Below are 83,576 nucleotides of genomic sequence, written 5' to 3' on the forward strand. Positions count from 1 at the left end.
ATTCTTAATTAAGCGACATTAATAATTTGGGTTTAACAGGAATTTATTAATAATCAGATGAAAAGGTAAATTTGTTGTTGATCTCTTCTGTGAATAGAGGAGATACCTTAAAAAGAAAAGGGTGCTACGCTAGTAAAAATTTACAAGCAAAAATATAAAGCAAATATTATTAAAACCTCATTACTAACTTCAAATTAGTTAAATCCGGGATTAATTAATGTTTGTTGTTTGGTTAAAGTTTTAGAGTGTGGTATAAGGTCGAAGACCCATAAAACCAAAGCCTTTAATTGCATTTGTATTTTACTCAATACAGAATCTTAATATCCTTTTTGCTTTAACCTTAACGACCAATTGCATTAAAACTTCGTTTGTGAAGTCGTAAAACCATTCAAATAAAGCGTAACGCCTGTATATTTGTTAATATTCAACAAAGAAGAACTATTTTTATTTGATAGAAATATACACCAAAAAACTAAAAGAATATTCAGTTTTAATATAATTTTGGTTCTATAACTTTATCCTTTAATTTGATACTACAAAAATGGTATGTAAAATTTCTGCCACAATATAGCCCTGATTAAAATCTAACAGAAAAAGATGGGTGTAAGCAAAAAATGTATTAGACTTAAAATTTGAATATGATTTTGATTATCTTTTTATGTAATATACAAAAATGGCATGGCAAATAGTAGTAATTTGCTTATACATAGAATATGTAGCCAATAACTCCAAATTGTTTAAACAAAAAAACGGCATCTATAAAAAGATACCGTCTATAAAAATTTTATTTTGGGGCTACAAAATAAAATTTAGTTAATCGTAATTATTAATTTTCTATTATATTATAATTATTGAATTGCTGTATAGCAGTTTGCGTTAGTTCTTTTGCTCTGTTTGCATAAAAAGTTTTAGTATCATTTAAAGATTCATTTTTTAAATCGTTTTCACTTCGTACATAGTAATCTGCTTGAGATTCAAATTTAGATTCTTCGTTTAATACCATGCTCAATTCTTGTAATGCTTTTTCTAAATTTCGCAAAGCATTTTCTGCTTTTGATTTTATTAAAGATTGTTCTTTAAATTCTGCGGCACGTCTAGCTTCAAATTCAGCTTTTTGTCTATTTTGTTCTGCTATTTGCTGCTCTAATTTTTGTTGTTCAATTTCTAACTGGAGACGTTTTTCCTCCAATTCTTTTTGTTTATTAGCAACTTCAGCAGTTGCTTCGGCCAGGTCATTGTTTTGGGCAATAGATGCTGTTTTTGTATTTCCTAAACTACCATTATTAGCTCTGCACGAGGTTAATTCTTTTAAAATTTGGGAACCTAGTTCTTTGGCTCTTTTAGCAAAAAATCTGCTGCGCTCATAAGTGTCTTGATTTAGTGAACTTTCCATATCTACTCTTGCCTGATATGCAGTTTCATTTGCTTTTGTACAATTGCACTTTTCTGCTAAGGTTTCTACTTTTAAAAAGGCTTCAATTGCTTTGTCTGCATATTCCTGAGTATGATAAACATTATTTGCTCCATGCGCTTTTTTGCTGTGTGAATATGCATAACTAGCAGCGGTTAAAGCATCTTCATACAAATCTTGAGCATTGACTTGTAGTATAAAACAGAGTATAAACAGGATAAGTGAAACTTTCTTCATTATTTGGGGCTTTTGAATAACATAGCAATAATACAATATTTTCTTCTTAACATCCAAGAAAAAACGTTATTAATCGATGAAATGCGTATTTTATCTTAGTTTTTACGGGTAAACCTTAATGTTGGTGATAAATATCCTACTGATTTTTTCTCGAATTAAATATTTGTGATAGTTTTTATTTATAACGATTATATTGCTATTATATTTTTAATGGATTAAAAAATAAGAATTTAAAAGAACTCTTATATATTGTGTAAGTTAATTATGTATATTACGTCTAAACGGACTATGAAACAATTAATCATTTCTTCAATCAATTATAATCTAAACAATGCCATAGCTTTGCTTGAGATTATTGATACTACTATTTATCAAGATGAATCAGTTGGGCCATATTACTCTAGTATAGGCTCTCATATAAGACATACACTAGATTTTTTTGGATGTATAGTTAATGGGTTGGATTCTAATAATATTGATTTAACTGCTCGTAAACGCGACGAATTATTGTCCAGAAATAAAGACCTTGCTATAGAATATATATACGAATTACAAGAAATTTTATTGTCTTATGTTGGTGTAAATACAGATTATTTAATTCATGTTACAGATGATATGGGGCAGGGAAAAGTAACGGTTGATTATACATTAGAAAGTATTCTGTCTCATGCCAATAGCCATGCTATACACCATTATGCAACTATTGGATATATCCTTGATTATTTGGGTATAGAAGTAAAAATTCCTGGTTTTGGTTATAATCCAACTACTCCAATAAATAAGAGAGAAGGGATTTAGTATGGTATAAGCTATTTTTTTCCAAATATAGCGTTCATTATTGTTTTTAAGCCTTTAAAGGTCATAAATATAGTAAAACCAGCACTTATTATACCTAACAATAAAACAGGGATATATAGTGGGTGATCTTGGTTTTTAAAAGCTGAATGAATAATAACAGGGCTTATAAACATAAAAATAAGCGATATAGCAATGTATTGTACTCCTTTGCCCAGAAGCCCTTTGTCTGTTTTTTTAGGTTCCATAGTTATTTATAGCATTTCGTACGTTTCCGTATTGCTTTAATAATTTTGTTGCTTTTGTATGATCTATAGCTAGTTCTTCCATGAGTATATGTATTGCTCTGTCTACCAGTTTGTTATTGCTAAGTTGCATATCTACCATTTTATTTCCTTTTACCCTGCCCAACTGTATCATTGTAGTTGTGGAAATCATATTTAACACCAGTTTTTGAGCTGTCCCTGCTTTCATACGGGAACTTCCTGTTACAAATTCGGGACCTACAGTGACAACAACAGGGTATTTTGCGGTAGTGGCTAACGGGCTTCCTGCATTACATGTTATACAACCTGTAACTATCTCTTTTTTATTACAATAGTTTAAAGCATTTATAACGTATGGGGTAGTTCCTGAAGCTGCAATGCCGATTACTACATCTTTTTTTGAAACATGGTGTGTTTTGAGATCTTTCCACCCTTGATCTATACTATCTTCAGCAAACTCTACAGCTTTTCGGATTGCAGTATCTCCTCCGGCAATCAATCCTATAACAAGATCATGAGAAACACCAAAGGTAGGAGGGCATTCACTGGCATCTACAATACCCAACCGACCACTTGTTCCTGCACCCAGATAGAAAAGACGTCCCCCATTTTTAAGTTTTTGAACTATTTGCGAAACTAAAACTCCTATTTCAGGGATAGATTCTTCTACAGCAAGTGCAACTGTTTTATCCTCGTTATTAATATTAATAAGTAACTCGTTAATGCTCATTTTTTCTAAATGATCATAATTAGAGGATTTTTCTGTAGTTTTTATAAAAGACATGGTTCAAAAATAGTTATTTTTTGATTCTAAGATAAGTAGTTGTTTTTTTTTTGATTGAAAAAATATAAAACAGATAGTGTATCAACCTGTTATTGCTTTTTTATTATAAAATCATACCTGTTTGCTTCAGAAATATTAAAGTACCCTAAAGCATAGTTGGCTGTATTGGTGGTGTTAATAATATTGCCCCTTAGTACAGCGGGAGGGGTTTGAAACGGATTACCCCCACCTTGCTCACTTTGTCCTATAAGTAAATTCGAATAATTATAGTATCGTTCATCGATTCCTAGTATTTTAATTGTTACGTCCCGATCATTTGGCATACCTTCATAAAAATACGAAAAATTAAAAGTTTTTCCTTGATAAAAACGATCTTCACTTGCTAAAAACAGACTAAAATCAAAATCAAAAAGATAAAAATCATTTCGATTTCCATTATCTGTAAAATAGATAATAATTTCTGTTTCATCACCTTCAAACAAAGTGTTGTCTCCTTGCTCTATATTATCGATAGGTACTGTAGGGATAAGCTTTGCAGTGGCTACATAGATTTCATTATTATAAATAACGGTAAGTTGGTACGAGGTGTCAAATTTTGGAATAAATATTGATTTTGGGGTATAATAACCGGGTTTTCCAAATTCTTTGAAATGTATTATAGAATTATCTGTAAGATTTGTAATAAAAACGGTAGCGTTGCTTACAGTAGGTACTTCTCTATCAAAAAACGGAGCAGATAATGTTAGTTTTACACCTCCTTCTATGGTAATAGGTTTTTCATTTAAGTAAAGTTCGAAAGAAGCATCGATTACTAATCTGGGCTTTCCTTTTGGGACATCTACGTCAATAACATCTTCGCAGTTTATGGATATTAACAATATTACCAATAGATATATTAATTTTTTCATTTTATTAAAATTTAAAATTATAAGTAACTGCGGGTATAATGCCAAAAATGGAAGTTCTAACAGCTTCATTAATAGTGGTATCTGGGTTTCTGGTAAAAGCTATTGAAGCTGCATTTTTACGATTGTATAGATTGTAGATGCTAAATATCCATTCTCCTTGCCATTTTCTGGTTTTGTTTTTTCCGGGTGTTAATGTAGCAGATATATCTACTCTGTGATACGAAGGAAGGCGTTCGCTATTTCTAGAGCCATCAAACAAAGGGACAGATAATCCTTGATAGTTAAATTGCCCTGTTGGATAATTAGTAGGCTGTCCTGTTTGAAATACAAAATTGGCTGCAAATTTCCATTTTTCATTCCATTCGTAACTTCCATTAAACGATATGTCGTGTGTTTTGTCATAAGGGGTATTATACCATTTACTGCTATTTATTCCTGGTTCTTGTGGTGTTCTTCCTTGGGTTCGCTGCTCTGATTTGGAGAGAGTGTATGCTAACCAGCCTTTAAATTTTCCTTCATTTTTTCGGAATAAAAATTCTACCCCATAAGCACGGGCTTCACCATTTAAAATATCTTGCTCTATAGCATTGTTTGCTATTAGATCCGCACCATCTATGTAATCCATACGATTTTTGATATCTTTATAAAAAATTTCTGTTTCGAGAGAATATCTATCTTCATTGATACTCTTAAAATATCCTATGGCGTATTGATTGAGTAGCTGTGGTTTTATGTATTTGCCGCTGGGGGTCCATACATCTAGTGGAGTAGGGGAGTTGGTATTGGATAGTAAATGAAGATATTGTGCGATACGATTGTAGCTGGCTTTTATAGAGGTATTATCGCTAAAAGCGTATGCCATAGCAGCTCTGGGCTCTATATTGGTAAAAGTTTTTATTGGATCACTTTTTTTATAGCTGCGTATGCCTACGGGTTCTATTGCTTCATAAATCTGTAGTTCTTCATTAAATAACAAAGGATTGTCATCCTGATATACGTTTAGTTCTTCCTGCCCTAACCGTATAAAATTACTTAAACGAATACCATATTGTAGGGTAAGGTTATTAGAGATTTTGTGTTCTGCATCGATATAAACCCCAAGTTCATTGGCATATTTGTCAATTAGTTTTTCTCTTTTTATTCCAGAGTTTACACTGTTAGGTTTTATTTCACCGGGATTAAATCTGAAATATATATTGTTTATTCCATAGTTGAGTTGAAAATTATTACTTAAATAGTGGTTTAAATCGTATTTGATATTAAAATTTCGGATACCGGAATCCCATTTGAAACCTACAAAATCAAGTTCTAAACCATAAAAATAATCAGAATAAATAATAGAAAGATTAGAAAACAATTTATTGGTAAATAAATGATTCCATCTTAGGTTAAGTACGGTGTTACCATAGATGTTTTCAAAAACTTTATTTATGGCAAATACGTCTCTGCCAAAGTATCCGGAAAGATATATATTGTTATTGTTATTGATTTTATAATTTAATTTTGTGTTCAGGTCATAGAAATAGGCAGTATTGTTATTATTAAATAAGGGTAAAAAAAGATGTGCATAAGAGGCTCTTCCCCCTGCCAAAAAGGCTCCTTTATCTTTTTTTATAGGCCCTTCGGCAAGTAATCTGCTTGCAACTGCTCCCAGGCCTCCACTCATTTCAAATTTTTTGCTGTTTCCTTCTTTTTGATAAATGTCTAATACTGAAGAGACACGACCACCATATCTTGCAGGAATCCCCCCTTTATAAAGCTTGATATCTTTTATGGCATCGGGATTAAAAACAGAGAAAAAACCAAAAAGGTGTGAAGAATTAAAAATTGTAGCTTCATCCAATAAAATAAGATTTTGATCTACAGCTCCCCCCCGAACATTAAAACCAGAGGCTCCTTCGCCGCCACTGGTTACACCGGGTAAAAGAATGATCGATTTGATAACATCGGCTTCTCCTAAAACAACGGGAATTTGTTTTATAGTCCCTGCAGTGAGCTTATTTATACTCATTTGAGGATTTTTGATGTTTAATTTTTCTACTTTTTCTGTGATTACTACTTCATCCAGTGTTTCTGAGGTTTCAATGAGTTGAATATTCAACTTTTTGTCTTCAGTAAGATCAATGTTTTGAAAATTGTCTTTAAAACCTAAATAGCTAATCTGTATTTTGTATTTGCTTTTTGGCAACGTTATGGAATAAAAACCATACTCATTGGTAACAACTCCTTTGCCTATTTCTGGGAATAAAATATTTACTCCAATGAGTGTTTCGTTACTGGACTTTTCTGAAATTATACCACTGATCGTAAATTTTTCTTGGTTATATACGGAGAATTGAAACAGAAGCCCCAGTAGTGTACTAAAAAGTATATGTTTTTTCAAGAGATAGTATTTTGTTGATTAAAGAAAATAATCATAAGGTTGTAAGTAGTTTAGTTTTTTCTATCTGCTATTTAAAATGTTATTTTATACCAAATAAACCTTAAAATGCTCATTCATTCTTCTTTATTTTTTTCATTCTTTATTGCAAAAAAAAATGTAGCGATACTTTGGTTTAGCATAGTACAAGTGCTATGCAATAATTTTACTGCTTCAAATAAAAAAGCATTTTTACATTTTCTGCATACTTTTATAACTTATCTGGTATTACTCAATTTTTGTGTTTTTTCACATTGTAAAGTTGTTCTGAAACGTAAAAAAACTTCAATTGACCAAAAGATACTATTTTTCATTAGAACCAAAAAGAGTTCGCCCCACTTTATTATAAAGGAAGAAATATGTGGTGAGTTCTGCAATTAATTTATTGTTAATTCTCTTCGAAATAAAAAAAACCGCATTTTCTATATTAAAAGAAAATACGGTTTTTTGAATAATAAAAACAAGTGTTTATCTATCTATTAATGTGTTTTTATTATTGAAAAGTATAGCTGGCTTTTATGACTTGAGTCACTCTAAAATAGCCATAAGCATAATTATTTGGATTTGAAACATTTATGCAATTACCTTTTAATGGCACAGGTGTGGTGCCAAAAGGTCCGTGTTCTTCTGTTTGATTAATCAATATACTTATATAGTCATAATAGTCTTTTGATATACCATGAAAATGGATATCAACGATATCATTAGGCATAAATTCTTCTTGATTGATATCATCATCCTTTTCTTTTTCGTATCTTATAGTCATTTGATTTCCGTTGGTAAACTCATCGCTATCCCGATATAACTCTGGCAATAAATCTCCTTTTTCTCTAAATTTAATGAAATAAAAATTTTCTTGGTTTTCAGGGTCATCAAATATAACATTAACTTCTAATGCATCTTTATCGTTTTCTTCTTCTCTGGATTGCGTTATAGCAGTAATGTTAGTTACAGGAGTCATTGTTTCTTTGGCGATGTAAGTTTCATTGTTATATATAACTTCTAAGGTATATGACTGATTTAATACAGGAATAAAACTGTTAGTAGTATATTTTCCGTTTTTTTGATCTATAAAAATAAACTCTGTTCCATCGCTGTCGTTGGTTACTTTTACAGAAGCCCCTGTTATAATATTGTTTTCTTTTTTTTGAAAATATTTTGTAGATGTGCTAAGTGCAATGGTTTGCTCATTTCCTGAGGTTCCTTTTTCCCAGTCTAATGAAGCTTCTATAACTAATCGGGGATCTGCAGATGGTACATCTACATCAATTACATCGGTACAGGATGTAAAAATAATCGATATTCCTATAAATAGGGTTTTTAAGTATGTTTTCATTTTTATTAAAATTTAAAGTTATAGGATACAGATGGTATAATTCCAAAAATAGCAGTTCTTGTAGCTTCATTTATTCCGGTCTCTTTATTTTGACCAAAAGATATTGACGCTGCATTTTTACGATTATACACATTATATATTCCAAAAACCCACTCTCCTTTCCATCTTCTTTCTGGTTTATTGTTTGGGGTGTACGTAGCAGAAATATCTAACCTGTGATATGCTGGTAATCTATTTGAGTTTCTTTCAGAATAGCTTGCTATGGCTATATCTTCGTATTGATACTGACCATTAGGGTAGGTTACTGGTCTGCCTGTTTGAAATACCAGATTAGAACTTAATGTCCATTTATTTGTTAGCTTATAGATTCCTGTAAGCGAAACATCATGTGTTCTGTCATGAGCGGTGTTATACCATTTTCCGTTGTTAATACCAGGTCCTTCTACATTGTCACCAAGTGTTCTTTGTTCAGATTTTGATATAGTATATGCTAACCAACCAGTAAAATCTCCTTTACTTTTTCGGAATAAAAATTCTAATCCGTATGCTCTGGATTCTCCATTCAGTATTTCTGTTTCAATATTGTTTTGACCTATTAATTCTGAACCATCCAAATAGTCTATTCGATTCTTTACGTCTTTGTAGTATGCTTCTACTTCTAAAGAGTATACATTGTCTGTAAAATTTTTAAAATATCCTAGTGCATATTGATTTGATAACTGAGGTTTGATAAATTTACCGCTTGGAGTCCAAACATCTACAGGTGTTACCGATGTGGTATTTGATAATAAGTGTATATATTGTGCTGCTCTGGAGTATCCGGCTTTTATAGAAGATGACTCATTTAATTGATAAGATAAACCTAGTCTTGGCTCTATATTGCCAAACGTTTTTATACTTTCATCGTCTTTATAATTTGTTTTTCCTATTGCTGTTCCTTCTCTATAAATTCCTAAACTGCTGTTATAGACAACAGGTTTGTCATCTGCATAATTGGTTAAAGGTTGTCCTCCTAATCTAACAAAAGAGCTATAGCGTATACCGTACTCCATAGTAAGCTTTTTTGTTATTTTATGTTCTGCACTAGCATATATACCGGTCTCCAGAGCTTTCTTTTCGTCTAATTTTAATGGATTAATAGGAGAGGTAGAAGAGGTTGGCTCTATTTGCCCCGGATCAAAATCATAAAATATGGCATTTCCTCCAAAATCCAGTTTAAAGTTATTACTGGCATAGTAGTTTAAATCATACTTTATGTTATAGTTGTTGATAGATGCTACCCAATCAAATGCCATAGAATTAATACTTATTTCATAATCATATTTACTATATATTAGGGATAGATTAGAAAAAATTTTGTCATTAAAAATATGATTCCATCTTAGGTTACCAGACAGATTACCATAACTGCTTTCAAAACTTTTAGAGAAATTAAAAACATCCCTGCCAAAGTATCCTGATAGGTATAATTTATTTTTTTCGCTCAATTTATAATTTGTCTTTAGGTTTAGATCGTAGAAATTGATTTTGTTATCTTTTAAATCATCATTTATTGCACCTGTATACAGGTGTGCATAAGATCCTCTTCCTGCCAATAAAAAGGATCCTTTTTCAGAAAAAGTAGGTCCTTCAATTGCTAATCTGCTGGAAATTATACCTATGCCACCTGTGAGACCTATTTTTTTACTATTTCCATCTTTTTGGCGAACATCTAAAACAGAAGACACCCGACCCCCAAATCGGGCGGGTATTGCTCCTTTATATAATTTTATGTCTTTTATAGCATCTGCATTAAAAACAGAGAAAAAACCTAATAAATGGGATGTGTTGTAGATAATTGCTTCATCTAATAATACCAGGTTTTGATCTACAGCACCACCCCTTACATTAAATCCAGCAGTACCTTCACCTCCATTAGTAACTCCTGGCAGGGTTTGTATAGATTTTATAATGTCTACTTCACCTAGTACCACGGGTATTTTTTTTATGGTTTCTGTTTTTAATTTAGAAACACTCATTTCTGGATTTTTTATATTCACTTTTTCTGATGTTTCTTCTGCAGTAATAATTACTTCGTCGAGTTCTTCTGAAGATGCAGACATTTCAAAATTTAATTGTTTGTCACTATCCAGGGTTACTTCTTGATTAATATCAACATACCCCATGTATGATACAACCAAGGTGTAGTTTCCTTTTGGAGCAGTAATAGAGTAAAATCCATATTCGTTTGTTATTACTCCAATTGATGTGTCTTTAAAAAATACGGAAGCTCCAAATAATGTTTCTCCGTTGGTTACATCTTTTATTCTGCCGCTTATGGTATAATTCTCTTGTGCAAATATTTGAGAAGAAAATAAAAAAGATGTAAAAAAGATAAGTGCAAAAATTGCTTTTTTCATTTGTTTGTGGTTAAAATTTTTAAAGTGATTACTTGATTTTATAGTGTGATTTAATAGTTATTTTCATTAAGTATAATTAATGTTTTGGATTTTGTTTATAGATTTATCAATTCTATCATCAAAATCTCTGTTAATATTTGTGATAAATTGGTATCTAAAGGATCAAATACATAAATAGTAGTTGTTTCCGGATCTCTAATCCTGTCCTATTGGTTTTATTAAAAACGCCTTGATTTTATTATGCACATAATTTTAAGATTAAGCATTATACTACCTTTTCATGTATTTGAAATACTTGATTTATAGTAAAAAATAAAATTAACAGGATTGTTTTACGAAGAGTAGATGTTTAAAATCTCCTATGGTTACTGATTTTCATCTGAAGTATGAAGTTGCATGTTTTTTTTAAGTTCCATTAACGCTCTCCATTGAAAATTAATAGGATACCATTCTTCATTAATTGCAGAGCTGTTGTTTGATATTTTTGAACAACTATTGTTTTTGATATATACTTTGTTGTTTTCTGAAAATACATATACGGTATTCAGATTTTTTTTGTTATCGATTTTTGATTCATTCATGATTAGGTATGTTTGGTATGTTTTTTTTATAACGATTTCTTCCTAAATTAAATACTCCTAGTTTTACACCAAATCCAACAGAAAGGCCATTGATTCTGCTAATGGTGCTAGGGCTTAATTCTATTTTACTAGAAAACCTGTATTGGACTCCTGTTTCTATTTGTACATATCTAGAAATATTATACAGTATATTTACTCCGGGCTCTACAATAAATAAAGCATCCCAGTCTTCTTCTTGATTTTTTTCTATTTCTTCCTCATCCCACTCTGTATTAATATATCCTGCGGCACCACCACCTATTAGTAATGGGAAAGAGAGATTGAATTTTGATTTACTAAAGAATATAGGTTCTAAATGTAATCCGGAATATACAGCTCCCAAATCGGCAATATTTGACGAAAAAACTCCTGATATATTTTGATTAGAATAAATCCCTTTGGTTACAAACCCAATTTCTAGTTGCCTGTTAGCAACGTAAGCAAGTTTTAATCCTAAGATATAAGTTTCTTTATCTTTAATTTCACCATAACCTCCACTAAATCCCAAGTAAACACCATGTACAATATTATTTCGATCATTAAACTCTATATAATCTTTAGAGTCTTGTGCATTGGTATAGAAAAACAGATTTGTGGATAAGAATAAGAATAAAATTTTTAAGTGTTTCATTATACTTTATTTGTTATTTCATTGACAGATTAAATTAATAAGGGTTGCATGAGATTTCATTTTTTTTATACTATTTGTTATAAATAGGTGTATACATGCATTTACTAAAAATTATTCTTTTAAAATGATTGCTCCTTTTTTTCCAGTGATTTTAAATTCTCCGGCTATATTGCCATTTCCATAGGTAGCTGTTATATCTCTAATTCTTTTTCTTTTGTCGATTACATTGGTTTTTATATTTGCAAAGGATTTAGGGATTCTTAATAATCCTTGCTCAAGAGAAGCTTTAAAGTCTATGGTTAAACCCGAGATATTTATATTTAATTCTGACGATTCTTGATTAATAGTTACGTTTGCATTTGTTTTTTCTATTTTAGAAACCCAAAGATCGGCTACTTCCAGACTTAGGTTTATGCTGTCATATACTGTATTTAAGTTTATATTGCTAAACATAAGCTCTCCATGAATATATCCAATATTTTCAATATTTATTTGATCTTTGCTTGAGTGAACTTCTAAAGATTCTACATTTTCAATTTCTATAACAGCTCCACTGCTTGTTATTTTAAGATCTTCAGATTTTTCGATATTGATTTCCCCATTTTTGAAACGTAAATTACCATAAGTTATAGATTTGGTCTTTAATTTTCCAAATTTCATATCTATGTTGGCATTGTTTAGGTCTTTGTTCAACCACATATTTCCATGTTGTAAATTAGCTTTTAGTTTTCCGTTCCAGTCGCTTATTATAATATCTCCAAATTTATTTATAATGTTAATTTCGGCATTAAATGGCAGATAAACAGAGTAGTCAATTTGTATATTACTTTTGTCAAAGTCAAATGGGTTTGCTTTGTCAAATAATTTGGATAGTATGGTACTGTTTCTATCTTCAATTACAGAAGAAATACGTATAAAATCTTCGGTACTATTTACTACCATATCAATTCGGCTTAGTAATTCGTCGGCATCTTCTTTTTTCTTTTTGGTTACATGTATTTCGACATCAATTTGTATTGTTTTTTTCTCCCAACCATTAATAACAATGTTTCCATATTTATTTTCTAGGTGCAATTCTCCTGCATTGGTTAAAGGATATGTTTTTTGTATTTTTTTAGATACGTTTTCTTGTGTCCATATATTATTTGCAGAACAGAGGAGTAGTAGCAAAAGAAAAATATGTTTATAAAATGTAACCTTCATTTTCGTTTGTTTTTTTAGAATTATTGATCTGGTTTAATAAGTTTTCGATCAATTCTATTCTTTTTTTGTAATTATTGACGATAGCTTCTAAAATATATTCATTGTTTAGGTTTTTTGTCATTTCTAATTTTAGAGAATTATATTCTTCATCTAATTCATCCATAAAAGACAAAAACTTTTCTTTTTCTTCTTCTTGTAGTTTCGAATTGTTTTTAACTAGTTGTACTTGAAATGCAACTAAATCTTTATAGTAAGTGTCAATGTCCCTAAGTTCTTGATTAACTATATTATTATGACTTTTATGATGAAACTCTGAATTGAAAAAGATGTTTATGATTGAAAATGCGCCTACCAGGATTAAGATACTAGCTGCAATCTTTAAAACAGGAGATCTCCATAAAATAATCGGTTTTGGAGTATTTAATCTAGATTCGATATTATCCCAGATTTTTGATTTATCTGCTCTGTGTTCATCGAATAAATATCGATTTTCTTTTATGTATTTTTCAAAATCATCCATATTTATAACGTATTTACAATTTCAATTAATTTTTTCTTAGCTCTATGATATTGTGATTTAGAGGTAGAGATAGTAATACCTAATATTTCAGCAATTTCTATGTGGTCATATCCTTCGATCAAATAAAGATTAATTATTTGCCGATATCCATCCGGAAGGCATGTAATACCTTTTTTTATTTTATAAATATCTCTATTTTGTATAGTGTTATTAATATCCTCATCCTCATTGTTGTCTTCACTAATATTATATTCTTGATAGTCAAAAGAGGTAACAGGTATTTTTTTAATTTTTAAATGGTTTATACTTTTATTAATTACTATTCTTTTTAACCAAGAGCCAAAAGTGCTTTCATACCTGAAAGATTTTAAGTTTTTAAATGCTTCTACAAAACTATCCTGTACAATATCTTCTGCGTCTTCTTTTATGCCAAGTATTCGCATACTTACATTATACATGGCGTCTACATAGAGCTCATATAACTGGTATTGTGAATTCCTGTCGCCAGATTTGCTTTTCTCTACAAGATCTTTATGCCTATAAAGGATATTGGTTTCCAATTAGTTTTGCTTGATTGTATTTTTTTTAAAAGTACTTTTTATTTATTGTTATAAGTATTGACAATTAAAAAATAAAAAGGTTGCATGGGGTTATAAAATATCATAAATATTTTATTTTTTAGGGGAATATTTTATAGGAAAAAAGGCTTCAAAGTATACTGCTTTGAAGCCTTTTTCTTGATTTAAGAAGGGCTTTATTGTAAATTTATTTTTAAATTACTGGCATTATTGGCATGAATGCCAATAATAGTATTTCCTTTTTTTATTTATAAAACTTTATTATGCTTCAATAATAGCATTTAGTGTTTGACTAGGTCTCATTGCCGCAGAGATTTTATCTGTGTTAGGCCAATAATACCCTCCCATATCCACAGTATTACCTTGTGCATTATTAAGCTCATCGATAATTTTAGTTTCATTATCGGTAAGTTGCTTTGCAATGATTTGGAATTCGTTTTGTAATTCTTTATCCTTGGTTTGTTGTGAAAGTGCTTGAGCCCAGTATAAGGCCAGATAAAAATGACTGCCTCTGTTATCTAGTTCATTTACTTTACGGGATGGGGATTTTTTATTGTCCAAAAATTTAACAGTGGCATTATCTAATGCTTCTGCCAGTACAATTGCTTTGCTGTTATTGGTTGTCTCGCCAAGGTGCTCTAACGAAACTGCTAATGCAAGAAATTCACCCAAAGAATCCCATCTTAAATGCCCTTCTTTATTAAATTGTTGCACATGTTTTGGGGCAGAGCCACCTGCTCCAGTTTCAAATAAGCCTCCACCATTCATTAATGGTACAATGGATAACATTTTTGCACTGGTTCCCAGTTCTAAAATAGGGAATAAGTCGGTGTTATAATCCCTTAGTACATTTCCGGTCACAGAGATAGTGTCTTTTCCTTCTTTGATTCTTTCTAAAGAGAAACGTGTGGCTTCTACCGGAGACATAATTCTAATATCCAGTCCACTAGTATCGTGATCTGGTAAATAGGTATTCACCTTTTTTATAATCTCGGCATCATGTGCTCTATTATTATCCAACCAAAATATAGCAGGTACGCTTGTTGCTCTTGCTCTGTTTACGGCTAGTTTTATCCAGTCTTTTACAGGGGCATCTTTGGTTTGACACATTCTCCAGATATCTCCTTTTTCAACACTATGTTCTATAAGTATGTTGTTGGAAGAGTCTGTAACCCGAACAATACCATTATCAGCAATTTCAAAAGTTTTGTCATGAGATCCATATTCTTCGGCTTTTTGAGCCATTAATCCTACATTAGGTACTGTTCCCATTGTAGTAGGGTCAAAAGCACCATGTTTTTTACAGAAATCGATAGTTTCTTGATATATTCCTGCATAACTGCTATCGGGGATAACAGCTTTGGTGTCTTGCGTATTTCCTTTTGCATCCCACATTTTTCCAGAGTTACGAATCATTGCAGGCATAGAAGCGTCAATAATTATATCACTTGGTACGTGTAAGTTTGTAATGCCTTCGTCAGAATTTACCATTGCTAATTGGGGTCCTTTTGCATAACAAGCTTGTATGTCAGCTTCTATTTCTGCTCTTTTAGTATCGGGTACTTTTTTAAGTTTTTGAATAAGATCCCCAAATCCATTATTTACTTCAACTCCTATTTCTTTTAGAGTAGTTGCGTGTTTTTCAAACACATCATTAAAGAAAACTTCTACAGCATGCCCAAATATAATAGGATCAGAAACTTTCATCATGGTTGCTTTCATGTGTAGAGAAAACAGAACGTTTTTGTCTTTTGCGTCGGCTATTTGTTCTCTCAAAAAGGCAATAAGAGCCTTTTTGCTCATCACTGTTGCATCTATGATTTCTCCTTCTAAGAGAGAAATGTTTTTCTTTAAAGTTGTAACATTATTATTTTGATCTACAAACTCAATTTTGATGTATTTTGCATTAGAGATAGTAACTGATTTTTCATTGGCACAGAAATCTCCACCAGACATAGTGGCAACATGAGTTTTAGAATCCGGACTCCATGCTCCCATGGAGTGCGGGTTTTTTTTGGCATATTGTTTAACCGGTTTAGGGGCTCTTCTGTCAGAGTTTCCTTCTCTTAATACAGGGTTAACAGCACTGCCTTTTATTTTGTCGTATCGGTTTTTAATTTCTTTTTCTTTTTCATTTTCTGGCTCTTCGGGATAGTTGGGGATGTCAAAGCCTTGTAATTGTAATTCTGCAATAGCAGCGTTTAATTGAGGTACAGAAGCACTTATGTTAGGAAGTTTAATGATATTTGCTTCAGGTTTTTGTGCTAATTGACCTAATTCCTCAAGGGCATCAATTTGTTTTTGTTTATCGCTCAAGTTTTCAGGAAAGTTGGATAAAATCCTGGCAGCAAGTGATATGTCTTTTGTTTCGACATTAATATTTGCTGTTTTTGTAAATTTTTTAACGATAGGTAAAAAAGAATATGTTGCTAAAGCGGGTGCTTCATCGGTTTTTGTGTATACAATTTTTGAGTGATTAACTCCCATACGTTTGGTTTTTTTATCAGGTATTTTAAGGTTTTTGGTGCCTTAAAAAGGTAATAGACTCCCTGATTTATTATACTTATAAGTTATATATGGAAATAATTATTGTTGGGCTACTTAAATTGTTTTTCTTTTTTAGAATCACTTTTGTAAGATTCATAAATAATAATAGCTATATTATTTCCGACCGCGAAGATACAAATCTGGTGATCCAAATCCAACCTGTATATTGTTAGTTTTGAGTTAAAGGAGGTTGAATTATAGTTTCCTGAAAATTAGGGTGTAAAAAATGCGGTATATAGAATTTCTTATGTTTTTTTTAGAATATTTTAAAGAATAAAAAGCCATATCAATAATACGAATATTTTGATATGGCTTCATTAGAAATAATTTTTTATGTTAGCTGTTTTACCCGCTATTAAATAAAAACTTTCGTTAGTTATACCATAAATTTCATTTCTAGTTTTGAGTAGACTTAAATGCACCAGATTATTGATTTATAAGATCTACCCGGACGACTAATAGAGAATGATTTTCCTGAATAATTATTGTAATAATTTTCAGCTTTTCCATTCAGATAGTCTAAGACCATTTATGATTAAAAAAGTGTCAAAACTTAATTTTTTCTTTCAAGTTTCATTTTGAAATAATTCTAAAGTAAATTTTTAAAAGTGATTTCAAGTATGTACTCAAAAAAATAACTTTCGTTTTATATTTATTTTAGTCTTAAATGGTATTGCTTATGTTCAAAGAATTTTTTATTTAGTATAGCTTAGAATCCTGATGTCATCTGTCAATACTATATAAAATTCTTATATAAATATATAAAAAAAACAGATGAGTTTTTGTTTTTTACAGTGTTATTTATCAAACGGTTATGAACTTTACTTATTAACTTTTGTTCATAAAAAAAAGGTTGCTGGATCCAGCAACCTTTTTGATTTATTAAAGAAAAAAGATTAACTTCTTTTTTCTTTAATACGAGCTTTTTTACCAGTAAGTTCTCTAAAGTAGAATATACGAGCTCTACGAACTTTACCTCTTTTGTTTACTTCGATTTTTTGAAGTGCAGGTAAGTTTATAGGAAAAATACGTTCTACGCCTATAGTTCCGGACATTTTTCTAATAGTAAATGTTTCAGTAACTCCAGAACCTCTTTTTTGGATTACAACTCCTCTAAAGAACTGTGTACGTGTTTTAGCGCCTTCTTTAATTTCATAATAAACAGTAATAGTATCACCTGCAGAGAATTCAGGCATATCTTTTTTTTCAACAAATTCGTTTTGTACGAATTTTACTAAATCTTCCATTTTGATATAGTTTCTTTGGTTTTGTTAGACTAACATTCACGATTTTCGCCAGAGGTTAACCCAATCAGGGTGCAAAAGTAAGTATTATTTGATGATTTGCAAATTTTTATATCTTAATTATGATATGTGCTATTTTATGGCTGCGTTGGTTTATGGTTTTTTACTCTTCTAAAAGATCGGGTCTTCGTTCTTTTGTTCTTTGGTATGCTTGTTCTTCTCTCCAGATCTCTATTTTTGGAAAATTTCCAGACATTAATACTTCCGGGACTTTCCAGCCGTTGTACTCTGCAGGCCTTGTATAAATAGGGGGGGCTAATAAATTGTCCTGAAAAGAATCTGTTAAAGCAGAGGTTTCATCACCAAGTACGCCAGGAATCAGGCGGATAATAGCATCACATAAAATTAGGGCGCCTAATTCACCACCAGAGAGTACATAGTCCCCAATAGATATTTCTTGGGTAATAAAATGATCCCTTACCCGTTGGTCTACACCTTTGTAATGCCCGCAAAGGATAATTAAATTGCCTTTTAAAGATAATTGATTGGCTGTGCTTTGGTTTAAAGTCTTGCCATCGGGAGTCATATATATTACTTCGTCATAATCTCTTTCTGATTTTAACTTAGAAATACATTTATCAATAGGCTCGATCATCATAACCATACCGGCACCTCCTCCAAATTGATAATCATCTACTTGTTTGTAATTGGTATCTGTATAATCTCTCAAATTGTGCAGATGCACTTCTACTAGTCCTTTGTCTATAGATCGCTTCATTATAGAAGCTTGAAAAGGGCTTTTTAAAATATCGGGTACTACTGTAATAATGTCTATACGCATCTTTGATTAGATTCATTAATGGGATTGCAAAGATGCAAAAGATATAGTAAAATACAGGGATTAAAATTACTTAGCTCCTGTTTTGCGTTGCTTGTTTATTTCATCCTGAAGTTTGCGCATTACTTTTTGCTCTCTCTCTAACGCTCTTCGTCTATGATCTTCAAACTCAGCTTCCGTTTCTGTTAATGCTTTTCGGGCTGCTATAGTAATTGAATTGCTGTTCTTGAATTTATAAATAAAGAATCCCAACAGACCTAAAAGAATACCAATAATAATCCACATCATAGTTTTATAACTAGCTTTTGTTAAGGCTATTCCAATAAAACTAATACTGTCTTTTTCTTGAGTAATATTGGAAAGATCGTTGTTTGTTTTGGCAAGAGATTCTTCAAGTCCTTTTATGGTTGATTTTTGCTCTGTAATTTTAAGATCAGAAGTATTTAGTTTAGATTCTAATGTTTTAAGGGTATCTATGGTATTTGATTTAAGTTTGTTTAGCCAAACAAGTTTTACTACTTTATACTCTTGGTACTTTCCTGATTTTTTTATTACAATATCAAATTGTTCTTCGATCTTTTCTTGTTGTAAGGCATTATCTACAGAGATATTGTCTTCTTGAGAATATGTTTTTTCAAGAGAGGATAGGAGTAGGGTGAAAACTAATAGATATTGTAATAATTTCATATTGATAATCTTAATTTTTTAATGAACGGATATAATATCCTTATGGTATGCGGTAGTAATTATGAAATAAAATAACTAATTGCTCGTATTATAAGGGGAATTATATATCTTTTTTTTGGTTATTAATTTCTTCTGTAACGTCAATAAATGTACGATATTGTGGGTAATTAAAAAGTTTTTTTTATTGGAATTTGAACAGATATGCTTTTAGAATTAATTTACAGGGAATTAAGAATTTGAAGTTTATTAAAATGATTCTCAAAAAAAAACCAGATAAAGCCATTATCGCATAAATAACAGCTTTATCTGGTTTTGTACATAAGTACTTTTTTTAATAATAAGTAAAACGTCGAACCTTGGCAATATATTTGGATAGTCTTATTACTTGATGGCTATATCCATACTCATTGTCATACCAAACATATAAAATGGCATTGTGTCCTTTTGCATCCACTATAGTTGCATTACTATCATAGATAGAAGGAGCCGAGGAACCAATAATATCACTGGATACTAATTCATTATCCAAAGAATATTTTATTTGTTCCACAAGGTTTCCTTCTAAAGCATATTTTTTTATAATAGCATTCATACTTTCTTTAGAGGTTTTCTTTTCTAAATTAAGGTTTAGAATGGCCAAAGATCCATTTGGCACAGGAACCCGAATTGCATTAGAGGTTAGTTTTCCTTCAAAGTTTGGTAATGCTTTGGATACAGCTTGTCCTGCTCCTGTTTCTGTGATTACCATATTAAGTGCTGCAGCGCGACCTCTTCGGTACTTGCTGTGCATGTTATCTACCAAATTTTGATCGTTGGTATATGCATGAATTGTTTCTAAGTGACCATTAATAACACCAAAACTTTCATCTACTGCTTGTAAAATAGGGGTGATAGCATTGGTTGTACATGAGGCGGCAGAAAATATATTTACTTTGTCCGGATCGTGATCTTTATGGTTAACTCCATGCACGATATTTGGGATCCCTTTTCCTGGAGCAGTAAGCAATACTTTATCTACTCCTTTGGATAAAAGATGCCTGTTTAAGGCTTCTTTGTCTCTAAAAGCACCAGTGTTATCAATTACCAAAGCATTTTTGATGCCGTAATTGGTGTAATCGATATCTTCAGGATTATTTGCGCTAATTATTTTTACTGTGGTACCATTTATTATAAGAGCACTATTTGCAAGATCAGTTTCTACTGTTCCTGCAAAATCTCCATGTACAGAATCACTACGAAGTAAAGAAGCTCTTTTTTCTAAAATGTCTTGTGTGATAGCTCCTCGGGTTACAATAGCTCTAAGCCTTAATTGGCTTCCTTTTCCTGTAATGGTCATTAATTCTCTTGCGACTAAACGACCAATTCTGCCAAATCCATAAAGGACTACATTTTTAGGAGAAATAGGTTTAAATTTTTTGGCATCTTTGAGTTTATCCTGTACAAAACCGTTGATAGAGTTGTATTCTTCGCTTGCCAAGTGATACTCATAAGTAAGTTTACCTATATCTAATTTTGATGGAGGTAAATTCATTAGCTTAATAGCTTGTGCGATTTCTACAGAATCAAAAATTGAAATAGGTTTCTGTACGAACTCCCCTGCATACTCATGCAAATTGATAATCTCACTTACGTTTTTGTCAATTAATTGATTGCGGAATAGTACTAACTCTATAGAGTTGTCGTACCAGAGATCACTTACAGTTTTAATGAATGCAACTGTGGCGCGACGTCTGTCTGCCTGAAAGGCTAATTCTTTTTCATAAACTTCGTTAGAGCTCATAATATGTTGTGTTTTACAGTCTTGAAATTTCGTGCAAAAGTATATATTTCAAACGTTTTCGTGAAACCTTTTGTGAAAAAAAATCCCATTACTTTTTAAAGTAATGGGATTTTTTTGTTTTCGCATAGGTATAGTGCGGGTTATTGAAATACAAATTCTCTTTTTTGCCCATTTCGATCTACCAAACTAATGGTGATATCTTCATTTTTATATTTATTGTCCAATATTTCCTTTACTTCAATAACATTCTTTACTTTTTTCCCGTCGATTTCACTAATAATAAGTCCTTCGAGATTATATCTTTTCATTCTGGAACTTAAAGCTTTGCTAATTACAACCCCGTGGTCCAGATTAAAGTTTTTCAAATAGCCTTTTGGAGGATTCATTACTTCAACACCTACATCATCAATGTTATATTTTTGGATTTCATACTTGGATAAGGTAACTGGCAGGACTAATTCTTTTCTTTTTCGTATGATCTTTACATTTATAATGTCCTTGGGTCTTTTGCTATTTACATAACCTGTTAAGTCAGAAAATTTTTTAATTGGTAACCCGTCAATTTCTTTGATTACATCTCCTTTTAGCAATCCGGCTTTTTTGGCACCACTATTTTCTGCAACAGAAGATACAAAAACACCTTGAGAGACAGGAATGTCATATTCTTCTATTGCTTTTGGGTTTATGGTGTCTCCTGTTATTCCTAATATACCACGTTGTACTCCGCCAAATTCTATTATATCATCTATGATTTTTTTTGCATTATTGGATGGTACAGCAAACGCATATCCTACGTAGCTTCCGGTTTGAGATGTTATAGCTGTGTTTATTCCAATTAATTCACCCCGGATATTTACTAATGCGCCACCGCTATTTCCCGGGTTAATAGCAGCATCTGTTTGTATAAAAGATTGGATTTTATCGTCAGATTCATCTAAGTCTCTGGATTTTGCACTAATAATCCCTGCTGTTACAGTAGAGGTAAGATTAAAAGGGTTTCCTACTGCAAGCACCCATTCTCCTATTTTTGCAGAATTAGAGTCTCCAAAAGGGATGTAAGATAATTTTTCATCAGCATCAATTTTGATTAATGCAATATCAGATTGCGGAGCAGTACCAACTATTTTGGCTTTATAGGATTTGTTATTGTTTAATGTTATTTCCAGATCAGTAGCGCCTTCGATTACATGATTGTTGGTCACTATATATCCATCCTCGGTAATAATAACCCCGGATCCGGCTCCTTGGATTCGTCTTTCTTGTGCCCCTTCATTTCTAAAGAATTCCATTAGATTTCTTGGAGTACGGGAAATACCATATTGCTTAACGTGCACTACAGCGTTTACCGTTTTTTCTGCTGCCAAAGTAAAATCAATACTAGAAGCAGGTGTAGTTGTATTGTTGTTTGTAAGAGTATAGCTTGTTGGGGTTACATTTGGTTTAATTTCATTTTCTTTAATAGTAACGGTTTCTGGCTCTAAAAACATTTTATACGTCCCTAAGGTTAAGATTCCTGCAAGGATAGCTACAACCAATAAGCTCAAAAATCTTTTCATATTCTTTTCTTTTTGTACGATTTAACTAATTATTACTTTACTATAGACTGCTATTAACTTTTAAAATTACAATTATAGTATACTTTTTTTATGATATTTAACTCACAATTAACAACGGTTTTGTGCAAACATTCTTTGTACCTTTGTCTTTAATAATTTGAATAAATAATGACGCTTACTTTTTATAAATACCAAGGCACGGGGAATGATTTTGTTATTATTGATAACAGACAATCACTGGTAACCAAAAATGATACCAAATTGTTTGCCGGACTTTGTGACAGAAAATTTGGTGTTGGGGCAGATGGTTTAATGCTTTTAGAGCTGCCGGATAATGACCAGGATGATTTTAAGATGGTATATTTTAATGCAGATGGTAAAGAGAGCTCAATGTGTGGTAACGGAGGAAGATGTCTAGTGGCTTTTGCGGCATTTTTGGGGGTTATAAAAGATACCGCTACTTTTACAGCAATTGATGGCCCGCATAAGGCTGCGATAAAAAAAGATTTGGTGTATTTACAAATGCAGGATGTATCTGCGATAGAAAAATATGATACACATTTGTTTTTGGATACAGGTTCTCCTCACCATGTAACACTGGTAGAAAATTTGGCGAACTATGATGTAAAGAATATAGGCAGGAAGATTAGAAATGGGGCGCCTTATTTTGAAAAGGGAAGTAATGTAAACTTTGTAGAGACCAAAGAGGATGGTGTATTTGATGTTCGTACTTATGAGCGGGGAGTAGAGGATGAAACTCTGTCATGCGGAACAGGTGTTACTGCGGTAGCGTTGTCTATGCATGCAACTAATGTAACAGATAAGCAAGAGGTTGTTATTAATACATTGGGAGGGGAGTTAAAGGTAACTTTTGAAAAAACTGAAGACGGGTACAAAAATGTTTTTTTGATAGGTCCGGCAAAGCAGGTTTTTAAGGGGGAGATTAAATGGTGACATTAAAAGGAGAAAATATATATTTAAGAGCGCTAGAGCCCGAAGATCTTGATTTTATCTATATTATAGAGAACGATGAGCAGATTTGGGAAATGAGTTCGACCCAAACACCATATTCCAGATTTTTAATCAAGCAGTACCTTGAGCATTCTCATAAGGATATTTATGAGGTGAAACAATTACGATTGGTTATTTGCTCTAATGATCATGCGGCTTTAGGCTTGATTGACTTGTTTGATTATAATCCTGCCCATAATAGAGCAGGGATAGGGATTTTGATAGCAGAAAACGAAAATAGAGGCAGAGGGTATGGAGCAGAAGCTTTGCGGCTTATTATAGATTATGGTTTTACACACCTTAATTTACATCAACTGTATGCTAATATTTCTGAAGACAATAAAACAAGTGTAAAATTATTTGAAAATCAAGGATTTAATAAAACAGGTGTGAAAAAAGACTGGAATTTTGTAAAAAACACCTATAAAGATGAATTTTTATATCAGTTAATATATGTACGTTAAGAAAATATTATTTACGATAGCAGTGCTAGGCTTAATTGCCGGAGGGGTTTTTGCGTATTACGTGTATCAGGCAGTTTTTTCTCCTAATACTAAATTTGAAACAGAAACAACTGTTCTTTATGTGCCTACCGGAGCTACCTATACAGAGCTTATTGAGCTTGTTACCCCGGTGCTTAAAGATGTTTATAGTTTTGATAGAATAGCCAAAAGAAAAGGATATATAGACAAAATAAAGGCAGGAAGATATATATTGAAGAAAAATTCAAATAACAACCAGATAATAAATGTGCTGAGAAGCAAAAATTCACCTGTACAAATAAATTTTAATAACCAGGAAAGGCTTGAGAATTTGGCAGGGAGAATTGCATCACAAATAGAAGCGGATAGTCTTTCATTATTAAAATCTTTTAAAGATGAAATCTTTTTAAAATCCAAGGGCTTTTCTTCAGAAACAGCATTGGCAATGTATATCCCAAATAAATATGAGTTTTTTTGGAATACTTCTGCTGAACAGTTTAGAGAAAGAATGTACAAAGAATATACTAGGTTTTGGAACGATTCGCGTGTTTTGAAAGCAAAACAAATAGGGTTGACCAAAGATGAAGTTATTACCATAGCTTCAATTGTTCAAAAAGAAACAGCAAAGATTGATGAGCGACCAAGGGTTGCAGGTGTGTATATGAACAGGTATAAAAATGGTTGGAAACTGGATGCTGACCCTACGGTTATTTATGCAATAAAAAAACACCGCAAGGATTGGGATACAGTTATAAAAAGAGTTTTGTATAAAGATTTAGAGATAGATAGCCCGTACAACACCTATAAGTATATGGCATTGCCTCCGGGGCCCATATCAATGCCGGATATTTCGTCTATAGATGCTGTTCTTAACTACGAAAAGCATGAATACTACTTTTTTGTAGCAAATGTTGAGGATATTGGATATCATAAATTTGCTAAGACATTAGACCAGCATAATAATAACAAAAAACAATATATAGATTGGATCAATAAAAAAGGAATAAAGCGATAATGTTTACGTATTGTTGATAGATAAAGAAAAAATGTTTTTACTGTTTTTTCTATTTAAAAAAACCACAACTTATTAACAAAGTTGTGGTTTTTTTGTGAATATAGTGTAGTTTAGTGTGTTATTTTTTATTCGTTAAAAAGGTGTTATTTGACGTTTAAGTGTGTTTTTTTGATGTTTTTTTATGGATTTTAACCATTTTTAGTAACATTTTTTGATGTAATATGTTGTTTTACAGCAGTATAATTATTTTTGTGCTTTGCTCTTGGTCGTGTAAATTAAAGTTGTATCTTTGCACCGCAAAAATTTAAGTAGATGGGGACATCTTTTGGGTGGCTACTTAGAAAATTTTTATATGGTAAAAAGGATAATAGGATCGTCGGTATTACTTGCAATTGGAGGGGTGTGTTTGTTAAGTTTTACAGAACAGGAGAGCTTAGATCTTAGTTCGTATAGTACGGCTGGTTTGGATTTGTACTATGTTGCACCTAATTTTAATGAGATAGAAGATGATAATACATTTATTTCTCTTAAACTCGGAAGATCTTATATTGGTTTTAAAGAAGCTCTTGCTTTTAAAGAATCCCGGGGAGATTATGGGGTTGTGAATCAATTTGGTTACTTAGGGAAATATCAATTTGGTAAAGGGACTCTTGCTCTGCTTGGAATTAAAGATTTGAAAAAATCTGAGTTTTTAGATAATCCGGAACTTCAGGAAAAAGCGTTTTACGCTAACTTATCCAGGAATAAATGGATTTTACGCAGGGATATTAAATGGTTTGAGTCAAAAAGAATTAATGGTGTAGAGGTTACAGAATCGGGGATTCTTGCTGCTGCTCATTTATCTGGTCCCGGTGCGGTTAAAAAATACCTTCGTAGTGGAGGAGTAGAAGGTTTTTCGGATGCTTTTGGAACAACTATTCGCTACTACATGAAAAGATTTGGAGGGTATGATACTTCTTTTGTGGTTGCAGATAGAAAAGCAAAAGTGATTTTATAGGTTTTTTAATCTTTTTGTATAATATATATGGTAGGTCTTTTATGAAGGTCTACCTGTTCTTTTTTCCATCCGGCTATGGTTTTTGTAGCAATAAACTCAGTAGTTAGAGTTATGTCACATGCAATACAAAGTCGTGTGTTGTCATGTAATATCGTTTTTAAGTCATCAAACATTTTATCATTTCTGTACGGGGTTTCTATAAAAATTTGAGCTTGATTTTTTTCTAAAGAAGTTTTTTCTAATTGTTTAATGGTTGATTTTCTTTCGTTTTTGTCGATAGGTAAATACCCGTTGAAGGTAAAGCTTTGACCATTCATTCCGCTGCTCATCATTGCTAATAGTATAGAGGAAGGACCAACAAGAGGTGTTACGGGTATTCCTTTTTCGTGAGCAATTTTAACTACTTCGGCTCCGGGGTCAGCAACTCCCGGGCATCCTGCATCAGATAATAGTCCTATAGACTCTCCGTTTAAACAAGGTGCTAAGTAACTGGGTATTTCAGAAATATCAGTGTATTTATTAACGGTATTTATAACTAAAGAGCGTTGGGATTTGCTAGGGCTTACCTTTTTTATAAATCGTCTTGCAGGCTTTTCGTTTTCTACAATATAATGATTTACTTGTTCCAGTACTTTTTTTATAGATATAGGAAGCACTTCTAAGGGAACGTCATCTCCTAAGCGTGTAGGGATAAGATATAGTTTGCCTTTGAGATCTAGTGGTTTGGGTTCCATAAGCCTTTTTATAGCTAATTAATTAGGTTTATATTGGTTGTTTGGGGGATTTAAGGCCCTGAATGTTAAAATATATGTTTTGAATTTGTACTAATTTAGTATTATTTTTTTATAGATAGCTATTGTAATAGTATTATTTATATACTATGTGTGGTAAAATAACATGGGGTTGGTTATGGTATTGCTGTAATGTTTTTTTTTTTTTTTTTTTTTTTTGAAGAAATAAATTACTCTGTTGCTTTAAGTTTTGATGCGATACTGTCACAAGCTTTGTTTAACATTTGAAACACCTCTTCAAAACCTTGTTCTCCGCCATAGTATGGGTCTGGGACATCAAGGTTTTTGTTTGGGTAGATTTCGTTAAGAATGTATTTTATCTTTTCTTTTTCTTGAGTATCTTTTGCCAGATTTTTTATGTTACTGTAATTAGAGTTATCCATAACATATATATAATCATAAGTAGTAAAATCACTTTGTTTAAATTGGGCAGCTCTTTGTTGTGTAATATCAATATTGTGTTTTTGTGCAATCTCTATAGATCGTTTGTCGGGTTTACTGCCAATATGAAAGCTACTGGTACCACAAGATTCTATGATGTATTTTTTTGAATCAAGTTTGGATTTTAAAATGCCTTCTGCCAAAGGAGATCTACAGATATTGCCTAAGCAAACCATTAAGATTTTGGTTTTCATTGAATAGTTATGAGGTTATAAAGTAAGCTTTTTCCCCAGATCTTCTACATATTTTCTAAACTGTTTGTCTGTAGAGGATAAGTTATCTACTGTTTTACATGCATGAAGAACTGTTGCGTGGTCTCTTTTTCCGATTTGAGTGCCAATACTTGCCAGAGATGCTTTGGTTAGTTTTTTTGCAAAAAACATTGCTAATTGGCGCGCTTGTACAATATGTCGTTTTCGCGTTTTGGATTGCAGGGTTTCTACATCCATCTGGAAATAATCGCTTACCACTTTTTGGATATAGTCTATAGATACCTCTCTCTTGGTATTTTTGACATAGTTGTCTACTATTGTTTTTGCAAGATCTATAGTGATATCCTTTTTGTTAAACGAGGAGTGAGCAATTAAAGAGATAATAGCGCCTTCTAGTTCTCGGATATTGGTTTTTATGTTATTAGCTAAAAACTCAACTATATCTTCGGGCATTTCTACACCATCCCTGTATAATTTATTTTTTATAATTGAAACTCTGGTTTCAAAATCCGGTTGGTGTAGTTCGGCAGATAATCCCCATTTGAATCTGGAAAGCAATCGCTGTTCTATGTCTTGCATGTCTACAGGGGCTTTGTCACTGGTTAAGATTACTTGCTTTCCGTTTTGGTGTAAATGATTAAAAATGTGAAAAAATACATCTTGCGTTCCTGCTTTTCCTGATAAAAGTTGAATGTCATCAACAATTAATACGTCTATAATTTGATAAAAATGAATAAAGTCATTTCTGTTGTTCTTTTTTACAGATTCGATATATTGTTGAGTAAATTTTTCAGCAGAAATATATAAAACTGTTTTTTCTGGATAGTTGTCCTTTATGTTTACTCCAATAGCGTGTGCTAAGTGTGTTTTTCCTAAACCAACACCTCCAAAAATAAGAAGAGGGTTAAAAGAGGTTCCTCCTGGTTTGTTGGCTACTGCCATACCTGCAGAACGAGCTAATCGGTTAGAGTCTCCCTCTAAGAAATTCTCAAAATTATAATTTGGGTTTAATTGAGATTCTATTTTTACGTTTCGTATTCCCGGGATGACAAACGGATTTTTTAATTCAGGGTTTTTGCTTTTAATAGGAACGTCTACTTCTTGCGAGTTAACCGGGGTTCTGTTAGAGCTGGGTATTTTTTCTGTAAACGGTTTTTTGTTACCATAAGTGTTCTCCATTTTGATAACGTATACCAATTTGGCACCTTCTCCTAACTCTCTGGTTAAAGATACTTTTAAGAGATTTACATAATGCTCTTCTAACCATTCATAAAAAAATTTACTAGGAACTTGAATACTTAAAGCGCCATCTGTAAGTTTTACAGCTTTTATTGGTTCAAACCAAGTTTTAAAAGCTTGGGGTGTAATATTGTCTTCTATAAAAGACAAACAATTATCCCAAACTGATTGCGCGGTTACATTCATTCTTGTGGTTAGATTTATTTTTTTTGTTAAGATACTAAAAAGAAATTGTTGAAAAACTTCTTACTAATTTTGCACGACAAATATGTGAACAAAAAATGTAAAAAAAAAACTATTTGTGGGTTGAATATTAATTATTTTTTTTGCATAATTTGATAGTACTACTATTAATTAATCTATTATATATAATATGCTAATCACTTCGGAAACATTACTAAAAGTGCGATACTCTGAAACAGATCAAATGGGCGTTGTGCACCACGGTAATTATGCGCAGTATTTAGAATTGGCACGAATTGATTGGTTGTCAAAACTAGGGGTTTCTTATAAATCAATGGAGGAGAGCGGTATTATGCTTCCTGTGTTTGCAATGGACTTTAAATTTAAGAAATCTGCTTTCTTCGATGATGAATTAACTATTAAAACTACACTACAGAAAATTCCTACGATAAAAATAATTTTTGACTTCGAAATTTTTAATCAAAGTAAACAATTATTAACAATAGCATCTACAACTTTAGTCTTTGTTAATAGCAAAACAAGAAAACCTATTACGTGCCCTTCCTACTTAATTGATAAAATAAAAGAATATTAATTCCCTAATCTTTTAATTTCTACTTCATACAACGATAAGAAAAGCTCTTTTATTTTATCTACCATCTTTTTTCTTACAGAAATATAAATTTTGCAATTAAGATTAAGGTCTTGGTCAGAAATATTAAGGTTGTTTTCCTTAATAATTCTCATAACTTTATTCATGTTTTTGTACTCAAAAACAATAACAAAGTTGATGTTAATAGTTTTTTGAATTATTTTGGAAGCTTCTAATGCCAATTGAGCAGTAGACCGGTAGGCATTTATTAGTCCTCCAACCCCCAGTTTTACCCCGCCAAAATACCGAACAATAACAATAAGTATATTAGTAACATCAAAGGATTGGATTTGACCATAGATAGGCTGTCCTGCAGAGTTAGAGGGTTCCCCGTCATCATTGGTCCGGTATTTTACATTTTCGGTTCCTGTTTGCCATGCATAACACCAATGTCGGGCAGAATGATGTTGTTTCTTAAGATTTTCGATAATTTGTTTAACCTCTTCTTCGTTGTTTACGGGAAAAGTGTACCCAAAAAACTTACTGTTCTTATCCTTGAAAAGAACTTCAGTTCCCGGATAATCAATAGTTTTGTATGTGTCATCTATTTCCAAATGATACTGTTTTATATAGAAGAGACAACTAAAATAATACTAAATACAGCCAGTAAGATACCAATCCAGTTTTTTAAGATCAATCGTTCTTTAAAAAGTAAAATCCCGGCAAAAGTAGAAACCAAAAGCACCATTACATTATTGATGGTGAATACAGTAGAGCTTTCCATAGTGTCATAGCGTAACGCTTTGATTAAAAAATAAACAGAAAAATAATTTGGTATTCCTAATCCAATTCCGGCTACAATATTTTTTAAAGAAATTTTAAGAGATCCTCTAATAGCTTTATATGCTAATATAAATAAACCTACGATTGCTGCACACCCAAAAATAACAGAAGAAAAAATTGGAATATCATTTTTGGAAACATAGCTTGTTTCTAAAAATTTAAGACAGGTATCGATAATTCCGCTACCAATAAATACTAATAAAGGAAAGATTATATTTTCTTTTTTTATCATAGCACCATTATTAGCTTTAACAGAAGTTAGGTATACTGCTATAATTGCCACGATGATTCCTGTTGATTTTAGAAAACCTGTGCTTTCCTGGTATACCACTATTCCAAATATAATAGGTATAACCAAACTCATCTTATTTGCTACTGCAGCTACAGAAAGGCCGTTTTTTTGTGTTGTATAAGCCATCAAATTAAAAACGGATATAAAAACAACACCTAAAATCATTGCCCCGTAAAACCAGTCCAGCCTGGAGATAACAGTCAGGTCAATCGGTTCCGGATACGCTATCATTCCTGAAAATGAAGCAACCATATAATTTACAACTATGGCTTGTAAAGTATTTATATTATACTTAGAAAACAGCTTAAATATTACAAAAATCAGAGAAGAGGCTATAATGCTTAAAAGTAAGTAGATCAAAATAAATCAGATTTTATGGTAAATAAATTAGTTATATCTTCTGTTACAGGGTTGTTGTTCCAGATATTTATTCCTAGTTTGGCAGCAGTATAGGTGTTTTCTTTAGTGTCGTCAATAAACAATGTTTCTTCAGGGATAAGTTGGTGCTGTTTTAGTACAAATTTAAAAATTTCTGCCCCCGGTTTGCGTAAATTGATTTCATGTGAAAGATAAAAAGCATCAAAACAGGATTTGAATACCGGATAAAACGAAATATGTTTTTTGATCCAGTTAATATGTAATTCATTTGTGTTGCTTAGCAAAATAAGCTTATATTGTTTTTTTGAAGCTAATTTTTTGATAAACTCTAATCGATGTTCCGGAAAATCCAATAAAACAGCATTCCAGGCATCTGTAATTTGCTTTTCTGAAGCTTTTGGGATTATTTTTTTGAAGTTTTTGATAAGCTTTGTGGTAGAAATAGCTCCTACTTCATAATGTTTGGTTGCTTCTTGTATTTCTATAGCCAAAGACGCGTTTTTTAATTTAAAAAACGCTTTTTCTGTAGCAGATTTGTCTAAGTTGATAAAAACATCGCCAAAATCAAAAATTATGGTTTTAATCATTCAGGTATATTTTTAGTATGTCGGTTGTTATTTTTTCTTCAAAAATCATTTCTCCTTTATAAACAGGAGCTTTTGTTCCTGATCCAAAAGTAGTATTTCCTGTAAAAACCCTTGCCTCATCCCAAAGGTTTTTATCTATAAAAGATTGGATTGTGTGCAGACCTCCTTCTATGATTACAGATTGTATATTGTATTTGTGTAAAATACTGCAGACCTCTTCGGGTATACATTTTTGCGAATCAACAACTTCATAAATAAGGGTGTTGCTACTTGGTTTTTTATGTTTTTTTGAAGTAATTATTATGGTTTGTACAGTTTGATCCAAAACAAAAGAGTCTTCGGGGGTTTTTCCAGACAAATCAATAACAATTCTTATAGGGTTTTTCCCAGACCAATCTCGTATAGTTAATTTAGGATTGTCTTTTAATACTGTTTGGTTACCTGCTAAAATAGCTTGTTCTTCTGCTCGCCATTTATGTGCAATTTGTCTTGAATATGTGTTGCTAATCCATACAGGTTCTCTTTTTTTGCTAGAAAAGGGGGCGATATAGCCATCTTTTGTTTCTGCCCATTTTAATATAATATATGGTCGTTTTTTGCTATGAAAAGTAAAAAAACGTTTGTTAAGATCCATACATTCTTTTTCTAGGACACCAACCGTAACATCACAACCTGCACTTATTAATTTTTGAACACCGGCTCCAGAGACTTTGTCAAAAATATCTATGGTTCCTATTACTACTTTTTTGATTCCTTTTGCTATAATAAGGTCACTACAAGGCGGGGTTTTTCCAAAATGGCTGCATGGTTCCAGACTTACATAAATTGTAGACTCTTTTAAGAGAGACGTTTTTTTAACAGAAGCAATAGCATTTACCTCTGCATGTGGTTTTCCGGATTCATAATGCCACCCTTCGCCAATAATCCTGTTGTTGTGCACAATCACACTACCCACCATTGGATTAGGGTAAGTAGTGCCTAGTCCATTTTGAGCTAGCTGAATGCATCGTTGTATGTATTTTTGATGTATTGTCACTTTATCTGAGTCTTATTTTTTGTTCTTTATCTATAGTATAAGGATAGGAGAAATTCCCTAAGTAATACTTGATAGAGCCTTTGTATTGTACAGTAATAGAATCGGTTTGAATAACCTTCAGGATACTTCCCAGAATATCGTTCTTGTTTTCTTTGTAAACTTTTGAAAGAGAAAAAGTGCCTTGCAATGGAATGGTAAATTCAGTTTTTGCAGGAACATCAAATTGTTTTGCAGAAACACTTCCTATATCCATGTCATCTACAAAAAGATGTATGTCATTTATAGATAATTTTCCTTTTAGGTTGTTAGGATTGTTAAAAACAGCATTAGCATTAAGTGTGACCCTGTCTAAGCTTATGTTGGTAACTTCTATACTGTCAATATATTTAAAAGTAGGTTTGTTGCTAATAGAGCAGCTTGCGGTTAATACAAATATTGTTGATAATAATAGAATTTTACCCATTGGTTTGTGATTAGATTTAACGTATATTTCAATACCTATAATACAAACTAGTTTTATTTAACTTAAAGATTCAAAGATGTGTTTCTGTATATATGTCTTATAGAAACACAAAAGTAGTATTTAAAATATAATGAGTAACATAAAAATACGAGCTATACAACCAAAAGATAACAAAGAAATAGCAGAGGTAATACGTAATGTTTTGATTGAGATGGGAGTGCCAAAAGTTGGTACTGCGTATGAAGACAAATCTTTGGATGAGATGTTTGAAACTTATGATGCCCCAGGAACCCGGTATTATGTAGTGGTAGAAGATGGTAAAATCATGGGAGGTGGAGGGATTGCCCCTTTAGAAGGAGAAACATCTATGCAGGTTTGTGAATTGCAAAAAATGTATTTTTTGGCGCCAGTAAGAGGTAAGGGGATAGGATATAAAATGATAAACAAATGTCTTGATTTTGCAAAAGAGCAAGGATATGCTAAGTGTTATTTAGAAACAATGCCTTATATGGAATCTGCCAGAAAGTTGTATCACAAAGTAGGCTTTTTACCTTTGGAAGCTCCTATGGGAAATACAGGGCATTATAGTTGCCGGGCATGGATGATAAAAGAATTATAAAAATAAACAAACTTCAGTTTTGAAGATAAAAGACCTTAGAGCTAATTTTATTAATTCTTTATCCGGGATATACGATTCAGAAGAAATTCTGTCGTTTTTCTATATTCTTTCCGAAGATTTTTTAAACCTTAAAAGAGTAGATATAGCGATGCGTTTGGATCAAGATATTTCTGTAAAACAAATAGAGATTTTTGATAAAGTAAAGCGACGATTAGAAAAACAAGAGCCAATTCAGTATATCCTTGGTCAAGCCCATTTTTATGGAATGTCTTTTAAAGTAAATCCAAATGTTCTTATTCCAAGACCAGAAACAGAAGAGTTAGTAGATTGGATCTTAAAAGACCAGTTAAAAAATACCTCCTTAACTATTTTGGATATAGGTACAGGTAGTGGCTGTATTGCTGTTTCGTTAGCAAAAAATTTACCTGAATCTAGAGTATATGCCATGGATGTGTCAGAACAAGCTTTAGAAGTAGCAAAAGAAAATGCAAAAAATAATAAAGTAGAAGTAACATTTATTAAAGAAGATATTTTAGAAGTAGAGAGTTTATTTCAAAAATTCGATATTATAGTTTCCAATCCACCTTATGTAAGACAGATGGAGAAGCAAGAAATGAAAGCCAATGTGCTTAATAATGAACCGTCGTTAGCTTTATTTGTTTCCGATAACGATCCGTTGCTTTTTTATGAAAAAATAGCAATATTGGCAAATGAAAAATTGAATAATGACGGAGTATTGTATTTTGAAATTAATCAATATTTAAGCTTTGAAACAAAAAAAAGGATAGAAGAATTAGGTTTTGCTTCTGTAGAGATAAGAGAAGATATGTATGGTAACAAACGAATGATAAGGGCTTATGTTCCTGAAAATAAATAGTAAGTATGAGTGATCTGAATTCGATTTGTGTGTTTTGTGGAAGTAGTGAAGGTAATGATGCTAAAATAATTTCTGAATCATTTTTGTTAGGAGAAAAATTAGCACATCAAAAAATAACGTTGGTATATGGGGCAGCTAAAATTGGAATAATGGGAGAGGTAGCCAAAGGAGTGATGCAAAATAAAGGAAAAGTAATAGGAGTAATCCCTGAGTTTTTAATGTTGAAAGAGGTGGTACATCGTAGTTTAGATAAATTGGTTATTACCGCTAATATGCATGAACGAAAAATGAAAATGCAAGAATTAAGTGATGGTTTTATAACATTGCCAGGAGGGTTTGGGACGCTAGAAGAACTATTTGAGATTATAACCTGGTCACAATTGGGGTTACATCAAAAACCAATAGGGCTTTTAAATATAAATGGTTTTTATGATGATCTACTGGCTTTATTGAAAAATATGGTTCGTAAAAACTTTTTAAAAACAGAAAACTACGAGTTACTTATTGTAGAAGAGGATATAGATCTATTGTTAGAAAAAATGAAAACTTTTAAACCAGTACAGACTCCAAAATGGTTACAGCCTGAAAAGGTATAAAACTTGTTGGGAACAGATAAATGATAATTGTTTAAAAACAGTAAGGTTTTGTTTGACCTTTAAAAAAGGATACGCATTAAAATGAATATAGAACAACAGATAAATTTATTGAGAGAAGAGTTAAGGCAGCATAACTATAATTATTATGTGCTGGATGCAGCAGTAATAAGTGATTATGAGTTTGATATGAAACTTAAGTCTTTACAGGAACTTGAAGAAAAATATCCTGAGTTTTACGATCCAAATTCACCAACACTTAGAGTTGGTGGAGAGGTTACCAAAAATTTTGCAACAGTAGTGCATGAAGAGCGGATGTACTCTTTGGATAATTCGTACTCACAAGAGGATTTACTGGACTGGGAGAAACGTATAAAAAAAATGGTAGATGGCCCGATTAATTATACTTGCGAGCTTAAATATGATGGAGCTTCTATAAATTTAACCTATGAAAATGGTATTTTAAAAAGAGCAGTTACCAGAGGGGATGGGATACAAGGAGATGATGTAACTACAAATGTAAAAACTATAAAATCAATACCATTAAAATTAAAAGGAGATTTTCCTGAAAAATTTGATATTAGAGGAGAGATTGTTTTGCCTTATAAGGGGTTTGTTAAAATGAATGAAGAGCGGATTGCAGCAGGCGAAGAGCCTTATGCAAATCCTAGAAATACAGCATCAGGAAGCTTGAAATTACAAGATAGCAGTGAAACAGCCAAAAGGCCATTAGATTGTTTGTTGTATAGCGTTAAAGGAGATAGGTTAAAAATCAAAACCCAGTTTGAGAGCCTTGAAAAAGCCAGAGATTGGGGGTTTAAAGTACCTGTAGAGTCCAAATTGGTAAACTCTATTGAAGAAGTGCTGGATTTTATAACATATTGGGACAATCATCGTCATGATTTACCTTACGAAACCGATGGGGTCGTAATTAAAGTAAATAATATACAACAGCAAGAAGAACTTGGTTTTACAGCAAAAGCCCCCCGATGGGCAATGGCTTATAAATTTAAAGCAGAGCAGGTATCTACTATACTTAACGAAATCACATATCAGGTAGGTAGAACAGGAGCAATTACTCCGGTAGCAAATCTTAAACCAGTATCTCTTGCCGGGACTACCGTAAAAAGAGCTTCTTTGCATAATGCAGATCAGATTGAAAAATTAGATATACGAGTAGGAGACACTGTTTTTGTTGAAAAAGGAGGGGAGATTATACCTAAAATTATTGCAGTCGATTTTGAAAAAAGAAAACAAGGTTCAATACAAACATTATATATAACACATTGCCCAGAATGTCATACAGAGCTTGTGCGTAAAGAAGGAGAAGCACAGCATTATTGCCCTAATTATGAAGGCTGTACCCCACAGATAATTGGCCGTATACAGCATTATATTTCTCGAAAAGCAATGGATATTGAAGGTCTGGGGGGAGAAACTGTAACACTACTTGTCAAAGAAAATTTGATTACAAACTATGCAGATCTTTATGAGTTGAAAAAAGAACAAGTAGTCCCCTTGGAAAGAATGGCAGAAAAAAGCGCAGAAAATCTTATTGTTGGTATTCAAAAATCAAAAGAAGTTCCTTTTGAACGCGTTTTGTTTGCTTTGGGAATTAGATATGTAGGAGAAACAGTTGCTAAAAAGCTGGCAAAACATTATAAACGTATAGATGCAATAATGACAGCATCAGAAGAAGAATTGGTTAATGTAGATGAAATAGGGATCAAAATAGCGCAAAGCGTTGTGGAGTTTTTTGCCTCTGAAGAAAATAGAATTTTAATAGATAGATTAAAACAATATGGAGTCCAGTTAGAGATATCTGCAGATAAGTTGGCAAACCAAACCAATATATTTCAAGGATTGACTTTTGTTGTTTCAGGGGTTTTTGAAAAAGTGTCGCGAAATGAACTTAAAAAAATGATAGAAGATAATGGAGGTAAAGTTTCTGGCTCAATATCTGCCAAAACATCTTTTGTTGTAGCTGGTCAAAATATGGGACCAAGTAAATTAGAAAAAGCAAATACATTATCAATACCTATTATAAGTGAAGATGAATTTCTTTTCAAATTAGGGTAAAAAGATATTTTGATTGTTATAAGTACTTTATATGGTTAATAAGGTTCTTTAAAAATTAGTATCTTGTGTAAAGATATTCAGGACACATAAGTCAGGTAATATAATAAAGGGGGCAAATTAAAATTAGTAAACAAAAAAAGGGAATTGAAGCTTTTTTATTACGTTAATATATTTTGTTTAATGTAAATACATTATTCCTTTTTCTTATAGCAGCAATCATTTTTATTATATATTATGTAATTTTTTTAAAACTTATTGAAAAAAACGAACACTACATATCTGATTTTTTACATCACCTATTTAATTGTTATGTGTGTAAGTGTTTTTTTTGATAAAAAATGGTTGGTGTATGTAAAACCTATCGTTCCTGTATCTTTAATTTATTTATATTTTAGATCGGTTAAAAAGTCGAGTTTTTTGTTTCCATTAAGTATGTTGATAATAGCAATAACAGATGTTTTTATATATCTTGATTTTGTAAAATATTATACAGTGATTGCAGTACATATATTTATCTTTTACGGATTGTGTAGTTTTTTGCTAAAAGATTTTATATCCAAAAAAGATGTTAAACTGAAGGTGTTTGCATCCCCGCCGGTAATAGTAAGTGTGATTTTGATAGGATACCTTATTTTTTCTATTACAGATCTTATTTTACCTAAGATTATGAACTCAATTGGGGCGATGATTCTTATAGTTATAGGTCTTTTGTTATTTGTTTCAATTTGTTTTTTTATTTATGTTTCAGATAGATACGAAAAATCTATTTATCTTTTTATAGCTGCTTGTTGTACATTGTTTGTAGATGCTCTTTTGGCAATAAATGAATTGTATTACTATAGCAGAGAGTTTACGGTATTGATTAATGGTATAGAAATGTTGGGGATTTATTTTTTTACCAAATTTTTTATAGATACAAAACCAATAGATATAAAATCTGTAAACGATAAATATTTTTAGATTTAACAAAAACAACATAGTTGTTTAATTATAAAGGTTTTCTTCTTTCGGGGAGAATACAAGATGAATTTAAATTGTAAAATAGCTACATTTGTGGCTTATTAATTTTTTTAATAAATGATTTTAAAAGGCCTTAAAAGAAATGCGATAAGAAAAAATGTTGAAGCGCATCTGGGGAAAAGACAAGCCAGACCACAAAATATTTCAAGTCTTAAGACATTGGCAGTTCTTATTGATGCATCACAATCTGTTAACATTGTTTCTTTACTGAAACTAGCTAACGAACTAGGGGTAAAATCAGAAAGACTTAAAGTGATAGGGTATAAAGAAAATCAAAAAGAATTAGATGACGATAAAGAGGCTGCTTATTATAGTGATAAAAGCTTTGGTATTAGTGGAACTATAAAAAGCAAATCTTTGCAAGAGTTTATAAATGAAGAATATGATGTTTTGATTAATTTTTATGAAGAAAATTTAATAGAGTTAAATTATGTTGCAGCAGCCTCTAAAGCTAAATTTAAAGTTGGTTTTGCTGCCGTAGATAATAGAATCAATGATTTGATTATCGGGGCTACTACAAATGATACCAACCTTTTTATAGCCGAGTTGAAAAAATATTTAAAAATTTTACAGATTATATAGTATGAGTAATTTTCTCAGAGGAACTGGTGTGGCATTAGCTACTCCTTTTAATAAAGATGGAACGATAGATTATAAAGGGGTTGCATCCTTGGTTAATTTTTGTATAGAAGGTAATGTGGAATATTTGGTGGTATTAGGAACCACAGCAGAGTCGGTAACTCTTACAAAAGAAGAAAAAAAGAGTTTAATTGCACATATAATAGAAGTTAATAATAAAAGACTTCCTTTGGTGATAGGTGTGGGGGGAAATGATACTATAGCAGTAGTAGAAGAAATTAAAAAAGTTAACCCATCTGATTTTGACGCAATACTTTCTGTTGTGCCAATGTATAACAGGCCAAGTCAAGAAGGGATCTTTCAGCATTATAAAAGTATAAACGATAATAGCCCCTTGCCAGTATTGTTGTATAACGTTCCTACTAGAACAGGAACTAATATGACAGCAGAAACCACATTACGTCTTGCTCAATTAGATAAAATAGTTGGTATAAAAGAAGCAGTAGGCGATTTTACGCAAGTATTAAAGATTATTAAGAACAAACCTGCCGGCTTTTTAGTAATATCCGGGGATGATGCATTAGCATTGCCCGCGGTCTCAGCTGGCGGAGATGGAGTTATAAGTGTAGTAGGGCAAGGATTTCCTCAGGAGTTTTCAGAAATGATACGTTTAGGGCTGTCGGGCCAAACAAAAAAAGCGTACGATATTTTATACACACTGCTCCCTGTTCTTGATTATGCTTTTGAAGAAGGTAATCCGGCAGGTATTAAAAATATTTTAAAAACAAAAGGTATTTGTGACGATAACCTTAGATTACCATTATTGCCAGTCTCATTAGGTTTAGAGAAAAAAATAAAAGAATTTATTGAAAATTATTAGCTTCTGTAAATAATGGCTAAAAAAATAAAAGATCCGGGAATTGGCAAATCTTCAAACAAATATGCCAAACGATTTGTTAATCCGGATGGATCTTTTAATATAAAACATATTAATAGACCAAATTCTTTATCAGAAAATTATAATTATTTGATAAACATAACTTGGGGGATGTTTTTTTTATGGGTGTTTTTGGGTTACACCTTAATAAACACACTTTTTGCTATAATCTATACATTTTTAGGAATTGTAAATATAACAGAGCCAACAGGAAATTTGTACAGGGATTTTCTTAACGCATTCTTTTTTTCGGCACAAACAATTACAACAGTAGGTTATGGTGCGATGGCTCCAAAAGGGCTTGTGTTTGGGGTGATTTCCTCCTTTGAAGCACTTATAGGATTGTTAAGTTTTTCGTTTGTTACAGGACTGCTTTATGGAAGGTTTTCTAAACCAAGAGCAAATATTCGATTTAGTAATAATCTGATTTTAAAAGAACATAATGGTGTAGATTGTATTATGTTCAGACTAATGAGCAGAAGCACTAATGTAATGATCAGACCCAGGATAGAAGCTACTCTTGCCCTATCAAAAGAAGACAAGGATAAAAAATTTGTCAATAACTTTTATAATCTTAAATTAGAAAGAGATTCCATTACATATCTGCCCACCACGTGGACAGTTGTGCATCCTATAGAACAATCAAGCCCGTTGGCAGAGTATAACAGGCAACAATTACAATGCTTAAATGCTGAGATTTTAATATTATTCAGCTACTATGACGAGTCTTTTGCGCAAGAGGTTCATCAGGTACACTCTTATGTTTTAAAAAACTTAAAACAAGATCATAGTTTTGTTAAAGCTTTTTATTATGATAAAGAAGGTTATACAGTTCTTGACCATAGTAATCTGGATAAAACTTCTTTATTAGATAAATAAAACTGTTATAAGGGTTAATATTGTAAAACCTTGCAACAAACCATTAATTACTTAGTTATTGGTATGAGGTAATCAATAAAATAAAGGATTGTCTGAAAGATTTGCTTACCAAATAAATAACAATGAATACAGGTAAGTTAATTCAATGAATAAAGTTTTTGTAATACGGTAGAAATACATATTTTTGCCAGATGTTTTTTTATGATATGAATAGATTATTGTATTTGCTTGTTTTTGTTTTGTTCTTAGGTTCTTGTAGTGAATACCAAAAGGTAGTTAGAGGCGAGGATTTATCAGCCAAATATAAAGCCGCTGAGGATTTATATAAAGAAGGGAAGTATAAAAAAGCTTTACGGCTTCTTGAACAAATAGTTCCTTTGTACAGAGGTAAGCCCCAGGCAGAAAGAATAATGTATTATTATGCAGACACATACTATCAACTAGAAGATTTTTATTTATCGGGTTATCAATTTGAAAGATATGTAAAATCATATCCTAACAGCCAGAAAAAAGAAGAAGCAGCATATAAAGGAGCAAAAAGCTATTATTATTTATCTCCAAGATATAGCTTAGATCAGGAAGAAACCACAAAAGCAATCGAAAAACTTCAGGAATTTATTAATACATTTCCAGAAAGCGAGAATTTAAAAGAAGCAAATATTCTTGTAACAGAACTGAGAAATAAAAAAGAAAGAAAAGCCTACGAAATAGCTAAACAATATCATCATAGAGAAGATTATAAAGTAGCTATAGCAACATTTGATAACTATCTTGTAGATTATCCGGGATCCTCTTTTAAAGAAAAAGTACTATATTACAAGTTAGAGTCTGAATATCTTTTGGCTATAGGAAGTTACGAAAGCTTAGTAAAAGAACGTTTAGAAACTGCTCGGGACTATTATAATAATTATAAAAAATATTATAAAACCGAAGGTGAGTACATAGAAAAAGCCGAGGAGATAGCACAAGATATAAACAAAAGACTAGAATTAATTAAATAGAAAATAAGCAGAAGATGGATTTGAAAAAAAGTAATGCGCCTGTAAATACAACTACTATTGATAAAAACCGTATTGATCAGCCAACAGATAATATCTATGAAGCAATTTCGATAATAGCAAAAAGAGCAGGGCAAATTAATACAGATATAAAAAAAGAACTTCTTGAAAAACTAGACGAGTTTGCTACATATAATGATAGTTTAGAAGAGGTCTTTGAAAACAAAGAACAAATAGAAGTATCTAAGTTTTATGAAAGATTACCTAAACCACATGCCCTAGCAGTACAAGAGTGGTTAGAAGGTAAAATTTATTATAGAAATACAAAAGCAGACACAGAATCTCTATAAATATATGTCTGTTTTAAGCGGTAAAAAGATTTTAATAGGTGTCACCGCTGGTATTGCTGCTTATAAAACAGCAAACTTAGTGCGCCTGTTTATCAAGGCAGGAGCAGAGGTAAAAGTAGTAATGACCCCTGCTGCCAAAGACTTTGTAACGCCTCTTACTCTATCCACATTGTCCAAAAACCCGGTACATTCCTCTTTTTTTGATAAAGAAGATGAAAATGCAATCTGGAATAACCATGTAGATATGGGGTTATGGGCAGATCTAATGGTAATAGCTCCCGCTACAGCAAATACATTAGCCAAAATGGCTACCGGTAACAGTGATAATCTGTTACTGGCAACTTATCTGTCTGCCAAATGTACGGTATATTATGCGCCGGCAATGGATTTGGATATGTACAACCACCCCACTACTAAGAAATCTTTTGAAAAACTACAGAAATTTGGCAATATAATGATTCCCGCAGAATCAGGAGAGCTTGCCAGTGGCTTGGTTGGTCAGGGGCGTATGGCAGAACCAGAAAATATTGTAGAATATATAGAAAAAGATATATTAAGCAAATTACCATTAAAAGGACAAAAAGTTTTGATAACTGCAGGGCCTACATACGAAGCAATAGACCCGGTACGATTTATAGGCAATCATTCTAGCGGTAGAATGGGAGTAGAGTTGGCTAAAATAGCAGCTAATTTGGGAGCAGATGTAAATCTTGTTTTAGGCCCGTCTGCTATCAAAGTAAACCATGCATATATAAAAGTAATTAATGTAATTAGTGCACAACAAATGTACGAAGCAGTGGTCTCTTTGTATAAAGATTGTGATATAGCAATAGCATCTGCTGCCGTTGCAGATTATAGACCTAAAAAAGCCTCGGATCAAAAAATCAAAAAAAAAGAAGCAGAGTTTTCTATAGAATTGGAGAGAACAAAAGATATTCTTAAGTGGATGGGGACAGAGAAAAAAAACCAATTCCTTGTTGGGTTTGCTTTAGAAACAGAAAATGAAGAAGAAAATGCTATAAATAAACTTAAGAATAAAAATTTGGATTTGATTGTTCTAAATTCACTTAACGATAAAGGAGCAGGTTTTAAAGAACAAACAAATAAAGTAAGTTTGATTAATCATAAATTAGAAATTAAAGCGTTTGCTTTAAAAACAAAGTCACAAGTTGCACAAGATATATTTGATGAAATTAATACATTAAAAAATGAATAAGCTATTTATTATTGTAATATTCATAGTTGGTCTTAGTCTTAATGCTCAAGAGTTTAATGCTACAGTAGCTATTAATGCAGAACAAACAGGAAACCCTAATCTTCAGGTTTTTAAAACCCTGGAGCGTTCACTAACTGAGTTTATTAATAATACAAAGTGGACTTCTGTAGAGTATCGTACCGAAGAGCGAATTAATTGTAGCTTTTTTATAACTATTGTTAGTTACGATAATGATGCTTTCTTAGCAACCATACAAGTGCAGGCATCCCGCCCTGTATATGGTTCGGGTTATAGTACTACAATATTTAATGTAAATGATAAGCAGTTTAATTTTGACTATTTAGAATTTCAACCTTTAAATTATAACCAGAATAGTTATGAGTCCAACCTGGTCTCTGTAATAGCATTTTATTTGTATACCATATTAGGGGTAGATGCAGATACATTTGAGTTAAATAAAGGCACAAGCTACTATCAAGAAGCCAAAAATATTGTTAGCAATGCCCAAGGAAGCAATACGGCAGGTTGGGCGAGAGAACAAAACCCCAACAGGTTTAGACTCAACGATGATCTTCTTTCGGGAACCTATGAAGGATATCGTAAAGCAATGTATACATATCACAGACAAGGGTTAGATGTTATGTATAATAATGTAAAACAAGGTAAAGAAATAATTACCGAATCCATGAGATCGCTAGAGGAGGTACATGATACCAGGCCTAACTCATACATAATGAGAGTATTTTTTGATGCTAAGGCAGATGAAATATCCAGCATATTATCCGGTGGACCATCTGTTAATATAGCCGAAACAGTACAAATACTTAATAAAATAGCACCTACATATTCAGAAAATTGGAAAGATATTAAGTTTTAAAAAAAAACACTTTATTTTTAAAACTATAGTATCTTTACTTTTTTAAAAATAACCAAAATTTTTCTATCCTTTGCTAAGAAGTCTTTCTATACAAAACTTCGCGTTAATAGAACAACTACAAGTGTCTTTTGATTCTGGTTTGACAACAATTACAGGAGAAACAGGCGCAGGTAAATCCTTGTTGCTTGGGGCATTAGGGTTGTTGTTGGGCAAAAGAGCCGATGTTAATAGCGTAAAAGATAATACTCAAAAATGCTTTATAGAAGGCGTTTTTGAAATTAAAAAATATGATCTTGTTCCTTTTTTTAAACAAGAAGAATTAGATTATGAAGATCTAACCATAATACGGCGGGAAATATTGCCATCAGGTAAGTCCAGAGCCTTTGTAAATGACACCCCCGTTACATTACAAGCATTAACATCTTTGGGTGTCAAATTGATAGATATTCATAGTCAGCACCAAACATTAGAAATTACCACTAATGATTTTCAATTTGAAGTTTTGGATGCCTTGGCAAAGGCAGACAGAGAAATTGAATCATATAAAAGAGGTCTTAAGTTGCTAAAAGAAAAGAACAAACAAGTAAATGCCTTGGTAGCCAGCCAGGAAGAATTTATAAAAGAATATGATTATAATGCTTTTCTTTTAAAAGAACTAGAAGAAGCCAAGCTAAAAGCAGGAGAGATGCAAGAGCTTGAAGAGCAGTATGAGCAACTTAATAATATCGAAGAGATACAAGAACGATTATCCGGATCGATAGCTATTGTTTCTTCTGAAGAAATAGGAGTGTCTGATCAATTAAATACAATTAGAAATAATATTTTGAAGATAGAATCTTATTCTTCCTCTTTGAAAGAGCTTTCGCAAAGAATTCAAAGTATTTATATAGAATTGGATGATATAGGAGATACACTGCTTGGCGAATTAGAAAAGTTAGAAGCAGATCCTGAGCAATTAGAAAAAACCAGTCAACGACTACAATTGTTAAATAATTTATTAGCAAAACATTCTGTGAATGAAATTGAAGATTTGATTGTTTTAACAGAAGAATTACGTGAAAAAGTTTCTAAAACAGAATCTTTAACAGAAGATATAGAACTGATCAAAAAAGAAATTTCTAAAATAGAATCTCAATTAGACGAGGTTGCAAACAAAATTCATGAAAAAAGAAATAAAGCATTACCACAGTTGGTAAAAGAATTAGAAGATATTCTTAAAGCATTAGGAATGCCCAATGCAACTTTTCAAGCTTCATTAGAACTGCAAGAAAAATATATGCCTAATGGTAAAGAGCTGCTTGTGTTTTTATTCTCAGCAAATAAAGGAGGAACTTATGGGGAACTTAAAAAAGTTGCGTCTGGGGGTGAATTATCAAGAATCATGATAGCTATTAAATCTATTTTGTCCAGATATGCACAATTGCCAACAATTATATTTGATGAAATTGACACAGGGGTTTCTGGAGAGATAGCACATAAAATGGCAGATTTGATGAAAGATATGAGTCAAAAAATACAAGTTTTTAGCATTACACACCTTCCACAAATAGCAGCTAAAGGGCAAAGCCACTATAAAGTATATAAAGAAGATGTTAAAAACACTACAATTACACAACTTAAATTGTTGAGTAAAGAAGAACGAATCAAAGAAATTGCTGAAATGATTGGAGGAAAAAACATTTCAGATTCAGCATTGATACATGCAAAATCATTATTGAATTAATAATAAGATTATTGCAAATTAAACTAAAATATTTTTCGGTTAGTGATGGTTTGGGTCGTTTTGTTATCTTTACCACTCGTATAACCATACTTTAATTTACAGTTAAATGGCACACAATTTATTAAAAGGTAAAAGAGGAATTATTTTTGGGGCATTAGATGAAAATTCAATTGCTTGGAAAACAGCAGAGCGTGTTTTTGAAGAAGGAGGGAGCTTTGTTCTTACTAATGCACCTGTTGCAATGCGAATGGGGGCTATAAACACTCTTGCAGAAAAAACTAATTCCCAAGTAATACCTGCAGATGCTACTTCATTAGAAGACTTGGAAAATCTTGTAGATAAAGCAACAGAAATTTTGGGAGGTAAACTTGATTTTGTTTTGCACTCTATAGGAATGTCTATAAATGTTCGTAAAGGACGTCATTACACAGATCAAAATTATGACTGGACACAAAAAGGACTGGATGTATCTGCGCTTTCTTTTCATAAAACAATGCAGACTTTATATAAAAAGCAAGCTATGAATGAATGGGGTAGTATAGTTGCATTAACCTATATGGCTGCACAACGAGTGTTTCCTGATTATAACGACATGGCAGATAATAAAGCATACCTGGAGTCCATAGCACGTAGTTTTGGCTATTTCTTTGGCAAAGATCATAAAGTAAGGGTAAACACAATCTCTCAATCCCCAACCCCAACAACCGCAGGAAAAGGAGTAAAAGGATTTGATGGATTTATAGAATATGCAGATAAAATGTCACCTTTGGGTAATGCCTCAGCATCAGAATGTGCAGATTACACTATTACCCTATTCTCTGATTTAACAAAAAAAGTAACCCTTCAAAATTTATACCATGATGGGGGGTTCTCTAATATGGGAGTAAGCCAGATGGTGATGGATAAATTTATAGAAAAATAGTATTTTTTACTAAAATGAATATTTAAAAAATCCCATTTTTTAACAGATAATGGGATTTTTTGTTGGTTATCTTTATAAATATGAAAATATATTTTTCTTTTATAGTACCTGTTTTTAACAGACCAAATGAGATCAAAGAGCTTTTGGAAAGTATGTTGGCGATGAACTATTCTCAAGAATATGAGATTGTGGTTATAGAAGATGGATCCTCACAAACATCTGAAGATGTTATAGAGGGATTTAAAGATAAACTATTAATCAGTTATTATACAAAACCCAATACAGGCCCGGGGGATTCCCGTAACTATGGAATGCATAGGGCAAAAGGAAATTACTTTGTTATTTTGGATAGTGATGTAATATTGCCAAAAAACTATCTGTATGAAGCTAATAAGTTTTTAGAACATAATTTTGTTCACTGTTACGGAGGGCCAGATGATGCACATGATAGCTTTTCTAACCTGCAAAAAGCAATAAGCTATAGTATGACATCCTATCTAACCACAGGAGGAATAAGAGGAAGAAAAAAAACAATAGGCAAGTTTCAACCACGTAGTTTTAATATGGGATTATCAAAAGAAGCTTTTTTGAAATCCAAAGGATTTGGTAATATACATCCGGGAGAAGATCCGGATCTTACTATAAGACTATGGAAATTAGGATATGAAACAGCATTAATTCCTGATGCAAAAGTATTTCATAAAAGAAGGATATCCTGGGAAAAATTTTACACTCAAGTTCATAAATTTGGATTAGTAAGACCAATTTTAAACAAATGGCATCCAGAAACAGCCAAGCTTACATATTGGTTTCCAGGCATGTTTGTGGGATATGTATTGTTTGCAATAATAACAATGTTTTTGGGCTGGTGGTATTTTATAACCGTTTTGGGAGGGTATTTTGGAATTATATTTGTTGATGCAACGATTAAATATAAAAATATTTCTATTGGGGTTCAGTCAGTTTTGGCAGTTTTGATACAATTTTATGGGTATGGAAGAGGATTCCTAAAATCTTATTATTATATTCATCTGTTAAAAAAAACTCCCGAAGAGCAGTTTAAGAAGTTGTTTTTCTTAAAGTAATATCTATGCCAAGTAGAAAAAAAAATAAATTTTATGTAAAAAGAAGCAGCGTAAAAACCTTTTTATTTTTTCTATTATTCACCTCTGTTTTGTGGTTGTTTAAACAGTTTTCAAAAAATTATACCAAAGAGATAGAAGTTACTGTACAATATGCCGGTATCCCTGAGGATAAAATTTTTAACGAAAAAAGCGATCAGGAACTAAGAATGGTGTTTAATGGCAATGGTTTTAGGCTGATTAATTATTATTGGGGCAAACCTGTACTAAAACTAAACATAAAGGATGCAGTAGCTAATATAAAAGATCAATATTATTTTTATGTAGACAAAGAATCTTTGGTATTAAAAAATAAATTAGATTTTAAAGGAAGAATTTTATCAGTACAAAAAGATACGCTAACATTAAAACTGGATCATAAATCACAAAAAAGAGTACCGGTAACGATAGACCAAGATATTCAATACTCTGTTGGATATGGTAGTAATAAAGGAGTATCTGTTTTTCCAGATTCTGTTATGGTTAGTGGCCCTTCAAAAATAATAGATACAATAAAGTCTGTGAAAACAAAAAAAATAATTTTAGAAGGGTTAAATATTGACTATACTTTTGCGTTAGATATAGATACAGTAAGTTTACCACCTAATATTATGGTAACTCCGTCAAAAATAGAAAGTAGCATATCGGTGAGTAAATTTACCGAAGGGAGTCAAAAAATCCCGATAACCCTAAGTAATATCCCTGACGGGATGAATATTAAAATATTTCCAAAAGAAATTTCTGTAGTGTACAGAGTAGGTCTGGATAAATACAACGAGGTAAGCCCAAGGGATTTTATAGTAGTAGCAGATTATGCAAAAGCATCAGAAGAAAGCTCATTTTTAACACTGGAACTAGTTAATAAATCCGGTTTTGTTCACGATGTTCGTTTACAAGAAAAACAAGTTCAGTTTATAGTTTTAAAGTGATATGTCAAGATATGAAAGTAGTTGGTCTTACAGGGGGGATAGGTAGTGGAAAATCTACCGTGGCAAAAATGTTTCAAAAACTGGGTATCGCCGTTTATATTGCAGATGATGAGGCAAAAAAAATGATGAACGAGAATACCTTTGTAAAAAAACAAATTATAGAACTATTAGGAAACGAGGCTTATACAGACAAAAAGCTAAATAGAGGATATATAGCCAATATTGTTTTTAAAGATAAAGAAAAACTTAATCAATTAAATGCTATTGTACATCCTCGGGTAGCCAGACATTTTGATTATTGGAAAAAAAAACAAAAAGGAAGCTATGTTTTGAAAGAGGCAGCGATACTTTTTGAAAACGACGGGTACAAAAATTGTGATTATACTATTTTGGTTTCTGCCCCTGTAGAAACAAGAATAGAAAGAGTTTTAAAGCGGGACAATACTAGCAAAGAAGATGTTTTAAATAGGATGAATAATCAATGGGATGATGACAAAAAGTTGGCGTTGACAGATTTTGTTATAAATAATAACAATTTAAAAGATACAGAGAATCAGGTAAATGAGATTCATAAAGTATTATCTTTAAAATAACTATAGTTAGAACATTTCATTTTGTTAACATTTGGTTAAACCATAAAGTAGCTAAATGTTAAAGTCTTACTTTTGATCTATGAATAAAAGGTTATTCGTGTTGTTGATAATCCTGATGAGTTTGTCGTTAATTGGGATTATTTTTGTTCAGGGATATTGGATTAACAACACTGTAGAGAATAATGAAGAGCAGTTTTCTTTTAATGCTAAACAAATACTGATATCTGTATCTAATAGAATCCAGTACAGAGAGTTTGAAGAGATGTTTATACCATTACAAGAAATCTTGGATAGCATCGATGAGCCTGATAATAAAACTATTCATCAGCTCTTGGATATTAGTATTGATAATACAACAAAGTCATTTGCGTATGCAAATGGTATTTTGGAAGAAGATTATAAATTATTTTCATCCTTTATAAATTTGAATATTGATACCTTACGATTAAAAAATATTTTACATCGTAATACAGATATAGCAACGCAAGATTCAATGGAGAATTTTGCAAAACAAAATTCTAAATCCAAATTGGAGAGAATTAGAGGATTAACAGATCTTCAAAGAATGGATTATGAAATAGTAATAGGAGAAATAGCCAGTTTTATACCAATTCACAGAAGAGTTCAAGAAAAAGAAATAGAGTATTTACTTAAAAAAGAATTAGAAGAAAGAGATATAAAGGTTGATTTTGAATATGCTATCTATAGTAATGCTTTGGCAACCAAAGTACGTTCTGACGATTTTAGTTTGGATAACCCAACAACATACGGGATTCCTCTTTTTGTAAACGAACAAGGGGTAAGTGAATATCAACTGTATGTTAATTTTACAGGAAAAAAGCAATATGTACTTTCTACTATCAAAGGAATGGCCATATTATCGATAATATTTACACTAATTATCGTTGTAGCTTACTCCAGTGCTTTGTCACAATTAATGCAACAACGACAAATATCCCAAATTAAAACGGATTTTATTAATAATATGACACACGAGCTTAAAACTCCTATTGCAACTATTAATTTGGCCCTGGATTCTATTAAAAACCCAAAAATAGCGGGAGATCCAGAAAAAGTCCGACGTTATATGAATATGATACGTGAAGAAAATAAACGAATGCATGCTCAGGTAGAAAATGTATTAAGAATATCTCAATTAGAGAAAAACGAACTTAATATTAAAAAAGAAAGACTAGAATTGCATGATATTATCGAAGATGCAATTACACACGTTTCATTGCTTGTAGAAAATAGAGAAGGATATATAAAAATGCATTTAGGAGCACTTAAATCAACAATATTGGCAAACGATAGTCATTTAACAAATGTGATTGTAAATATTTTGGATAATGCAATAAAATATTCTGAAAACCAACCTAAAATTGATATATATACAGAAAACGTAAAAAACAGCATAGTAGTCAAGGTTCGTGATCAGGGAATAGGAATGAGCAAGGTAGCGCAAAAAAAGATTTTTGAAAAGTTTTTTAGAGAACATACAGGAGATCTTCATAACGTAAAAGGACATGGATTGGGGCTAACCTATGTAAAAAGAATTATTGATGACCATCATGGTCAAATCTGGGTGGAGAGTGAAAGGGGAAAAGGCTCCACATTTATAATTAAATTACCGTTAATATCTTAAAATATGGAAACAGAAAACAAAAAGATTTTGCTTGTAGAAGATGATCCAAACTTTGGTACAGTTTTAAAAGATTATCTAATAATGAATGATTATAATGTTGTACATGCTAAAAATGGCATGGAAGGCTTTGAAAAATTCAAAAAAGATGATTATGATATGTGCATCCTTGATGTGATGATGCCATACAAAGACGGGTTTACCTTAGCAAAAGAGATAAGAGAAAAAAATGAAGAAATACCTATCATCTTTTTAACAGCAAAAGCAATGAAAGAAGATGTGTTGAAAGGATATAAAGTAGGAGCAGATGATTATCTTAACAAACCCTTTGATAGTGAAGTTTTATTAATGAAAATACAAGCTATTATGCAGCGTAAAAGCACAGAGTCTGTTGCAGATAGCAAGCAATTTGAATTTAAAATAGGCGGATTTCATCTTAATTCAAAACTTCGTTTTTTGACATATAAAGAAGAAGACCCTATCAAACTTTCTCCAAAAGAAAATGAACTTCTTAGATTATTAGCCTTGCATCTTAATGATTTGATGCCAAGAGAATTAGCGTTGACAAAGATATGGAGGGATGATAATTATTTTACATCTCGTAGTATGGATGTGTATATAGCGAAATTAAGAAAATATCTAAAGAAAGATGAAAGTGTTGAAATCCTTAATATTCATGGAGAAGGGTTTAGATTAGTGGTAAGAAATGAAGAGTCTTAAAAAAATAGTATAACGGTAACTAACTTTTAAAAAATTCACTATACTATTTTATAGTGAGTTTTTTTTTATATATGTAGTAATAGACGTAGATGGGGCGATATGGTCAAACCATTTAATATCGGCATCTTTTTTAAACCAGGTAAGTTGTCTTTTTGCAAAACGTCTGGTATTTTTTTTAATCTCAGAAATAGCAAAATCAATATCCCAATCACTATCCAGATATTTGAATATTTCTTTGTATCCAACAGTATTTAATGCATTTAATACTTTAAAATTGTAAAGGGTTTTTGCTTCATCGATTAAGCCTTCTTCGATCATTAAATCTACCCTTGTGTTTATTCTTTCATAAATAATCTCTCTATCTGCAGTAATACCAATTTTGATAATATGAAAAGGGCGTTTTTTTTTGGGTTTGGTTAAAAATGCAGAATACGGAAAACCACTACTAATGCATACTTCAAGAGCTCTCATTACTCTGTGTGTATTGCTTAAATCTACTTTTTTATAATATTCGGGATCTAATGCTTTTAATTGTAGTTGAAGATTCTCTATCCCGGTATTAGTATATTCTTCCTGTAGCTTTTTTCTGATCTCTATATCTGTTTCAGGAAAATTGTCCAGACCATTTGTTACAGCATTAACATACAAGCCAGATCCCCCTATAAGAATTGCATAATTTTTGTGTTTAAATAACTCGGTAAGCTTTGCCAGAGCATCTTTTTCAAAATCCCCCACACTATATTCGTCTTTAATGCTTTTATGCTGTATAAAATGATGTTTGGCTTGTTTTAATTCCTTTGTTGAAGGTACTGCTGTACCTATACACATTTCTTTATAAAATTGCCTGCTGTCTGCAGAAACAATTTCGCAATCAAAATATTTTGCAAGTGTGATAGATAAGCTGGTTTTGCCTATCGCAGTTGGTCCAACAACAACAATTAGATTTTTATTCATTATGGTTATTCAGGTTCTCTCCGCATTTATGGCAGAATTTAGCATTATCTTGATGTTCATTTTCACCACAATGACTACAGGATTGAGTGTTTAGATGTACCTTTTTTTGGTGATGTGTAGTATATTCGGCACTTACAATACCTGTAGGAACTGCAATAATACCATACCCCATAATCATAATGATTGCAGCCAGAAATTGTCCTAGTGGAGTAACAGGAGCAATATCTCCATAACCAACCGTTGTTAAGGTAACAATACACCAATATACACTTATAGGAATACTTTTAAAACCACTTTCTTCTCCTTCGATAATATACATTACTGTACCCATTATTATACATAAAACTAATACAGCAAATAGAAATACGAGTATTTTGGCTCTGCTGTCTTTTATAGCCTTTGCTAATTTGTTGGATTCACCAATATATCTTGAAACTTTTAATATTCTAAAAACCCTAAGTAATCGTAATGCTCTGACCGCAAGTAATGCACTGGTACCGGTAATAAAAAAGGAAAGATATAAAGGCAGGGTAGATAAAAGATCGATGATTCCGTAAAAACTAAAAATATATGACGAAGTTTTTTTTATCGAAATAATACGAGCAACATATTCAAAAGTAAAAAATATAGTTATAACCCATTCTGCATAGTATAATAGGGTGTAGGTTTCTGCAGATAACCCTTTTACACTTTCGAGCATCACAATAATAATACTAAGTACTATTAAAATGAGCAGAATTACATCAAATAATTTTCCCATAGGGGTATCTGCTTCATAAATGATATCATGTAAGCGGTTTTTCCAGTCTTTATGAGGTGAATTATTGTCCAAACTTTTTGATTTTGAATAAAAGTACTAAAACTTCGAAATTAAAGTTTATGAATAGGAATAATCTTTAATTTTTTATGTGTACGAACATAACTTTGTATGATATGTTTTGCATCTCTGTTATGAGACATAGGTATAGTTATAGAACGCAGGATTTCTATATTGTTTATTTGGTAATTTAAGTTAAAATACCCAATGCCTTTAAATTGCCCTTCTTCGACCAAAATAAAGCTTTTTTCTTCGATATCTCTTCCTCGATCTATGATAACCATATTCTGATTTTGAAGGGTATTGCTAGTAATCAATTTTTGAACTCGTGCATTATATTCTTCAGCGGGCTCATTGCCAATGCATGCTCCTTGGCATTGTTTTATGGTGTAATTAAAACAGTTGCTTTTTCCACTATCTAATCCCATCAATTTCTGGCAAAGATTATATTCTTCAGTCCAACGGTGCATATAAGATTTTGCTTGTTGTCTGTTTACAAAAGTAGTAATACTTGTTTTTCGATTATCGGCTTTTTCTACTTTTAAATTTATATATCCATTATTGTCTGTAAATTGATATAATGCATGGTCATATTTTGTTTTACGTAATGCGCTGTTATATTTTGGTTTATTGAGTTTTATTTCTTCGCTCTCTTTTAAAAGGGCCAGGAGCTCGCTTCCTGTAATTTCGTAAGTTACGCTAACGACCTCATCTTGCATTCTTTTTGATTTTCTGTTGTCGCTGGTAAAATGTTGGTTAAGACGTTTTTTTATATTTTTACTTTTACCAATATATATAATAGTTCCATCTTCACGGTGCATATAATACACTCCTGTAGCTGTAGGGGCTTCTTCAATAAGTTTAAGGAGTTTATCGTCAACTTGTTTTTTGGTTTCTGTTCGAACAGTTTCTGTTACTATCTTTTTTTCCAGATCTTTGGTTAATAGTAGTTTAAATAATTTTACTGTAGCCATGGCATCGCCATTGGCCCGATGCCTGTCAGAAAGAGGGATGCCTAAACCGCGAACTAATTTACCCAGGCTATAAGACTGTTGATCGGGTATAAGTTTTTTAGAAAGTTCTACAGTGCATAAGGATTTTCTTTCAAACTCAAATCCTAATCTGGAAAATTCTGTTTTAAGGATTCGGTAGTCAAAGCTCGCGTTATGTGCAACAATTACGCATTCTGAGGTAATTTCTACAATCCTTCTCGCTACTTCATAGAACTTAGGGGCATTTTGCAGCATTTGATTATTGATTCCGGTAAGATTAACCACAAAAGGCTGTATGGGCCTTTCTGGATTAATAAGACTTATAAACTGGTCTACTACATTAAGACCATCAAACTTATATATAGCAATTTCAGTAATCCCTTCTTCATTATATTTTCCTCCGGTAGTTTCTATATCTAAAATTGCGTACATAATATTATGTCTGTGTAGCTATCACACTTTTAATTTTTAATAATTTAAGGGTGGGTGGGGATAAAATGGTTATCCATAATTTCTTGTCCCGAAGACAGAACTACCTATTCTTACCATTGTACTTCCGTGCTCAATAGCTAATTCATAATCGCTACTCATGCCTGTAGATAAGGTTTTTATTTGCGGATATTTTGGTTGTAAGCTTTTAAAAAAAGAGAAGATCTTGTTAAACTCATCTCTTATTTGTTGTAAATTATCTGTAAAAGTGGCCATTCCCATTAATCCCTGGATATGAACATTGGTTAAATTTTTAATGTCCTCATTATCTAATAGATTAATTGCTTCCTCTTCATTTAATCCAAATTTGCTTTCTTCTTCTGCAATTTTTATTTGCAATAAACAGTTTATAATTCGGTTGTTCTTTTTTGCTTGTTTGTCAATTTCTTTAAGTAGTTTAAAGCTGTCCACAGCATGGATCAAATCTACAAAAGGAGCCATATATTTGACTTTGTTTGTTTGAACGTGACCAATCATGTGCCAACTAATATCTTTTGGCATCATTTCCCATTTTTCTGCCATTTCTTGAATCTTGTTTTCTCCAAAAATACGCTGACCTGCGTTATAAGCGTCCATAAGATCAGAAACGGGTTTGGTTTTGGATACAGCAACCAAGATAACTTCTGCGGGAATAGAGTTTTTTATTCTCTTAAGATTTGTTTGGATATCGTTCATAGTTTGCAAAGATATCTAAAATCCTTATTCTAGGATGTTGTATAGTTTAAAATTCATAAATAGTTACTCCGCTTCTTAACTTAGGTTCAATATAAGTGCTCTTTGGGGGCATTTTTAACCCTTCGTTCGCTATTTTTTTAACTTGCTCCACAGATGCAGGAAAAAGCCCAAAACCTACTTTATAGTCTTTGTTGTCTACCATGCTTTTTACAAACACAATATCATTTTTACCATGAGAATATTCGATACGGGTATCGGTACGTAAATCTTTTATATTTAAAATTGGTTCTAGTACCGTTTTGTACAATATTTGGGCATCTAACTCCTCTAAAGCATCTGTAAATTGATAAGCTGTTTTTCTAAGATACAGAGAATAAAACTCTCCATCAAGATACATACTAAAATGATGAGGTTTTGATGGTTTGTATACTTCGATACCTCTGTTTTCTATACGAAACCATTCGTCTAATCGAATTAAAAACTCTTGTTTGGTTAATCCGTTTAGGTCTTTGACTAATCTGTTAAATTCATAAATTTTTAAATCAGATTCTGGGATCAAATAACTCATAAAAAAATTATAAGCTTCATTGCCTTCATGCTTAGGGTTATTTGCTTTTAAATCTTGAGCTAATAAGTAAGAGGATGCAGAACGATGATGTCCATCTGCAATATATATGGTGTTGATAGATGAAAAAGCTTCTTGAATTTCCTGAACAGATTTTTTGTTATCTATTTTCCATAGATAATGCGTATCTCTATAGGTGGTTGTAAACTCAAATTCGGCTCTTGTTTGAATGGTTTCTGAAATAACTTTTGCGATAAAATCATTATCGGGATATGTAAGTAGTACTGGCTCGGCATTAAATCCTACTGTTTTTAAATATTCTTTAAAAGTACTCTCCCGATCTTTAAGAGTATCCTCATGTTTTTTAATAATATCATTATGATAATCTTCTGCGCTGGCTGCAGCTATGATTCCACAAAAGGATTCTTGTTCCCGATTTACAATTTTGTATACATAAAAACAAGGACTATCATCTTGTATAAAAATTTCATCCTCTTTAAATTCCAGATATCGATTACGAACTAGCTTGTAGCGTTCTTCACCAGATATTTCTTTCTGATATTTATATCCCGGGTTAACAATATGTAAAAAAGAATAAGGATTGTAATTCATGCGCGAATCGCGCTCAATAGGAGTATAGCTTTGGTAAGATCTGCAAGCAACTAAACTAACTTTGTCTCTTGTGGGACGTACCGCTTTAAATGGAAGGATATTGGCCAATATTAATCTTTTTTAAGTGTATTTATATTTTTTTTAAATTGTTCTCTTTCTTGTTCTGTCGAAAAAATATTTTTTGGAAGATAAATAAAATTATATTTAGCTAAATATAGTAACCAGAATGTTTTGCTCTCTTTTATTTTAATGATTCTGGAATAAGGAATTTTATTTTCTACACCACTAGTATCCGTAATAAAGAAATGCTCTTGGTCAAAAGAAAGAGTACGTTCTAGAAATAAGTTGTCATTATCTTTGCTGAATATACGATATCGAAGTATCAGTACGCTAACTATGGGCCAAATACACCCAAAAATTAATAAAAAGTATCCAATAACTCTTATGACGGGATCTTTACTTAAAATATTAACCGCAGCTAGTATAAGTATAATAGCATACAGCCACCAAGCCCTTAATAAGGTGGTTTTCAATGCAAGTCTAAAATATTCTTTAGCGGTAAATCGATAAGGTTTAGAAGTTGTCATTAATTTTTGTTTATAAACTTAGTAGGATCCAGATATCCAGATGTATTTTTTGCATATCCTCTACCAATATCCATATAAATGTTATCTCTAATTTCTAAATGTAAATGAGCTAAATACATGTTATTTGCATTACCAATAGTTGCAATAAGAGAGCCTTTTTTTACAAAATCCCCTTCTTTTACTTGTATTGAATTACAGTGTGCATAAACAGACTCATAATATTTTCCTTTGTATTTATGTATGATTCTGATGACCTTACCCCAACCTCCTTCAATATCTTTTGCAAAAGATACATATCCGTTTGCGATAGCATAAATAGGATCTCCAAGATCGGTATTACCTCCTCCTAAACCGTTCCAGTCATCACCTAAGTGATCATTTTCTTTAAATTTTTGAGCGTTATAATAACCTTTAGCATTTGGTTTACCTACGGGATAATCAAAATTTGCAGCTACAAATTTGGGGTTTTCTTTAAAAAGAGAATCATATTTTTGATATTTATTCTGAATTACATTGGTCGTTTTGGTAGTTTTTTTTTTGGATGCTACAAAACCAGATACTTTATTTTTATTGTCGCAAGAAAATAAAAACAATAGTACTACTATCCATAGCAAAAGCTTATTCATAATAAAAACCAAGAAGTGTAATTTTTAAAATTATATTTTAGAGAAACTGTTTGGATACGTTTTCTGCTTTTTTGTTTTCAGAATAATCATAAAATCCTTCTCCGCTTTTTGCACCAAGTTTTCCTGCCATAACCATATTTACCAATAATGGACAAGGAGCATATTTTGGGTTTTTAAAACCTTCATACATAACATTAAGAATAGAGAGGCATACGTCAAGACCAATAAAATCAGCTAGTTGTAATGGTCCCATTGGATGTGCCATACCTAGTTTCATAACCGTATCTATTTCAGCTACCCCTGCAACCCCATTATACAGGGTTTCTATCGACTCATTAATCATGGGCATTAGTATTCTGTTTGCAACAAATCCCGGATAATCATTAACTTCTACAGGAACTTTTTCTAATGTCTTAGATAGCTCCATAATGGTGTTGGTAACCTCGTTAGAGGTATTGTATCCTCTAATGATCTCTACTAGCTTCATGATTGGTACAGGATTCATAAAATGCATCCCTATAACCATTTCCGGGCGATCAGTTACTGCGGCAATTTGGGTTATGGATATCGAAGAAGTGTTAGAAGCCAAAATTGTTTCATCAGAGCATAAATTGCTTAGCTCTTTAAAAATCTTTAATTTTAGATCAACATTTTCTGTGGCAGCTTCAATAACAAGCTCGGCATATTCTACCCCTTCTTTAATATTTGTAAAAGTAGATATATTGGCAAGTGTTTGGTTTTTGTCACTTTCAGATATTTTTTCTTTGGCAATCATTCTATCCAAATTTTTGGTGATAGTTTCCAGACCCTTATCCAAAGATTGTTGCGAGATATCTATAAGTTGTACTTTAAAACCTTTTTGGGCAAAAGTATGTGCAATACCATTGCCCATAGTTCCTGCACCTATTACTGCAATATTTTTCATGTTTTTTTGAGTTTTTATTTTATAATTCGCAATCCTGATCTCATAGAATTAGAAATGTATTAATAATTTGATTATTGTTTAAAACAATCAATGATTTTTAATGCTACTTCTAGTGCCTTTTTTCCTTGCTCTAAAGACACAATAGGCGTTGTGTTGTTATTTATAGCATAGGCAAAGGTGTTTAATTCATCTAATATTGCATTATTAGGTGGCACATCGGGATTATCAAAATAGATTTGTTTTTTCACTCCCTCAGCATTTTGCAAAATCATAGCAAAATCATCCGGTTCTTTGGGGGCATCTTTCATTTTTACGACTTCACATTTCTTCTCAAAAAAATCGACAGAGATGTAGGCGTCCCGTTGAAAAAATCTGGATTTTCTCATATTTTTAAGTGAAATTCGACTGGCAGTAAGATTTGCTACACAACCGTTCTCAAATTCTATACGTGCATTTGCTATGTCCGGCGTTTCGCTAATTACAGATACACCGCTGGCACTTATGTGTTTAACCTCAGAGTTAACAACACTTAGGATAGCATCAATATCATGAATCATCAAATCTAAAACAACAGGTACATCTGTTCCTCTGGGATTAAATTCTGCTAATCTGTGTGCTTCAATAAACATAGGGTTTTCTATTTTATCTGAAACCGCTGTATAGGCAGGGTTAAAACGTTCTACATGTCCTACCTGACCTTTTACATTATTTGTATTTGCCAGATCAATAAGCTCTTCTGCTTCTGCAACAGTATTGGTTATTGGTTTTTCGATAAAAACATGCTTACCGGCTTTAATTGCTTGTTTTGCAACATCAAAATGGGCAAATGTAGGGGTTACAATATCTACTACATCCACAGCAGCTATTAACTCTTTGATAGAATTGAACAGGTGGTACCCAAATTCTTTGGCGATAGATTTTGCTTGCTTATCGTTAGTATCGTAGAAACCAACAAGGTTATAGTTTTCGGATTGTTCTAAAAGACGTAAATGGATTTTACCAAGGTGTCCTGCACCGAGTACTCCGACTTTGAGCATAATTCATGATTTTACACAAAAATAGTATTATTTATAAATTTAAAATCTTAATTATGTCTAAAATCTAAAAAAATACTAAAGAGAAGAGAATTGTTTGTTAATCTTTAAAATGTTTATGTAATTTTATCCTCCTAAATAACCTTTAAAACATTGAAAGATACCCTTAGACACGCCGGAAAAAGAAAGCAGTTAGTAGATGTGTTGATTCAAAAAGGAATCAAGAATAAAGCTGTGCTATCTGCTATAGGGAAGATTCCCAGACATTTATTTATGGATTCTGGTTTTGAAGATCATGCTTATCAGGATAAAGCTTTTCCTATTGCAGCAGATCAAACTATTTCCCAACCTTATACTGTAGCTTTTCAAACTGAATTACTGGAGGTTAAAAAAGGAAATACAGTATTAGAAATAGGAACAGGATCTGGTTATCAAACTGCAGTGTTGTGCGAGTTGGGAGTAAAAGTATACAGTATAGAGCGTCAACAAGAATTATTTAAAAAAACGAAATTGTTTTTATCAAAACTAGGATACAGACCAAAACATTTATCATTTGGTGATGGTTATAAAGGATTGATAGAGCATGCACCTTATGATGGGGTTATTGTTACCGCAGGAGCTCCTTATGTTCCAAAACCTTTGTTAAGCCAATTAAAAATTAATGGACGTTTGGTGATTCCTGTAGGTGAAGATGTGCAAATAATGACTCTTTTTATACGTAAAAGTGATACAGAATTTGAGAAAAGAGAATTTGGCGAGTTTAGATTTGTCCCTTTGTTAGAGGATAAAAACTAGGATATAAATGTCTGAATGAAAAAGGATTTGTTTTTTAATCCTTCATCCTTAATTGAAGGTTTATTTCTTAAGGCTTATCTCAAAAGTAAAATGTATTTTTTAGAAACATACTTTGGTAAGATTGCTACGGGGTTTTTGATTAGTAAGTTGGGTTAAGTTATTTAAAATCTTTTTTAATTCTGTCAAGTGTTCTTTTGTTATCCCGATCTTTAATGGTTTCTCGTTTATCATACATTTTTTTACCACGAGCCAGAACAATGTTGAGCTTTGCCAATCCACGGTCATTTATAAATAACTTTGTAGGTATAATAGTCAAACCAGAGTTTTTTACTTCTTTTTCCAGTTTTTTTAGCTCTTTTTTATTAAGAAGCAATTTGCGTTCGCTTTTTGGACTATGATTAAAGTAAGTAGCATGCGAATATTCTTCAATATGCATATTGATCACAAAAAGTTCGTTATTACTAAATTCGCAAAAACTTTCTGCTATATTAGCTTTTCCCTCACGTATAGCTTTTATCTCGGTACCGGCAAGTTTAATTCCTGCAGTAAAGCTATCCAGAAATTCATATTCAAATTTAGCTTTACGGTTTAATATGTTGATTTTATTTGGATTCATGTTTGTGTGTTCAAAATACTTTTAAAATGCCTGTAAAAGTACAAAGCTTTCTTGAAAGAAAGCTTTGTACAAAAAATGAATATTCTAAATATTTTTATAACTCTAAAAATTGTATGGATGAAATCTTACCATCATTACTAAGTTGAAGATCCATTGTTAGATTTGTTTTGTCAAATTCTGCGGTATATGTATTTACTCCTTCCGCAGTTTCTACAAAAGTCATTTTTTTTAAATTTCCAAATTGCCCATAACACCCTTTTACAAAGTCAGAAACACCATCTTTGGTCATAGTTTCTTGCATCTCGGTAGTATACATATCAAAAATAGCATCTATGTTTTGCGCATTAAAATTTTCTTGAAATTTTTTTGTAGCATTTTCGTACGCGGCAGAATCCTGAGATAGAATAGATTGGGTGGTAAAGCAAATTAATAATAAAACGATATATTTCATTGTATTCTGTTTTGGGGTTTTAATAGTGCAAAATAATTATCTTTTTTAAATTTTGAAAAATAATTATTCTATTTCTGTATAAATAAATCCCTCATTTGAGAGTTTCGTTTCTCTGAGTTTATCTCAAAAAAAATACGTTCAAAGGCATGCTTCATGAGTTTGCTTTGGGGTGTTGGTTAAATGTACGTTTATGGATTGATATAGCCTAAAAGAGATAATAAGTAGTGTTTTTAGTTTAACAAAAATGTCACAATTAATGCGGGTAGAAATATTACTTTAGCTTTCTAAAAGATGATTTTTATGCAACGATATTTTATAGCTATACTATTTGTTTTTTGTTTTTCTCAAACAAATTTTGCTCAATTTTCAGCTAAAGAAATAATTAACAAAACAATAGAAATGGCGGGAGGAGCAAGATATGACAATGCTGTTGTTTATTTTACCTTTAGAGATATGCAATATCAAAGTAAAAGAAGCAAAGGAGTATACACATTAGAGCGTTTTGTAAACGGGTCTGATGGGGTAACGCACGATGTTGTTAGTAATTCGGGTTTAACACGATCTGTTGAAAATTGTCCTGTTAAAATAGCGGATTCATTGATCGCCAAAATTAGTGATGGAGTTAATTCTGTACATTATTTTGCAAACTTACCTTACGGGCTTAATGCTCCTGCAGTACAAAAAAAAATAATTGGAGAAACAATAATTAAGGGAAATCCTTATTACAAAATCAAAGTTACTTTTAGTCAGGAGGGGGGAGGTACTGATTTTGAAGATGAATTTTTATACTGGATACATAAAGACAACTTTACTATAGATTATCTGGCGTATAAATATGCTGTAAATGGAGGTGGTATTCGGTTTAGAGAAGCATATAATCCAAGGGTTGTAAATGGAATACGATTTGTGGATTATAATAATTATAAAACAGATATTCTTACTACTCCTTTGTCTGACCTGGATAAGTTATTCGAAAATAAACGACTAACGTTTCTTTCAAAAATAGAATTAAAAGATATTTTTGTTCATATAAGCAGGGGGTGTTGTTGATTGAAATCTAATTTCGAACACATTGTGGAGTTTACCCCCTTGTTTAAATTATGATTATCATGAGGTTATGTCAAAAACAAAAATATGTTTTTATGGAGTATACCTCGTGAGTTTGCTACGGGGTTATTGATTTATCTATAACTTGTTTTGAAATGAAAAAGAAAGCTTCTGCTGAATATTTTATGGGTTGCATGGAGTAGTTGATTAAAGCGGAAAAGGCTCAGAAAACGTGTTTTTTGAGCCTTTTTTCGTAAATGAATACCATTTTAACTTTGAAATAGGACTAAATAAATTATTTCTTTTTCCTCTATTCTTCGTTAAAAAAGATAACCGTAACTATAGCTATGCTTGATGCCAGATCAAGTCTGGCACAAGCTTTTTGTCTTTAATACTTAAAAAATAAATTCAATTTCTATACGCACTATTTCAAAGTTAAAATGGTATAATTTATTTACTACTCCTATACAGGATAATTAATTATTTATTTTGAGAAAACATGATAGAATTACTTTCTCCGTTTTGTAATAATGTACTGGACAATTCTTTACCGGATTGAGAATAAATTATATTATTAGAGTTACCAATTTGCGTTGTGTTTATTGTGTTTATTTCTCCAATTTGAGTGCTTTCAATATTGTTTTCTATTCCGTTTTGAGTGCTAAGGATCGTATTTTTATTTCCTTCCTGAATTTGTGTAATTGAATTGTTTGCAGAAAAGGAGTTATCTTCTCCCTGAATACCCTCTGCAATATTTGTGTTTCCGGTTTGAGTTTGTTTGATAATATCATAAGAGCCATTGTATTGCGTAGCTTTTGCAGAGTTGTCCAATCCGGTTTGGATCTGTTGGATCAGATTATATTCTCCATTTTTTTGAAAAGCGAAGCTATTATTTCTTTCTCCGCTTTGAGTTTGATTAATAGTATGTGCGTGACTCCCTTCTTGTTTGGCTGTTGCCAGATTGTTATTGCCTTCATTTTGAATTTGAATAATAGCATTAACTTCTCCATTCTGCACAGCAATTGCTTCGTTTTTTTCGCCGCCTTCTTGTGTAGTCGAAATAATATTTCTTGCCCCATTTTGAGTTTGCAAAATAAAATTAATAGCCCCATTGTTTTGTATTGCGGTAGCAGAATTATTAATGCCAATTTGCTTTTGAGAAATTGTATTGCTAGCCCCATTGTTTTGCTCAATTTTAGATTGATTTTCGATTCCATCCTGAACTTGGGTGATTTCATTTGTAATTCCATTTTGCATTATAACAGCACTATTCAGTTTTCCAATTTGATTATGGTTAAGGTAATTAGTAAGCCCAGATTGTACTATGGTAATAGAATTGTTATTTCCTTCTTGAAAGGTTTTGGTTGTATTAAAATTTCCAGATTGTTCTGTGTTTACACTATTAGATACACCATTTTGTTTTTGTTGCAGTTCATTATTTTGTTCGTTTTGTAACGCTATAGCATGATTACGAAGCCCTTCTTGATCTTGAAAAATTTTGTTGTTATCGGTATTTTGTGTAGCGAAAGCATTATTTTCTTCTCCATTTTGCATTTGAGTAGTAGTGTTATTTCTACTTAAGCTTGCGGCAGCTATATTGTTTACTCCAATTTGCTTTTGTTTTATATTCCCTGAATTACCAATAGCGCTTGCAAATGCATTATTTTTAATGCCGTTTTGTGTTTGGTTTATAGTATTAGCGCCAAAGCTGGATGCTTCTGCATTATTTTCATTTCCATCTTGATTTTGTGAAACATAGCTTGCCAATGAATGCTCCTTAGTGGTTGCTTTAGCAATATTTTCTGCCCCGTTTTGTATTTGCTCAATGTAATTATAATTAGATAATGCCCCATGAGCAGCTTCAGCAGTATTCATATTACCGTTCTGTATTTGTTTTATAAAATTATTACTGGAAACAAAACCTTGATTAGCGTCAACTAAGTTCAGATCTCCATTTTGTGTTTGTTGAATTTTATTGTTTGCTCCCATTTGTGAAATAAAAGCTATGTTTTGATTGCCAGATTGGGATTGAATAATTATCCCGCCTGCAGACGGATCGTCCTTATGCCCTTGAAAAATTTCAGAGGAGTTTTTATTTCCATTTTGAGTAATATTCAGGGTTTTTGGATCTCCGTATTGAAAAATGTTCAAATGATTGGATTTACCAGTTTGTTTAACATCGTTTATCTCAGATTGTGCAAAAACCGAAGATATGCTTAATATAGCTGTGCAAATTAAAATTACTTTTTTCATAATTTGGTTTTTAAGAGTTTTGTTTATAAATGATTGAGTTTTTAATAATAAGAGGGGAGAATATCCCTGTTTTTATATTGGTTTAGAAATGAATTATTATTAAATAAAAAGCTTAAAGGATGGATAGTCACTACAAACCCAAAAATATTTTTTTTTGTAATATGCGATTATATTTTTTTCTGTTTTCGATAAAGAGTATAGAATAAAATAACTTTAGCATTTAATGTGTTGGATATTTCATTTGTGTCTCATAAAAAAAAATGTCTTAACCTGTTGGTGATTAGTGCTTTGTTTTTTTACGGGGTTTGCTTTCAAAATAAGATTTGTTTTTAAGGAGAACACCCGGTAAGTTTACGTGGAGGTATTCAATTAAAATCATTTAATCTATATTTAAAACAGTATCAATAATGGTTTTGTCTGTGATTGTTAGAATAAATATTTTACCATAGATTTTTTCATCAATAGACTCATATTTATCTTGACCAATAATCTTATTCACAAAGTCAGGTGTAGAATTACTATGCCCAACAACTACAGTAGTTTTTCCTTTGGTTTTTTTTTGAAAATCAGCATCGTTTAAAAACTTAGGGTTGTATGTAATTATTTTCAGACCCTGGCTTTTGGCTATAGGCTCGGCGGTTTTTTTTGTTCTTTTATAATCTGTTGTATATACAAAGTCTATTTTTGTGTCTGCAAGGGTTTTTGCCCAATTATGGGCTCTTGTTTTTCCTTGCCCGGTAAGATTTGGATCCCGATCATTTGGGTTTGACAGATCTTTTTCAGCATGTCTTATAAAAAAGTAAGTAGTTGTTTCTGTTTGATTTGATACAGTATTTTGACTGCAACTGGTTAAGCAGAAAAAGAAAATTACTAATAATGATACAGATTTCATAAAATGAATTAAATAGAGAATCCAACATGAAATGAGTACAATCTCATTTCATGTTGGATTTGGTTATTCCAACATTCCCATTTGCCAAATAACTATACCCATAGAGATAATGGCTATGACAAAAAATCCAATATATATATACGAGCTTCTCTTTTTGTATGAGGAGCTTATATCGCCAGAAGGTTTCATAAAATCTGGTTTAAGGTGGTTGTGCTTTTTATAAGACGTATGAAAAATAGAAATGTTACACTTTTTGTGGTTTTAATAGAAAAATCCTTTCTTCGAAACTTTTTGCTTCTACCGGCTGATGTATGTTTTTAAATAATTCTAAAAGGTATTGCTCATGATTCCAACGTTTTTTTTGTAATAAATTAAAATGAACAAAAGTGCTCCATAATACAGATTTTAATTCGGTTTTGTTATCGTTCCACATTCTTATTTCTACATGTAATTGATTTTCAGTATATCGAATTAGTTGTGAATCTATGATTACTTCTTCCATAAGCAAAGCGGGTTTTAGATAAGCGATTTGATTGGTGCTTACCACCCAACTTACTCCTTTTGTTTTTGCAAGTTCAAAAATATCGAGATTATAATGTTTGTGTATTTGATCTTCTCGTGCATTAATCATATAATTAATATATGAAGCGTTGTTGAGGTGGTTGAAAGGATCACAATCCTGAAATCTTATTTTTGCTTTGCTTTCTAATACTTTTAATAATTCCATAAGTTGTTTGTTTTTTTATACCAATCGGTATATTAGTAGTTAAAAAAATAGTTATCGTTTAAGTTGTTTGTGGATCATGTCGTCTATTTGGTCCATGGTTTCTAATAAATAACTATTGTCTTCCATGGTGTGAGTCATAAAGATCGCACCAGTTATCATACTATATAATCGTTTTGCATATAGTATAGAATCTGCATTTTCTTTTATTTCCTGGTGTTTTTTTCCTGCATCAATAAGTTTTGCCAGATTGTTTTGAATCCTGGTAATGGTAAATTGTACGTGTTCAAAAAGAACAGGTATTTGATATTTTGCATCTACCCCCATATTAAGGACAGGGCAACCGCCTATTTCTTGTGTATAATTGTAATAATTTCTGTAAAAATCGGTAACCAAAAACAGTTTTTCAATGGGGGATTCACTCAAAGACTGATGATCTGCAATGCGACGAATCATATTTCCTTCAGTCATTTTGAAAGCTGCAATGGCTAGTTCTTCTTTGTTTTTAAAATTGCCATAGATTGCACCCTTGGTAAGACCTGTTGCTTTGGTAATATCACTCAGGCTAGTTGCGGCATATCCATTTTTATTAAAAATAGGTGCTACCGTTTGAATGATAAATTCTGTAGTTTGCTCGGCTTTTGTTAGCATTTTGGTTATAATATGATCAAATATACAATAAAATATACCAATTGGTATATTTTATTGTGTTAATATTTTATAATGCTTATTTCAATTAAAGATCAGGCAGGGATTTTGTAATTAGTTATGGGTAGTATTGTTATAGATAATATCTAAAGATTCTGTATTAGATATGCTTCTGGGTAGGTTGCAGGCATCTTTTATGGTATTTTCTTGAAAACACATCAAATCATCAAACTCTTTTAGAGAGTTTTGCGCTTGGTCACAGCCAATACTTATATTTTTTACATGGTTGGTTTTGATTTTTTTTGGCTTGTTGCTTCTGTTTTCAAAATTCTTAAACTGGCATTTAATTATATTTCTGCCTTTAAAATAAAAACGTTTTTCGAGAGTTAATGTAACATCTACTAGGTTATATTTTCCATAACGTTGCTTTTCGAGGTGTTTATACCAAATTTTATAAGTGGTATATTGAAAAAATAATTGATCGTCCCAGATATAGAACTCATTTCTATATTTAATATGCTCTTGGGTATAAGTATGCATAATGTATTTGAGCTCGTTACCATTATAATAAAAGGTAAGATTTCCTTTTTCCGGTAAGTTTTTACAGGGGTAATTTGTATGATATTGTCTAAGAGTGTTTGTTTCTACCAATTCTCTTATGAGTTGGTATTTGTTTTTAATATCAGACAGGTCCTCCTTTATAGTTTGCCCTATACAGATATATGAACTTAGACAAAGTAATAATGTAATGGTTGGTTTCATTGCGGTGGCAATGTACTTAAAACTTGTTTTTTTTCAGGATTTAGTTATTAACTATTGTAGGAATAATTTTGTTAACATGTACGGTAAAACCGTAATATTGTTGCAAAAACAAAAGGTTGGTTTTTTTTTTTTTTTTTTGAAAAAAAAAAGAGCAATCTATCTTCAAAAGTAGATTGCTCTTTTTGACACTAAATTTATTTGTCAAGAAACGAGATCGGTTTCATTTCTGAATACAAGATTGTCATCAAATTCATCTAACAAAATTACACTTTCAGTGGATACTATGCCGGCAAGAATCTCTTTGGATAGTTTGTTTAAAACCTCTTTTTGAATAGTTCGCTTTATTGGTCTTGCCCCAAATTCTGGCTGAAATCCTTTTTTAGATAGATATAGTATTGCTTGCTCTGTAGCATCCAAGGTGATATTTTGTTCTGCTAGCATTTTAGAAACAGATTTTAGTTGAAGTTTTACTATTTCTTTAACATCACCTTTGGTTAGAGGAGTAAACATAATAATGTCGTCTATCCTGTTTAAAAATTCTGGACGAACAGATTGTTTTAGCAAGCCTAATACATCTAATTTTGCTGTTTCCATTGCAGTGTCCATATCTTTTATAGTTTCTAACTTTTCTTGTATAATATGACTCCCCATATTACTGGTCATGATAATAATTGTATTTCTAAAATCTGCAGTTCTACCTTTGTTATCTGTTAATCTGCCTTCATCTAAAACTTGTAATAATATATTAAAGGTATCTGGATGGGCTTTTTCAATTTCATCTAATAATACTACAGAATAAGGTTTTCTTCTAACAGCTTCGGTTAATTGACCACCTTCTTCGTATCCAACATAGCCAGGAGGAGCTCCCACTAATCTACTTACTGCATGACGTTCTTGATATTCACTCATGTCTATTCTAGTCATAGCACTTTCATCATTAAACAGGTATTCTGCTAATGCTTTTGCAAGCTCTGTTTTACCAACTCCTGTGGTACCCAGAAATAGAAAAGATCCTATAGGTTTTCTTTTGTCCTGTAATCCTGCTCGGCTTCTTCGCACAGCATCACTAACGGCTTGTATTGCTTCATTTTGCCCTACTACACGTTTGTGGAGCTCTTTTTCTAATACCAGCAATTTGTCCCGCTCACTTTGCAGCATTTTGGTTACAGGTATTCCTGTCCATTTTGCTACTACTTCTGCAATGTCATCATTGGTAACTTCTTCTTTAATTAGAGAAGATTTATTTTGTTGCAGATCTAGTTGTTTTTGTAATGCATCCAGTTTTTCTTGTGCTTCTTTTATTTTGCCATAGCGTAGCTCTGCAACTTTTCCATAATCCCCGTTTCGTTCTGCTCTTTCTGCTTCAATTTTATATTCTTCGATATTAGTTTTAGCATTTTGTATGGCATCTACGACTTCTTTTTCACTTTGCCATTTAGAAAATATCTCGTTACGATCTTCTTTCAAGTTCGCTAAATCAGCGTTAAGTGTTTTTAGTTTTGTTTCATCATTTTCACGCTTAATAGCTTCCATTTCTATTTCGAGCTGCATAATCTTTCTGTCTAAGACATCTAACTCTTCTGGCTTAGAATTGATTTCCATCCTAAGCTTAGATGCAGCTTCATCCATTAAATCGATAGCTTTATCTGGTAAAAATCTGTTAGTAATATATCGTTGTGATAGTTCTACTGCAGCGATTATGGCTTCGTCTTTTATGCGTACTTTATGATGGGTTTCATATTTTTCTTTAATTCCTCTAAGAATAGATATGGCACTTTCTGTATCAGGTTCGTTTACAATTACTTTTTGAAAACGTCTTTCTAATGCTTTGTCTTTTTCGAAATATTTTTGGTATTCGTCTAGGGTAGTAGCTCCAATTGCTCGAAGCTCTCCTCTTGCCAAGGCAGGTTTTAAAATATTAGCAGCATCCATGGCTCCTTGTCCACCACCAGCGCCTACAAGAGTATGGATTTCATCTATAAATAGTACAATATTTCCATCGCTAGATGTAACTTCTTTTATCACTGCTTTTAAACGCTCTTCAAATTCACCTTTAAATTTTGCTCCAGCGATTAGAGCTCCCATGTCTAAAGAAAAAATTTGCTTTTCTTTTAAGTTTTCAGGGATATCACCAGAAACAATTCTATGTGCTAATCCTTCTGCGATAGCGGTTTTACCAACTCCAGGCTCACCAACTAACATAGGGTTGTTTTTGGTACGACGAGAAAGGATTTGTAGGATTCTGCGTATCTCTTCATCACGGCCAATTACAGGGTCCAGTTTTCCAGTTTCTGCCATTTCGTTAAGGTTTTTGGCATATTTGTTTAAAGCCTGGTAAGTTTCTTCAGCACTTTGCGAGGTAACTCTTTCTCCTTTTCTTATTTCGTAGATAACCTCGGTAAGGTGTTTTTCGGTTACCCCCTGATCTTTTAATATTTGTGCAATTTTACTTTTGGATTTAAAGATAGAGATCACAAGATGTTCAATAGAAACATACTCATCATTCATCTTTTTGGCAATAATGCTTGCTTCGTTTAATGTTTTTCCGGTTTCTCGGGATAATTGTATTTCTCCTCCCGAAACTTTAGGAAAACTTTCTAATGTACTGTTCAGGATTTGTTGTAAAAGAGAAATATTTACATTTAATTTTTTTAGTAAAAAAGGAAGCACGTTTTCATCCACACCAAAAATGGATTTGAATATATGTTCGTTTTCTATTTGTTGATGTCCTAAGCTTTGTGCAAGTTGTTGTGCCTGCTGTATAGCTTCTTGTGATTTTATGGTAAAATTATTAAAATTCATTTCTTGTTTATTTTGAGTTTCGTTTTATAGAATCAAATAATATTCCTGATGCACAGAATAGACAAAATGTCCTTTTTTTTGATGTAATACACTGACTTTTTGACTTACTGTAAAGTTATGGATTTTGTCACGACCAATACATGATTATAGTCAATTTTCAAAATCAATTGACTAAGTTTGTACTATATTTGATAAGATAAAAAAATGGGAATATTTAATAAATTATTTGGAGGAGAAGAAAAAGAAGAAAAACAAGCATTGCCTTGGCAAGAACTTACTTCGGTAAATCAATTAAATAAAATAATTGAAGCTTCTAAGACTAAAACACAAGCGATATTTAAGCATTCTACCCGTTGCGGTATCAGTAGTATGGTTTTTCGTAATTTTGAAAGAAGTTTTGATGTTGAAGATGATAAACTAGATCTTTATTATCTGGATTTGTTAAGCTATAGAGACTTATCTGGTGAGGTTGCAGCAAGGTTTCAGGTGTTTCATGAATCTCCGCAATTTATTATTATACGCAATGGGGTTACTGTTCATCATTCGTCACATAGTATGATTACACCACAGGTTCTGCACCAGTTTATTTAAAACGTATTTTTATTTTTTTCAGATATAAAAGGGCAGATGTTTTTTTTCGTAGCTCGGGATTCAAACATTTTTAAATACAGGTGGGTAGACATTTTTCTAGCTCTTCGTTTGGCTATTTCTACATTTTCTCCTTTATACAATTCATCCAGAGTTTCGAACCATAAATTTAACCATATTCCAAAGTGATTTTGGTTAATTGTTCCGTTAAAAGTAGTATCTACTTTTTGATGTATGGCAATTGGGTTGCCTTTATATTTTATTTCAAATAGAAGATTGGTTTCCCAAAAATCAGTTAATTTATTTATGTGTTGCTCCCAATCTGTAATCATGTGGTTAAAAATAGGCCCCAAAGTTTGTTCTGTTCTTATTTTAGAATAAAATAAAGACATTAATCGATGTATGTCTTTTCTGTTATGAATATCGTTAACAGGTGTTTTTTTCATAATGCTTTGCGGGTTTTAGTAAAAAGTAAGATTAATAGCAGCTAATATGCTGTTGATAAAAATACTGGCTATGAGTAAGTTGAAAACAAATTTCGGCTTCATTTGGGCTAAGATTGAAGCATTGAAAGCCATACATATAATAACGCATACCGATAGTTCTATAATTTGAAGTGCGGATCGTTCTTGCATTAGGATGTACATTGCAGCAACAGATCCTAAACAGCTGGAAAGAATAATCATAAGCGGTATGTATGCCATATACATCTGCTTAAAATCTTTTAACAATTTTGAATACATGATTTCTTTTTTTTGTATTCAAAGGTATTTCAAGAAGGTGTTATCTGTTTATGATCGAGATCATAAAAAAGGGAATGAAGACTATCGGTGTACTTTTCTGTCTTTAATAAAAAGCTCTCCTTTTTGCTCTAGTTTTTTAATACTTCGTATTACTGTTTCTACACGCAACCCTGTTAAATCTGCAAGTTGTTGTCTTGTAAGTTCTACTTTATAAACATTAGAGTTATTTTTTTTAGCATTATTTTTTTTGAAATAATCTAAAATTCTAAGAATACGATGTTCCGGTTCTTGTGTGGATATTTCAGAAACCATAATAGCTTTATAATAAAGCCGCAAAGCTAGAGTACTGGTGAATTTGTGGTGTATTTTTGGGTTTTTTTCCAATAGGTTCAGAAACTTTGGTTTGGATAATTGCCATACTTCAGAGTCTGTAATAGCTTCAGCATTTGCCGGATATTTAAAGTCTGCAAACAATGGAGGTTCTCCAAAACTTTTGTCTTTGGTAAAAATACCTTGTATATGCTCTTTTCCATCCTGGTTATAATTATTCATTTTAATTTCACCAAGATGTACTTGATAATAGTAACGGGCAATAGTTCCTTCTTCAAAAAGAACTTCACCACGGTGATATTTTTTTAATTTGGCACCGGAATTAAGTAAGATTTTAGGATCGATCATATCAAAATAAGTTTAGTGTGGATTAATGTCTGTTTAACTTTTTAACGACATATTAAACAAGTTTTTTTTCTTGATCTTTTTGTTAAAATATGTTACTGTAACTATACTTAGGCTTAACTCAGAACAAGTGCTATGTTATAAAACATTTTGCTCTAACCTTGAAAAAAATAAATTTATTATACACCATCAAAAAATTATATTGGTATAAGATCTTTCAACACTGGATATTACAAAATGGTTTAAACTTTTTTCAATCTCTTGTTTAAGATTTGATTACCAAGTGTTTGCGCCGAAAACAAAATGTGCTTTTGGGAGCATACCTCGTAAGCTTGCTCTGAGGTTATTTGTTTTATTACAAAAAAACTATTTTTTACCAGAATCAGAAAAGTTTAAACCAAGTTTATATATGGTTAAAGTAACCTATTGGTTGAAACGATAGGTGGTAATAATTTTTTTTATTTTGTTTTTTAAATCTTCACCAGAGTCATAAACCATTTGCTCATTAGAGGGAAACGGAACAGATTTTAGTCCTAAATATCCTAGTAATGCATCTTCCAAAGCGCGTTTGTCCCCATTATAATTTGCATAAATATGCTGAAAAGTATACTCGCTGACAATAGGGAAGGCATCTAATAGTTGTTTTGTTTTTAAATTTTTGTATTGTACATTACCAACTACATTGACTGCTTTAAATTGTGTAAATTCATAATATTGACAATGTACTTTTACCATTTTATCTACTTTTACTTTTTCTCCTTTGTCATCGATTACGATTTCATCATTTTCATCTAATAAATATTCCCAACCATCTTTAACCAATCTTTCTTTTTCTAATTGTCGTTCTTTAATTTGCTCTGGCGATATATTGATTTCTCTTAAATCAACTACCATTGCATAGTCATAATTTATAGTTTTTTGTGGTTGACTATGATATACGGTCCATAAATCATTTAAGCCATAAGTGCCAAAATTAAGAAGATCACTTTCTAATCTTTTGGGAATAATAACTTCTGTTTTATTTTGTATTGTTACTTTTACAAAATCAGTCCCTTTTTGATGAGCTTCTTCTATCATCTCTTGGGTGTTTTTATAACCGGGAGTTATTTTTTCTAAATAAACCAGATCTTCATATATGTTTCGATACTCTGATTTTTTCCTTGCCGAGGACAATAAAGCTTTAGCATTATTATACAGGTAACCAGAAAGTTTTTCTTTGGTATTTATGATCTTTTGGTCATAATTGTCTATAGAAAAATTGGCATTTCTGCCTTCTTCGATTATGTATAATGGTAGTAGTGGTTTGATACGTTCTTGTCTTTCTTTTAAAGATAAATAGGTGTTGTATATACGTTCAAGATTTGCCGGATTTTCTTCTTTTTCCAAAAAGGCAAGGGCACTTTTATCTCTGTCTGTAACTTTGGCGTATGCTTGTTCCAACATTATAATATAGGATTGCTTTCCTTTTTTGTCTTTGTTTGTTCTAAGCTTGCTTAAAGCTATAGTTATTGCCTGATCATAATTTCCTGTATTAAGGGCTTTTTCAGTTTTCTTAACACTACTGCAAGAAAATGTAATTGTAGTTATAATTAGTATAAGTAGTAGTTTTTTCATGTAGGTAGCTTTTGAATTTGGTAACAAAAATCAACTTTGATGCCAAAAGATAATAAAAAAACCCCGAAAACAGATCTTTCGAGGTTTTTGGGTGATTATGTATGGTATGGTTATTTTTTAAATACAGGAAGTAATTTTGTTGAAACTTCACCAAATCCTATTCTAACACCATTTTTTTCGCAATATCCTCTAATAATAACAGTGTCATTATCTTCAATAAATTTACGACTACCTCCAGAATTAAGTTGTACAGGTTTTTCTCCACGCCAGCTTAGTTCTAACATAGATCCATAAGAATCTGGTGTAGGGCCGGACAGGGTTCCGCTTCCCATTAAGTCACCAGAGTTTATAGGGCATCCGTTAACAGTATGGTGGGTAAGTTGCTGTGCCATATTCCAATACATGTGTTTGAAATTACTTCTGCAAACGATAGTTTCTTCTTGTTTTTCTGGTTTAATGGCTACTTCCAGATTTATATCAAAACTTTTGTCTCCTTTGTATTGAAGGTATGGAAGTTGTTTTTTTAATGGTTTAGGTCCTTTTGTTCTGTATGGCTCTAATGCATCCAGAGTTACAATCCATGGAGATATAGAAGAAGCAAAGTTTTTACCTAAAAAAGGGCCAAGAGGAACATATTCCCATTTTTGAATATCTCTGGCGCTCCAGTCATTAAATAATACTAATCCAAATATATAATCTTCGGCTTCCTCTATAGGGATAGGCTCTCCCAATTGATTGGCATCGGTAGTGATAAAAGCCATTTCCAGCTCAAAATCTACTAATCTGGATGGTCCAAAAATAGGTTCTGTAGCACCGTTGGTTAGTTTTTGACCTTGCGGGCGATGTATAGGGATATTGGATGGGATAATAGAACTACTGCGCCCATGATAGCCTACAGGCATGTGCAACCAATTTGGTAGCAGAGCATTTTCTGGGTCTCTAAACATTTTTCCTACATTGGTAGCATGTTCTATACTACTATAAAAATCGGTATAATCCCCAATACTAACAGGTAATTGCATTTCGATCTCATCCAAAGAGAATAGGACTTCTTTACGGTGCTTTTCGTTGTTTTTTAGAGTGTCATTTTTGGCATCAAAAATTTCAGCAATTTTATTACGAACCAATCTCCATGTTTTTTTTCCGTCAGAAATAAAATCATTTAAGGTGTCTTGTAAAAAAATATCATCTGTTAATGGGATACCATCAAAATAACCTAATTGGTGGAGTGCACCCAAATCAATAGCTGTATCTCCTATTCTGGTGCCTATGGTTATAATATCATCTCTTGTAAGAAATACACCAAATGGAATATTCTGTATAGGGAAATCAGTATTTAGAGGTGTTTCAATCCATGTTTTTCTATGTGGATAATTTGCAGTTATGGGCATTATTGTTTTTTTAATACGTTGTTATAAATGTTACGATCAAATATATAATTTTCGAGCGGTTAAAAGTTTTTATAAATGTAAAAATTATTTAAATTAAAGATAAGATATGTTATTTTTTTTATAAAAACATACATTAAGAAGTTCTGTGTTTAAATTTACAGAATTTTTTACAAAAAAATGAACCAAAAAAAGAGGTTGTTTTTTGTGGATTAGCAAGTTGTTTTTCTTTTAAGAACAGACCAGTAAGCTGTGAACAAGTTGTTTATATTTATTAGGCGCTATTTAGACTAATTTAAGGAATGGATTTCCTATTTTTACCCTTTTATTAACAAACTATCAATTCATGCAACGCGACGAACAAATATTTGATTTGATTCAGGACGAGAAAGAACGTCAAATCAACGGATTAGAACTTATAGCTTCAGAAAACTTTGTGAGTGAACAAGTAATGGAGGCTGCCGGGTCTGTATTAACCAATAAATATGCCGAAGGGTATCCTGGTAAAAGGTATTATGGCGGATGTGCTGTAGTAGATGTTATAGAACAAATTGCTATAGACCGTGCTAAAGAACTGTTTGGCGCAACGTATGCTAATGTACAACCTCATTCCGGATCTCAGGCAAATACGGCAGTATATCATGCATGTCTTAAACCAGGAGATAAAATATTAGGTTTTGATCTTTCTCATGGAGGGCATTTAACACATGGTTCTCCGGTTAATTTTTCGGGTAAATTGTATGAAACTGCCTTTTATGGAGTAGATAAAGAAACCGGAAGATTAAATTATGATAAAATTCAGGAAATTGCTTTAGCAGAAAAACCGCAATTAATCATTGCAGGTGCATCTGCATATTCAAGAGAAATCGACTACAAAAGATTTAGAGAAATAGCAGATAGTGTAGGAGCGATTCTTTTTGCAGATATAGCGCATCCGGCAGGACTAATTGCAAAAGGAGTAATTTCAGATCCTATTCCTCATTGTCATGTAGTTACGACAACAACACATAAAACATTACGTGGTCCAAGAGGTGGTCTTATCCTAATGGGCGAAGATTTTGAGAATCCTTTTGGAATTACTTTAAAGAATGGCAAAAAAAGGATGATGTCTTCATTGTTAGATAGTGCCGTATTTCCTGGAAACCAAGGAGGTCCTTTAGAGCATATAATCGCTGCAAAAGCAATCGCATTTGGAGAGGCTTTGACAGATGATTTTTTACATTATATCGTACAAGTAAAGAAAAATGCCGCGGTTATGGCTGCTGCTTTTGTAAAGAAAGGGTACGAGGTTATTTCTGGAGGCACAGATAACCACATGATGCTTATAGATTTACGAAATAAAGGCGTTACTGGTAAACAAGCAGAAGAAGCGTTAGGTGTTGCCGAAATTACGGTTAACAAAAATATGGTGCCTTTTGATGATCAGTCTCCTTTTGTTACTTCAGGAATTCGTATTGGGGTTTCTGCAGTTACTACTCGTGGATTAAAAGAAAATGATATGTTGGCAATTGTAGAGTTAATAGACAAGGTAATCATAAATACAGAAAATGAAGAAATATTGCATGGTATTGCCGATGAGGTTAATGAAATGATGGCAGGCAGACCTTTGTTTGTAGGGTAATGTCTGTAGTATATAATCACAAAAAAAGAGTTTAGCACCAGCTAAACTCTTTTTTTGTGATTATACAAACACTTTTATTCTTCTGAAGAAGATTCTTCCATTGTATGGTAAATGTTTTGCACGTCGTCATCTTCCTCTATTTTTTCTAATAATTTTTCTACATCGGCAGCTTCCTCCGGAGTTAGTTTTTTGGTTACCTGTGGGATACGCTCAAATCCTGAAGACAGAATTTCTATCTCACGGTTTTCTAATTCTCTTTGTATGGCACCAAAGCTCTCAAAGGGGGCATATATCAATATACCATCTTCATCTTGAAATACCTCCTCGGCTCCATAATCAATAAACTCAAGCTCCAATTCTTCAGGATCCAGACCTTCACTATTAATCCTAAAGTTACAGGTATGGTCAAACATAAATTCTACAGAACCGGATGTTCCCAAATTGCCATCACATTTATTAAAATAAGATCTTATATTGGCAACCGTTCGATTATTGTTATCTGTGGCTGTTTCTACCAAAATAGCAATTCCATGAGGTGCATACCCTTCAAAAAGTACTTCCTTATAGTTTCCTTGATCTTTGTCTGACGCTTTTTTGATGGCTCTTTCGATATTGTCCTTAGGCATGTTCACAGCCTTGGCATTCTGGATTACTGCTCTAAGGCGAGAGTTAGAAGCAGGATCTGGTCCGCCTTCTTTTACAGCCATTACAATATCTTTACCAATTCTGGTAAACGCTTTGGCCATTGCAGACCAGCGTTTCATCTTACGTGCTTTTCGAAACTCAAAAGCTCTTCCCATATACTAAATTTAAAAATCTGAATACAAACATAAGTAGAAACCAAGTTTTTGACAAATGTTTGTTTATTTTCAGGTAAAGGTTATTATATTTTTAAGAATATGCAAGATCTGGAAGATGTTTTTAGTATTGCAAGATCTGGTATTGATGCCAAACCTTAAAATAAGGGAGTTGAATACATTAATTATGGGAGAACAAAGCGGTAGCGAGATAAACCTTAAAAGTGTGCTAAAAAGCTGTTTTTGTAATGATGATTTCTGGTTATTGGTTTTATAAATTCTTTGTGCATTTGACATACTTTTTGTACAAGTCGTTATTTTATGTCTTTTATAGTCTTGAATGGGGTGGCTTTTGAACCCTTATCTTATACCATTTTAACTTTGAAATAGTGCGTATAGAAATTGAATTTATTTTTTAAGTATTCAAGGCAAAAAGCTTGTACCAGACTTGATCTGGTATCAAGCATAGCTGTAGTTACGGTTATGTTTTTTAACGAAGAATAGATGAAAAAGAAACAATTTATTAGTGCTATTTCAAAGTTAAAATGGTATTATTTGTTTACAAAGGTTCGGTTAAGGGTTATAGGCAAGTATTCTTAGAAGGGATATCTTTTTTGGTATCGTTATTTTTTTTTGTGGAGTAAAAAGCTGCATTGTCAATTACCGCAGTCTTATATTTTTTAGGATTTTGTAAGGTTAACTTTTTTGAGATAACTTTCAAAAATATGATTATCCACCCCATCGATTTCCAGGACAAAACTATCCTTGGTTATTGGGGAGTAGCTACTTTGCAAATATGTATTCTTGAATTTGTATTGATAGGTTACTTTGGGGTGTACTCCCAGTTTTATTGATAAAATCTTTCCTTATTGTTACCCGACTACCCGTTGTGTGTTTTCATTCATGTTTAAATGCTTTTTTTAATAAGAAAGGTGTAGATAAGGTTGTAAGAATTCCCATTATTACAAGTATTGAAAAAATCTCTATACTAATTAGTCCAGCATTATAAGCAATATTAGCAATTACTAACTCCATTATTCCCCTTGCATTTAGACCTATTCCAATAGTCAAAGAAGTTTTTCCATTAAGTCCTGCAAATCTTCCTCCTATATAACCCCCAATAATTTTTGATAAATATGAAATAACTAGTACTGCCATTAAAAGCCCAATGTTGTTGACAGATAATAAGTTAAATTCAAGACCGATACCAGCAAAAAATACCGGAGCTAAAAAACCCATTGCAATATTACTTGTAGTTTTTTCAATTGTTTTCAAATTCTCTTTTCCTACTAACTGCTCACTTACTAGCATTGAACCAAAAAAGGCACCAACAATGAAATGCAATCCCAATGTCTCTGTAAATGTCGAAAACAATAATATGAATGCAAAAAACAAAGCAAATAATGGCTCTTTGCCTTTTAATAATGATATGAGTTTGTTTAATGATTTTTCAATATAATCACCTCTTTGAAGAACTTTTTTTATTAAAAAGTAAACAAGGCTTAAAACAACAATAAATAATATTAATTTTAATAAAGAAATTGAACCTGCCTTTACAATTGATAATACAGAAAAATCTGTATCCTTAATATTGATCAGAATACCAAGAATTGTTAAAGCCAGGACATCGTCAAAAATTGCTACAGAAATTATTTTTTGGCCAATGTTGCTATTTATTTTACCTAAATCCATAAGAATTCTGATGCTAACAGGAAGAGCTGTAATAGCCACACAGAGCCCGATAAACAATGATGTCATAATGTCTTGGTTAAACCAATAACCAATACTTGCACCACTTATAATAGGTAAAAAGAAGGCCATTAATGAAATTAAAAGATTTCTCCCTTTTAATGATTTAAGTATTGAGTTAATGTTAATTTCTAAACCCACCATAATAATTAAAAGAAATATTCCAATTTCAGAAACGACTTTAATTTCTTCTGTCTTATGAATTAGGTTAAATAGACTAGGTCCCAAAATTATTCCGGCCAATATTTCTCCAATCATAGAAGGTTGCTGAAACCGTTCAAATATTTCGCCTAATAATTTTGCTGCAACTAATAAAATTAATAGGTTAGTGAAGAAAGGAAGTTCAAAAGATATCTCAGGCATATACCAATTTTTATATATTAGATTTTTCTTATTATCCTTTTCATTGCGTTAGTTTTCTTTGTTGCATATTTGGTAACGATTTGGCTATGATACGGTGCAGAAAAACCTGTAGAGTTCTTTTTGTCGTAGCCTAAAGATAGCAAACTTGCATTGACTTCTGATTAAGAATTCAACCGCAATGAATTATACAAATTATGGAGTGCCTTGAATGGTAAATATAGTTCATTTACACGAATCTTCCAATGGGTAAAAGTTCTTTATACGCAAAATCGTGTTGGTAGGTAAAGCAAGTAATAAGGTTTGGAGCATATTTCGATTTGATGAACCACCATATATAAGATCTGTTTAGCCTGTTCTGAGCCTGCCCGTATTTTGGTAAGCTATGTAAGTAAAACCGGTAAAGAGGGGATAGGAGTGCCCCTTTTTTTTCTTGACTGGCAAAAATTTTCACTTCTTAATTTGAGCATTTATCTGTTCAAAGTATTTTGCGTAGTTTCCGTAATCTATATGACGGTTAATTAAACCATTTTCTATAGTTAAAATGGTTGTGAACGGAACGGATATGAGAACGGTCTCAGTACTGTTTTCTTTAAACCATGATGTAGGCAATATACATTCAAATGTTGAATTAATAATGGTATGTACCCCAGAAGTGTAGCTTTTTTCTATGATAAAATTAATATAAGGAGGTTTATCATTTTTAAATTTATCTTTAAAAACATTTTTGAAAAAGTTTTGCACATTATCTTTTCCATCAAATACAAAAGATTGTTTAAAAGCTTCTTTAGCAGTAGGATCCTCAAAATGTATGTTTTCTGAATAAAAGGTTTTCATTTTATCAAAATCCCAATTGCCATAAGCTTCCATGTAGTCCAATGCAATCTTATTACTGCTGTTTTTTTCGGTTTGACCAAATGAATACAAGTTGAGTAATAAAAATAAAATACTATAAAATGCTCTTTTCATAATTTTTGATAACGTTAGTTTGTATAAAAACTTTGCTTTTGGTTTGTATTGGGGTAAATTTACGCCAATTTGTTGGCTTTTGTATAATCCATATCTATTACCATACCCAGAGGTAATAGAAAAGGATATATTTTTGTGACAAACTAAGTAAACTTTGATTTGATAAACTGCCGTATAAGAAACCCGTATGGGGGCAGGTGGTGCTTTGATAAACCCATTAGGATTGTGCAAGGAGTACTCTGCTATCTAACGATGGCGGAGCCATCTATACGATTGTTCGTTCGATCTTTTTCTGCGTTTAGTTTGGGGAGTGCAGACCAATTTTATTGCCTTCCGAATCGATAAATAGTGCATAATATCCGCTTTCATCTGCGTGAAGTGATTTGGGAACAATTATTTTCCCACCATTTTTCTCGACTTTATCAAGAATTGTTTGAAGGTTATCTCCTCCATTTAAATATATGGTCACTCCATCAGCCGATGGTTTGTAGTTTTTTGCTTTCATAATAACTCCTGTAACCATTTGCCCTTCGTATGGGAATATTCCCATTTGCATTTCTGCGAATTCCATTTTTTCAATGTTAATGTCCAAAATTGCCTGATAAAAATCGACTGCTCTTGAAATATCTGTTGCCGGAATTTCAAAAATGGAAATAAAACTTTTCATATCGTTCTTTATTTTTTGTGTTTTGTTTGAATCAGTTTGTTGGTTCTGGCTATTAGATTTGTCTTGACCTTTGCAAGCTACAATGCAAAAGAAAAGTATAATCGTACTATAGCGTATTGTCTTTTTCATATTTACTGTTTAAATTTAGAAGTACGAATATGAGTTATTTGCGAGGTCTGAAATTGTAAAAATGCGACATCTTTATTTATTTGTAGAAGAGGATTGAAAGAGCCATGTTTTCGTTACCTAAAAACTCCTTCGGATTGATTCCTGTAAACTCCTTAAAGTCTTTTATGAAATGTGCTTGGTCGAAATATTCACTTTCGTATGCAATATTGGTTAAGGTATCCGTTTTTTTGTGCAACAACATTTTTAATGCAGTTTGAAGTCGAATTACTTTGCCAAGTTGTTTTGGGCTAACACCAATTTGCTTTTTAAAATTTCTTTCGAGTTGTCTTCTTTTAGACAAGTCTTCTTTAAGAATGGTCGTTATCGATTCCGTTCCATTTGATAATAAAAGAGCATCAACGGTCTTTTTTACAATATTGTCAATGGTTGTTTTGTTATTTAGCTTTTTTAAAAGAAAGTTTTCTATGATTTCAATTCGTTGTTTATTGTCTGTTGCTTGAATTATTTTTTGTTCCAATTCTTTAGCGGTGTTTGCTCCAAACAATAATTCTATAGGAGTTTCTTTATTTGCTAAATCTTTAATAGGTATAGTAACAAAATTGGCAAACCCATAGGGGTAAAATCTAATTGCAAATGTATTTACGTAACCTGTTGGCTCGATATTAAATGGTTCTATAGTTTGTCCGAGTACCATTGCACGCGGTTGTATAATAAATTCATCTTGTGTGGTATATCGCTTTATATCGTCTCCAAGAATAAATGCCATTTCAATACAACCATCTGGTATTATCCGTTGTCTTTTCGCTTCATTTTCTGCAGGAATCTCTAAAGTCCAATAACAACTAACAAGAGATTCTAAATCTGGATGAGGTTGAAATGTTTGATAGTTCATGGATTGATAAAATGTTTTTTTTGAATCACCTGCAACGGTGTTTTTGTATGATTAATTACATGGTTAAGCGTATGCATCCGAGCAACTACAGTATAGAATTTTCTTGATATCCAGGTAGTAATT

General features: G+C 32.0%; 81 protein-coding genes. 29 read left to right on the forward strand and 52 right to left on the reverse strand.

What is annotated here, in order from left to right:
• Positions 1 to 826: 826 nt before the first annotated feature.
• A complete protein-coding gene (locus ACZIYX_RS10530) occupies positions 827 to 1,648 on the reverse strand; it encodes a hypothetical protein (protein ID WP_462682193.1) in 822 nt (273 codons plus the stop codon).
• 288 nt (positions 1,649 to 1,936) lie between these two features.
• On the opposite strand from ACZIYX_RS10530, the gene ACZIYX_RS10535 reads away from it, so the two are divergent.
• Positions 1,937 to 2,446: a DinB family protein gene (locus tag ACZIYX_RS10535; protein ID WP_462682194.1), complete on the forward strand. Its 510-nt coding sequence runs from the start codon at positions 1,937 to 1,939 to the stop codon at positions 2,444 to 2,446.
• 11 nt (positions 2,447 to 2,457) lie between these two features.
• Here ACZIYX_RS10535 and ACZIYX_RS10540 read toward each other — a convergent pair whose 3' ends face one another.
• The 17 genes from ACZIYX_RS10540 to ACZIYX_RS10620 form a co-directional block, all read right to left on the reverse strand.
• Positions 2,458 to 2,691 (reverse strand): DUF6095 family protein, encoded by a 234-nt coding sequence (locus ACZIYX_RS10540; RefSeq protein WP_462682195.1) that lies wholly within the window; start codon positions 2,689 to 2,691, stop codon positions 2,458 to 2,460.
• On the reverse strand, positions 2,681 to 3,493 hold the full coding sequence (gene murQ / locus ACZIYX_RS10545; RefSeq protein ID WP_462682196.1) for an N-acetylmuramic acid 6-phosphate etherase: 813 nt from the start codon (positions 3,491 to 3,493) through the stop codon (positions 2,681 to 2,683). Before murQ ends, ACZIYX_RS10540 begins: the two co-directional genes overlap by 11 nt.
• An 89-nt stretch (positions 3,494 to 3,582) precedes the next feature.
• Positions 3,583 to 4,401: a DUF4249 family protein gene (locus ACZIYX_RS10550; RefSeq protein WP_462682197.1), complete on the reverse strand. Its 819-nt coding sequence runs from the start codon at positions 4,399 to 4,401 to the stop codon at positions 3,583 to 3,585.
• 4 nt (positions 4,402 to 4,405) lie between these two features.
• Entirely contained in the window at positions 4,406 to 6,784 is a 2,379-nt protein-coding gene (locus ACZIYX_RS10555) for a TonB-dependent receptor (RefSeq protein WP_462682198.1), read from the reverse strand.
• A gap of 529 nt (positions 6,785 to 7,313) precedes the next feature.
• Positions 7,314 to 8,156 (reverse strand): DUF4249 domain-containing protein, encoded by an 843-nt coding sequence (locus ACZIYX_RS10560; protein ID WP_462682199.1) that lies wholly within the window; start codon positions 8,154 to 8,156, stop codon positions 7,314 to 7,316.
• A 5-nt stretch (positions 8,157 to 8,161) separates the two neighbouring features.
• The gene (locus ACZIYX_RS10565) at positions 8,162 to 10,555 is read right to left on the reverse strand and encodes a TonB-dependent receptor (protein ID WP_462682200.1); all 2,394 of its coding nucleotides are present in this window, start codon (positions 10,553 to 10,555) and stop codon (positions 8,162 to 8,164) included.
• Positions 10,556 to 10,920: 365 nt separating this feature from the next.
• On the reverse strand, positions 10,921 to 11,136 hold the full coding sequence (locus tag ACZIYX_RS10570; RefSeq protein ID WP_462682201.1) for a hypothetical protein: 216 nt from the start codon (positions 11,134 to 11,136) through the stop codon (positions 10,921 to 10,923).
• Positions 11,129 to 11,806, reverse strand: a complete 678-nt coding sequence (locus tag ACZIYX_RS10575) for a hypothetical protein (protein ID WP_462682202.1) — start codon at positions 11,804 to 11,806, stop codon at positions 11,129 to 11,131. The genes ACZIYX_RS10570 and ACZIYX_RS10575 overlap by 8 nt, the downstream gene beginning before the upstream one ends.
• 111 nt (positions 11,807 to 11,917) lie before the next feature.
• Positions 11,918 to 13,009: a hypothetical protein gene (locus ACZIYX_RS10580; protein WP_462682203.1), complete on the reverse strand. Its 1,092-nt coding sequence runs from the start codon at positions 13,007 to 13,009 to the stop codon at positions 11,918 to 11,920.
• Positions 12,990 to 13,529 (reverse strand): hypothetical protein, encoded by a 540-nt coding sequence (locus ACZIYX_RS10585; RefSeq protein ID WP_462682204.1) that lies wholly within the window; start codon positions 13,527 to 13,529, stop codon positions 12,990 to 12,992. The genes ACZIYX_RS10580 and ACZIYX_RS10585 overlap by 20 nt, the downstream gene beginning before the upstream one ends.
• 2 nt (positions 13,530 to 13,531) lie before the next feature.
• Complete coding sequence (locus tag ACZIYX_RS10590) at positions 13,532 to 14,089, reverse strand: RNA polymerase sigma factor (RefSeq protein ID WP_462682205.1); 558 nt, start codon at positions 14,087 to 14,089, stop codon at positions 13,532 to 13,534.
• Between the two features lie 279 nt (positions 14,090 to 14,368).
• Complete coding sequence (locus tag ACZIYX_RS10595) at positions 14,369 to 16,594, reverse strand: NADP-dependent isocitrate dehydrogenase (protein ID WP_462682206.1); 2,226 nt, start codon at positions 16,592 to 16,594, stop codon at positions 14,369 to 14,371.
• Between the two features lie 956 nt (positions 16,595 to 17,550).
• Positions 17,551 to 17,901 carry a 50S ribosomal protein L19 gene (rplS, locus tag ACZIYX_RS10600; RefSeq protein WP_462682207.1) on the reverse strand — a complete coding sequence of 117 codons (351 nt, stop codon included), beginning with the start codon at positions 17,899 to 17,901 and terminating at the stop codon, positions 17,551 to 17,553.
• Between the two features lie 160 nt (positions 17,902 to 18,061).
• Positions 18,062 to 18,739 carry a tRNA (guanosine(37)-N1)-methyltransferase TrmD gene (trmD, locus tag ACZIYX_RS10605; RefSeq protein ID WP_462682208.1) on the reverse strand — a complete coding sequence of 226 codons (678 nt, stop codon included), beginning with the start codon at positions 18,737 to 18,739 and terminating at the stop codon, positions 18,062 to 18,064.
• Positions 18,740 to 18,805: 66 nt separating this feature from the next.
• Complete coding sequence (locus tag ACZIYX_RS10610) at positions 18,806 to 19,423, reverse strand: tRNA (guanine-N1)-methyltransferase (protein WP_462682209.1); 618 nt, start codon at positions 19,421 to 19,423, stop codon at positions 18,806 to 18,808.
• Positions 19,424 to 19,754: 331 nt separating this feature from the next.
• On the reverse strand, positions 19,755 to 21,203 hold the full coding sequence (locus ACZIYX_RS10615; RefSeq protein WP_462682210.1) for a glyceraldehyde-3-phosphate dehydrogenase: 1,449 nt from the start codon (positions 21,201 to 21,203) through the stop codon (positions 19,755 to 19,757).
• A gap of 140 nt (positions 21,204 to 21,343) precedes the next feature.
• A complete protein-coding gene (locus ACZIYX_RS10620) occupies positions 21,344 to 22,759 on the reverse strand; it encodes a trypsin-like peptidase domain-containing protein (RefSeq protein ID WP_462682211.1) in 1,416 nt (471 codons plus the stop codon).
• A 168-nt stretch (positions 22,760 to 22,927) separates the two neighbouring features.
• Here ACZIYX_RS10620 and dapF point away from each other — a divergent pair, with 168 nt between their 5' ends.
• The 4 genes from dapF to ACZIYX_RS10640 all read left to right on the forward strand — a co-directional run bounded on the left by dapF (position 22,928) and on the right by ACZIYX_RS10640 (position 26,264).
• Complete coding sequence (dapF, locus tag ACZIYX_RS10625; RefSeq protein ID WP_462682212.1) at positions 22,928 to 23,713, forward strand: diaminopimelate epimerase; 786 nt, start codon at positions 22,928 to 22,930, stop codon at positions 23,711 to 23,713.
• Positions 23,707 to 24,234 carry a GNAT family N-acetyltransferase gene (locus tag ACZIYX_RS10630; RefSeq protein WP_462682213.1) on the forward strand — a complete coding sequence of 176 codons (528 nt, stop codon included), beginning with the start codon at positions 23,707 to 23,709 and terminating at the stop codon, positions 24,232 to 24,234. Before dapF ends, ACZIYX_RS10630 begins: the two co-directional genes overlap by 7 nt.
• On the forward strand, positions 24,224 to 25,267 hold the full coding sequence (mltG, locus tag ACZIYX_RS10635; protein WP_462682214.1) for an endolytic transglycosylase MltG: 1,044 nt from the start codon (positions 24,224 to 24,226) through the stop codon (positions 25,265 to 25,267). The genes ACZIYX_RS10630 and mltG overlap by 11 nt, the downstream gene beginning before the upstream one ends.
• Before the next feature lie 352 nt (positions 25,268 to 25,619).
• Positions 25,620 to 26,264 carry a peptidoglycan-binding protein LysM gene (locus ACZIYX_RS10640; RefSeq protein WP_462682215.1) on the forward strand — a complete coding sequence of 215 codons (645 nt, stop codon included), beginning with the start codon at positions 25,620 to 25,622 and terminating at the stop codon, positions 26,262 to 26,264.
• A 5-nt stretch (positions 26,265 to 26,269) separates the two neighbouring features.
• Here the strand turns inward: ACZIYX_RS10640 and ACZIYX_RS10645 are convergent, their stop codons facing one another.
• The 3 genes from ACZIYX_RS10645 to dnaA form a co-directional block, all read right to left on the reverse strand.
• Positions 26,270 to 26,998, reverse strand: a complete 729-nt coding sequence (locus tag ACZIYX_RS10645) for an SAM-dependent methyltransferase (RefSeq protein ID WP_462682216.1) — start codon at positions 26,996 to 26,998, stop codon at positions 26,270 to 26,272.
• 227 nt (positions 26,999 to 27,225) lie between these two features.
• Positions 27,226 to 27,690 carry a low molecular weight protein-tyrosine-phosphatase gene (locus tag ACZIYX_RS10650; protein ID WP_462682217.1) on the reverse strand — a complete coding sequence of 155 codons (465 nt, stop codon included), beginning with the start codon at positions 27,688 to 27,690 and terminating at the stop codon, positions 27,226 to 27,228.
• Positions 27,691 to 27,705: 15 nt separating this feature from the next.
• Complete coding sequence (gene dnaA, locus ACZIYX_RS10655) at positions 27,706 to 29,133, reverse strand: chromosomal replication initiator protein DnaA (RefSeq protein WP_462682218.1); 1,428 nt, start codon at positions 29,131 to 29,133, stop codon at positions 27,706 to 27,708.
• 187 nt (positions 29,134 to 29,320) lie between these two features.
• On the opposite strand from dnaA, the gene ACZIYX_RS10660 reads away from it, so the two are divergent.
• A complete protein-coding gene (locus tag ACZIYX_RS10660; protein ID WP_462682219.1) occupies positions 29,321 to 29,725 on the forward strand; it encodes an acyl-CoA thioesterase in 405 nt (134 codons plus the stop codon).
• On the opposite strand, the gene ACZIYX_RS10665 is transcribed toward ACZIYX_RS10660, so the two are convergent.
• The 5 genes from ACZIYX_RS10665 to ACZIYX_RS10685 are packed head-to-tail and all read right to left on the reverse strand — an operon-like array spanning position 29,722 to position 33,321.
• Positions 29,722 to 30,336 (reverse strand): IMPACT family protein, encoded by a 615-nt coding sequence (locus ACZIYX_RS10665; RefSeq protein ID WP_462682220.1) that lies wholly within the window; start codon positions 30,334 to 30,336, stop codon positions 29,722 to 29,724. The genes ACZIYX_RS10660 and ACZIYX_RS10665 overlap by 4 nt on opposite strands.
• Before the next feature lie 11 nt (positions 30,337 to 30,347).
• Positions 30,348 to 31,217 carry an EamA family transporter gene (locus tag ACZIYX_RS10670; RefSeq protein ID WP_462682221.1) on the reverse strand — a complete coding sequence of 290 codons (870 nt, stop codon included), beginning with the start codon at positions 31,215 to 31,217 and terminating at the stop codon, positions 30,348 to 30,350.
• Positions 31,214 to 31,822: an HAD family hydrolase gene (locus ACZIYX_RS10675; RefSeq protein ID WP_462682222.1), complete on the reverse strand. Its 609-nt coding sequence runs from the start codon at positions 31,820 to 31,822 to the stop codon at positions 31,214 to 31,216. Before ACZIYX_RS10675 ends, ACZIYX_RS10670 begins: the two co-directional genes overlap by 4 nt.
• Positions 31,815 to 32,858, reverse strand: coding sequence for a bifunctional diaminohydroxyphosphoribosylaminopyrimidine deaminase/5-amino-6-(5-phosphoribosylamino)uracil reductase RibD (gene ribD / locus ACZIYX_RS10680; RefSeq protein ID WP_462682223.1), 1,044 nt, complete (start codon positions 32,856 to 32,858; stop codon positions 31,815 to 31,817). Before ribD ends, ACZIYX_RS10675 begins: the two co-directional genes overlap by 8 nt.
• Before the next feature lies 1 nt (position 32,859).
• Positions 32,860 to 33,321, reverse strand: coding sequence for a hypothetical protein (locus ACZIYX_RS10685; RefSeq protein WP_462682224.1), 462 nt, complete (start codon positions 33,319 to 33,321; stop codon positions 32,860 to 32,862).
• A gap of 130 nt (positions 33,322 to 33,451) precedes the next feature.
• Here ACZIYX_RS10685 and ACZIYX_RS10690 point away from each other — a divergent pair, with 130 nt between their 5' ends.
• From ACZIYX_RS10690 to ACZIYX_RS10780, 19 genes are all read left to right on the forward strand, one after another.
• Positions 33,452 to 33,940 (forward strand): GNAT family N-acetyltransferase, encoded by a 489-nt coding sequence (locus tag ACZIYX_RS10690; RefSeq protein ID WP_462682225.1) that lies wholly within the window; start codon positions 33,452 to 33,454, stop codon positions 33,938 to 33,940.
• A gap of 19 nt (positions 33,941 to 33,959) precedes the next feature.
• Complete coding sequence (gene prmC, locus ACZIYX_RS10695) at positions 33,960 to 34,817, forward strand: peptide chain release factor N(5)-glutamine methyltransferase (protein ID WP_462682226.1); 858 nt, start codon at positions 33,960 to 33,962, stop codon at positions 34,815 to 34,817.
• 5 nt (positions 34,818 to 34,822) lie between these two features.
• Positions 34,823 to 35,413 (forward strand): LOG family protein, encoded by a 591-nt coding sequence (locus ACZIYX_RS10700; RefSeq protein ID WP_462682227.1) that lies wholly within the window; start codon positions 34,823 to 34,825, stop codon positions 35,411 to 35,413.
• A gap of 81 nt (positions 35,414 to 35,494) precedes the next feature.
• Positions 35,495 to 37,489, forward strand: a complete 1,995-nt coding sequence (ligA, locus tag ACZIYX_RS10705; protein WP_462682228.1) for an NAD-dependent DNA ligase LigA — start codon at positions 35,495 to 35,497, stop codon at positions 37,487 to 37,489.
• 255 nt (positions 37,490 to 37,744) lie between these two features.
• Positions 37,745 to 38,449 carry a hypothetical protein gene (locus ACZIYX_RS10710; RefSeq protein WP_462682229.1) on the forward strand — a complete coding sequence of 235 codons (705 nt, stop codon included), beginning with the start codon at positions 37,745 to 37,747 and terminating at the stop codon, positions 38,447 to 38,449.
• Between the two features lie 117 nt (positions 38,450 to 38,566).
• The gene (locus tag ACZIYX_RS10715; RefSeq protein WP_462682230.1) at positions 38,567 to 39,091 is read left to right on the forward strand and encodes a DUF6913 domain-containing protein; all 525 of its coding nucleotides are present in this window, start codon (positions 38,567 to 38,569) and stop codon (positions 39,089 to 39,091) included.
• Position 39,092: 1 nt separating this feature from the next.
• Positions 39,093 to 39,968, forward strand: a complete 876-nt coding sequence (dapA, locus tag ACZIYX_RS10720; RefSeq protein WP_462682231.1) for a 4-hydroxy-tetrahydrodipicolinate synthase — start codon at positions 39,093 to 39,095, stop codon at positions 39,966 to 39,968.
• Positions 39,969 to 39,980: 12 nt separating this feature from the next.
• Positions 39,981 to 40,904, forward strand: a complete 924-nt coding sequence (locus ACZIYX_RS10725) for an ion channel (RefSeq protein WP_462682232.1) — start codon at positions 39,981 to 39,983, stop codon at positions 40,902 to 40,904.
• Between the two features lie 206 nt (positions 40,905 to 41,110).
• Positions 41,111 to 41,905 carry an outer membrane protein assembly factor BamD gene (locus tag ACZIYX_RS10730; protein ID WP_462682233.1) on the forward strand — a complete coding sequence of 265 codons (795 nt, stop codon included), beginning with the start codon at positions 41,111 to 41,113 and terminating at the stop codon, positions 41,903 to 41,905.
• Between the two features lie 14 nt (positions 41,906 to 41,919).
• Positions 41,920 to 42,252, forward strand: a complete 333-nt coding sequence (locus tag ACZIYX_RS10735; RefSeq protein WP_462682234.1) for a DNA-directed RNA polymerase subunit omega — start codon at positions 41,920 to 41,922, stop codon at positions 42,250 to 42,252.
• A gap of 4 nt (positions 42,253 to 42,256) precedes the next feature.
• Positions 42,257 to 43,468: a bifunctional phosphopantothenoylcysteine decarboxylase/phosphopantothenate--cysteine ligase CoaBC gene (coaBC, locus tag ACZIYX_RS10740; protein WP_462682235.1), complete on the forward strand. Its 1,212-nt coding sequence runs from the start codon at positions 42,257 to 42,259 to the stop codon at positions 43,466 to 43,468.
• Entirely contained in the window at positions 43,461 to 44,345 is an 885-nt protein-coding gene (gene porD, locus ACZIYX_RS10745; RefSeq protein WP_462682236.1) for a type IX secretion system protein PorD, read from the forward strand. Before coaBC ends, porD begins: the two co-directional genes overlap by 8 nt.
• A gap of 70 nt (positions 44,346 to 44,415) precedes the next feature.
• Positions 44,416 to 46,068: a DNA repair protein RecN gene (recN, locus tag ACZIYX_RS10750; RefSeq protein WP_462682237.1), complete on the forward strand. Its 1,653-nt coding sequence runs from the start codon at positions 44,416 to 44,418 to the stop codon at positions 46,066 to 46,068.
• A 106-nt stretch (positions 46,069 to 46,174) separates the two neighbouring features.
• Positions 46,175 to 46,990 (forward strand): enoyl-ACP reductase FabI, encoded by an 816-nt coding sequence (locus tag ACZIYX_RS10755; protein WP_462682238.1) that lies wholly within the window; start codon positions 46,175 to 46,177, stop codon positions 46,988 to 46,990.
• An 80-nt stretch (positions 46,991 to 47,070) separates the two neighbouring features.
• On the forward strand, positions 47,071 to 48,075 hold the full coding sequence (locus tag ACZIYX_RS10760; protein ID WP_462682239.1) for a glycosyltransferase family 2 protein: 1,005 nt from the start codon (positions 47,071 to 47,073) through the stop codon (positions 48,073 to 48,075).
• A gap of 5 nt (positions 48,076 to 48,080) precedes the next feature.
• On the forward strand, positions 48,081 to 49,040 hold the full coding sequence (locus tag ACZIYX_RS10765) for a CdaR family protein (RefSeq protein WP_462682240.1): 960 nt from the start codon (positions 48,081 to 48,083) through the stop codon (positions 49,038 to 49,040).
• Between the two features lie 11 nt (positions 49,041 to 49,051).
• Positions 49,052 to 49,633: a dephospho-CoA kinase gene (gene coaE, locus ACZIYX_RS10770; RefSeq protein WP_462682241.1), complete on the forward strand. Its 582-nt coding sequence runs from the start codon at positions 49,052 to 49,054 to the stop codon at positions 49,631 to 49,633.
• Between the two features lie 79 nt (positions 49,634 to 49,712).
• A complete protein-coding gene (locus tag ACZIYX_RS10775; RefSeq protein ID WP_462682242.1) occupies positions 49,713 to 51,278 on the forward strand; it encodes a sensor histidine kinase in 1,566 nt (521 codons plus the stop codon).
• 3 nt (positions 51,279 to 51,281) lie between these two features.
• Positions 51,282 to 51,995 carry a response regulator transcription factor gene (locus ACZIYX_RS10780; RefSeq protein WP_462682243.1) on the forward strand — a complete coding sequence of 238 codons (714 nt, stop codon included), beginning with the start codon at positions 51,282 to 51,284 and terminating at the stop codon, positions 51,993 to 51,995.
• Between the two features lie 48 nt (positions 51,996 to 52,043).
• Here the strand turns inward: ACZIYX_RS10780 and miaA are convergent, their stop codons facing one another.
• From miaA to ACZIYX_RS10825, 9 genes are all read right to left on the reverse strand, one after another.
• Positions 52,044 to 52,949, reverse strand: coding sequence for a tRNA (adenosine(37)-N6)-dimethylallyltransferase MiaA (gene miaA, locus ACZIYX_RS10785; RefSeq protein ID WP_462682244.1), 906 nt, complete (start codon positions 52,947 to 52,949; stop codon positions 52,044 to 52,046).
• On the reverse strand, positions 52,942 to 53,709 hold the full coding sequence (locus ACZIYX_RS10790; protein WP_462682273.1) for an ion transporter: 768 nt from the start codon (positions 53,707 to 53,709) through the stop codon (positions 52,942 to 52,944). The genes miaA and ACZIYX_RS10790 overlap by 8 nt, the downstream gene beginning before the upstream one ends.
• 110 nt (positions 53,710 to 53,819) lie before the next feature.
• Positions 53,820 to 55,190, reverse strand: a complete 1,371-nt coding sequence (locus ACZIYX_RS10795; RefSeq protein WP_462682245.1) for an exonuclease domain-containing protein — start codon at positions 55,188 to 55,190, stop codon at positions 53,820 to 53,822.
• 69 nt (positions 55,191 to 55,259) lie between these two features.
• Positions 55,260 to 55,922: a YggS family pyridoxal phosphate-dependent enzyme gene (locus tag ACZIYX_RS10800; protein ID WP_462682246.1), complete on the reverse strand. Its 663-nt coding sequence runs from the start codon at positions 55,920 to 55,922 to the stop codon at positions 55,260 to 55,262.
• A gap of 46 nt (positions 55,923 to 55,968) precedes the next feature.
• Positions 55,969 to 57,207: a DUF1015 domain-containing protein gene (locus ACZIYX_RS10805; protein ID WP_462682247.1), complete on the reverse strand. Its 1,239-nt coding sequence runs from the start codon at positions 57,205 to 57,207 to the stop codon at positions 55,969 to 55,971.
• A 2-nt stretch (positions 57,208 to 57,209) separates the two neighbouring features.
• Entirely contained in the window at positions 57,210 to 57,686 is a 477-nt protein-coding gene (locus tag ACZIYX_RS10810; protein WP_462682248.1) for a YcxB family protein, read from the reverse strand.
• A complete protein-coding gene (locus tag ACZIYX_RS10815; RefSeq protein WP_462682249.1) occupies positions 57,686 to 58,312 on the reverse strand; it encodes a M23 family metallopeptidase in 627 nt (208 codons plus the stop codon). The genes ACZIYX_RS10810 and ACZIYX_RS10815 overlap by 1 nt, the downstream gene beginning before the upstream one ends.
• A 37-nt stretch (positions 58,313 to 58,349) precedes the next feature.
• Positions 58,350 to 59,237, reverse strand: coding sequence for a 3-hydroxybutyryl-CoA dehydrogenase (locus ACZIYX_RS10820; RefSeq protein ID WP_462682250.1), 888 nt, complete (start codon positions 59,235 to 59,237; stop codon positions 58,350 to 58,352).
• A 71-nt stretch (positions 59,238 to 59,308) separates the two neighbouring features.
• The gene (locus ACZIYX_RS10825) at positions 59,309 to 60,274 is read right to left on the reverse strand and encodes a Gfo/Idh/MocA family protein (RefSeq protein ID WP_462682251.1); all 966 of its coding nucleotides are present in this window, start codon (positions 60,272 to 60,274) and stop codon (positions 59,309 to 59,311) included.
• A 150-nt stretch (positions 60,275 to 60,424) separates the two neighbouring features.
• On the opposite strand from ACZIYX_RS10825, the gene ACZIYX_RS10830 reads away from it, so the two are divergent.
• Positions 60,425 to 61,066 (forward strand): protein-L-isoaspartate(D-aspartate) O-methyltransferase, encoded by a 642-nt coding sequence (locus ACZIYX_RS10830; protein WP_462682252.1) that lies wholly within the window; start codon positions 60,425 to 60,427, stop codon positions 61,064 to 61,066.
• A gap of 157 nt (positions 61,067 to 61,223) precedes the next feature.
• Here ACZIYX_RS10830 and smpB read toward each other — a convergent pair whose 3' ends face one another.
• A complete protein-coding gene (gene smpB, locus ACZIYX_RS10835; RefSeq protein ID WP_462682253.1) occupies positions 61,224 to 61,682 on the reverse strand; it encodes an SsrA-binding protein SmpB in 459 nt (152 codons plus the stop codon).
• 94 nt (positions 61,683 to 61,776) lie between these two features.
• Entirely contained in the window at positions 61,777 to 62,133 is a 357-nt protein-coding gene (locus ACZIYX_RS10840) for a DUF3887 domain-containing protein (RefSeq protein ID WP_462682254.1), read from the reverse strand.
• Between the two features lie 300 nt (positions 62,134 to 62,433).
• Here ACZIYX_RS10840 and ACZIYX_RS10845 point away from each other — a divergent pair, with 300 nt between their 5' ends.
• Entirely contained in the window at positions 62,434 to 63,183 is a 750-nt protein-coding gene (locus ACZIYX_RS10845) for a DUF6503 family protein (protein ID WP_462682255.1), read from the forward strand.
• A 477-nt stretch (positions 63,184 to 63,660) separates the two neighbouring features.
• Here ACZIYX_RS10845 and ACZIYX_RS10850 read toward each other — a convergent pair whose 3' ends face one another.
• From ACZIYX_RS10850 to clpB, 6 genes are all read right to left on the reverse strand, one after another.
• Complete coding sequence (locus tag ACZIYX_RS10850) at positions 63,661 to 65,433, reverse strand: hypothetical protein (protein ID WP_462682256.1); 1,773 nt, start codon at positions 65,431 to 65,433, stop codon at positions 63,661 to 63,663.
• Positions 65,434 to 65,812: 379 nt separating this feature from the next.
• Positions 65,813 to 66,325: a SixA phosphatase family protein gene (locus tag ACZIYX_RS10855; RefSeq protein WP_462682257.1), complete on the reverse strand. Its 513-nt coding sequence runs from the start codon at positions 66,323 to 66,325 to the stop codon at positions 65,813 to 65,815.
• 244 nt (positions 66,326 to 66,569) lie between these two features.
• Positions 66,570 to 67,052: an acyl-CoA thioesterase gene (locus tag ACZIYX_RS10860; RefSeq protein WP_462682258.1), complete on the reverse strand. Its 483-nt coding sequence runs from the start codon at positions 67,050 to 67,052 to the stop codon at positions 66,570 to 66,572.
• 51 nt (positions 67,053 to 67,103) lie between these two features.
• Entirely contained in the window at positions 67,104 to 67,700 is a 597-nt protein-coding gene (locus tag ACZIYX_RS10865) for a TetR/AcrR family transcriptional regulator (protein ID WP_462682259.1), read from the reverse strand.
• A gap of 111 nt (positions 67,701 to 67,811) precedes the next feature.
• On the reverse strand, positions 67,812 to 68,459 hold the full coding sequence (locus ACZIYX_RS10870) for a hypothetical protein (protein ID WP_462682260.1): 648 nt from the start codon (positions 68,457 to 68,459) through the stop codon (positions 67,812 to 67,814).
• A gap of 201 nt (positions 68,460 to 68,660) precedes the next feature.
• Complete coding sequence (clpB, locus tag ACZIYX_RS10875) at positions 68,661 to 71,261, reverse strand: ATP-dependent chaperone ClpB (RefSeq protein ID WP_462682261.1); 2,601 nt, start codon at positions 71,259 to 71,261, stop codon at positions 68,661 to 68,663.
• A 204-nt stretch (positions 71,262 to 71,465) separates the two neighbouring features.
• Between clpB and ytxJ the strand changes: the two genes are divergently transcribed.
• On the forward strand, positions 71,466 to 71,852 hold the full coding sequence (gene ytxJ / locus ACZIYX_RS10880; protein ID WP_462682262.1) for a bacillithiol system redox-active protein YtxJ: 387 nt from the start codon (positions 71,466 to 71,468) through the stop codon (positions 71,850 to 71,852).
• On the opposite strand, the gene ACZIYX_RS10885 is transcribed toward ytxJ, so the two are convergent.
• The 4 genes from ACZIYX_RS10885 to fahA form a co-directional block, all read right to left on the reverse strand.
• Positions 71,849 to 72,295, reverse strand: coding sequence for a group III truncated hemoglobin (locus tag ACZIYX_RS10885; RefSeq protein ID WP_462682263.1), 447 nt, complete (start codon positions 72,293 to 72,295; stop codon positions 71,849 to 71,851). The genes ytxJ and ACZIYX_RS10885 overlap by 4 nt on opposite strands.
• A 378-nt stretch (positions 72,296 to 72,673) precedes the next feature.
• Positions 72,674 to 73,270: a Crp/Fnr family transcriptional regulator gene (locus ACZIYX_RS10890; protein WP_462682264.1), complete on the reverse strand. Its 597-nt coding sequence runs from the start codon at positions 73,268 to 73,270 to the stop codon at positions 72,674 to 72,676.
• A gap of 420 nt (positions 73,271 to 73,690) precedes the next feature.
• On the reverse strand, positions 73,691 to 74,881 hold the full coding sequence (locus ACZIYX_RS10895) for a hypothetical protein (protein WP_462682265.1): 1,191 nt from the start codon (positions 74,879 to 74,881) through the stop codon (positions 73,691 to 73,693).
• 110 nt (positions 74,882 to 74,991) lie between these two features.
• Positions 74,992 to 76,272 (reverse strand): fumarylacetoacetase, encoded by a 1,281-nt coding sequence (fahA, locus tag ACZIYX_RS10900; RefSeq protein WP_462682266.1) that lies wholly within the window; start codon positions 76,270 to 76,272, stop codon positions 74,992 to 74,994.
• Positions 76,273 to 76,615: 343 nt separating this feature from the next.
• Here fahA and glyA point away from each other — a divergent pair, with 343 nt between their 5' ends.
• Entirely contained in the window at positions 76,616 to 77,890 is a 1,275-nt protein-coding gene (gene glyA / locus ACZIYX_RS10905; protein ID WP_462682267.1) for a serine hydroxymethyltransferase, read from the forward strand.
• A gap of 74 nt (positions 77,891 to 77,964) precedes the next feature.
• On the opposite strand, the gene ACZIYX_RS10910 is transcribed toward glyA, so the two are convergent.
• The 5 genes from ACZIYX_RS10910 to ACZIYX_RS10930 form a co-directional block, all read right to left on the reverse strand.
• Positions 77,965 to 78,690 carry a YebC/PmpR family DNA-binding transcriptional regulator gene (locus tag ACZIYX_RS10910; protein ID WP_462682268.1) on the reverse strand — a complete coding sequence of 242 codons (726 nt, stop codon included), beginning with the start codon at positions 78,688 to 78,690 and terminating at the stop codon, positions 77,965 to 77,967.
• Between the two features lie 894 nt (positions 78,691 to 79,584).
• Positions 79,585 to 80,799: a cation:proton antiporter gene (locus ACZIYX_RS10915; RefSeq protein ID WP_462682269.1), complete on the reverse strand. Its 1,215-nt coding sequence runs from the start codon at positions 80,797 to 80,799 to the stop codon at positions 79,585 to 79,587.
• Between the two features lie 447 nt (positions 80,800 to 81,246).
• Positions 81,247 to 81,765 (reverse strand): nuclear transport factor 2 family protein, encoded by a 519-nt coding sequence (locus ACZIYX_RS10920; RefSeq protein WP_462682270.1) that lies wholly within the window; start codon positions 81,763 to 81,765, stop codon positions 81,247 to 81,249.
• Between the two features lie 298 nt (positions 81,766 to 82,063).
• Positions 82,064 to 82,561 (reverse strand): VOC family protein, encoded by a 498-nt coding sequence (locus ACZIYX_RS10925; protein WP_462682271.1) that lies wholly within the window; start codon positions 82,559 to 82,561, stop codon positions 82,064 to 82,066.
• A 76-nt stretch (positions 82,562 to 82,637) separates the two neighbouring features.
• The gene (locus tag ACZIYX_RS10930; protein ID WP_462682272.1) at positions 82,638 to 83,453 is read right to left on the reverse strand and encodes an AraC family transcriptional regulator; all 816 of its coding nucleotides are present in this window, start codon (positions 83,451 to 83,453) and stop codon (positions 82,638 to 82,640) included.
• Positions 83,454 to 83,576 lie beyond the last annotated feature (123 nt).

The organism is Aquimarina sp., from assembly GCF_977115655.1.

Coding starts and splice junctions, on each gene's coding strand:
- rplS (WP_462682207.1), bottom strand. CDS start 17,901: ATGGAAGATTTAGTAAAATTCGTACAAAACGAATTTGTTGAAAAAAAA.
- ACZIYX_RS10815 (WP_462682249.1), bottom strand. CDS start 58,312: ATGAATAAGCTTTTGCTATGGATAGTAGTACTATTGTTTTTATTTTCT.
- ACZIYX_RS10735 (WP_462682234.1), top strand. CDS start 41,920: ATGGATTTGAAAAAAAGTAATGCGCCTGTAAATACAACTACTATTGAT.
- ACZIYX_RS10660 (WP_462682219.1), top strand. CDS start 29,321: ATGCTAATCACTTCGGAAACATTACTAAAAGTGCGATACTCTGAAACA.
- ACZIYX_RS10640 (WP_462682215.1), top strand. CDS start 25,620: ATGGTAAAAAGGATAATAGGATCGTCGGTATTACTTGCAATTGGAGGG.
- ACZIYX_RS10535 (WP_462682194.1), top strand. CDS start 1,937: ATGAAACAATTAATCATTTCTTCAATCAATTATAATCTAAACAATGCC.
- ACZIYX_RS10675 (WP_462682222.1), bottom strand. CDS start 31,822: ATGATTAAAACCATAATTTTTGATTTTGGCGATGTTTTTATCAACTTA.
- ACZIYX_RS10800 (WP_462682246.1), bottom strand. CDS start 55,922: ATGAACGATATCCAAACAAATCTTAAGAGAATAAAAAACTCTATTCCC.
- ACZIYX_RS10560 (WP_462682199.1), bottom strand. CDS start 8,156: ATGAAAACATACTTAAAAACCCTATTTATAGGAATATCGATTATTTTT.
- ACZIYX_RS10575 (WP_462682202.1), bottom strand. CDS start 11,806: ATGAAACACTTAAAAATTTTATTCTTATTCTTATCCACAAATCTGTTT.
- ACZIYX_RS10615 (WP_462682210.1), bottom strand. CDS start 21,203: ATGAGCTCTAACGAAGTTTATGAAAAAGAATTAGCCTTTCAGGCAGAC.
- ACZIYX_RS10795 (WP_462682245.1), bottom strand. CDS start 55,190: ATGTACGCAATTTTAGATATAGAAACTACCGGAGGAAAATATAATGAA.
- ACZIYX_RS10925 (WP_462682271.1), bottom strand. CDS start 82,561: ATGAAAAAGACAATACGCTATAGTACGATTATACTTTTCTTTTGCATT.
- ACZIYX_RS10690 (WP_462682225.1), top strand. CDS start 33,452: ATGAGTAACATAAAAATACGAGCTATACAACCAAAAGATAACAAAGAA.
- ACZIYX_RS10595 (WP_462682206.1), bottom strand. CDS start 16,594: ATGGGAGTTAATCACTCAAAAATTGTATACACAAAAACCGATGAAGCA.
- miaA (WP_462682244.1), bottom strand. CDS start 52,949: ATGAATAAAAATCTAATTGTTGTTGTTGGACCAACTGCGATAGGCAAA.
- ACZIYX_RS10610 (WP_462682209.1), bottom strand. CDS start 19,423: ATGAAATTATTACAATATCTATTAGTTTTCACCCTACTCCTATCCTCT.
- ACZIYX_RS10570 (WP_462682201.1), bottom strand. CDS start 11,136: ATGAATGAATCAAAAATCGATAACAAAAAAAATCTGAATACCGTATAT.
- smpB (WP_462682253.1), bottom strand. CDS start 61,682: ATGAATCCAAATAAAATCAACATATTAAACCGTAAAGCTAAATTTGAA.
- glyA (WP_462682267.1), top strand. CDS start 76,616: ATGCAACGCGACGAACAAATATTTGATTTGATTCAGGACGAGAAAGAA.
- ACZIYX_RS10540 (WP_462682195.1), bottom strand. CDS start 2,691: ATGGAACCTAAAAAAACAGACAAAGGGCTTCTGGGCAAAGGAGTACAA.
- coaBC (WP_462682235.1), top strand. CDS start 42,257: ATGTCTGTTTTAAGCGGTAAAAAGATTTTAATAGGTGTCACCGCTGGT.
- ACZIYX_RS10915 (WP_462682269.1), bottom strand. CDS start 80,799: ATGCCTGAGATATCTTTTGAACTTCCTTTCTTCACTAACCTATTAATT.
- ACZIYX_RS10910 (WP_462682268.1), bottom strand. CDS start 78,690: ATGGGAAGAGCTTTTGAGTTTCGAAAAGCACGTAAGATGAAACGCTGG.
- ACZIYX_RS10920 (WP_462682270.1), bottom strand. CDS start 81,765: ATGAAAAGAGCATTTTATAGTATTTTATTTTTATTACTCAACTTGTAT.
- ACZIYX_RS10760 (WP_462682239.1), top strand. CDS start 47,071: ATGAAAATATATTTTTCTTTTATAGTACCTGTTTTTAACAGACCAAAT.
- ACZIYX_RS10930 (WP_462682272.1), bottom strand. CDS start 83,453: ATGAACTATCAAACATTTCAACCTCATCCAGATTTAGAATCTCTTGTT.
- ACZIYX_RS10865 (WP_462682259.1), bottom strand. CDS start 67,700: ATGCTAACAAAAGCCGAGCAAACTACAGAATTTATCATTCAAACGGTA.
- porD (WP_462682236.1), top strand. CDS start 43,461: ATGAATAAGCTATTTATTATTGTAATATTCATAGTTGGTCTTAGTCTT.
- ACZIYX_RS10765 (WP_462682240.1), top strand. CDS start 48,081: ATGCCAAGTAGAAAAAAAAATAAATTTTATGTAAAAAGAAGCAGCGTA.
- ACZIYX_RS10685 (WP_462682224.1), bottom strand. CDS start 33,321: ATGGGTAAAATTCTATTATTATCAACAATATTTGTATTAACCGCAAGC.
- ACZIYX_RS10645 (WP_462682216.1), bottom strand. CDS start 26,998: ATGGAACCCAAACCACTAGATCTCAAAGGCAAACTATATCTTATCCCT.
- ACZIYX_RS10580 (WP_462682203.1), bottom strand. CDS start 13,009: ATGAAGGTTACATTTTATAAACATATTTTTCTTTTGCTACTACTCCTC.
- ACZIYX_RS10700 (WP_462682227.1), top strand. CDS start 34,823: ATGAGTGATCTGAATTCGATTTGTGTGTTTTGTGGAAGTAGTGAAGGT.
- ACZIYX_RS10780 (WP_462682243.1), top strand. CDS start 51,282: ATGGAAACAGAAAACAAAAAGATTTTGCTTGTAGAAGATGATCCAAAC.
- ACZIYX_RS10820 (WP_462682250.1), bottom strand. CDS start 59,237: ATGAAAAATATTGCAGTAATAGGTGCAGGAACTATGGGCAATGGTATT.
- ACZIYX_RS10620 (WP_462682211.1), bottom strand. CDS start 22,759: ATGAAAAGATTTTTGAGCTTATTGGTTGTAGCTATCCTTGCAGGAATC.
- ACZIYX_RS10850 (WP_462682256.1), bottom strand. CDS start 65,433: ATGAAAAAAGTAATTTTAATTTGCACAGCTATATTAAGCATATCTTCG.
- ACZIYX_RS10790 (WP_462682273.1), bottom strand. CDS start 53,709: ATGGGAAAATTATTTGATGTAATTCTGCTCATTTTAATAGTACTTAGT.
- clpB (WP_462682261.1), bottom strand. CDS start 71,261: ATGAATTTTAATAATTTTACCATAAAATCACAAGAAGCTATACAGCAG.
- ACZIYX_RS10730 (WP_462682233.1), top strand. CDS start 41,111: ATGAATAGATTATTGTATTTGCTTGTTTTTGTTTTGTTCTTAGGTTCT.
- ACZIYX_RS10715 (WP_462682230.1), top strand. CDS start 38,567: ATGATTTTAAAAGGCCTTAAAAGAAATGCGATAAGAAAAAATGTTGAA.
- fahA (WP_462682266.1), bottom strand. CDS start 76,272: ATGCCCATAACTGCAAATTATCCACATAGAAAAACATGGATTGAAACA.
- ACZIYX_RS10840 (WP_462682254.1), bottom strand. CDS start 62,133: ATGAAATATATCGTTTTATTATTAATTTGCTTTACCACCCAATCTATT.
- murQ (WP_462682196.1), bottom strand. CDS start 3,493: ATGTCTTTTATAAAAACTACAGAAAAATCCTCTAATTATGATCATTTA.
- trmD (WP_462682208.1), bottom strand. CDS start 18,739: ATGCGTATAGACATTATTACAGTAGTACCCGATATTTTAAAAAGCCCT.
- ACZIYX_RS10895 (WP_462682265.1), bottom strand. CDS start 74,881: ATGAAAAAACTACTACTTATACTAATTATAACTACAATTACATTTTCT.
- ACZIYX_RS10755 (WP_462682238.1), top strand. CDS start 46,175: ATGGCACACAATTTATTAAAAGGTAAAAGAGGAATTATTTTTGGGGCA.
- ACZIYX_RS10585 (WP_462682204.1), bottom strand. CDS start 13,529: ATGGATGATTTTGAAAAATACATAAAAGAAAATCGATATTTATTCGAT.
- ACZIYX_RS10725 (WP_462682232.1), top strand. CDS start 39,981: ATGGCTAAAAAAATAAAAGATCCGGGAATTGGCAAATCTTCAAACAAA.
- ACZIYX_RS10630 (WP_462682213.1), top strand. CDS start 23,707: ATGGTGACATTAAAAGGAGAAAATATATATTTAAGAGCGCTAGAGCCC.
- ACZIYX_RS10885 (WP_462682263.1), bottom strand. CDS start 72,295: ATGAAAAAAACACCTGTTAACGATATTCATAACAGAAAAGACATACAT.
- ACZIYX_RS10845 (WP_462682255.1), top strand. CDS start 62,434: ATGCAACGATATTTTATAGCTATACTATTTGTTTTTTGTTTTTCTCAA.
- ACZIYX_RS10530 (WP_462682193.1), bottom strand. CDS start 1,648: ATGAAGAAAGTTTCACTTATCCTGTTTATACTCTGTTTTATACTACAA.
- ytxJ (WP_462682262.1), top strand. CDS start 71,466: ATGGGAATATTTAATAAATTATTTGGAGGAGAAGAAAAAGAAGAAAAA.
- coaE (WP_462682241.1), top strand. CDS start 49,052: ATGAAAGTAGTTGGTCTTACAGGGGGGATAGGTAGTGGAAAATCTACC.
- ligA (WP_462682228.1), top strand. CDS start 35,495: ATGAATATAGAACAACAGATAAATTTATTGAGAGAAGAGTTAAGGCAG.
- ACZIYX_RS10650 (WP_462682217.1), bottom strand. CDS start 27,690: ATGAAAACCAAAATCTTAATGGTTTGCTTAGGCAATATCTGTAGATCT.
- ACZIYX_RS10775 (WP_462682242.1), top strand. CDS start 49,713: ATGAATAAAAGGTTATTCGTGTTGTTGATAATCCTGATGAGTTTGTCG.
- ACZIYX_RS10890 (WP_462682264.1), bottom strand. CDS start 73,270: ATGATCGATCCTAAAATCTTACTTAATTCCGGTGCCAAATTAAAAAAA.
- dapA (WP_462682231.1), top strand. CDS start 39,093: ATGAGTAATTTTCTCAGAGGAACTGGTGTGGCATTAGCTACTCCTTTT.
- ACZIYX_RS10550 (WP_462682197.1), bottom strand. CDS start 4,401: ATGAAAAAATTAATATATCTATTGGTAATATTGTTAATATCCATAAAC.
- mltG (WP_462682214.1), top strand. CDS start 24,224: ATGTACGTTAAGAAAATATTATTTACGATAGCAGTGCTAGGCTTAATT.
- dnaA (WP_462682218.1), bottom strand. CDS start 29,133: ATGAATGTAACCGCGCAATCAGTTTGGGATAATTGTTTGTCTTTTATA.
- ACZIYX_RS10870 (WP_462682260.1), bottom strand. CDS start 68,459: ATGAAACCAACCATTACATTATTACTTTGTCTAAGTTCATATATCTGT.
- dapF (WP_462682212.1), top strand. CDS start 22,928: ATGACGCTTACTTTTTATAAATACCAAGGCACGGGGAATGATTTTGTT.
- ACZIYX_RS10810 (WP_462682248.1), bottom strand. CDS start 57,686: ATGACAACTTCTAAACCTTATCGATTTACCGCTAAAGAATATTTTAGA.
- ACZIYX_RS10860 (WP_462682258.1), bottom strand. CDS start 67,052: ATGGAATTATTAAAAGTATTAGAAAGCAAAGCAAAAATAAGATTTCAG.
- ACZIYX_RS10855 (WP_462682257.1), bottom strand. CDS start 66,325: ATGAAATCTGTATCATTATTAGTAATTTTCTTTTTCTGCTTAACCAGT.
- ACZIYX_RS10565 (WP_462682200.1), bottom strand. CDS start 10,555: ATGAAAAAAGCAATTTTTGCACTTATCTTTTTTACATCTTTTTTATTT.
- ACZIYX_RS10825 (WP_462682251.1), bottom strand. CDS start 60,274: ATGCTCAAAGTCGGAGTACTCGGTGCAGGACACCTTGGTAAAATCCAT.